The following is a 100,003-nucleotide window of genomic DNA, read 5'->3' as shown; positions in this document are numbered from 1 at the left end:
GGCTGCCGAAGCCGCTACCGTGGCCCAGACCCGCTCCATCGAACCCGCTGGTTCGCGTGTGGTGACTTACAAGTCCACGGCTGACCGTGCTGCTGTGCGTGCCCAGGCTGCTGAAGCCCTGCGCACGGGCCAGATCTCTTCGGGCGAAATCGGCAACGCGATGTAATTGCGAAGGCCCCATGCGGACCGCATGAGGGCTTTGTGAAAAGTGCCAATGCAAAAGGCCGGGGCCCTGTGAGGGGCTCCGGCCTTTTTTGTTTGGCCACTCCACTGCAGGGGTGGCTCAAATGCTTATGGGATCAGCTTGACGCCGGTCTTGGCCTGCAGGGCCTCAAAAGTCACGCCGGGAGCCAGCTCCACCACCTTCAGGCCCTGGGGCGTCACGTCCATGACGGCCAGGTCGGTGATGATGCGATCCACCACACCCACGCCCGTGAGGGGCAGCGTGCACTGGGGCAGGATCTTCAGGTCTTCGGTGCCATCCTTCTTGCGCGCCACATGCTCCATGAGCACGATCACGCGCTTGACGCCAGCCACCAGGTCCATCGCGCCACCCATGCCCTTGACCATCTTGCCGGGGATCATCCAGTTGGCCAGGTCGCCCTTTTCGCTGACCTGCATGGCGCCCAGGATCGACAGGTTGATCTTGCCGCCACGGATCATGGCAAACGACTGGTCGCTGCCAAAGATGGATGAGCCCTTGATGGTGGTCACGGTCTGCTTGCCGGCGTTGATCAGGTCGGCATCCACTTCGTCTTCGGTGGGAAACGGGCCGATACCCAGCATGCCGTTTTCGGACTGCAGCCACACCTCTTTGTCGGCAGGCACAAAGTTGGCCACCAGCGTGGGGATGCCAATGCCCAGGTTCACATAAAAGCCGTCTTCGAGTTCATGGGCGGCACGGGCCGCCATTTGGTCTTGACTCCACGACATAGATACTTCTCCAGCTTGTTCTGTACGGTTGTGCGGCAGCGGCTCAGACGCCCGCTTTTTCGGTGATGGTGCGCTTTTCAATGCGCTTCTCGGGCGTGGCGTTGTGCACGATGCGGTGCACATAGATGCCAGGCAGATGGATCTGGTCGGGCGCAATGGCGCCGGTTTCCACCACCTCTTCCACCTCCACGATGGTGATCTTGCCGGCTGTGGCCGCAGCGGGGTTGAAGTTGCGCGCCGTGAGGCGGAACTGCAGGTTGCCCGACTTGTCGGCACGCCAGGCCTTGACCAGCGACACATCGGGCACCAGCGAACGCTCCATCACATAGGTTTCGCCATCGAACTCGCGCAGTTCCTTGCCCTCGGCCACGATGGTGCCCACACCGGTCTTGGTGAAAAAGGCCGGGATGCCCGCACCGCCCGCACGCAGCTTTTCGGCCAGCGTACCCTGGGGGGTGAACTCCAGCTCCAGCTCGCCAGCGAGGTACTGGCGCTCGAACTCCTTGTTCTCGCCCACATACGACGAGATCATTTTCTTGATCTGCCGGGTCTCGAGCAGCTTGCCCAGGCCAAAGCCGTCCACGCCCGCATTGTTGGAGATCACGGTCAGGTTCTTCACGCCCGAATCGCGCAGCGCGTCGATCAAGGCTTCAGGAATGCCACACAGTCCAAAGCCGCCAACAGCCATGAGTTGGCCATCTGCAACCACGCCCTTCAGGGCCTCGGCTGCGGAGGGGAATAACTTGTTCACCACGATCTCCTTATGAATGGGATGCGCTACGATACTACGTACTTAAATAAGTAGTTTTCCGTAAAGATTAGCACTATGGACGTTGATTACCGACTGGCTTTCGACATGGCCCCTGTGGGGCTGGTGCTCTCGCGCAACCGCACCATGGTGGACTGCAACCGCCATGTCTGCGAAATGTTCGGCGCCTCGCGCGAAGTGCTGATCGGCCAGTCGTTCCAGATACTCTATCCCAGCGCCGACGAATATGAGCGGCTTGGGGCGCACATGGAGCCCATCCTGAACGCCAAGGGCCACTATGCGGACAACCGCATCATGAAGCGCGCCAATGGCGAAGTGTTCTGGTGCCACGTGTCCGGCCGCGCACTCAACCGCGATGCCCCGCATGAGTCCGGCATCTGGAGCTTCGAAGATCTGAGTTCGCAGCGCGCCGTGAAGGCGGAGCTGACGGGCCGTGAGCGCGAGGTAGCCGCCCGCCTGCTGGAGGGCCTGACCTCCAAGGAGATCGGTCGGGCACTGGAGATCAGCCACCGCACGGTAGAAATTTACCGCGCGCGCCTCATGCGCAAGTACAACGCCTCCACCGCCGCCGACCTGGTGCACAAGCTGCTGGCAGGCGGCTGAACCTGCCCTCGAAGGACAGCACTACCGCCCTTTATTGCCTACTTGGCCGGGCCGTCGATGACTTCGGCGGCGGTGCGAAACGCCTCTACCGCCGTCGGCAGGCCGCAATAGACGCTGGCGTGCAACAGCACTTCCTGCAACTCCTCCGCAGTAGCGCCATTGTTCAGAGCGCCACGCACATGGCCTTTGAGTTCATGCTGCTTGCCCAGCGCAATCAACATGGAAACCGTGATGAGACTGCGGGTCTTGCGGTCCAGCCCGGGCCGCTGCCAGACATCGCCCCACGCATTGCGCGTGATGTATTCCTGAATGGGTTGCGTGAAAGAGGTGGCGTTGCCCAGCGCACGGTCCACAAAATCGTCACCCATGACCTCGCGGCGGGTGGCCAAGCCTTTTTCGTAGTCTTTGGTCGGGGTTGGTGTCACGCGGGCTCTCCTTGAAGGGTTGGAAACATCAAGGCCCGATGGTAGCGAGCGAACGCAGGGCTGCCACCGCGCAAACAACAGAACGCCCGGCACATGCACTGCACACGCCGGGCTTCATGGCTTCGTGAACAGCTCGCCCCATGCCATCCCCTGACGACATGGGAGCAAGGCCTCACTGATCAGGCGCTGGCACCGCCTGCCGCCAGGTCAAACCGGTCCAGGTTCATCACCTTGGTCCAAGCCTTGACGAAGTCCTGCACAAACACTGCCTGCGCATCGCTGCTGGCATAGACCTCGGCCAGCGCACGCAACACCGAGTTGGAGCCAAACACCAGGTCGGCCACCGTGCCGGTCCATTTTCTGGCACCTGTGCTGCGATCCACCCCTTCCATCACACCCGCTGCGCCCGCCGACTTCTGCCATTGGGTGCGCATGTCGAGCAGGTTCACGAAGAAGTCATTGCTCAAGGTACCAACGCGCTGCGTGAAGACACCATGGGTGGCCTGCCCCACGTTGGCACCCAGCACGCGCAGTCCACCCACCAGCACCGTCATCTCGGGCGCCGTCAGCGTGAGCTGGTTGGCGCGGTCCACCAGCAGCTCGGCCACGGCGCCTTCCAGGCCAGGGCGCACGTAGTTGCGAAAGCCATCGGCCACGGGCTCCATCACCTCGAACGACGGCACATCGGTCTGCTCTTGCGAGGCATCCATGCGGCCAGGCGTGAAGGGAACGGTCACGTCCTGCCCTGCCTGTTTTGCGGCAGCCTCCACGGCAGCGCCACCGGCCAGCACGATCAGGTCCGCCAGCGAGATCTTCTTGCCGCCCGTCTGCGCCGCATTGAAGTCGCGCTGGATGGCTTCGAGCTGACCCAGCACCTTGGCCAGTTGCGCAGGCTGATTCACTTCCCAATCCTTCTGAGGAGCCAGACGGATGCGCGCGCCGTTGGCGCCGCCCCGCTTGTCGCCGCCCCGGAACGTGGAGGCCGAGGCCCAGGCCGTGGATACCAGTTCCGAAATCGACAAGCCCGATGCCAACACCTTGGCCTTGAGCGCAGCGATGTCCTGCGCGTTCACCAGCGCATGGTCCACGGCAGGCACAGGGTCTTGCCAGACCAGCACTTCGGCGGGCACCTCCGGCCCCAGATAGCGGGCACGCGGCCCCATGTCACGGTGCGTGAGCTTGAACCAGGCACGCGCAAATGCATCGGCAAACTGCTCGGGGTTCGCCAAAAAGCGGCGCGAGATCTTTTCGTAGGCCGGGTCAAAGCGCAGCGACAGGTCGGTGGTGAGCATGGTGGGCACCAGCTTTTTCGACGGGTCGTGTGCGTGCGGGATCGTCGCTGCAGCCCCCTTGGCCGTCCACTGGTGGGCGCCTGCCGGGCTCTTGGTCAGCTCCCACTCGTAGCCGAACAGGTTTTCGAAGAAGTTGTTGCTCCACTGCGTGGGCGTGGTGGTCCAGGTGACTTCCAGGCCGCTGGTGATGGTGTCACCGCCTTTGCCAGAGCCATGGCCGCTCTTCCAGCCCAGGCCCTGGTCCTCAATGCCTGCGCCTTCGGGCTCCTTGCCCACCAAGGCCGCGTCTCCTGCACCGTGGGTCTTGCCAAAGGTGTGGCCGCCAGCAATCAATGCCACGGTCTCTTCATCGTCCATCGCCATGCGCGCAAAGGTGTCGCGGATGTCGCGCGCGGCGGCGATGGGGTCGGGGTTGCCGTTCGGGCCTTCGGGGTTCACATAGATCAGGCCCATCTGCACAGCAGCCAGCGGGTTGGCCAGGTCGCGCTCCCCGCTGTAGCGCTTGTCGCTGCCCAGCCAGGTGGATTCAGCGCCCCAGTACACGTTTTCATCGGGTTCCCACACGTCAGGGCGTCCGCCGGCAAAGCCAAAGGTCTTGAAGCCCATGGATTCGAGTGCCACGTTGCCGGTCAAGATCATCAGGTCGGCCCACGAGATCTTGCGGCCGTACTTCTGCTTGACGGGCCACAGCAGGCGGCGCGCCTTGTCCAGATTGGCGTTGTCGGGCCAGCTATTGAGCGGCGCAAAACGCTGTTGCCCAGCTCCCGCGCCACCACGGCCGTCTGCCAGGCGGTAGGTGCCCGCGCTGTGCCAGGCCATGCGCACAAACAGCGGTCCATAGTGGCCAAAGTCTGCGGGCCACCAGTCCTGCGAGTCAGTCATCAGTGCGCGCAGGTCAGCCTTCACAGCAGCAAGGTCGAGGCTCTTGAATTCTTCGGCGTAATTGAAGCCGTCTCCCATCGGGTCGGTGAGCGGGGAGTTCTGGTTCAGGGGGCGGAGATTGAGCTGGTTGGGCCACCAGTCGGCATTGCGGGGGCCCGTGAGCACGGCCTTGGTGTGGTCAAAGGGGCATTTGGCTTCGGTCGTCATGGGTCATCTCCTGTGAAATCGCGTCGGCAAAACGTATCGACAGGGCAGATGGTAGGAAGCAAACGATGACAGGTAAATTGAATCGATTGAATCCCATTAATAGCCAATATCAATAGATCATCATCCTTTCATTGATTTCGTTGCGATACCCAGACAAGTTGAGGCTGGGGCAGCGTCAACGCGAACGCGCCAGCGGCAGCCCAGGTGCCCCCATGTCAGCCCGCAGGATGCGGCCATGGGTCGAGTCGGTGACATACACCGTGTTACGCCCTGCCCCGCCAAACGCCAGGTTGGTGGTCGAGCTGCCCGGTGCGCCGCGCAGCACCTGCACGGGCTCGGCCCGGTGGTTCAGCACCCACACGTAGCCCAGGCCCGGGTTGGCCACCAGCAGGTGCCCCTCGGCATCCACCGCCAGGCCGTCGGGGCCGCTGGGGCCATACGAGGTGAAGAACTGGCTGACCTTGGCCACGCTGCCATCGGGCAGCAGCGGCACGCGCCACACACAGTTGCCACGCGTTACGGCCAGATACAGCACGCGGCCGTCGGGCGACAGGGCTACGCCGTTGGGGCTGGGCACGTTGTGCAGCAGCAAGTCGAGCTGACCATTGGGCCGCAGGCGATACAGGCGGCCACTCGGGTCGTGCAGGCCACTTTGGCCCTGGTCGGTGAAGTAGAGGTTGCCTTCGGCGTCAAAGATCAGGTCATTCACGCCCTTGAAGCGCTCGCTGTTGCGGCGCTGCAGGTACGGTGTGACGGCACCCGTGGTCACGTCGAGCTGCATCAGACCGTTCTTGTAATCGGTGATGAGCAGCATGCCGGGCTTCAAGAACTTGAGACCGTTGGGCTCGCCGTCGTACTCGGCCACCAGCGCCCAGTCGCCCTGCGGGTTGATGCGAAAGACCCGGCCCCAGGGGATGTCGCTGACGTAGAGGTTGCCTGCGTCGTCGAACACCGGGCCCTCCAGAAACGAATCGGTGATGGAGCCGCCCCGGTTGGCGTCAGCCCAGTCGCTGCGCTCGCGGCGGCGAAAGGGCTCGGGCATGGAGGTGAACAGGTCGAGATCGCGGACCTCAGGGGCTTGCAACAAAAACATGGTGGGGTCTTTCCAATTCGTTCAGGCGGCGGGAACGGCATCGAAACCATACAGCCGCGCCGGGTTGTCGACCAGGATGCGGTCCATGGCCGCGTCGCTGCCAGCCCAGGCCTGCAGCAGGTCCACCAGATCGGCATCGTTCACAGTGCCGGGCGTCTCGGTGGTGTGCGGCCAGTCGCTGCCCCACACCAGGCGCTCGGGCGCAGCCTGCACCAGGGCCTGGCCCAGCGGCAGGGTGTCGGCGTAGCTGGGGCCGTGCACGGTCGAGCGCATGTAGGCGCCCGAGAGCTTGACCCAGGTGTTGCCACCATCGAGCAGGCCGCGCACCACGCCGTAGGCCTCTGCGGCCGGTCCTTCGGCGGGATCGATGCGGCCCAGGTGGTCGATGACCAGGGGCACGGGCAGCGCATGCAACTGGGGCGCGAGGGCGATGAGCTGCTCCGGCTGCGCAAAGATCTGGATGTGCCAGCCCGCGCACGCCGGGTGCTCGGCCACCTTGCCGGCCAGGGTGGCCAGCATGGCGGGCGTGGTGGTGCCCCACGATTGGGGCGAGACAAAGTTGACCCGCAGCCCGCGCACACGGCGTGCGGCGAGGTGGGCCAGCTCGTCGGCACCCACGCCGTCGCCCACCACGGACACACCGCGTGCAGCGTCGCCCAACTGGTCCAGCGCATCCAGCGTGCAGGCGTTGTCGGTGCCGTAGGTCGATGGCGTGACCACCACCGTGCGCGTGGTGCCCAGGCGCGCCTGCAGTTGCCGGTACACCGCCACGGGCGCCACTGGCGGATTGCGCGGCCAATGGGCTGACGGCGCAAAGCGCGGGTCAAAGATGTGCATGTGGCTGTCGCACGCGCCGGGCGGCAACTGGCGCTGCGGGCGGTTCAGGCCCACGGAGTGGGGCACCGGAGTCATTGCTTCTCAATACCTACTTTGACCGCCACAGACTCCCACAGCTGGGCATCTGCCTTCAGTTTGTCCGCAAAGGCGGTTCCACTGAGCGCGCTGGGCACGGCACCGAGGTCTGTGGCAAAGGTCTGAACATCCGCGCTGGCCATGGCTTTAGTGATTTCCTGGCGCAGCTTGTTCAGTACAGCTTCTGGAGTGCCTTTGGGAGCCCACAGGCCGGTGAAATTGACCACTTTGTAGCCCGGCGCGCCCGCTTGGGCAAACGTGGGCACATCGGGCACTGCCTTGAGCCGCTGCTCGCCGCTCACTGCCAGCAGGCGCACTTTACCGCCACGCACTTGCCCCATCACACCAGGAGTGGATGCGATCTGGAAATCGATGGTCCCGCCCAGCAACGCCAAGGTGGCTTCGCCAGCGCCTTTGAATGGCACGTGGGTGGCCTTGAGGCCGCTGGCATCTTGCAATGCTTCTGTGGCGAAGTGGGGCATGGTGCCCGCTCCACCGGTGCCGTAGTTGAGCTTGCCCGGGTTGGCTTGGGCATATGCCACCAGGTCGCCCAGTGTTTTGAACGGGGAGTTGGCGGCCACCACCACGGTGGTGGGTGCGAAATTGAAACCAGCCACAGGCACCAGGTCGTTTGCGTAGTCCCAAGGCAGCTTCTTGAACACCTGGGGCAGGATGGAGTACGTGGTGTCATTGGCCATGAGCGTGTAGCCATCGCCCGGCGAACGCGCCACCTGGTTGGCGCCGATGGTGCCGGTGCCACCCGCCTTGTTTTCGACAAAAAAGCTCTGGCCGGTTTGCTCTGTGAGCTTTTGGGCAATGCGCCGGGTCACCTGGTCTACCGCGCCGCCTGGAGGATATGGCACCACGATCTTGACAGCTTTGTCCGGGTAACCGGTCTGTGCCATGGCATGGGCCGTGGCGAAGGTCAGCGCTAGGGCTGCGCCCAGTGAGGTGTGAATGCGTTGCATGAGAGTCTCCTTATTGTTCAATCTGCTTTGAGGTCGAGCGCTTTGGCAATCTGGCCATAGGTGGTCACTTCGCGGGCCACGCGGCTGGCAAAGGCGTTGCCGCAGACCGATTCAGTCTCCATGCCCAGGCCGCGCAGCTTTTCAGCGGCCGATTCGCTCTTGGCAAAGTCGGCGGCCGTGCGCTCCAGCGCCTGGGCGATGGGCTCGGGCACGCCTGCCGGGGCCAGCACGCCGTACCACACGTCGGCAGCGTAGTTGCCACCGCCCGCCTCGGCAAACGTGGGCACCTCGGGCACCAGGGCCGAGCGCTGGGGCGCGCCCACGGCCAGCGCGCGCAGCTTGCCGCTCTTGATTTGCGGCAGCACCGAGCCCAGGGTGGCGAAGGAGCTGTCGAGTTGCCCGCCCATCAGGTCCGTCACCACGGGCGCGGCGCCCTTGTAGGGCACGTGGTTGAGCTGCAGGCCCTGGGCGCGGGCAAAGATCTCGGTGGCAAAGTGGCCCGAGCTGCCCACCCCGGCCGTGCCTGCTGTCACGCGGCCGGGCTCGGCGCGGGCCTTGGCTTGGTAATCGACCAGCGTCTTGACCGGCAGGCTGGGGGACACCACCAGCACCGTGGGGCTGCTGGCCACCGTGCACAGGGGGCGGAAGGACTTCACCGCATCGAACTTGACGCGGCCCTGGTACAGCGCCGGAATCATGGTGTGGTTGGTGGCACCGAACAGCAGCGTGTAGCCATCGGCCGGGGCACTGGCCACGGCCTGCGCGGCAATGATGGTGCCCGCGCCGGGCTTGTTGTCGATGATGAACGGCTGGCCCAGCGCCTTGCTGGCGTGGTCGGCAAACGCACGCGCCACCACGTCGGTGGGGCCACCGGCAGCAAAGCCCACCACCAGCTTCACGGGCTTGGTGGGGTAGCCTGCCGCACCTGCTTGTGCGTGGGCGGCGCCAGACGTTATAAAAACCATAGCTGCCAGCGCTTGAGGGGCGAGCGCCAGAGGCGTATTTTTCTTCAACATGGCGAAGACTCCTTCAATCAATGCGGATGCCGCTGGTGCGAATCACCTCGGCCCACTTCGTGGTTTCGGCTTTCAAAAAGCTGCTGAACTCCTGCGCGCTGGAGCCCACGCCCTGCACGCCCAGTTCGGCAAAGCGCTTCTTCATCTCGGGGCTGGCCACGATGGCGCGGGTCTCGGCCTCCAGCCGCTCCAGCACGGGGCGCGGCGTGCCTGCGGGGGCGAACAAGCCATTCCACTCGCTGACCTGAAAGCCCGGCACACCGGACTCGGCCACGGTGGGCACGGCCTCCCAGCCCTCAGCACGGCGGGGCGAGGTGATGGCCAGCGCCCGCAGCTTGCCGCTTTTGACGAACGGCCCGCTGGCTGTGGTGGCGCTGAACATCACGTCCACCTGCCCACCGATCAGGTCGGTGAGCGCAGGTGCCCCACCCCGGTACGGGATGTGGGTGATGGCCACTTTCTGCCCCTGCTTGAAAAGCTCGCCCGCCAGGTGCTGCGCGCCGCCGTTGCCAGCCGATGCGTAGGTCAGGTGGCCCGGCCGCGCCTTGGCAGCCTTGGCCATATCGGCCACCGACTGGAAGGGCGATGCCGTGGGCACCACCATGAGCAGCGGCACCTGCAGCACCAGCGAGATGGGCGCAAAGTCTTTGGCCGCATCAAATGGCAGCTTGGGGAACAGGCTGGGGTTGACGGTGAAGGCCGTGGCATCGAGCAGCAGCGTGTAGCCGTCGGCCGGGGCCTTGGCCACCGCCGCTGCGCCAATGGTGCCGCTACCGCCAGGGCGGTTGTCCACCACCACCTGCTGGCCCAGGCGTTGGCCCAGTTGCGTGGCCAACAGGCGCGCGGTGTTGTCCGCATTGCCACCGGCCGGGTACGGCACGACTAGTTTGAGGGGCTTGTCTGGCCAGGTGCCTTGCCCCTGCGCCTGGGCTTGCGCGGGTGCCGCGCCCAGCATGCTCGTGGTGGTGATTACTATTAAAACAATAGCTGCCAGCGCTTTATACAAAAGCGCTAGCGGCCTATTTTTCTTAAAATGCTGTGGCATGGTGCTTGTCTCCGGGGACCGCTGATGCAGCGCAACGCCGGTGCGCGCGCGGCCCAGGGCCCTTTGTTTTGGTGGATGAAACGGCGCTCAGGCCGCCACGGCGCTGCGGGCCAGCACGGCCAGCAGGTTCTGGGCGGCGCCCACGCCCATGTTCACGTAAGCATCGCTCGTCACGCCGCCAATGTGGGGGCTGAGGATGAAGTGCTTCTCGCCCTGGAAGGGGTGGCCCGCCGTCATCGGCTCCACCGCAAAGCTGTCGAGCCCCGCCGCCATGACCTGGCCCGAGCGTACGGCGGCCAGCAGCGCGGCCTCGTCGATCAGGCCGCCGCGTGCCGTGTTCACCACAATCACGCCGCGCTTGCATTGCGCCAGCGTGGCGGCGTTCAGCAGGTTGCGGTTTTCGTCAGTCAGCGGGCAGTGCAAAGACACGGCATCGGATTCGCGCCAGATCGTCTCCAGGTCCACCGCCTGCACATAGGCGGGCAGGTTCTTGGCAAACGGATCGAAGCCAATCACGCGCATGCCCAGAGCGTCGGCCATCTTGGCAAAGCGCAGGCCAATCGCACCCAGGCCCACCAGGCCCACGGTGCGGCCGCCCAGTTCCAGGCTCTTGTGCGTGGCCTTGTCCCAGTGGCCAGCGTGCATGCGCGCATCGAGTTGCACCACCGACTTGGCGCAAGCCAGCAGCAGGGCCAGGGCCTGCTCCGCCACGGCGGCGGCGTTGGCGCCCACGGCGGCCACCACCTCAATGCCACGGGCCTTGGCGGCCACCTTGTCGATGGTGTCGGTACCGCTGCCGTGCTTGGAAATGACCTTGAGCGCGGGGGCCGCGTCCATCACCGAAGCGCCCACCTTGCCGTAGCGCACGATGATGGCCACGGGGTTGTGCGCACCGCACAGGGCCACCATGTCCTCTTCCGTCGGCGTCTTGCCTGCGTAGACGATCTCGTAGCCTGTGAGCAAATCCAGGGCTTGTTGCGCCAGGTCGGCGCCTGTGACGATGATGGTTTGGCTCACAGCGATTCCCCTTCCTTCAAAACGCCTGCGGCGCGCAGGGCGGCGGGCAGCCATTTCGATGCGGTGTCGCCACGGGCGATGGCTTCGATACGGGCGGCTTCGTCGGCCACCTTCTTGTCGGCCAGGGCCAGCATGGCGGGGGCTTTTTCGCGCTCGATGACGACCACGCCATCGGCGTCGCCCACCACCAGGTCACCCGGGTTCACCACCGCACCACCGGCGCTGATGGGGTGGTTGATGCGGCCGGGCACGTACTTGGTGGGCCCTGCGGGGTTGAAGCCCGCGCTGAACACGGGGAAGTCCAACTCCAGAATTTCCAGCTTGTCGCGGATGGAGGCGTCCACGATCACACCCGCCAGGCCGCGCTTCTTGCAGGCGCTGAGCATCAGCGTGCCCATCAGCGCCGCCGTCTGGTCGCCCTTGCCGTCAATCACCAGCACATCGCCGGGCTGGGCCAGGGCGATGGCGGCGTGGATCATGAGGTTGTCGCCGGGGCGCACTTCCACGGTGAAGGCGGGGCCAGCCACCTTCATGTTCTGGTGCACAGGCGCCACGCGGCCATGCATGGTGCCGCGGCGGCCTGCCACGTCGGCCAGGATGGCGGCTTGGTAGGTAGCGGCCTGGGCAACAACGTCGCCGCTCACGCGGTCAATGGTGCGGATGATTTCAGGGAGTTGGCTCATGGGAGTGGTCCGGTTGAACGATGGAATGAAGAAAGGAAATAAGAGAACTGCGGTGGTCAGTCGGCTTTGATGCCGCCTTCTTTGATGACCTTGGCCCACTTGGCCGAGTCGGCCTTTTGCAGGTCGCCCAGCTGCTGGGGCGTGCCGCCCACCAGCGTCACGCCCAGCTTGTCGGCCAGGGCGATGAGGGCGGGGTCTTTCAGCGCGGCAGCGATCTCGCGGTTCAGGCGCTGCACGATGGCGGCGGGCGTCTTGGCGGGCGCAAACACGGCCTGCCACTGCTCCACCACAAAGTCCTTGAGCCCCGCCTCGCCCATGGTGGGCACGGCAGGCAGGGCCTTGAGGCGTTGGGCAGAGGTGACGGCCAGGGCGCGCAACTTGCCCGACTGCACATGCGGCAGCGCGGCGGCTGCGGGGGCAAACATGAACTGCACCTGCTCGGCCAAGGTGTCTTGCAGCGCGGGGGTGTCGCCCTTGTAGGGCACATGGATGAAGCGCGCGCCGGTTTGCTGCTGCAGCAGCTCGCCCTGCATTTGCAAAATGGTGCCGTTGCCGCCCGAGGCAAACGCCAGCTTGCCCGGCTGGGCCTTGGCGGCGGCCAGCAAGTCGGCCACCGTCTTGAAGGGCTGGTTGGCGCCCACCACCAGGATGTGGGGGATGGTGCCCACGGTGATCACGGGCTCGAACGCCGTGATGTGGTCGTAGGGCAGCTTGGCCATCAGGTGTGGCGCAATGGCCTGCGGGCCGATGGAGGTGCCCAGCAGCGTGAGCCCGTCGGGCGCCGCCTTGGCCACGTAGGCCGCGCCAATGGTGCCCGTGGCGCCGGCCTTGTTGTCCACGATGACGTTGGTGGACAGGGCCGCGCCCAGCTTGAGGGCGATGTTGCGGCCCAGCACATCGGTGCTGCCACCGGCGGGGTAAGGCACCACCCAGGTGATGAGCTTGCCCGCAGGCCAATCGTTTTGCGCCCAGGCGGGCAGCCCCGTCCCCACACCTGCGCCCGCAAAGGCCAGGGTGGTCAACAGGTGGCGGCGCTGCGCGCCGTGCGTGGAAATGGGAGATACCAAAGAGGTCATGGTGCAAGGCCCTCAGACAGGGGTGGGGGATGAAGAAGTCGAGACCGGCGAGAAGCCGTAGAGCGCGGCAGGGTTGGTGACCAGCACGCGGCGCAGGGCATCCGCACCGGCCTGATCGCACCAGCGCGCCAGGGTGTCGATTTGCAATGCGTCGTCCGGCACGGGGTGCAGGCCAGCGCTGGCAGTGGCATGGGGCCAGTCGCTGCCCCACAGCACGCGCTCTGGTGCAGCACGCAGGTAGCTGACGGCCAGTGCGTCAAGCGCCGGGTCGTCCACCGCGTGGGTCGCGCTGACGATGTAGCCGCCCGAGAGTTTGACCCAGGCCCTGCCCTCGCCCATCAGCTGCAGCAACAGTGCGTGGGCTGGGTGCTTCCCGGCTTGCTCGGGGGCGATGCGGCCCAGGTGGTCAAACACCAAGGGCACGGGCACACGGCGCAATACATCGCCCAGCGTGGCCAGCACATCGGACGCCATCAGCAGCTGCAAATGCCAGCCCCAGGGCGCAATGCGCCGCGCCAGGGGCAGGATGGCATCCACCGAGCCGGTGACGCCCAGCGACAGGTTCAGCCGCACGCCGCGCACGCCCGCGTCGTGCAGGGCCTGCAGCTGGGCATAGCTCTCGCTGCCATCGATCACGGCCACGCCCCGGGCCTGCGTACCCAAGGCGGCCAGGCCCTGCAACATGCAGAGGTTGTCCGCCCCGTAGGTGGATGGCGTGACCAGCACCGTGCGCTCGGTGCCCAGGCGCAGCTGCAGCGCACGGTAGTCGCTGGCCAACGCATCGGGCGGCAACAGCCTGGCGCCGGGCGCAGCAGGAAAGCGCTGATCGTACACATGCACGTGGCAGTCGCACGCCGCCGCAGGCAGCGCGGTACGGGGCGCCGTCGTTCCCAGCGAGAACGGTACGGGCGTGACAAGGCGATCGCGGGTCATGGCGACGGGCAGTCAGCGGGGGATGAACGTGGCGGCTCGATCAGTCCAGGCTGGCGCCAGAGTCCTTCACGATCTTGGACCAGCGGGGCACTTCGGTGCGCAGCAGTGCCGCAAACTGCTCGGACGTGCCCCCGAGGATGTCGCCGCCTTCAGAGCGCAGCTTGTCCGCCACGTCCGGTTGCTTGAGGGCCTGGTTGATAGCCTTGTTCAGCTGCGCCACGATGGCTGCAGGCGTGCCCGCAGGGGCCAGCACACCGAACCAGGTCACGGCCTCAAAGCCCTTGAACCCGGACTCTGCCAGCGTGGGCACATCCGGCAGCTGCGCGGAGCGCTGGGCGGAGGTGATGGCTATGACCTTGAGCTTGCCATTGCGCACATGGCCCAGCAGCGTGGGCACGGACGACATGTACAGATCAATCTGCCCGCCCATCAGGTCCGTCATGGCCTGGGCCGCGCCCTTGTAGGGGATGTGGCGCAACTGGATGCCAGCAGCGTTCTCTGCCAATTCCCCAGCCAGATGGGCCACGGTGCCGTTGCCCGAATAGCCCAGCGTCAGGGCATCAGGCTTGCCCTTGGAGGCAGCCACCACATCGGCAAAGGTCTTGAAGCGCGAGTTGACCGGCACGGCCATCACGATGGGCGAGGAAGACACCAGCGCCACGGGCGCCAGGTCCTTGAGCGGGTCGTAGGGCAGCTTCTTGTACAGCGTGGGGTTGATGGCGAGGTTGCTGGTCTGCCCCATCACCAGGGTGTAGCCGTCGGGGTCGGACTTGGCCACAGCGTCCACCCCCAGGTTGCCACCGGCGCCGGGGCGGTTGTCCACGATCACGCTCCACTTGTTCTGGTCGGCCATCTTTTGCGCCACGGCGCGGGCGATCATGTCGGTGCCACCGCCGGGGGGGAACGGAACAATCAGGCGGATGGCCTTGGCGGGGTAGGCCGTCTGCGCCTGCGCAGCGCCGTGGGGCACGGCCACGGTCGCAAGGCCCAGGAAAGCGGCGCACAGGCGCGCGCTCAAAGAACGTGAAAGCGATGAAAAAGCGAGCATGGATTTGTCTCCGTTATGGTGGTTCGTCACACCGGTCTGCTAAGGCCTGTTCGGGCCCGGCGCCGTGGTGTGCGAATGTACGCACGCGTTTCAACCCATACAATGCAGTTGCATACAATGAAACGAATTGCGCCATGAGCAACCCACCCTCTTCGCCAGCGCGCCCTGCCCTGCGCAAGGCAGCCAAACTGAACGCCACCACTGCTGGGGCCGATGAAAGCGCAGACGGGCCGACCGATGCTGCGACCAAGGACACCGGTGGCGTTATCGCCGTGACGCGTGCCCTGCAGGTGCTGGAGGCCTTTGCGCTGGGCGAATCCAGCCTGTCCCTGGCAGAGCTGAGCCGCCGCTGCAGCCTTCACAAAACCACCGTACTGCGCCTGGCCCGCACACTGGCGCAATCCGGCTTCATGGTGCAGCGCGAAGACGGCGACTGGCGCCTGGGCCCAGCCGCCGGCTGGCTGGGTGCGCGCTACCAGGCGGGCTTTGACGTGCAGAACGTGCTGGAGCCCGCGCTGCGTGAGCTGACCCTTGCCACGGGCGAAAGCGCTGCGTTCTACGTGCGTGAAGGCAATGTGCGCACATGCCTCGTGCGCGTGGAAGGCCCGCAGGCGCTGCGCCACCACGCCCGCATGGGCGAAGGCCTGCCGCTGGACAAGGGCTCGCCGGGCCGCGTGATCCTGGCGTTTTCAGGCGAGCCGGGCAAGGCCTATGAAGAGATCCGCAAGAAGGGCTACCACTGGTCGATTGGCGAACGGGAACAGGGCGTGGCCACCGTGTCGGCGCCGGTGTTTGGCATGCACTGGCGGCTCATGGGCTCGGTGTGCATCTCAGGCCCGGCCTCGCGTTTGCCCGCCGAAAAGCTCGAAGCGCTGGCGCACACCGTGGTCGCTGCAGCGACACAGTTGTCCTACGCACTGGCAGGGAGTTCGGCCGCGCCGGCCCATGCCCCCGTGCGGGCGACGCAATGGCATCCCTGATACTTGCACCCGTCATCCACCCCACACAAAAACCGAGGAGACTGCCGTGAGCCGCTACCCCTTCCCTGACCTGAACACCCTGCCCGAAGACATCCGCGCGCGGATTCTTGAAGTGCAGGAGAAGGCGGGATTCATCCCCAACGTGTTCCTCGCGTTTGCCCGCCGACCAGCGGAATGGCGTGCATTCTTTGCGTACCACGACGCGCTGATGCTCAAGGAAGAAGGCAGCCTGACCAAGGGCGAGCGCGAGATGATCGTCACCACCACCAGCGCCGCCAATCAGTGCCTGTATTGCGTGGTGGCGCATGGAGCGATCCTGCGCATCTACGAGAAAAAGCCGCTCATCGCCGACCAGGTGGCCGTGAACTACCGCAAGGCAGACATCAGCCCGCGGGAGCGGGCCATGCTCGACTTCGCCATGAAGGTGTGCCAGAACGCCCACGAGATCGACGACGCCGATTTCGAGGCCCTGCACCCGCACGGGTTCGATGACGAGGACATCTGGGACATCGCGGCCATCACAGCGTTCTTTGGCCTGTCCAACCGCATGGCCAGCTTTGCCGGCATGCAGCCCAACCCCGAGTTCTATCTGATGGGGCGTGTACCCAAGGCCAAGCCTGCGGCCTGATCCAAACCATGCGCTCCGCACGAACGATCTGGCTTTGGGTGCTGGCCGCCCCTGCGGTACAGGCCGCAGGGTTTGGGCCACCGGAGGGCACGCTGCCCCTTCACCCTTTGACTGTGGCCGTGCCTGCTGGCGCGCTGTCGCCGTTGCGGTCCGCCTCGCTCTTCCGCGAAGAGTCCAGCACGGGGGCGGCGCCCACTTACTACCTCGGTGCGGGTGTTGCAGGCTCGCGCCTGCAAATCCCTGACTCGCCGGGCGCTACGGCGTGGCAGGTCGTACCCACCGCCGATTGCGTACGCCTGGAGCCCGTGCCCCCCGCACTGCTGCACACCCCGTCCGTGCAGGCAGTGCTGGTGCAACAGAATCCGCTGCCCATGGAGTGCGCTGCCGCCTTCGAGGGGAGCTGTACCAGCCGTGACGACAAACTGCGCATCACCACGACCTTCGAGGGCCGGCGCCGCGCGGCGCGCGTGGGTGGCGGCTTTTTCGGCACCGAAGGCACCATAGACACCACCTTCTACACGGGTGTGCGCACCCTCAGCATCGAACACCTGCCCAGCCGTCTTATGCTGCGCATGCAAGAACGCCTGAACAACAGCAACGGCTACAGCGCACCGCAGACAGCCATCCGGTATCTGCCAGAGCTGCAGCGCCTTTTGCTGCTGGGCGCCTCAGAGGCGCAGGGCATGCCTCTGGCGCAATGTGTTGCCCTGCCCCCGCGATAAAGGCTGTCCCACTGCGACTCAACGGACCGATACCCGCGCAATGCCCCGCGTGACCTCGGGACCTCGGGACCTCGGGACCTCGGGACCTCGGGACCTCGGGACCTCGGGACCTCAGGACCTCAGGACCTCAGGACCTCAGGACCTCAGGACCTCAGGCCTGCAAGTCTGCATCGGTCTCGCGCACCCAGGGCTGCTGCGCCTGCCACTGGTCCAGCCAGCCCGGTACCTGCTTCGCGGGCATGGGCCGCGCAATGCCATAGCCCTGGCCCAGCACACAGCCCATGGCCAGCAGCGTGCGGCCGTGGTCCACGGTCTCCACACCTTCGGCAATCACCTTTCGGTTGAACGCTTTGGACAGGCCCACCACACCCTGCACAATGGCCAGGTCGTCGCGGTCTTCGAGCATGTCGCGCACAAAGCTCTGGTCGATCTTGAGCAGCTCTGCAGGCAGCTTTTTCAGGTAGGTCAGCGACGAATAACCGGTCCCAAAATCGTCCAGAGCAAACCGCACGCCCAGTTCGGCGCATGCGTGCATCAGGCCAGATACCTGGGCCATGTCCTGCAACGCGCTGGTCTCCACAATCTCCAGCTCCAGCGCCGACGAAGGCACCGAGGGATGCGCTGCCAGTGCCTGGCGCAGCTTGTGCACAAAGTCCTCTTGCTGGAGCTGCTTGGAGAACACGTTGACGCTGACCGGCATGCGCAGCCCCACCGCCAGCCACTGCGCCATTTGCGACAGGGCCATGTCCAGCACCCGCTCGCCAATCGCAATCGCCATATCGTGGTCTTCAATCACCGGCAGGAACTGGCTCGGGGCCAGCAGGCCCCGCTGCGGATGCAACCAGCGGACCAGCGCCTCCATCCCCACCACCTCACCTGTCTGCATGTTGACCTGGGGCTGGTAGTACAGCACCAGCTCCCGCTGCGCGATGGCGGTGGCAATCTGCTCCAGGCTTTCGCGCTTGATCCGGATGGCCGCATCGCTGGCCACATCAAACAGGTGGAACCGATTCTTGCCCGCCTGCTTGGCCAGGTACATGGCCTGGTCGGCATGGCGGATGAGCTGCTCCGAACTGGAACCATCCTGCGGGTAGATGGTGACGCCAATGCTGGCAGACACCTGCAGGGATTGCCCGTTCACCAGCAACGGCTCGGCCGCCACCTGCAACAGCCGCAACAGCAGGGGCTCGCAGTCCTGCTCGGCCGTCAGGTCGATCATGACGGCCACAAACTCGTCCCCACCAATGCGCGCGAGCGTGTCGCCATCGCGCAGTGCAGAACGCAGACGCTTGGCAATCGCCACCAGAAACTCGTCGCCCGCCGCATGGCCATACCGGTCGTTGATGTCCTTGAAGCCATCCAGATCCAGAAACGCCACCGCCAGCGACTTGTTGCGACGCACACAGTGCGCCATGGCCTGCTGAAGCCTGTCGGCCAGCAGAACGCGGTTGGGCAGGTGCGTCAGCATGTCAAAGTGCGCCACCTCGGCCAGCTGCTCGTTGATGCGGCGCATCTGTGCATTGGCAGCCTCCAGCTCGGCCTGGCTGCGCAGGCGCTCCGTGATGTCGCGAACGATCATGCTGCTGTATTGGCGGCCTTCACTGTCGCCATAAATGCTGGAGCTGATCTCGGCGGTGAAGTGGCTGCCATCACCCCGGACCATGGTCAGCAGGCCGGCCGCCTGCCCCCTCTGCTGGCGCTGTACCAGCAGCTCCTGCAACCGGGGGTCGGCAGGGTCGGCCAGCCCCATGCGCCCCCGGGCGATGATTTGTGCCTCGCTCAAGTCAAACAGCCGGCAAGCCGCCTGGTTCACGGCCAGCACGGTGCCATCGGGCGAGGTCAGCAACACGGCGTCCATGCTGTTGTCAAACAGCGCCTGGAACTTGAGTTCGCGGTCCTGGAGTTGCGACGTCAGCTTGCGCCGCATGGTGATGTCGACAAAGGTCACCACGATCTTGTCGAGCTGTCCATCGGTGGTGAACCACGGGTCGGCCCGGCTCAGCACCCAGCAGATGCCTGCATCCTTGCCACGGACGATGCCTCCCACCACCCCGTTGACAGGTTCACGGGTCGCAAGCACCCGGGAGGCGGGGTAGTCGGAAACCGGCATGACGGCCCCCTGCTCGTTCACGAAGGACCAGGCCGGGTCGATCAGTTGCTTGCCGGTCATCTGCTCAAAACTCAGCCCCAGCAGGTTACTGGCCTCGGCGTTGCATCGCACCACAGCGCCCGTCGCATCGTGGATGACCAGACCCGTCATCAGGTTGTCGATGAGGGAGCGCTGCTCGGTCTCGCTCTCACGCAGCACCCTTTCCACCGCCAGCCGCTGCTGCTCGGCTTCGTGCTCGCGGCGAGCGAGGCGCAGCGACACGAGCTTGATAAACACCAGCAACAGCGCCGTGAGCGCCAGGGGAGTGTCGATGCTGCGGGCCCAGACCTGAAAGAACCGACTCTCGGGCTGCCCGACAAAGACGGTCGCAGGGAGCCTGTCGAGCCGGTGGAACAGGTTGATAAAGTTCTGCCCCTTCAACAGCGCATTGGGTCCCTCGACCCGCCCTTGCAGGGGGAACTGGTGCTGCGCGAGATACCGTACCAGCACCCCGTCCCGACGCATGCCATACACCTCGTCCTTGGTGACCGTGGCGGGCACCGGAAGCCGGGTCATCAGGTAGCCGTCATCGCGCAGCACACCCACTGTGAGCTGCTGCACCAGCGGCGCGTCTTTCCAGAGCGACTCCAGAAAATCGACCGGAAACACATCTGTCAGCACCGCCCGGGGCTTGCCTTGCGCATCCCGCAGCACATAACGCAGCGTGAACACCCAGTCCTGGCTCTGCGCGTCGCGCTGGGGTCGTCCCAGGTAGATGTCGTGCTGGTCCTTAGTGTCCCGCGCAAAGTCTTGAAAGCCGGATTGATCCACCAGGCCGGGTTGGCCGTTCCTGTCCGCCGCATGGGACGAGGCCAGCACCTTGCCGTTCATTTCGCTCAGGGATATCTCGCTGACTTCGGGGCGGTGCTTGCGGTAGTCCGTCAGCAGTTGCTGTGCCAGCGCCAGGTTGTCGATACCACCGGGCGAGATGGCGATGGTTTCTGCCAGGCTGAACAGGCCAGCGCGTTTGGAGAGAAAGAAGGTGTCCAGCGTCCGCGTCAGCAGCACCAGGTTGGACTGCATGTGCTCCTCTTCACGGTCCTTGACCTGCCTCCATTCGTCAAAGGCGTACAGGCCAAACATGAAGAGAACCGACGCGATGACCAGATTGGTCACCTTGTTGATGCTGCTGGCAGCCGCGCTTGCTGGGATGGTTGAATTCATTCAGAAAGCACAAAGCAGCACGTCGGTGCGGTGTTGGAAGTCCCCTCCCCGGCTCTATTCGTTTTCTTCTATCGTTGCCGAAGTCATCCTAACAGGTAACAAAAAGAACAGGAGGTTGAATGAGAAGGCGCGGTATGGGGTCGGCGGTATGGGCACAGTGCTCCGCGCCTGGGTGCCTGTGGAGCCGTATTCACTGGCTACCGCAGGGCCACCAGCAGAGGGAAGAAGTGGCACGGGTGCTGGGTGCTCGCAGAGGCTTGCCTTCCACTCTGTCGTCAAACCACCGGTGCAAATCGCCCAAACACTATCTTTTTAATAGCAATCAAGGCATTTATCACGTGCGCTACCGGCCGAATAGTCCAAAAAATGAGCCACCAGCCCCCGCCACGGGGCTCAAGTGACGGGACGGACGGTCAGCTGGCAGTCACCAGCGTCCGCATCCAGTCGGGCAGCGGCGCGGCCTTCTGCTGCGGAAAGTCCACCCAGATCGTCGTAGCTCCGCCCGCTGCGCATATCACGCCCGGCTGGTCCACGCGCTCCATCGTGCCCCAGGTCTCGAACGTGGTGCGGCCCGGGTCGCTCACGTAGAGCTTGAGCAACACGTCGGCCGGGTATTCGAGCTGCTTGTAGAAATTGCAGAACGCATTGACGATGACAGGCCCCTGTCCGCGCGGGTCGGGGTTGCAGCCCACCGACACCATCCACTCGATGCGCGCGGTTTCCAGGTAGCGGAAGTACACGGTGTTGTTGACATGGCCCATCGCATCCATGTCGCCCCAGCGCACCGGGAACCGCATCTCAAAGACCAGCTTCTTGACCTCAGGGATTTCGATCTTCATACCCGCTCGTGCCCCAGGGATCAGACCGCGAAGCCGTCGTCGGCTGCGATCACCGCGCCATTCACAAAATGGCTCTGGTCACTGGCCAGCATCACCAGCAGCGCATCCAGGTCCTGCGGCTGGCCCACGCGCTTGCGCGGCAGCATGTCCATGAGCTTCTTGCCCTGCTCGGTCTGCCAGTGGTGGTGGTTGATTTCCGTGTCGATGTAGCCGGGGCAGATCGCATTCACGTTGATGCCGAACCGGCCCCACTCCAGGGCCATCGCCCGGGTCATCTGCACCACAGCTGCCTTGCTCATGCAATAGGCGCCGATCTGCGGCAGCACCTTCAGGCCCGCCATCGAAGCGATATTGATGATGCGACCGCCGGTGAAGCTGCCCGGCGCTGCACCACGGGAGCGGGCCAGCATGCGCTTGCCCACCTCTTGCGCCACAAAGAAGGCGCCCTTCACATTGGTGTCGAAGATGAAGTCATAGTCCTCGGGCGTCACGTCCTGGATGCGCTGGGTGGTGCTCACGCCCGAGTTGTTGACCAGAATGTCGATGGAGCCCATTTCGGTCTCGGCATGGGCCACGGCGGACTTGATGGAGTCGTGGTCGGTCACATCGAGTTCGATCACATGGGCATCACCGCCCTCGCCTTCGATGCGCGCGCGCAGCTCCTTGAGTTTTTCCACCCGGCGGCTGGCCAGCACGACGCCTGCGCCAGCGCGGGCCAGGGTGCGGGCAAACTGCGCGCCCAGGCCGCTGGACGCGCCCGTGATGAAGGCCACGCGGCCGGACAAGTCGATGCTGTATGCCATTTAGAGTCTCCCTACTGATCAAAATAGAACGGTCGTTCGATTGTCTATATTCCGTGAATACAATCAGTCGCCAGACAGACAGGGCGCGGTCGGCGCTCTGTAGAAAATAATCCATTATCAAACGCCCGACGAGAAGCCCATGACCAACGAAGAAATCCTCGCCCAATACGGCCCCCGCGAATCCATGGAATACGACGTGGTGGTCGTTGGCGGCGGCCCTGGCGGCCTTGCCACTGCGATCCGCCTGAAGCAACTCGCGGCCGAAAAAGGCCAGGACGTCTCGGTGGTGGTGCTGGAAAAAGGCTCCGAGCCCGGTGCGCACATCCTGTCGGGCGCCATCATGGACCCCAAGGCCCTCACCGAGCTGATCCCCGACTGGAAAAAGCGCGGCGCTCCGCTGAACCAGCCCGTCACCGACGACGCTTACATCTTCCTCAGCGAAAAATCGGGCTTTCGCGTGCCCAACATGTTCCTGCCGCCGTTTGCCCACAACCACGGCAACTACATCATCAGCCTGGGCAACCTGACCAAGTGGCTGGGCGAACAGGCCGAAGCCCTGGGCGTGGAGATCTTCCCCGGCTTCACTGCGGCTGAAGTGCTCTACAACGACAACGGCTCCGTCAAGGGCGTGGCCACCGGCAACATGGGCGTTGGCAAGGATGGCGAGCCCACCGAGAACTTCCAACTCGGCATGGAACTGCTGGGCAAGTACACCGTTTTTGCCGAAGGCGCACGCGGCCACCTGGGCAAGCAGCTGATTGCCAAGTTCCACCTCGACAAGGACCGCGACCCGCAGAGCTTCGGCATTGGCGTGAAGGAACTGTGGGAGATCGACCCCAAGAAGCACCAGCCCGGCTTTGTGATGCACACCGCCGGCTGGCCCATGGAGAACGACACCTACGGCGGCGCCTTCCTGTACCACCTGGAGGGCAACAAGGTGGCACTGGGCTTCGTCACGGGGCTGGGTTATGCCAACCCCTACCTGAGCCCGTTCGAGGAGTTCCAGCGCTGGAAGACGCACCCCAACGTCCGCTACTACTTCGAAAATGAGAAGGGCGAGATCACGGCCAAGCGCCTGTCCTACGGTGCACGTGCCATCAACGCCAGCGGCATCAACGCACTGCCCAAGACCGTGTTCCCAGGCGGCGCCCTGGTGGGCTGCAATGCCGGCTACCTGAATGTCGGCCGCATCAAGGGCAGCCACGCCGCCATCAAGACCGGCATGCTGGCCGCCGAAGCCGCCTATGACGCCGTGGTGGCAGGCCGCCAGCACGACGAGCTGACCGCCTACCCCGAAGCCTTCGAAAAGAGCTGGCTGCACACCGAGCTGAACAAGGACCGCAACTTCAAGAACTGGTTCAAGTACGGCCTGACCACGGCCACACTGATGAACGGTTTCGAGCAGTTCGTGCTGCGCGGCCACATCCCCTGGACGTTGCACCGCGACAAGCCCGATCACGCGTACCTGAAGCCCGCCGCCGAGTGCAAGCCCATCGTCTACCCCAAGCCCGATGGCAAGCTCACGTTTGACCGCCTCTCCAGCGTGTTCATCAGCAACACCAACCACGAAGAGAACCAGCCCGCCCACCTCACGCTCAAGGACCCGAGCGTACCGGTCAACATCAACCTGGCCAAATACGCCGGCCCCGAGGCGCGCTATTGCCCGGCGGGCGTGTACGAGTTTGTGCCGGACACGACCAAGGGCGGTGATGCCCAGCGCCTGCAGATCAATGCGCAGAACTGCGTGCACTGCAAGACCTGCGACATCAAGGACCCCACGCAGAACATCGTGTGGGTCACGCCGGAAGGCGGTGGCGGTCCGAACTATGCAGGCATGTGAGCACCATCAGAATTCATAGCATCTAGTGCTTAAAGGGCCTGCGCTGCAGGCCCTTTTTTATTGATGTCTCTGGCACTGGCGCTCACGCGGCTGCGCGTGTGAGCTGAAACTGCCCCATCGCACCCGCCAGCCGGTTGGCCTGGTCCTTGAGGCTCTGGGCCGCTGCGGCGCCCTGCTCCACCAGCGCGGCGTTCTGCTGCGTCATGTGGTCGAGCTGGTCCACCGCCTGACTCACCTGGCCGATCTGCGTGCTCTGCTCGCTGCTGGCCTCGTTGATCTCGGACATCAGCGTGGTCACACGCTCCACGCTCTGTACGATGTCGCCCATCGTGGAACCTGCTGTCACCACCAGCCGGGCGCCGTCGCTCACCTTGTCCACGCTGGTGGAGATCAGCGCCTTGATCTCGCGCGCCGCATTGGCGCTGCGCCCTGCGAGGCCCCGCACCTCGCTGGCCACTACGGCAAAGCCACGCCCCTGCTCGCCCGCACGGGCCGCCTCCACGGCCGCGTTGAGTGCGAGGATGTTGGTCTGGAAAGCAATGCCGTCGATGATGCCCACGATGTCGGCGATCTTCTTGCTGCTGGCATTGATCTCCTCCATGGTCTTGACCACCTGGTTGACCACTTCGCCCCCCTTGCTGGCCACTTCGGTGGCGTTCAGCGCCAGGGCATTGGCCTGGCGCGTGCTGTCGGCATTGGCGGCCACCATCTGCGCCAGCTGGGCAATGCTGGCCGCCGTCTGCTGCAGGTTGCTGGCGGCGTGCTCGGTGCGCATGCTCAGGTCGGTGTTGCCCGCTGCTACTTCGGAGCTGGCCACATGGATGGATTCGCCCGAGTCACGCACCTCGGTCACCACGTAGTGCAGCGACTCGACCATCTTGTCCAGCGCAGTGAGCAACTGGCCGATCTCGTCGGTGCGCTGGGTTTGCATGCGCACCGTGAGGTCGCCCCGCGCCACCACAGCAGCCGCCTCGGACGCCTGGCGCAGCGGCAGCACGATGGAGCGCCGCAGCAGCCAGCCAAACAGCGCCGACAGCGCCACCACCACCAGCACCGCCACGGCACTGATCCATTGCGCACGGGATGCATCGGCAATCATGCTGTCCCCCGCCTTCAGGGATGACTGCTCGGAAGCTGCGAGCAACTGGTCGATGGACCGCAGGTATTGGGTCAACGCGGCTGCGTGCTCCTGCAGCTCTTTCTGGCTGATGATCTTGGCTTCCAGGGCGTTTTGCACCAGTGCGTCCCGCAGCGCGGCATATTTCTGGCGTTCGGCCTGGGCCTGTGCCCACAGCGGCCTCGCGCTCTCGCTGGAAGACGCCTGCGCCAATGCCTCGTCGATGCGCTTGCGCATTGCGTCTTCGGCGGCGATCTGATTGCGCATTTCGGCCACCAGGGGGAACACATCGGACGACAACGTGGCCCGCAATGCAATCTGGCCGATATAGACCGACTGGGTTTTCCAGTCGCGCACGGTGCGTTCGATGGGCAGTTGCTCCGTGGTCAACAATGTGGCCTGACGGCTCGTGTCCTGCCCTGTGAGCCAGGTGGTGGCCCCCAGCAGCGCCACCGCAAAGCCCAGAATGCCAAAGCTGGCCGCCAGCTTTTGTCCCACGCTCAGAGTCCGGCGGTGCCGCGCAGGTGCAGGGCTCTGAGCGGCAGCGTCTGGAACGGCACGGCTGAACTCCGCGTCGGCCGGTGCGGCGGAGAAGGCGGCGCCGCCAGGCGCCCCGGATGTGGCGGGCAAATAGTTCATGAGCGTTCTCCTGTTTCATTTCCCGCACCGTGCGGGGGTCGAAGTCGGTGGTGACCAGCGCCGTGCACCGTGCGCCCCCAAAGGCTCACAGCACACAACACCTGCCCCACCGGGGTCAGCGGGCCATCACGTCAGGACGTGACACATTCGCCAAAGCCACCACCGCCGGGGGTGGCGATCTCGAACACATCGCCGGGCTCCATCAGCGCTGCGCCAATGTGGCCCAGCTCCTCCACCTGACCGTTGGCACGCAGCACGCGGTTGGCACCAGGCCTGCCCGGCTGGCCGCCCGCCATGCCAAAGGCGGGGTTCAGTCGCCCGTTGGACAAGATGCTGGCCGTCATCGCCTCCAGGAAGCGCACGCGCCGCACGCCGCCATCGCCACCCGCCCAGCGGCCTGCGCCGCCCGAGCCGCGCTGGATCTCGTAGCTGTCGAGCACCACCGGGAAGCGGAACTCCAGCACCTCGGGGTCGGTGAGACGCGAGTTGGTCATATGGGTCTGGACCACGCTGGTGCCGTCAAAGCCGCGCACCGCCCGGCCCGACGCGTCCAGCACCGCACCCGCACCGCTACCACCGGCAATGGTTTCGTAGTACTGGTACTGCGCATTTCCGAAGGTGAAGTTGTTCATGGTGGGCTGGCTGCCCGCCATCACGCCCAGGGCGCCAAACAGCGCATTGGTGATGCAGGTGGAGGTCTCCACATTGCCTGCCACCACCGAGGCCGGCGGGTTGGGGTTGAGCATGGAGCCTTGCGGAATGATCACCTGCAGGGGCTTGAGGCAACCGGCGTTGAGCGGAATGTCATCGTCCACCAGCGTGCGGAACACATACAGCACGGCCGCCATGCACACAGCACGCGGGGCGTTGAAGTTGTTCATCTGCTGCGGGCTGGTGCCTGCAAAGTCGATGACCGCGCTGCGCTCGGCCACATTGACCTTGACCGACACGCTGATCTGCGCGCCGTTGTCCAGCGGCAGGGTGAAGCTGCCGTCCTTGAGCTGCGTGATCACACGGCGCACGGACTCTTCGGCGTTGTCCTGCACATGGCGCATGTAGGCCTGCACAACATCCAGGCCAAACTGGTCCACCATCTTCGACAGCTCCTGCACGCCTTTTTCGTTCGCCGCGATCTGTGCGCGCAGGTCGGCCAGGTTCTGCTGCGGGTTGCGGCTGGGGTATGGCGTGGTGCCGCCGCCCGTGGCCAGCAGGGTGCGCACCTCCTCTTCCAGAAAGATGCCCCGGCCCACCAGCTTCACGTTGTTGATCTGCACACCTTCTTCATCAATGCGCGTGGAGAACGGTGGCATGGACCCCGGCGTGGTGCCGCCAATGTCCGCGTGGTGGCCCCGGCTTCCCACATAAAACGTGGGTTCGTTGCCCTCGGCCACGTACACCGGGGTGATCACCGTCACGTCCGGCAGATGGGTGCCACCGTGGTACGGGTCGTTGAGCATGTACACGTCGCCCGGGTGCATTTTGCCCGCGTTCTCGCGGATCACGGTCTTGATGCTCTCGCCCATGGACCCAAGGTGCACGGGCATGTGGGGCGCGTTGGCGATCAGGTTGCCGGCCGCGTCGAACAGCGCGCAGCTGAAGTCCAGGCGCTCCTTGATGTTCACCGAGTAGGCCGTGTTCTGCAGCTGCAGCCCCATCTGCTCGGCAATGTTCATGAACAGGTTGTTGAACACCTCCAGCAGCACTGGGTCCACCGTGGTGCCCGCGGCGTACTGCACCTTGCGGGCCGTCACGCGGTCCAACACCAGGTGGTCCAGGTCGGTCAGGCGCGCAGACCAGCCGGGCTCCACCACGGTGGTGGTGTTCTTCTCGGCAATGATGGCCGGGCCGGGGATCACGTCGCCGGGGTGCAGGTCCTCGCGCACTACCAAGGCAGCGTCGTGCCAGGCGCCGCCCGAGTACATCTTCACCATCTCGCGCTGCGGGTGCTTGCGGTGCGGGTGCACGGGCAGGCGCGGCTCGGCGGGAGCGTCGCCTGCAATCATGGCCTCGACCGACACGGCCTCCACCACCAGGCCCTTGCCCGCCATGAGGAAGGCAAAACGCTGCCGATAGGCGGCCTCAAAGGCAGTCTGGATGCTGGCCATGTCGCCAAAAGGCACCACCAGGGCCGAGTCGGTGCCCTCGTAGCGCACATGCACGTTGTGGCGTACCTGCACCGGGTTCGCACTGACCTGTTGGCGCTCCAGCTCGGCCTGCGCGGCAGCGCCCAGCGTATCCAGGCGCTCGGCGATCAAGGGCAGAGATTCAGCCGCCAGCGGCATCTCCACCGCTTGCTCGCGGATCACGGTCTGGTCAGCCAGGCCCATGCCGTAGGCGCTGAGCACACCCGCCAGCGGGTGCACGAACACGCGCGACATGCCCAGGGCATCGGCCACCAGGCACGCGTGCTGGCCGCCTGCACCACCAAAGCACTGCAGGGTGTAGCGCGTCACGTCATAGCCGCGCGCCACGCTGATCTTTTTGATCGCGTTGGCCATCTGCTGCACGGCAATCTGGATGAAGCCTTCGGCCACTTCTTCGGGCCTACGCTGGGTCTGCGCAGCAATTTCTTCAAAGCGGGCACGCACTGCGTCAGCGTCCAGCGTCTCGTTGACTGCGGGGCCGAACACGCTGGGGAAATAGCGGGGCTGCACCTTGCCCACCATCACATTCGCATCGGTCACGGCCAGGGGGCCGCCCCGGCGGTAGCTCACGGGGCCGGGGTTGGCGCCGGCGCTCTCGGGGCCGACGCGAAAACGGGCACCGTCGTAGGCCAGCACCGAGCCGCCGCCAGCCGCCACCGTGTGGATGCTCATCATGGGGGCGCGCATGCGCACGCCCGCCACGTGGGTCTCGAACTCGCGCTCGAACGCACCGGCGTAGTGACTCACATCAGTGGACGTTCCGCCCATGTCAAAGCCGATGACCTTTTCATGCCCGGCCAGGCCCGCCGTGCGCGCCATGCCTACGATGCCACCTGCGGGCCCCGACAGAATCGCATCCTTACCCTGGAAGGTACCCGCATCGGTGAGGCCCCCCGAAGACTGCATGAAGAACAGCTTGACGCCCGGCATCTCGCTGGCGACCTGCTCCACATAGCGGCGCAGGATGGGTGAGAGGTAAGCATCCACCACGGTGGTATCGCCCCGGCTCACGAACTTCATCATGGGGCTGGTTTCGTGCGAGGTGCTGATCTGCGTGAAGCCCACTTCCTGTGCGATGCGCTTGGCCGCCTGCTCGTGCTGGGTGTAGCGGTAGCCATGCATGAACACAATGGCCACGCTGCGCAGGCCGCGACCGTAGGCGGCCAGCAGGTCACCGCGCAAGGTGGCTTCGTCCAGGTTCTGCAGCACGCCACCATGGGCGCCCATGCGTTCGCGGGCCTCGATGACTTCGGTGTAAAGCAGCTCGGGCAGCTGGATGTGGCGGTCAAACAGGCGTGGGCGGTTCTGGTAGGCAATGCGCAGTGCATCGCGAAAGCCGCGTGTGGTGACAAGCAGCGTGGGCTCGCCCTTGCGCTCCAGCAGCGCGTTGGTGGCCACGGTGGTGCCCATCTTCACGCATTCCACCTGCGCGGGGGTGACGGGCTCGCCAGGCTTCAGGCCCAGCAGGTGACGAATGCCTGCCACGGCCGCGTCCTTGTACTGCTCGGGGTTCTCGGACAACAATTTGTGGGTGGTCAGCGAGCCATCGGGTCGCTTGGCCACGATGTCGGTGAAGGTGCCGCCCCGGTCGATCCAGAACTGCCAGCGTGGGGTGTGCGTTTGGGGTGTGATGGTGGTCATGTGTAGTGGCTCCGAGATAAAAAAGTTGAAAGACGTGGTGGCGGTGTGGCTAGGCCATGGCAACGCTGGCGGGCGCCAGCCTTTGCATGACCTGCCACACGGCAGGAATGGGGGGAGCGGTGGCAAGGGCCAGCTCGACGGGGCACCAGGGGCCAGCCAAGGAGGCGGCCCAGGCCATCACGGGCAAGATGTCTACCGGCGGGAGGGTCTGCATGGTGTCGATCACGATGCGAAGCTCCTGCGCCAGGCGGTTGCCAGGGGCAAATCGCCAGTGGTATTGGCCGCCAGTCACGCACACGGCGCGGTTGTCCTTGGCAGTCATGGCAGACAGCCACAGGCATTGAAAGTCTGTGCAGGCCGGTGCCGGGGGATCGGTCAGGCAAAAGGTGTAGGCGTTTTCATAAGCACGGCCAAAGTTGCGCACCAGCGTCTCGGCAATGGCCTCGCGGCCCAGGGTGCAGGCCAGGGCATGCCCTTCGCCCTGGCGCATCTCCATCTGCAGCAGCGCGCCACCGGCAAAGGCTTGCGCGATGAGGTGCGGGCGATTGAGGTCCTTGGCGCGCAGGTACATCTCTATGGTGTCCGAGGGCGTGTGCATGGTGCTTCTCCTGAAGGGCGTGCAGGGAAGGTCAGCGCTGCGTGTAGTACGGGATGAAGATCTGGTTGGCCTCGCTGCCCACCGAGCGCACCCACTCGCGCGAGAACCGTTCGCCCAGGCGCTTGAGTTCGGCATCAAAATCCGCTGGCGCACGATCCACCTTGATGCCCTTGCGCTGCAGCTCGGCCACCGACTCTTCGGCCACCGCAGCGCTCATGGCCCAGCCGCGCGTTTCTGCCTCGGCGGCGGCCTTGGTCACCGCCTGGCGTGCGGGTGCAGGCAGTGCGTCAAAAGCCTGCTGATTCACAAACACGATGTTCTTGGGAAACCAGGCGTTGATGCCGTAGTACTGCTTGATCTGTCCCCAGACCTGGTTCTCGACCCCGGTGAGGGCCGAGGTGATCATGGAATCGAGCTTGCCGGCCGACAGAGCCTGGTTGACTTCGACCATGGGCACATCCACGGGCGTGGCGCCCAGCAGTTCGGCAATGCGCACAGTGCCGGGGTTGTAGGTGCGCATGCGCGTGCCCTTGAAGTCGGCGGACGAGCGCACGGGGTTGATCGAGAACAGCCCCTGCGGCGGCCAGGGCACGGCGTACAACGCTTTGAGCCCCTTGCTGGCCATGTGCGACTCGATCAACGGCCGCTGTACATCCCACATGTGCCGCGCGTCCGCATAACTGCGCACCACGAACGGCACAGCATCCGCCCCGGCGATGGGGATGTCCCGCACCAGGTTGGTCATGATGGTCTCTCCCGCCTGGGCCTTGCCCTCCTGCACGGCCTGGTGGATATCGTTCAGCTTGAACAAGGCGTTGTTGGCGTGGACCTCGATGCGCAGAGCACCTGCCGAGGCACGCTCCACATCCTGCGCAAACTGCACGAGATTGCGGGTATGAAACGACTCCGCGCGGTAACCCGTGGCCAGCTTCCACTGGGTCTGGGCGTGCAGCACCGGGGCCACGGCGAGCGCGGCCAACAACACCAAAGTTTTCATGGGGAACTCCTGCGCGGACGTTTCAGGCGTGGGTGCTGGGGGTCAGCCCTGCATCTGGCGTGGCAGCCAGAGCACGACATCGGGCACGAAGTACGTCATCACGACGGCCACAATCATCAGAGCGAACAGAGGCAGCGCCGTGCGTGCGATCCAGGTCACTTCGCGCCGCGTCATGCCCTGCAACACGAAGAGGTTGAAGCCCACAGGAGGCGTGATCTGCGCCATCTCGACCACCAGCACGATGAAGATGCCGAACCACACTAGGTCAAAGCCTGCAGCCTCCACCGTGGGCAGCAGCACTGCGATGGTCAGCACCACCATGGAGATGCCGTCCAGGAAGCAGCCCAGCACAATGAAGAACACGATGAGCAGCAGCATCAGCGCAAAGGGCGACAGGTGCAGCGCGCCGATGAACTCTGCCAGGTGCCGTGGCAGGCCAATGAAGCCCATGGCCAGCGTGAGGAACGCGGCACCCGCCAGGATGAGGCCGATCATGCAGTACACGCGGCAGGCCGCGACCAGCCCTTCCTTGAAACGCTCCCAGTTCAGCGAACCCTCGATCTTGGCCAGGATCAACGACCCGGCCACACCCAGCGCGGCAGCTTCGGTGGCGGTGGCAATGCCGCTGTAGATGGCGCCCAGCACCACGACGATGAGCGACACGACGGGAATCAGGTGGCGGGAGGCATACAGCTTTTGCACAAAGCTGAGGCGCGCGTCAGGCGCAGGCACCTTGTCTTTGTTGAACAGGGCCCACACGACGATGTAGCCCATGAACAGCGCAGCCAGCATCAGCCCCGGAATCACCCCTGCCAGGAACAGCTTGGAGATCGAAACGTTGGCCGCCACGCCATAGACGATCATGATGATCGACGGCGGAATCAACAGACCCAGGGTGCCCGCACCAGCCAGCGTGCCCACGGAGATATCTTCGGGATAGCCGCGCTGCTTGAGTTCAGGCAACGTGATCTTGCCGATGGTGGCGCAGGTAGCGGCCGACGAGCCCGAGATCGCGGCAAAGATGGTGCAGCCCACCACATTCACATGCAAAAGGCGGCCTGGTAGGCGCTCCAGCCACGGCGCCAGGCCCTTGAACATGCTGCTTGACAGCTTGCTGCGGAAAAGGATCTCGCCCATCCACAAAAACAGCGGCAGAGCCGTCAGCGTCCAGCTGGAGGTAGACCCCCAGATGGTCAGCATCATGCTGTCGCCCACCGGGCGGTTGGTAAAAAACTCCATGCCGACCAAGGCCACTGCCAGCAGTGACAGGCCGATCCACAGGCCCGATCCGAGCACTGCGAACAGCACCACGATCAGACCCAAAGCAATGATGACGTCCATGATGAGTTCTCCTGGATCGGGTTATTCGGAACGGGCTGCTTCGGACACAGCCATGAACGCCACACCCTGGAAGCGCAGCACCAGCGCATGGGCAAACGCCAGCGCAAAACCAATACAGCCCATGGCCATGCTGATCTGAGGAATCCACAGCGGCGAGGCGTCGGCTGCCGGCGAGATGTCATGGGTGACGTAGGAGATCCATACCGACCGCACGGCATAGCAGGCGATGTACACCGACAGCACCAGCGCGCTGACCAGGCAGAACCACTCGAAGGCACTGCGCCAGCGGGCGGGCAGCCTGTCCAAGATGAGCGTCACGCGGATGTGATCGCCGTTTTGCAGCGTGCTGGGCAGCGCAAAGAACAAGGCGGCGGCAATGGCGTAACCCGCGTAAGCGTCGAGCCCGTCGATGTTGAGGTGGATGACTTCGCGGGCAAAAACGCCCAGCGTGACTGCGCCGAACGCGGCCAGCATCGACAAGCCGGACAGCAGCATCAGCAGCCTGTAGAAATTTCGGACGAGTTTGTCCATGGCGTACTCCTGTAACGCTTGAAAAAGAGGGGGATCGGTAACGAGATTGCGGGGGTAGCGCGCGGTGCGCTACCCGGCCCCGTGGGGGCCTTCAGACACGTTCAGACACGACTACTTCTTGCGGTAGGCGTCGATGATGGCCTGCCCTTCGGCCCCGGCCGATTTCACCCAGTCGGCAGTCATGGATTCGCCGATACTGGCCAGCTCCTTCTTGATGGTGTCGCTGGGCTCGGCCACTGTCATGCCCTTGGCCGACAGCTCCTTGATGAATTCCTTGTCCACACGCTCGCTGGTGGCCCAGCCGCGTTCTTCGGCGGCAGCTGCAGCTTTGAGCACAGCGTCCTGCAGGGGCTTGTCGAGGGCATCAAAGGCCTTCTGATTCACCACCGTGGCATTGCGCGGCAGCCATGCGCTGACGGGGTAGAAGTACTTGACCTGTTCGTACAGCTTGGACTCCACGCCGCTGGCGCTCGATGTCAGAAAGTTCTGCACCGTGTTGGTCGCCAGGGCCTGGCCCAACTCCGACAGCTGGATCGTCACGGGCTGCGCCTTGAGCAGCTGGGCAATGCGCGTGGTGGCAGGGTTGTAGGCGCGCATCTTGGTGCCCGCAAAGTCTGCGGGCGTGCTCACCGGCTTGAGCGAATACAGCGACTGGCCGGGCCATGGCACCGAGAACAGCACCTTCACGCCCTGTGCGGCGAGCAGCTTCTCTTGCGCGGGCTTGGCGGCCAGGTACAGACGCTTGGACTCTGCATAGGTGGTCGCCAGGAAAGGGATAGAGTCCACCCCAAACAACGGGTTCTCGTTGGTGGCGCCCGACAGGATGAACTCTGCCGAAGGCACCTGCCCGGTCTGCACCGCACGCTTGATCTCGTTGGCCTTGTACAGCGAACCACCGGGGTGCAGGGTGATCTTGAGCTTGCCGCCAGTGAGCTTGTCCACTTCATCGGCGAACTGCTGCACGTTTTGCGTCTGGAAGCTGTTGGCACCGTAGCCGGTGGGCAGGTCCCACTTGACCTGGGCCTGGGCCGCACACACGCTGAGGACAGCCGTCATACACAGTGCAAATTTTTTCATGGGGAGACTCCTGGGGGTAAGCCGCTTAGAAGCTGGCGAGTTGGTGGTTAAGAAGATCGGTGACCAGCATGCAACCCGGGGCGTGGGTGATGCAGAAGGCCGGCTGGGCATTGAGGATGGCCGATTGCGGTGTCACGCCGCAGGCCCAGAAAACAGGGATCTCACCGGGCATCAGCGCCACGGCATCCCCGTAGTCGGGATGGGCCAGATCGGCGATGCCGATGAGTGCCGGGTCTCCGATATGCACAGGCGCGCCATGCACATTGGGAAACCGCGAGGTGACCTGCACGGCCCGAATCACATCTGCTGCAGGCATGGGACGCATGGTCACCACCATGGGGCCACCGAAGGGGCCCGCCGGCTCGGTTTGCACATTGGTGCGGAACATGGCTACGTTCTTGCCTTCCTCGACGTGGCGCAGGCGGATGCCTGCCTCGATCAATGCGGACTCGAACGAGAACGAGCAACCGAGAACGAAGGTGACCAAGTCAGAGCGCCAGAGGCTGGCGATGTCCGCCACCTCTTCCGACATTTCACCGTGACGCCAGATGCGATATAGCGGTACATCGCTGCGAATGTCGATGCCCTTGCCCAGTGAAGGCAAGGTGAACTGTCCGGGCTCGCTGACCGCCAGCACAGGGCAAGGCTTGGGGTTGCGTTGACAGAACCGGAGGAAGTCACTGGCAAGCACCTCGGGGAGGATGACCACGTTGCCCTGGACATGGCCATCCGCGAGACCACTGGTATGCGATGTCCACAGGCCCTTGCGGATGGTGTCACGGACATGGATCGGGTTACTGGCACCTTCGGAGCCAAACACCGCGAGCGAATTTTCTTGAACGAAGTCCACCGTTTTTCCTTGCATTGAGAAATGTCAATTGCATGACGTTGGGCAGATTGTGTTGGGGGGCGACAGCCCCTGGCAAATTCAAAAAATTTCTATCAGCTCATCGATTTTTTCCATGCACTTCATTGGGGAGAGTAGAACCAACTTGGTGCCAAGGGGAAACCCTGAGAGAAAATTTACGGGTAAACCCTGACACCAACGAATCCCTGGATTGCAGGAAAAAATGGCATGCGCCGCGCACACCCGACAGGGTGCACCGAAGCTTTTTGACGAAAGGCTCAGCCCTTGCGAGGGCGGCGGGCTGGCGCGGACTGTTGCTGCTCAATGAAGTCCAGCGCCGACCGCACCACGGCCTCCATGGCGGGTGACGAGGGGTCTTCGCGGTAGCTCACATGGATGGGCAGCGGCCGCAATGCGGTGTCGCAAGCCAGTGCACGCAGGTCTGGAAACGCCAGCAGGCGCTGCACTGCCAGGCGCGGCAAAGTTGCCACACCAAAGCCGCCCTGCACCAGCTGCACCATCGCAGAAATCGACGAGATGGTGTGCACGCAACGCGGCTCCACCTGGGCCTGGCGCAGCGTGTCGAGCAGGGACACGTGTGGCTGCGAGCCACGCTGAAACGTCAGGATGTCAGCGCCTGCAAAGTCTTCCAGCGCATAGCGGCGCTTGCGGTGCGTTTTGCTGTTGCCCACAAACACCATCTCCATGGGCGTCACCGCCTGGCTGCGGATGCCATCCGCGGCCGCCGGCAGGGCTGCGAAAACGGCATCCAGCGTGCCGCGGCGGATCTGGTCGAGCAACACGGGGGTGGTCTCGACCGTCAGCTCTAGCTCCAGCAACGGGTTGTCCTTGCGCAGCTGTTCCACCCACGGAATAAGCCACGAGTGCAGTACCGATTCGATGGCGCCCAGACGAATCGATACTTCCAAAGGGCCGCCTGATCCCATCTCGGTCTTGAGCTGGCGCTGTAGCTCCAGCATGCGCTTGGCATACACCAGGAACCGGGCACCGGCCACCGTGAGCTTGAAGTGCTTGTCACGCCGGTCCAGCAACAGCACGCCCAGCTCCTCTTCGAGTGCGGAGATGCGGCTGGACATCGCGGACTGGGTCAGGAAAAGCTTCTCGGCGGCGCGTGTCACGCTCTTGAGAGAGGCCACCCAGTAAAAGGCTTCGACAAAACGCAGGTTCATGGTGTTTTTCGGAAGGGCTGGGTGTGCCTGTGTACCAACGGCTTTGCGCACTGCCCAGACGGGCGCACTGTGATGGTGCGCGGTGTCGGAATCCACATGCCTTTTTCCGGCAAACACCGCGCTGTAAAAGCCATTGTGCCGTCGCATTTCAAGGACACAACGCAGAACTGCTCGCAGTTGGGGCGCTTGCTAAAAGTGCGTTGCCAGTTTTCTGCAAGGAATCTGCGGCGTCTTGCCACGCCACACCACCGGCCTACCCGGTGAACAAGGGCAGGTCTGCCTTCTTCAAGGTCCGCAGCACAAAGCTGGAGCGGCTGTGCCGTATGCCTTTGATCTTGTAGAGCTTCTCGCGCAGCAGGCGCTCGTAATCGCGGGTGTCCTTGACGACGATGCGCAGCAGGTAATCGTAGTCACCGGAGACCAGGTGCGCCTCGATCACTTCGGGAATGCTTGCCAGTGTCTCGCCAAACTTTTCGAGCGTGTTGTCGGAGTGGCTGTCGAGCGTGACCTGCACCAGCACCGTGTCGGCCAGGTCCAGCGACTGGGGGTTGATGCGCACCGTGTAGCCCTGGATGACACCCGCCTCTTCCATCTTTTTGATACGGCCCCAACACGGCGAAGGGCTGAGGCCCACGGCCTGCCCGATCTCTTGCAGGCTGGCGCGAGCGTTGGCCTGCAAGACAGCGAGAATTTTTCTATCCAGTCGATCCATCGGCCGGATTATTCAGCAAATCATGCGAATGCAGAAAATTATTCTGTACATTCAGCGAAATGCACCAAGTTCAGCAAATTCATCTGCAACACCCGGCGCATACTTCTTCCATCAAGGCGCTCTTACCGGAGCGCACAAATTGACAAGGCCCCGGCTGGTTACCGCCAGCACGGGGCCCTTGGCATTCCAGATGCCTCCCCAGATTGAATAGCCGCTTGCATCCGTCGGCGGCATGCGTCCTGTGTACGAACCTCGGCGCCCCACTCCAAAGAGGTGTCGCCAATGCAACTGCAAACGCGGGGTTGACCAGTTGATAAGCACGCTTACCAGCACAAACCCGGATGCCTGCGGCCATGCTGCACCGCCATAATTTGACTGAGGCCAGGGGTGGCTCTGCAAGGAGCCCAAGTGCCCCGTTCCCCTGCCCCAACATCAACAGGAGACACCATGCAATTGACCAAACTCGTCGTTGGACTGAGCCTTGCGCTCGGCTTTGTGGCCACCGCTGCTGCGCAGACCACTATGCGCATCAGCATCTCGACGGCCCAGAACTCCCACCAGGGTGTAGCCATCGACACGTTTGCCAAAGAGGTCGAAAAACGCACAGGGGGCCGTTACAAGGTACAGACCTTCTACAACGGTGCACTGGGTGGCGAGCGAGAGTCGATTGAAGCGGTGCAGCTGGGGACACAAGAGCTGGCGTTCAGTTCTACAGGCCCAGTGCCCAACTTTGTGCCTGAGACCAAGATCCTGGATGTCCCCTTCCTGTTCCGCGACAAGGCCCATGCACGCGCGGTGCTGGATGGACCCATCGGCCAGGACCTGCTGTCCAAGTTTGACGCCAAGGGTTTCAAGGCGCTGGCATGGGCCGAGAACGGCTTCCGCCACATGACCAACAGCAAGCGCGACGTGAAAGAGCCCGGTGACCTGAAGGGCCTGAAGATGCGCACGATGGAAAACCCCGTGCACATCGCCGCTTACAAGGGCTTTGGCATCATCACCACGCCCATGGCCTTCCCTGAAGTGTTCACGGCGCTGCAACAAGGCACGGTGGACGGTCAGGAGAACCCGCTGTCCGTCATCATCTCGGCCAAGTTCGATCAGGTCCAAAAGCACCTCACGCTCACCGGCCACGTGTACTCGCCCTGCATCTTCGTGATGAACAAGGCCGCTTTCGACAAGCTCTCGGCGGCGGACAAGCAGGCCTTCATCGATGCCGCGAAAGAAGGCACCAAGGCCAACCGTGCACGCGTGGACGAAGACGACGCCAAGGGCGTGGCCGACCTCCGCGCCAAGGGCATGACCGTGATCGACAACGTGGACAAGGCCAAGTTCGTGGCGGCGCTGGCCCCCGTCAACGCCGAGTTTGAAAAGCAGTTCGGCAAGGCTGCGATCGACAAGATCCGCGAGGTCAAGTAACCCAGCAACGCTATTGCCTCAATAGCAAACGACGCCCGTAGCCCTGCCGCTATCGGGCGTTTTTATTCTTATTCCTCCCTTTCGGCCCACATCTCCCATGGTTGGCACCGCCCCATGAAAAATACTTTTCTTACCTTCGAGCGATGGACGACCTTCATCGCCATGCTGGGCGCTTGCGCCATGCTGACCCTGGCCTCCGTGCTGGGCATGTTTCAGATCGTGACACGCTTTGTGCTGGAACAGCCCGCTGAATGGACGGAGGTCCTGATCCGGTTCAGCTTGATCTGGATGGTGTTCCTGGCGATCCCTGCCGCTTTTCGCCAGGGAGCGATGGTGAGCGTGGATGTGTTGTACCGATGGAGCCCGCCGCGCATCAAGCGCGTACTCGACTGGGTGGTCGCGCTGGCCGCACTCGCATTGATCGGAATCATCATCTGGTGGGGATGGGACTACGCCCAACGCGGCGGAGTGCAAAGCGTTGCAGGGCTGGAGTCCGTGTCCATGTTCTGGGCTTACCTCGCCATGCCGGTGGGGGGGCTCTTCTGCGTCGTGGGCATTATTGGCAACCTCATCGATCCCCTGCGCATGGAACTGGAGACCGCCCAATGAGCTTGGTCATGATTTCAACGATGGTGCTGTGCTTCGCACTCACCGTCTCGGTAGCCGTATCCATCGGGTTGGCCTCCATCCTGGGCATCCAGGCCTCCAATGCGAACATGCTCATCTCCGTCAAGGAGATGTTCGGAGCCATCAACAAGTTTCCTTTGGCAGCCATCCCCTTCTTCATCCTCGCGGGCAACCTGATGGAAACTGGCGGCATCTCGCGCCGTCTGGTGGAGTTTGCCAAGAGCATCGTCGGCGGCGTGCAGGGTGGCCTGCCCATGACCTGCGTGCTGACGTGCATGATCTTTGCCGCAGTGTCGGGCTCGTCGGTCGCCACTACGTTTGCGATTGGTGCCATCCTGATTCCGGCGCTCATCAAGCACGGCTACCCCACGAGCTATGCGGCAGCGTTGCAAGCCACCAGCGCAGAGCTGGGCGTGATCATCCCGCCTTCCATCCCCATGATCCTGTACGGCGTGAGTGCAGAGGTGTCCATTGGCGAACTCTTCATCGCTGGCTTCGGCCCAGGGCTGCTCATCAGCGCCGCGCTGATGCTGTTTGTCTGGGTGTATTGCAAATACAAGGGCTGGGGCAAAAACGATGGTGATGGGCGCATGCCCTTTGGCAAGGCCACGCTGCAGGCGGGCTGGGCATTGCTGATGCCCGTGATCATCCTCGGCGGCATTTATGGCGGTGTGTTCACCCCCACCGAGGCATCTGCCGTTGCAGTGTTCTATGCCTTGGTTGTGGGTGTCGTGATCTACCGCGAGATCAAGCTCAAGGACCTGTTCGCCATTCTGCGCAAGTCGGCCATCTCATCGGCAGTGATCATGTTCATCATTGCCAACGCGGGGCTGTTTGCGTTCCTCATCACGCGGGCTGGCGTGCCAGACGCGATTGGCAGGTGGCTGGAGGCCGTGCTGCAGTCCCCCGCTCTCTTCCTGCTGGGCGTGAACGCTGCGCTGTTCGTGATTGGCATGTTCATCGAGACCAGCGCGGCGATCATTGTGCTGGCCCCCATCTTGGCGCCTGTGGCCATGCACTTCGGTATTGATCCTGTGCACTTCGGTCTCATCATGGTGGTGAACCTGGCACTTGGAATGATCACGCCGCCTTTTGGAGTGAATCTGTTCGCAGCCTGCACGGTGGCCAGAATCTCTCTGGACCGGATCATCAAGCACCTGCTTCCCTTTGTCGGAGTGATTCTGGTGTGCCTGATGATCATCACCTATGTGCCATCGATCTCGCTGGCACTTCGGGATCTGGTCTACGCAAAGTAGTTAGAATCGTCGGGTCAGGAGAGAGTGCTCCGTCTTGTCCTCAGGACGCGCAGCACCGCCGAAGGCGCAGGCACCCGCCGAACGCTCAGGCAAAAGGACTGACAACCGCCCGCAGCGATGCGGGCGTTCCCTTGCTGGAGAGAGATGGCCCCACAGTAAAAACCTGTGTGCAGGCCATCCACCGAAGGAGCAAACCGCACGGCCAGCCAGGGCGCTGCGGTGAATCTCTCAGGTAAAGCGGACAGCAGGGCAAATCCCGTGACCACGTTGATGGTCGCGGCCCCCATTTGCCCCGGAGTCCGCTATGTCAGCCACCGCCCCCCTGCTCACTACGCCCCTGAACGCCCTGCACATCGAGCTGGGTGCCCGCATGGTGCCTTTTGCAGGCTATTCCATGCCCGTGCAGTACCCCGCAGGCCTGATGGCCGAGCATGTGCACACCCGCACCGCAGCCGGCCTGTTTGACGTGTCTCACATGGGCCAGCTCAAGCTTGTCGGCGCCGACGCTGCTGCGGCGTTTGAAACCCTGGTGCCCGTGGACGTGATCGACCTGCCAGTGGGCAAACAGCGCTACGGCCTGCTGCTCACCGATGAGGGGACCATCATCGACGACCTGATGTTCTTCAACCAGGGCGTGGTGGATGGCGAACCCACCCTGTTTGTCATCGTCAACGGCGCCTGCAAGGTCGGCGACATTGCCCATATCCAAACCCGCATTGGCCAGCGCTGCAAGGTGGTGCCCATGCCGGACCACGCCCTGCTGGCGCTGCAGGGCCCACAGGCCGCCGTCGCCCTCACCCGCCTCGCGCCCGGCGTGGAGAAGCTGGTGTTCATGACCGGTGGAGCATTCAACATTGCTGGCTGCGACTGCTTTGTGACCCGCAGCGGCTACACCGGCGAGGACGGTTTTGAAATCTCCGTGCCCGCCGCGCAGGCCGAGACGCTCGCCCGCGCCCTGCTGGCCCAGCCCGAGGTCAAGCCCATCGGCCTGGGCGCTCGCAACTCGCTGCGCCTGGAGGCTGGCTTGTGCCTGTATGGCAATGACATCGACACCAGCACCACGCCATCCGAGGCCGCACTGAACTGGGCGATCCAGAAGGTCCGCCGCACCGGCGGCGTGCGTGCGGGTGGCTTCCCGGGCGCCGACAAGGTGCTGGCGCAAATCGACAACCCTGCCAGCCTTTCCGCCAAGCGCGTGGGCCTGGTGGCGCTGGAGCGTGTGCCGGTGCGCGAACACACCGAACTGCAAAGCACGGACGGCCAAAAGATTGGCGAGGTCACCAGCGGCCTGCTGGGGCCCACCGTGAACGAACCCGTGGCGATGGGGTACGTCACGCCCGCCTTTGCAGCCATCGGCACCCGCGTCAACGCCATCGTGCGCGGCAAGGTGGTGCCCATGGAAGTGCGCGCCATGCCGTTTGTTCCCGCCAACTACTACCGCGGCTGATTTCGCCAGGCGCATCGACCGGACTGCGCCCGCACCCGCTTACATTGCAGATTCCTTTACTTTTTTCCTTTGCTTGAGGAGCTTCCCATGACGATCAAATTCTCCAAAGACCACGAGTGGATCAACGCCGCTGATGCCAACGCCTCGGTGGTGGGTATCACCGTCCACGCGCAAGACGCGCTGGGCGACGTGGTGTTTGTGGACCTGCCCGAAGTGGGCAAGAGCTTTGCCCAGGGCGAAGTGGCCGGCGTCGTCGAATCCGTGAAAGCCGCCGCCGATGTGTACATGCCCGTCACCGGCGAAGTGGTGGAAGTGAACGAAGCCCTGCGCGCCGACCCGTCGCTGGCCAACAGCGACCCGCTGGGCGCTGGCTGGTTCTTCAAGGTCAAGCTGGCCGACGCGAGCCAGCTCGACGCTTTGCTGGACGAAGCCACATACACCGAGTTCGCCAAGAACGCCTGATCCCTGCCAACTGAGAGGGCATGGCGCCGGGCCATGCCCGGCACGCCGCCCTGCTGGGTGCGAGCCCTCTCCCCGGCAACGCCCCCAACCCGCTGCGACCTACGAGACTGCCCCATGCTGATGCAATCCGCCACCCCCCTTGGCGCGCTTGAAAACGCCACCGAATTCCTGCCACGCCACATCGGCATCGACGCGGCCGACGAAGCGCACATGCTGTCGGTGATCGGCGAGGCCTCACGCCGTGCGCTCATCGAATCCATCGTGCCGCGCTCCATTGCACGCAGCCGGGGCATGGACCTGCCTGCGCCGCTCACCGAAGCGGCCGCATTGGCAGAACTCAAGGCCATCGCGGGCAAGAATCAGCTGCTCAAGAGCTTCATCGGCCAGGGCTACTACGGCACGCATACGCCTGGCGTCATCCTGCGCAACATTCTGGAGAACCCCGCCTGGTACACCGCCTACACGCCCTACCAGGCCGAAATCTCCCAAGGCCGCATGGAGGCCCTGGTCAACTTCCAGACCATGGTGTGCGACCTGACGGGCATGCCGATTGCCAACGCATCCATGCTGGACGAAGCCACCGCCGCCGCCGAAGCCATGACGCTGGCGAAGCGCTCGGTCAAGAGCAAGAGCAACGTGTTTGTGGTTGCAGGCGACGCGCACCCGCAAACCATCGAAGTCATCCAGACCCGCGCCAAGCCCCTGGGCCTAGAAGTGCGCCTGGCCAATTCGGCCGAGGAATGGAACACCCTGCTGGACGGCGACTACTTTGCCGTGCTGGCCCAGTACCCCGCCACCAGCGGCCGCATTGACGACCTGCGCGCTGACGTGGAAAAAACGCATGCCAAGCAGGCCGCCTTCATCGTGGCGGCCGACCTGCTGGCGCTGACGCTCATCACCCCGCCCGGTGAACAAGGTGCCGACATCGTGGTGGGCACCACCCAGCGTTTTGGCATGCCCATGGGCGCCGGTGGCCCCCACGCCGCCTACATGGCCTGCCGCGACGAATACAAGCGCAGCCTTCCCGGCCGCCTGGTGGGTGTGAGCGTGGACGTGCATGGCAAACCTGCCTACCGGCTGGCGTTGCAAACCCGCGAACAGCACATCCGCCGCGAAAAGGCCACATCCAACATCTGTACGGCCCAGGTGCTGCCCGCCGTGATCGCCAGCATGTATGCCGTGTACCACGGCCCCGAAGGACTCAAGCGCATCGCACAGCGTGTGGCCAGCTACACCGCCATCCTCACGCAAGGGCTGCAGCAGCTGGGTGCGCCTGTGCGTGCACAGGCCACGTTCGACACCGTGAGCCTGCACACCCAGGGCGCTACACAATCCATAGCAACCAAGGCAATCAGCCTGGGCGCCAACCTGCGGATTTACTTTGAAGAGTACCTGTGCATCTCGCTGGACGAGACCACCACGCGCGCCGACATCGAGCTGCTTTGGAAGATCTTCGCCAAGGACGGCCAGGCGCTGCCCACCTTCGATGCGTTTGAAAAGGGCGTGGAGCCGCTGATCCCCACCGAGCTGCGCCGCACCAGCAGCTACCTCGCACACCCCGTCTTCAACACCCACCATTCCGAAACCGGCATGCTGCGCTACATCCGCCAGCTGTCCGACAAGGACCTGGCACTGGACCGCAGCATGATCCCGCTGGGCTCGTGCACCATGAAGCTCAACGCCACCAGCGAGATGATCCCCATCACCTGGCCCGAGTTTGCCAACGTGCACCCCTTCGCCCCCGCTGACCAGCAACAGGGCTACAAGCAGCTGGACGAGCAACTGCGCGCCTGGCTGTGCCAGGCCACGGGCTATGCAGGCATCAGCCTGCAACCCAACGCAGGCTCGCAAGGCGAATACGCCGGCCTGCTGGCCATCAAGGGGTACCACGAATCGCGTGGCGAAGGCCACCGCAATATCTGCCTGATCCCCAGCAGTGCCCACGGTACCAACCCCGCCAGTGCCCAGATGGTGGGCATGCAAGTGGTGGTGACCGCCTGCGATGCCAACGGCAACGTGGACCTGGTGGACCTGAAAGCCAAGTGCGAACAGCACAGCGCCAACCTGGCCGCTGTGATGATCACCTACCCCAGCACGCACGGCGTGTTCGAGACCAGCGTCAAAGAGCTGTGCGCCCTGGTGCACAGCCACGGCGGCCGCGTGTACGTGGACGGTGCCAACATGAACGCCCTGGTGGGCGTTGCGGCCCCCGGCGAGTTCGGCGGTGACGTGAGCCACCTGAACCTGCACAAGACCTTCTGCATTCCCCACGGCGGTGGCGGCCCCGGCGTGGGCCCCGTGTGCGTGGTGCAGGACCTGGTGCCCTTCCTGCCGGGCCATGCCACGGCGGGCGTGCCTGGTGGCGTGGGTGCCGTCAGTGCCGCGCCGCTGGGCAACGCAGCCGTGCTGCCCATCAGCTGGATGTACATCCGCATGATGGGCGCCGAAGGCCTGCAGGCCGCTACCGAGACCGCCATCCTGAGCGCCAACTACATCAGCGCGCGCCTCAAGGACCACTACCCCACGCTGTACGCGAGCGAGAACGGCCATGTGGCACACGAGTGCATCCTGGACCTGCGCAGCCTGAAGGACACCAGCGGCGTGATGGCCGAAGACGTGGCCAAGCGCCTGATTGACTACGGCTTCCACGCGCCCACGCTGAGCTTCCCGGTGCCCAACACGCTGATGGTGGAGCCTACCGAGAGCGAGACGCTGTCCGAGCTGGACCGATTCATCGACGCGATGATCGCCATCCGCGAAGAGATCCGCCAGATCGAAGCAGGCAAGCTGCCGCAGGACAACAACCCGCTCAAGAACGCCCCGCACACCGCAGAAAGTCTGCTGAGCGGCGAGTGGAACCGCCCCTACACCCGCGAGGCAGCTGCCTACCCCGTGGCTGCGCTGCGCAGCAACAAATACTGGTCGCCAGTGGGCCGCGTGGACAACGTGTGGGGTGACCGCAACCTGAGCTGCAGCTGCATCCCGGTGAGCGACTACGCCTGACCCTGCAGCGAAGGCCACGGCGGCAAGGTCTGCCGCCACCGCCATTGCTCTTGCAAGCCCTGGAGCCCGCTCGCCCAGGGCTTTTTTCGTTGGGGGCCCGTACAGGCAGGTGCAGGAACACGCATAAGATCGCGGGCTGCGTTGTGATTCACCCTTTTAGGAGCCTCCTTTGCGAAACCTCTTGTGCCTTCTGCTCGCCACCGCCGTGATGGCTCCCGCCGCCATGGCCCAGACCTCCAAACCCGTCACCACGGCCAGCGGCCTGGTCTATGAATCGCTCAAAGACGGCACGGGCGAATCGCCCAAGGCCACCGACACGGTCAAGGTGCATTACAAGGGCACGTTCCTCGACGGCAAGGAGTTCGACAGCTCCTACAAACGCGGCGAACCCACCTCGTTCCCACTCAATGGCGTGATCCCTTGCTGGACCGAAGGCGTGCAGCGCATGAAGCCGGGCGGCAAGGCCAAGCTGACTTGTCCCCCCGGCATTGCCTACGGTGCCCGGGGTGCAGGTGGCGTCATTCCCCCTAACGCCACGCTGAATTTCGAGATCGAGCTGATCTCCGTGGGCCGCTGACCCCATGCTGCTGAAGGTCGGTGACCTCGCGCGGCGCACCGGCCTCACGGTGCGCACGCTGCACCACTATGACGAGGTGGGGCTGCTCAAGCCCTCGGGCCGGTCAGACGCGGGGTACCGCCTGTACAGCCAGGCCGACGTGCAGCGGCTGCATGGCATCCAGACCATGCGTCAGATGGGCCTGGCGCTCAGCGACATTGCCGAGCTGCTGGCGGGCGAAGGGGTGGCACCCCAGCGCATCATCGGCCAGCAGATCCGGGCGCTGGACCAGCAGATCACGCAGGCCACAGAACTGCGCGGGCGCCTGACCATGCTGCGCGACGGCCTCATGGCGGGTGCTGAGCCCGACATGGGCAACTGGCTCGAGGCGCTGGCGCTGATGACCACCTACGGCAAATACTTCAGCACCACCGAACTCAAGCAGATCTTCACCAACTGGAGCCTGATCGAGGCCGACTGGCTCGTTGTCAAAGACCTGGTGCGCAGCGCCATGGACCGCCAGCTACCTCCCGATGCGCCCGAGGTGCAGGCACTGGCCTACCGCTGGATGGCGCTGATGCTGCACTGGATGGGGGGCGACCTGGACCTGCTGGACCGCTGGGGCCACATGTTTCGCACCGAGCCCAGCGCGCAGGGGCGCAACCACGCGCCGCCCGGCGACATGATCGAATACGTGGAAACCGCCATCAAGCTGCGGCTGGCGCTGCTGGAGAAGTACCTGACCCGCGACGATCTGCGCACGCTGGGCCATGTGCCGCACACCGCGTGGGCGGCACTGGAACGTGACGTGCAACAGTTGCTGGACCGCCAAATCCCCACGAACCACACCGACGCAGGGGCCGCGGCCCTGCGCTGGAACACGCTGTTCGACCAGCTGACCCGCGGCGATGCGCAATTGCGCCAGAAGCTGCTCACAGCGTCGGCCAACGAGCCGCTGCTGCAGGCGGGCTCGCCGCTGAGCGCGCCCGTGCGCGCCTACCTGCAGGCGGCGCTCGCGCTGGCCACACCCTCTCCCGCCGTCGCTACGACAGTCGCTGCGCGCCGCTGAGACACTCACACCGTCTGCAAAAAAACCACTGGAAAGTGCTTGACCCTCACGCAACGTGAGGCCCCACAGTCGGTCCCCATGAATGGATCGACACCCTCTTCCAGCCCCTCCGCCCCCACCCGGCGGTTGCACGCCCTGGACAACCTGCGCGCCACCATGATGTGGCTGGGCATCGTGCTGCATGTCTCGGTGCTCTACATGAGCCGGCCGTCGCCCCTGCCCTGGCACGACGACCGGTCCAGCCCCCTGGCAGACCTGCTGGTGGCGGTGATCCATGCCTTTCGCATGCCCTTGTTTTTCATCCTCGCCGGGTTCTTTGTAGCGGCGCTGGTCCAACGCCAGGGGCTGGCTGGCATGGTGCGCAACCGCCTGCGCCGTCTCGGTCTGCCTTTTGCGCTGTTCTGGCCGCCGCTGTTCGTGGCCTGTGCGCTGCTCGGGCTGATGTTTCTGCACCGCATGGCCTATGGCACCTGGGGTGTAGACCGCAGCCTGCTGCCCCGAGGCCCCAACGTGCCCCAGGGCCCAGCCACCATGCACCTTTGGTTCTTGTGGACGCTGCTGTGGCTGGCGCTGCTGACGCCCGTGGCATGGAGGGCGGTGCGCGCATTGCCCGCAAGGCTGCAGCAGGCCCTGCAACGCGGTGCCCTCTGGCTCGGCGGCACACCTGTGGGCCTGCTGATGCTCACGCTGCCCCTGGCGTGGATTGGCGCAGGCTACGACCACGGCATCGTCACGCCCAGCGGGTCCTTCCTGCCACCGCTGGCGGAATGGATACACAACGGGCTGTTCTACGGCTTTGGCCTGTGCCTGCACGTGCACCGCAAGGCACTGATGGCGCACTACGAACGGCACTGGCCTGCGCTGGCCGGCTTGGGGCTGGTGGGCTTTCTGGTCACTGCACTGCTCTCGGAAGTGCTGGCTCAGCCCGAGGCATCGGCCTTTGTGCTGGTGCTGGTCACCGGGGCGTTTACCGATCTGCTGGCCGCACCCGTATCGGCCACGCGCCACCTGCAGTTCTGGATGGCCCTGGCCTACAACAGCGCGTCGTGGCTCTGGAGCTTTGCGCTGATCGGGCTGTTTCTGCGCCATGTCGGCCAGCCCCGCGCCTGGCTGGCCTACCTGGCTGACAGCTCGTACTGGGTGTACTTGGTGCACCTGCCACTCACGATCGGCCTGGGTGCGTTGCTGTACGGCCTGCCCGTTCCAGCCCTGGCCAAGATGCTGATCAATGTGCTGGCCACGACCGCCCTGTGCCTGGCCAGTTACCACCTTTGCGTGCGTTTTACCGCTGTGGGCCGCTTGCTCACGGGGCGCACGCACACCCGTCATTCTTTGGGAGACCTCGTTCATGCGACCTGACACCTCACCCCGTCCTGCCCAGCCACCCGGCGCAGGCCCTGCAATCCCACCCGCAGACCCGCACGCCGCGCTGCTGCAGGACCCCAACTTCCGCTGGATGATGGGCGGCTCTGCCCTGTCCATGCTGGGCGACCAGTTCACGCTGATCGCACTGCCCTGGCTGGTGCTGCAGATGACCGGCGACACGCTGGTGCTGGGCACCGTGCTGGCCCTCATCAGCGTGCCGCGCGCCTTGTTCATCCTGATCGGCGGCGCGCTGGTAGACCGCCATTCGCCCAAGCAGGTGCTGATGATCACCAAATACGTCAACCTGGTGCTGCTGGCCGCGCTGGCGGGGCTGGTGTTTGCGGGCACGCTGTCGTTGTGGATGGTGTACGCGCTGTCGCTGGGCATTGGGCTCGCCACGGCCTTCAGCATTCCGGCGGGCACGGCCATGATGCCGTCGGTGGTGGCACGCCCCCAGCTGCAGGCCGCCAACGGCATCAGCCTGGGCCTGCGGCAGCTGACCATGTTCCTGGGGCCCTTGCTCGCGGGGCTGTTGATTGCACTGTTTGGCGCCGGTGGCGCAGCCCACACCGCCGCGGATGCGCCAGCACACGCCAACGCCACCGGCATCGGCATCGCCTTTGCGCTGGATGCGCTGAGCTTCGCCGTGTCGGCCTGGACGCTGTCCAAGGTGCAGACGCGTGCGGGCCTTGCGGGCCTTTCCGCCCCCACAGCAGCGCCACAGGCGGTGCTCGCTTCGGTGGCGCAGGGCCTCGGTCACTTCTGGCGTGACAGCGAGCTGCGCACCTGCTTTTTGTACTGGAGCGCCATTGCCCTGTTCATCATGGGACCCATCCACATCGCCATTCCGGTGCTGGCCAGCAGCAGCCCGCAGCTCGGTGCCGCCGCCTTCGGCATCATCGTGGGCGCCCATGGTGCTGGCACGCTGCTGGGCATGGTGGTGTCGGGCATGGTGCCCCGGCTGCGGTTCGGCAGCCTGGGCATGACCATTCTGGCGTTCGACGCCATCATTGGCGCGCTGTTCATGCCGCTGGGTCTGATCACCGCCGTGTGGCAAGGCGCGGTGCTGATGCTGGTCATCGGACTGCTCGGCGGCTTCATGCAGGTGAGCGTGTTCACCTGGATCCAGCACCGGGTCCCCCCAGCCCTGCTGGGCCGCGCGATGAGCCTGTTCATGTTCATCTTCATGGGCCTAGCGCCGATCTCTGCCGCCGTGACGGGCTGGGTGATGAAGAGCATCACGCTCACCCAGCTGTTCGCGGCCAGCGGCGGAACGCTGGTGGTGCTGGCGGCACTGGCCTTTGTGCTCACACCCATGCGCCGCGTGACGGATGCAGCGCCCGTCACACGCTGAGGCTCCCCACGCAAAAAAGGCTGGACCACTGTCCAGCCTTTTTGTGCCTGAGGAGGAGATCCTCAGACTTCGGTCACGAACTGCTCGCGGGGGCGGCGCACCTTCTTCAGGTTCACCAGCCAGTCGCCTTCGTCGGCGCGGTAGCCCAGCGGCAAGATGGCGACGCTGCGCAGGCCGCGCGCACGCAGGCCCAGGATTTCATCCAGCGCGTTGGGGTCGAAGCCTTCCATGGGTGTCGAGTCCACTTCTTCAAAGGCCGCAGCGATCAGGGCTGCGCTCATGCCGATGTAGGCCTGGCGGGCTGCGTGCTGGAAGTTCACTTCGGCATCACGCTGGGGGTAGCTGCTGAGCAGCATCTGGCGGTAGTTTTCCCAGCCTTCGTTCTTGAAGCCACGCTGGTCATTGGTCAGGTCGAACATCATGTTGATGCGGTCGGCCGTGTAGTTGTCCCAGGCCGCAAACACCAGCAGGTGCGAGCCGTCGGTGATCTGGGCCTGGTTCCAGGCGATGGGCTGGATCTTGGCGCGCACAGCGGGGTCGGTCACCACGATGATCTCGAACGGCTGCAGGCCGCTGGAGGTGGGCGCCAGACGGGCGGCTTCCAAAATGCGCTCCACCTTCTCTTGCGGCACCTTCTTGGCGGGGTTCATCTTCTTGGCGGCGTAGCGCCATTGCAGCTTGTTCAGCAGGGGTTGGGCGAGAGTGGTGTCTGTGGTCATGGCAGCGTCCTGAAAGAAGTTGTGGATCAAGGGATGTATCGATGGTGGAACTGTAGGCACCCCACGGTGGTTCGGTAAGCCCTGCCAAAGAAACGGATTGTTCGCAATTCATCAACAATCGACCCACAAGCGCTTTGCAACCGCGCTCTGTTGGTGCATCCGCCATCGCGTGATGCCAGATGGGCAGGCGTACACTTGAGAAAGCCTGGGCGAGCGCCCGGGCACGCACCCGGCTGACCGCGCCCCTCCATGAGTGAACCCGACCTGTCTTTTCTGGACCCTGCAGGCCGCCAGCCAGCAGCCGCAGAGCACATGCCTCGCCCGCCTGTCCCCCACTCCCGCACGCCCGGCGCTTCGGCAGAGGGCCTGGTGGCCGAGCTGCGCGCCTACCAGGCCGAACTGGAAAACCAGAACAAGGTGCTGCGCTACAGCCAGGCCGTGGCCGAGAGCGCGTACGAACGCTTCGAAACCCTGTTTGCCAGCGTGCCGCTGGCCCTCATGGTGGTGGACGACCACGACATGGTGGTGCAGGCCAACTCCATGGCGCACCGCTCTTTCCAGCCCACCGAGCGCGACCGGCCCCTGACCGCGCTGATGCCCTTTGTGTGCCCGCAAGACGCCGCGCGCGTGCGCGAAGCCTTTGCCCAGGCGCACGACCTGGGGCACAGCGAGGTCAAGGAGGTGGTGTTCACCATCAGCAATGCCACGCGCATCACCGGCGACCTGCACATTGCCCACATCGATGCACCGCAGACCAGCGGCCCGCCGCTGTCGCAGTTTTTGTGCGCGGTGATCGACCAGGGCCCGCTGCTGGCCGAGCGCCAGGCCTTGCAGCACAGTGCCGAGACCCTGCAGCAGCGCAATGAGCAGATCCGCGCCAGCGAAAAGCGGCTGGAGGCCGTCATCAACTCCGCGCTGGACGCCATCATCTGCGTGGACCAGCACCAGCGCATCACCGTCTTCAACCCCACGGCGGCCGCGCTGTTCCAGTGCAGTGCCAGCGACGCGCTGGGCAGCACGCTCGACCGATTTTTGCCCGACGCTGCACAGGCGCTGGCATTTGCCCAGCTCACCACGCAGGCCCTGCTGGGCGAGATGACGGCCCTCACCGCCAGCGGCAAGGAGCTGGCCGTGGAGGTGAGCGTGTCGTTCGAACGCCATGCTGACGGGGAAACCACCACCGTGTTCGCCCGCGACCTCACCGGTCGCAAGAAGGCCGAGGCGCACCGCAATGAGCTGGAGGCCCAGCTGCGCGAGTCGCACAAGATGCAGGCCGTGGGCACCATGGCCGGGGGCATCGCGCACGACTTCAACAACATCCTGGGCGCCATTCTGGGCAATGTGGAGCTGGCCAAGGCCGACTGCGCTGCAGGCTCGCCCGTGCTGGAGAGCCTGCTGGAGATCGACAAGGCCGGCCGCCGCGCGCGCGACCTGGTGCGCCAGATCCTCACCTTCAGCCGCAACGAGCCCCCGCAGCGCTCGGCCGTGTCGCTGGCCGAGGTGGTGCACGACACCGAGCGCCTGCTGCGCGTGACCTTGCCTCCGGCCATCGAGCTGCACATGCAACTGCAGGCGGGCCTGCCGCCCGTGCTGGCCGATGCCACGCAGGTCGAGCAGGCCCTGCTCAACCTGTGCACCAACGCCGTCCATGCGATTGGTACCGAGCGCGGCAGCATCCATGTGGAGGCCGCCACCGTGCAGCCCGACCAGCGCCTGACCGAGCGCCTGGGCCTCGCGCCCATCGACTACGTGGCCCTGACAGTGCGCGACACCGGCCCCGGCATGGACGCTGCCACGCTGGAGCGCATCTTCGAGCCCTTCTTCACCACCAAGCCCGTGGGCCAGGGCACGGGCCTGGGCCTCGCGGTGGTGCATGGCGTGATGCGCACGCACGAAGGCGGCGTGGATGTGCAAAGCGCGCCGGGCCAGGGCAGCCGGTTCACGCTGTACTTTCCGGTCGCCACCGGTGCGACTGCTGGTGCGCAGCCCAGCCCCGCCGTGCAGGCCGTGCCACTGGCCGCCGCAACGTCTGCACCGGAGCCTGCCGAACCACCCGGCGGTGCGCCTGGCAAGAAGCACCATGTGATGTACGTGGACGACGACCAGGCCCTGGTCTTCCTGGTGCAGCGCCTGCTGCGCCGCCGGGGCTACGAGGTGAGCGGCTATACCGACCCGCACGAGGCCACGGCTGCGTTGCGGGCAGCACCGCAGGCCTATGACTTGCTGGTCACCGACTACAACATGCCCGGCTTCTGTGGCGTGGACCTGGTGCGCGAGGCCCGCCTCATCCGCCCCGACCTGCCCGTGGCCCTGGCCTCGGGTTACGTCACGGCCGAGATCGAACAGGCCGCGCTGGCCGAAGGCGCGCAAGCCCTGATCCACAAACCCAATGATGTGGAAGAACTTTGCGCCACCGTGCAGCGGCTGATCGTGGGCCATGACCCTGCCTGAACACGTGGCAGATGGCGTACAGGCGCTGTACGAAGACGACGACCTGCTGGTGCTGTGCAAACCCTCCGGGCTGCTGTGTGTGCCCGGCCGGGGCCCCGACAAGCAAGACTGCCTGAGCGCCCGCGCACAGCAGCGCTGGCCCGGCGCGCTCATCGTGCACCGGCTGGACCAGGCGACCTCGGGCCTGGTGCTCATGGCGCGCCACATCGATGCACAGCGGCGCCTGGGCCACGCGTTTGCCGAGCGGCAGGTGCACAAGCGCTACCAGGCGGTGGTGCAAGGGCTGCTGGGCACAGCGGGCTGCGACTGGAGCGAGATCGACCTGCCCATTGCTGCCGACTGGGAGCGCCGCCCGCTGCGCGTCATCGACCACGCCGTGGGCAAACCCAGCCTGACCCACTGGCGTGCACTGGCGCAAGACGCTACGGCGCAGACCACGCGCATCGAGCTGGAGCCGATCACCGGCCGCACCCACCAGTTGCGCGTGCACCTGGCCGCCATCGGCCACGCCATCCTGGGCGACGGACTGTATGCCGATGCCGCCACGCAGGCACAAGCCCCGCGCCTGCTGCTGCATGCCAGTCACCTGGCCTTTGCGCACCCCACCACCGGGGAGCCGGTAGCGCTGGAGTGGGCGGCCGATTTCTAGCCAAATGGCCTGCTAGCGCTAGTGGAACATGCGCCAATCGCTATCTATTCAATAGCAAACAGTAGTTGCTGATCAGCGCCCGCCCGGCGGCACGGCGCGCGACATGGCCCATTGCACGGCCAGGATGCTCGCCAGCACCACCAGCATGCCCACCAGCGATACCCCTGTCATGGCCTGCCCCAGCAGCGCCCAGCCCAGCAGCACCGCCGTCACTGGGCTCAGCAGCCCCAGCGACGACACCGCCACCGACGGCAGGCGCGCAATGCCACGGAACCACAGCGCATAGGCCACCAGCGCGCCTGCCAGGCTGAGGTACAGATAACCCGCGATGTGGGTGGGGGTGAGTGCGGGCAAAGGCGGGTCCACCGCCCAGGCCACCGGCGCCAGCATCACGCCGCCCGCCAACAACTGCCAGCCGGTAAACGCCAGCACCGGCAAGTCAGACCGCCAGCGCCGCGACCAGAACGTGCCCGCTGCCATGCACAGCGTGCCCACCAGCGCGGCAGCCACGCCCACCATGTCCCAGCGCGCACCGGGTGACAGCAGCAGCGCCGCCATGCCCAGCACACCCAGCGCCCCGGCCACCAGCGCCAGTGCGGGCGGGCGCCGGTGGTCCAGCGCCCAGGTCAGGCCCATCACCACCAGCGGGCCCACGGCACCCACCACCGCAGCCACGCCGCCGGGCAACCGGTAGGCCGCCACAAACAGCAGCGCCTGGAACACGCCAATATTCAGCGCCGCCAGCACCATCAGGCGCCGCCACCCCACCCAGTCGCCCCAGGCCGGCCAGCGGCGGCACCACAGCACCAGCAGCAAGCCCGCGGGCAAGGTGCGCAGCAGTGCGGCGGTGAAGGGCCGGTCGGGCGGCAGCAGCTCGGTGGTGACGATGTAGGTCGAGCCCCAGATGACCGGTCCGAGCGCTGTGGTGAGCGCATCCAGCCAGGTTGAGGAACTTGCAGAAGCACGTGAAGCAGCCATATATTTATCTTCAAATCAAGACAAAAACTCTACCATACAATCTCGAATTCAAGACAAATCACCCACCACAAGCCCATGGCCACCCCACGCCAACCCGACGCCGTCGACGCCATCCTGGCCCAGTGGAAGCGCGAGCGCCCCGACCTGGACGCGAGCCCCATGGGCCCCATCGGGCGCATCAAGCGCTGCGCCGCGCTGCTGGAGCGGCGGCTGGATGAAACCTTTGCCGAATTCGGCCTGAGCCGCTGGGAGTTCGACATGCTGGCCACACTGCGCCGCAGTGGAGCGCCCTACTGCCTGGCGCCGACCACGCTGTTCTCCACGCTCATGGTCACATCGGGCACCATGACGCACCGCATGGCCAAACTCGAAGCCCAGGGCTGGATCGAGCGCCTGCCCAACCCGGCCGATGCCCGCAGCTCGCTCGTGCAGCTCACGCCCCAAGGGCTGGAGCTGATCGACCGCGCCGTGGAAGCCCATGTAGCCAACGAACACCGCATCCTTTCGGCCCTCAAGGCGGCCGATCTGGCCGCGCTGGATGCGCGGCTGGCCCTGCTGCTGTCCGCTTTGGAGTCACGCAGAGGCCAGTGAAGACACCCGGCGCTGTGTACTGCGCAGTAACATGGCGGGATGCCTCAAAACCACCTCTACATCCTCACCGGCGCATCGCGCGGCATGGGCCTGGCCATGGCCCAGCAGCTCTTGCGCAGCGGCAATACCCTGATCTGCATCGCCCGCAGCGCCAACGATGACCTGACCGCCGAGGCCCGGGCCGCAGGCGTCGCCATTGAACAGTGGCAGCAAGACCTGTCGCAGGGCGAGCAGGCGGCCCACAAGCTGCAAGCCTGGCTGCAGGCCCAGGGCCCGCAGGCGTTTGCCAGCGCCACCCTCATCAACAACGCGGGCATGATCCCGCGCATCGCCCCGCTGTCGGCCAGCGACGCGGAAGACCTGGCCACCGCCCTGCGCGTGGGGCTGGAGGCGCCCATGCAGCTCACCGCTGCCTTCCTGGGCGCGACGGACACCTGGACCGTGCCACGCAAGGTGCTCAACATCTCCTCAGGCCTCGGCCGCCGGGCCATGGCCTCGCAGGCCGCGTACTGCGCCGCCAAAGCGGGCATGGACCATTTCACCCGGTGCGTGGCGCTGGACGAGGCCATCAAGCCCCATGGGGCCAAGGTATGCTCACTGGCGCCCGGTGTGATCGACACCGACATGCAGGTCCAGTTGCGCGGCGCCGACCCGGCTGCCTTCCCGGACCGCCATAATTTCGCCAACCTCAAGACGGGTGGCCAGCTCACATCGCCTGCCGACGCCGCCACCCGCGTGCTCGCCTGGCTGGAGCGCGCAGACTTCGGCACCAACCCGGTGGCCGATGTGCGCGAGGCGTGAGCCCATTTACTCCTACTTTGATAGCTGCAACCGCATGATTCACTAGCGCTTGCAGCCGTTTTGACCTGAATTTCTCTGAAAGGACCTCCCCATGACCCGTGAAGTCGTCGTCGTCAGCGCAGTGCGCACCGCCATTGGCACCTTTGGTGGCAGCCTCAAGGACGTGCCCCCCACCGAACTGGGTGCACTCGTCGTGCGCGAATCGCTTGCCCGCGCCAACGTGGAAGGCAAGGACGTGGGCCACGTGGTGTTCGGCCATGTGGTCAACACCGAACCCAAGGACATGTACCTGTCACGCGTGGCAGCCATCCACGGCGGCTGCGGCGAAGGCACGCCCGCCTACAACGTCAACCGCCTGTGCGGCTCGGGCCTGCAGGCCATCGTCAATGCCAGCCAGTCCATCCTGCTGGGCGACACCGATGTGGCCATTGGCGCCGGTGCCGAGAACATGAGCCGTGTGCCCTTTGCCAGCCTGAACATGCGCTGGGGCGCCCGCATGGGCGACACCAAGATGGTGGACATGATGATCGGCGCACTGCACGACCCCTTCCACAACATCCACATGGGTGTGACGGCCGAGAACATCGCCGCCAAGTGGGGCATCAGCCGCGAAGACCAGGACAAGCTGGCGGTCGAGAGCCACAACCGCGCCGAGCGCGCCACGCAGGCCGGTGTGTTCAAGGACCAGATCGTGCCCGTCACCCTGAAGAGCAAGAAGGGCGACGTGTTGTACGCCACCGACGAGCACTTCCGCCCCGGCGCCACGATGGACGACCTGGCCAAGCTCAAGCCCGTTTTCATCAAGGAAAACGGCACGGTGACGGCTGGCAACGCCTCGGGCATCAACGACGCCGCCGCCGCCGTGGTGCTGATGGAAGCTGGTGCTGCCAAGGCCCGTGGCGCCAAGCCCCTGGCCCGCCTGGTGGCCTACGCCCACGCGGGCGTGGACCCCAAGTACATGGGCATCGGCCCCGTGCCCGCCACGCAGCTGGCGCTGAAGAAAGCGGGCCTCACCGTCAACGACCTGGACGTGATCGAAGCCAACGAGGCTTTTGCCGCCCAGGCCTGCGCCGTGACCAAGGACCTGGGCCTGGACCCGGCCAAGGTCAACCCCAACGGCTCGGGCATCTCGCTGGGTCACCCCATCGGCGCCACCGGTGCGCTCATCACCGTCAAGGCCATCCATGAGCTGCAACGCATCCAGGGCCGCTATGCGCTGGTGACGATGTGCATTGGCGGCGGCCAGGGCATTGCGGCGATTTTTGAGCGCCTCTGACCTGCACGCGGGTGCGCACACTGCCATCGCCACCTGCGATGCTGCCACCTGCTATTGGCAATGCGAGCGCCACAGTCGATCAGCGATCATTGGCGCCCGCTGCCCCAGATCAGCCGGGCCACCGCAGCCGCACCCAGCGGCCTGGCGGCGACCCGCACACCACTGAACCGACGGAGACACCTCTCACCATGATGCGCACCCTGCTTTCCTTCACCGCCCTCGCCTTCGCGCTGGGCTCCACGGCCCACGCCCAGGCGCCTGCGCCCGCTGCGGCATACCCCGCCAAGCCCATCCGCCTGATCGTGCCCTTCCCGCCCGGCGGCGGCACCGACATCCTGTCGCGCCTGGTGGCCACCAAGCTCACCGAAAGCGCCAAGTGGACCGTGGTGGCCGACAACCGCGCCGGCGCAGGCGGCACCATCGGCATTGGCGAGGCCGTCAAGGCCGCGCCCACGGGCTATGACCTGGTCATGGGCCAGAAAGACAACCTGGTGATCGGCCCCTGGCTGTACAAAAACCTGCCCTGGGACCCCACCAAGGACCTGACCGCCGTGGCCCATGTGGCCTACACGCCCGTGGTCATTGCCACCAGTGCCAACTCCAAGTTCAAGACGCTGGCCGACGTGGTGGCTGCTGCCAAGGCAGCGCCCGGCACCATCACCTATGGGTCGCCCGGCAACGGCACCTCGATCCATCTGGCAGGCGACCTGTTCGAGAAGGCTGCGGGCATCAAGCTCAGCCACATCCCTTACAAGGGCTCCAACCCTGCGCTGATGGATGCGCTGTCGGGCAACGTGGACCTGCTCATGTCCTCGGTGCCATCGGCCATGGCCCAGATCAAGTCGGGCAAGCTGCGCCCGCTGGCCGTGACCTCGGCCAAGCGCAGCTCGTCCATGCCCGAAGTACCCACCGTGTCCGAGTCGGGCTTCAAGGACTTTGATGTGAGCACCTGGTACGGCGTGTTTGCGCCCGCAGGTACACCGGCCACCGTGGTGAACGTCGTCAATGCAGAAATCAACAAGCTGCTGGCCACCCCTGAAATGAAGGCCGCCATCCACGCCCAGGGTGCCGAGCCGGAGGCCATGTCGTCCGCTCAGTTCAACACCCTGCTCAAGACCGACTACGCCAAGTGGAAGGGCATTGTGGAAGCCTCGGGCGCGAAGATTGAGTGACCCCCTGAGGCGCTTTGCGCCTTCCCCCTGAGGGGGACGCACCCGGTGGACTGGCAGAGCCAGCTCCACGGGTGCACTGGCCTGGAGAGCGCCTGGTCCGCGAACAACGGACAGCAGGTGATGCGCGACATCATCGAGAACTGAAATAAAAAACGGCTCCTTTCGGAGCCGTTCTTCATGGGGGAGCGTGTTCAGTCCCGCACAACCAGCACGGGGATGTGCACCACACCCAGCACACGCTGCGTGACGCTGCCCAGCACCAGCTTTTCCAGGCCGCGGCGGCCATGGGAGCCCATCACGATGAGGTCGGCGCCAGTGCTCTCCAGCGCGCGCAGGATGCCGTCGTGCACCGCATGCCCCTCGCCCACCACGGTGGTGACCTGCACACCCGCATCGGCCATGGCCTTCTTGGTGGCATCCAGCGCGGCATTGGCCTCGGCTGTGGCGGCGCTGATGTATTGCGCCTGGCCGTACGCAAAGTCGGCGCCCACGCCGGTGAAGGGATACGGGTCGATCACGTACACCGCCGTGACGACGCTGCCAAAGGTTTTGGCCAGGCCTGCAGCCTTGGAGACGGCCAGCATGGAGGTCTTGGAACCGTCGACAGGAACCAGAATGTGTTTGAACATGGTGCTACTCCTTGAATGAGGGGTGGGACCAGGCTTGTGGCCTGACCATGGGCGACAGTGTGAACCGCCACCATACCCCGCATCTTGATTCGCATCAAATCGGATGCACTTCTGCCGCAGTGTTCAGGCCCCGGACGGCGCCAGCCCCACCACGTCCGCGCCCTGGAAGTTCCCCCGCCGGCAGGTCACCACCAGGGTGTCGCGGTAGCCTCCGTCCTTGAGTGGCTGGATGGGCGTGGACTCGTGGATCATGCGCGCGTCGTCCAGCAACAGCAGCGACCAGGGCTGCGTCAGCGTAAAGCGCTGCCCCGCAGGGCCGTTGGCCTCAAACACCCGCGTCTCGCCACCCTTGACGCCCTCGCGCCCCACCAGAAACACCGCCACCAGATCCACCCCGTCGCGGTGGGCACCTTCGGGTGTGGGGCGACCAATGCCGTCGGTGGTGTCGATGCGGAACTGGTGCGCCTCTACAAACCAGGGCACCGGTGCCTGCGGCCCGGCAAACACGGCGTCCGACACGCCCGCCAGCGCGGCCAGCAATTGCTGCCACACGGGCTGCGCCACGGTGGCGGGCTCCATGGGGGCAAACCAGCGCTCCATGCCGCCGTGCAGCGCGTTGTACTCCACGGGCTGCCAGTGGGCACGGTGCGGCACCTGCTCCATCCGGCCCTCCTGCAGCACAAAGCAGGCGTGGCGACGGCGGCGGTAGCGGCCACCGTCCTTCAGGAATTCATCGGGCGGCAAGGCTGCCCAGTCGCTGTTGAGGGCCAGCAGCGCCGACAGGTCACAGCCAACCCACTCGGCAACGGCCTCAGGGCTGAGCACGGCAAAGCCGCTGCTTTGCAGCTGGCTGGCGACGTCAGCCGGTGTAGTGAAAGGGGGAAAAAAGGAGACTTGAGCCATAGAGGCCCGAGCTTAACCGCAGCCGCCACCACAGGTTCTGCGATGACGCAAACAGGGTGGGTGCAGTGTGGGGGCCGCATCCGGATCCACGCAACCGGCCAGCCCCCGTGGTCGCAAGCCGCTCAGTCCCGGTTGCCATGGCCCTTGCCACGGCCTTCACCCTTGCCATGCCCGCGGTCATGGTCACGGTCGTGTTTGCCACCGCGTCCACGGTCGTCATCCCAGCGATGGTCATCACGCCCGCGCGGACCCTGGTACGGGTTGCCACGGCGTGGGGGCGGCTCCTGCACAAAGTAGACCGGCTGGCTGCAGGCGTTGTAGCGAGCGCAGTGTTTACCCCAGTTCTTGGCATGGCCGGGCGGCACATACAGGTAAATGGGCGCACGCGGCACCACCACAGCAGGGCGCTGGATGATGACGGGCTCTGCGTAAATCAGCGGCGGTGGCGGTGCATTGCCAATGTTGATGCGGCCATACACGCCGGGTGCCAGTTCGCCCCCCACGGTGGCATTGACGTAGGCCTGCGCATGCGCGCCGCCCGCCAGGCCGAGGAGCGCGGCCGCAGCCGCACCCGAAACAAGAAGACGGATCGTGGGAAACATGGTGTTTTTCATGGAAAGCTCCTGCTGACTGCCACACCGTGCACGCAAACAGTGTGTGCACAGGGAGGGCGGCCCTGTGTGAGTCACAAGGCTTCTTGTACCTTACACCTTTCAGACGCTACAAAATGTCAGCCAATGGCGACAGTTGTTGGCGCGAGATGAGGTACCGCGAGGCCTTGGCTGCCAGCGCCCAAGCCCGATATACGTCCACCGGCATCACGACACCGTTGCACTGGCAGCCGCCTGCTGCAGTGCCTCCGCCGGCCCGGGGCGCCCGAACAGGTAGCCCTGCCAGGTGTGGCAGCCGAGCCCGGCCAGCATGTCGCGTTGCTCCTGGGTTTCGACCCCCTCGGCAATCACCCCCAGGTCCAGGCTCTGGGCCAGGGTCACGATGGTGCGGGCAATGCTGGCGTCATTGGCGTCGGTGAGCAGGTCGCGCACAAAGCTTTGGTCGATCTTGAGCTGGTCCAGCGGCAAGCGCTTGAGGTAGCTCAGGCTCGAATAACCCGTGCCAAAGTCGTCCAGCGAGAAGCCCAGGCCCGACGCACGCAAGGTGTCCATGCGCTGGATGATGTCCTCCACATCGTCCAGAAGCAAGGTCTCGGTCAACTCCAGCTTCAGCCGGTGCGGGTTGGCGCCGGTTTCTTCCAGCACGCCCAGCACTTCGTCCACAAAGTGGCTGTGGCGGAACTGCCGTGCGCTCACGTTCACGGCCAAGGTCCAGTGGGCAGTCTGCGGGTCGCGTGCCCACTCCACCAGTTGCAGGCAGGCCGTGCGCAGAATCCACACGCCCAGCGGCACGATGAGGCCCGAGGCTTCGGCCACCGGAATGAACTCGGCGGGCGACACCAGCCCGCGCTGCGGATGCTGCCAGCGCACCAACGCCTCGGCGCCCACAATGCCTCGCTGCTGATGAATCTGTGCCTGATAGTGCAGCAAGAATTGCCCCTCGCGCAGCCCGTCGCGCAAGCCCGCCTCCAGCAGCGTGCGCGCGGTCACGTTGGCCTGGGTGCGCGGGTCAAAGAACCGCAAGGTGTTGCGGCCTGCGCCCTTGGCCTGGTACATGGCCATGTCGCCGTGCTTGAGCAATTCGTCCACCGAGCCGCGTGCATCGGCATACAGCGCAATGCCTATGCTGCAAGAACTGTGGTGTGAATGGCCGTCGAGCTGGTAGCTCTGGCTGAGAGCCTGCAGCACCGTGCGCCCCACTGTTTCGGCCTGGGCGGCCGCTTCGTGCGCCTGCGGGCTGAGCCCCTCCAGCAGCACCACAAATTCGTCTCCACCCAAGCGCGCGACGGTGTCGCCCATGCGCACGCAGCCCCCCAGGCGTGCGGCGACCTGGCGCAGCAGCTGGTCGCCCAGCTCGTGGCCCTGGGTGTCGTTCAGGTCCTTGAAGTTGTCCAGATCCACAAACAGCAACGCACCGCCCGCGCCTGAGCGTGCGCTGGCGGCCAGGCTGTGTTGCAGGCGGTCATTCATCAACCGACGGTTGGGCAGGCCCGTGAGCGGGTCGTAGAAGGCCAGCAGGCGGATTTCTTCTTCAGCAGCCTTGCGGCTGGAGATGTCCGTCTGCGTGCCCACGTAATGGGTGATCTCACCGCGTGGCGAACGCACGGTGGTGATGGTGATCCAGGCCGGATATTCGGTGCCGTCCTTGCGCCGGTTCCATACCTCGCCCTGCCACATGCCGCTGGAGTGCAAGGTGTTCTTCATGGCCGCATAAAAAGACGCGTCCTGGCGGCCCGAGTGCAGCAGGCGCGGCGTCTGGCCCACCAGCTCGTCCACCGTGTAGCCGGTCAGCCGCGCGTAGGCCTGGTTGGCTTTGAGGATCCTCTGGTCGGGCCCTGTCACGATCATGCCCTCGAACGACTCAAACACCGTGGCAGCAATCTGCAGCGATTCTTCGGCCTTGCTGCGCTCGGTGATGTCGGTCGAGATGCCACACAGCGCATAAATGCTGCCATCCGCGTGGCGCAGCGGAATCTTGATCGACAAAAACGCGCGGGTCTCGCCCGTGGCGGCGGGCGTGTTCACCTCCTCCGCCTCCAGCGTCTCGCCGTCCTCCAGCACCCGGCGGTCATTGGCTCGCAGCCGTTGCGCCGTGGCTGCGTCGAAAAACGCCGCATCGTCATGGCCTAATACCTCGTGCGCCGGCCTGCCAAAGTAATGCAGCGTGTGGTGGTTGGCGTACTGGTAACGGTAGTCCTTGCCCTTGATGTAGATGAACGCGCCAACACTGTCCAAAATGGTGGTGAGCTTTTGCTCGCTGTCCCGCAAGTGGCGCGTACGTTCTTGGACCTGGCGACGCAAGATCGCAACCATCAACGCAGCCAGCAAGCTGAACGCCACCAAGCCCGCAAGCCCCCGCCACACCCAGGGGGAAATCTGCACGCCAGGGTCTTGCCCGCCCCAGTGGCGCATCACTTGGGCATAGGCCGGGTCGGCGCCACTGCGCCAGTTCTCGACGGATCGGTCAATGGCCGCCAACACATCTGCATTGCGACCGGGGCCGGTCGCAAAGAACAGCGTAGCGGGCTGGAACACAATGCCCGTGTCCACCACGCCATAGCGGGCCGAATGGAAATTGCCGAACAGATGGTTGGAGATGACCGCATCGGCCTCGCCCCGCTGCACCATGGCAAACGCATCTATCAGGCTGGGCGCATCCACCAAAGTCACCTGGATGCCAAAGCTGTCCACCATGTTCAGGAATGTGGACCGCTGCACGGAGCCCTTGAGCACCGCGACCCGCTTGCCCTGCAGGTCAAACAACGAGTAGATGGGCGCGCCTGATGTCCGGTAGATCTGCGACCAGCTGTGCAGCACTGGCAGGCGGTGAAAGTCATACAGGATCTCGCGCTCGGGCGAGCGAGCCACGTCGGGCATCAGGTCGAGTCGGCCCTCGCGCAGCGCATCCAGGCAGTCCTGCCAGCTGCAGGGCACATATTTGATGGTCCACTGCTCGCGCGCAGCCACCAATTGCAGCAGATCCACAAAGATGCCTGCGGCCTTGCCGTCGGCATCCACAAACACCTTGGGTTCGTTCGAGTACACGCCCACACGCAGCTCGCGGGGCGCCGCAGCAATGCTGGCGCTGGCCGTCAATACGGCCGCCCACACAATGCCTTTGAGCCACGCGGCACAGCGCCGCACCAGCCAGTTCACGCCAGGTTTCACACCGGACCCCCCAGGTGATGGAGAAACCATGTTAACGAATGCTTGCAAAAACCTCCAAAAATTAACTACCGTGTGCCGGTTGGGGTAGCATGTGCCACACCCCCGCCCCGCCCAGGAGACAGCGATGCCCCATGAACGCCGCCACTTCGTCCGCGTTGGTTTTGATGCACCGGCCCTGCTGACCACGGCCACCGACGCATTCAGCGTGCATGTGCTGGATTTGTCGCTCAAGGGCGCGTTGATCATGGTGCCCGCGCAGGCCACGCTGGGGCAAGGCACGTTGTGCCAACTGACCATCCCCCTGGCCGACACCGGCAACCACATCGCCATGTCCACCGAGGTGGCCCACGTGCAAGGCCTGCACACCGGTCTGCTGTGCAAGGGCATTGACCTGGACAGCGTCACCCACCTGCGCCGTCTGATCGAGCTGCAACTGGGCGACCCCGCCCTGCTGGAGCGGGACCTGGGCGAACTGACCATGGCGGGCGCGGCGCACTGACGGCCGCCGCAGGGCTCGTCACCGCCGCCGCAGCGGCACCTCTTTTCTTCTTGGCGCGTTTGTCAAACCGGCGGGTGCCGACCCATCACTGCGCTTCCTGCTCCTGCAGCGCGCGCCACATCACTTTGCCGCTGCCGCTCTTGGGCAACGCCGGCACAAACTGCACGATGCGCGGCACTTTGTAGACGGCCATGTTCTCGCGGCACCAGTCGATGATCTGCTGCTCGGTCGTGTCCTTGTGGGTGGCGCGCAGCACCACCACCGCCTTGACTGTCTCGCCCCGGTAGCTGTCCTTGGCCGCGATGATGCAGGCCTCCTGGATCGCAGGGTGGCGGAACATCAACGCCTCGACCTCGGCGGGCCACACCTTGAAGCCGCTGGCATTGATCATGCGTTTGAGCCGGTCGGTCAAAAAGAAGTAACCGTCCTCGTCCATGCGCCCCAAGTCGCCCGAACGGAAGAACCGCTTGCCCTCGAACTCAATGAAGGCCGACGCCGTGGCATCGGGCCGCTTCCAGTAACCCTCGAACACCTCGGGGCCATGGATGATGATCTCGCCCTGCTCGCCCACCGGCAGCTCCTGCAGCGTGTCGGGGTCGATCACCCGCGCGTCGGTGCTCATGAACGGAATGCCCAGGCACTGCTGCTTGGGGTGGTCGGGCGGGTTGGCGTGCGACGGAGCGGCTGTCTCGGTCAGGCCATAGCCCTCGGAATACCGCAGGCCATACTGCTCCAGCAGGCGCTGCGCCACTGCCTGCGGCATGGCGGCCCCACCACCACCGATATAGGCCAGGCTGGACAGGTCATAGCTGGCAAAGTTCGGGCTGCCCAGCAGGTCGATGACCATGGTGGGAATGTTGGTCCAGGTGGTGACCTGGTAGCGCGATATGAGGCGCCCGGCCAGGTCGCGGTCCCACCGGGGCATGATGACCAGCGTGGCGCCGCAGTAGATCGACGTGTGCATCACGCTCACCATGCCGGTGATGTGGAACATGGGCACCACCGCCAGCGTCACATTGTCGGCTGACCCATTGCCCCACAGGCTGGCGGCCACCGTGTTGTGCATGATGCTTTTGTGCAGGTGCATACAGCCCTTGGGCAGGCCTGTGGTGCCACTGGTGTAGGGCAGCAGCGCCAGGTCGGCCGGGCCTACCGACAGGGCGGGTGGCGCGTCCGCACAGGCCAGGGCGTCCGTCCAGGCGTGGACCTGCCCGCCCTCCAGCGCAGGCAAGGGGTGGCGCGTGCCCAGCCAGTCTATCCAAGCCTCGGGCGGCGCATCCATGCCGGTCACGGCCACGTCGAACGCATCCGAGAACTGCGTGACCACCAGATGCGCCAGCCGCTCGCCAGGGGCCAACGCATTGCAGGCCTTGGCCATCTCCGGAGCCAGATCACCGGTGGTGATCGCAACCTTGGTGTCAGGATCGGTGATGTAGTGCTTGAGCTCTTCGGCCCGGTTCATCGGATTGACCGGCACCACCACCGCATTGGCCCGCAGGATGGCAAAGTGGGCCATTACCAGCTGCGGGCAGTTCTGCATGCACAGCACCACGCGGTCGCCCCGCTGCACCCCCAGTTGCGCCAGCCGCGCAGCCAGGCGCTCCGCGCCTTCCATCAGTTGCCGGTAGCTGACCGCGGTGCCGAAAAACACCAACGCCGCCTTGTCGGGGTAGCGACGTGCATTGGTCGCCAGGTTGTCCCACAGCGGGGTGGCAGGCAGTGTGATGGCGTGGGGAAGGCGGCGGGGCCAGAACTTGTAGTGAGGGCGCATGGGGCAGACAGTCTCCTTTTGATCGCAAGCCTAGTTCGCAGCCCTCAGCACGACAATGGGGTGCCCCTCGGCAAGCGTCGCCAACGCGACCGCCCCCCCCTGGGCCATCGATTCTGCCTCGCCTCCGCCTTATCACACCTTTGGCAATCTAAGCGCGAGTGAGCTCTCGCATTTTGTGATGCGCGTAAGTCACATTAATTCCGCAGATTCGTTTTGGATACGAAGTGTCACATTAAATCCGCAGATTCGTTTTGAACATGAAGTTCATCGTTGCGTTCGATCCTTAGAATGGCCTTGCATACAGGTAATAACCCTCTCTCCTTAAAGTAGAAAATTGCATAAGACAAGCCATATCTCCCTTGCCTCCATTCACGCTAGGCCAGCCTACGTTGAAGCTGTACTGAATCAGCTGACACATCGGAAGATTCCGCTGTTTTTTCGAGATGAGAGGCAAGTGGATAGTCGAGTTGTGCTCGAGGGCCTCACCCAAGGAACGCTGGGTTCTAATGTTTTCTACGAAGTGTTGCTAAAGGAAGCAATAACCCGGGTAGTCGGAATCGTGGCGGTCCAAAAACCCGCGACGAAGGAATCGCCAGCCTATATTTCCTTCTTGCTCATTGATGCAGACTTTCGCGGTCGCGGTCTGGGGCACGACGTTATTCTTCTTCTCGACAAGGAACTAGCCCAGTTTTCTGACACGATCTTGCTCCATGTTTCACCTCCCAGCCCCAGCCTGATTGCATTTTGGAAACGCAACGGTTTCGTCACGGTGGACGGTCTTCAGGAGATTGTGGGTGTAGATCAAACGAAACATACCGGCGCACTGATGCAAAAACGGCTTCACACGACCGCTTCGCTCGAGCTACTGCACTAAATGGCGGTCCTTGTCGGTGAGACCAACCGTCTCACCGCCGGAGATAACTTCAGTCAACTATTGACCTGCGCCCACAACTTGTCCAGCCGCTTCACGCTGACCGGCTGCGGCGTGCGCAGCTCTTGCGCGAAGAAGCTCACGCGCAGTTCCTCCAGCAGCCAGCGCAGCTCCTGCATGCGCGCGTCCACGGCGCCCTTGCGCTCGGCCACCAGGCGCCAGTAGCGTTGCTCTTGCGGGCGCAACTCGGCCAGCTTGGCGGCGTCGCGGGCAGGGTCGGCGCGGTATTTATCCAGGCGCAGCGTGATGGCCTTGAGGTAGCGGGCGTAGTGCGCCAGTTGCGTCCACGGCGCGGCGGCGATGAAGTTCTTGGGCACCAGGCGTTGCAGCTGCTGCTGCGCATCCTGCGTGGCCTCGGGGGCGTTTTTGGTGTCCTTGATCTTGCGGGCGGCGGCTGCGTATTCGGTGAGGATGGTGGCGGCCAGGCGCGCGACCTCGTTGGCGATCAGCGTGAGGCGACCCCGGCCTTCTTCCACGCGGCGCTTGAAGGCGTATTCGTCGGTGGGCAGCGGGTCGAGCAAGAAGGCGCGGTCCAGCGCCACGTCGATGATCTGGGTGCGCAGCTCTTCCTGCGTGCCCAGCGGCATGTAGGCCACCGCCATCTTCTGCAGATCGGGGATGTTCTTTTCGAGGTACTTGAGGGCGTCCTTGATCTGCAGCGCAAACAGGCGGCGCAGGCCCGCGCGGTGCTTGGCGGCGGCCACCTCGGGTTCGTCGAAGACTTCGATGGTCACGGCGTCGCCGCCGTCGATCAGGGCCGGAAAGCCGATCAGCGTCTGGCCGGCCTTCCTGATCTCCATGAGTTCGGGCAGCTCGCCGAATGTCCAGGTGGTGTAGCGCTGGCCTGCAGGGGTCGATGGTGCAGCGGGTGCGGAAAGCGTCGTGCTGCCTGGCTTGGCCGCTGGGCCTGGCCCGTTAACTCCTGATTTGATAGCACCCCGGGCATGATTCTCTGGCGCTTGCGGCGCTTTTTGCTTCAAATCCGCTGTATCGGCGGCTGTACTGCCCAATTTGAGTACCGCCAGCGCCTGGAACGCGCCCCGCGCCTTGGCGCCCCACTCGGCCTTGAGTGCGCCCAGGTTGCGGCCATGCCCCAGCTGGCGGCCGTGCTCGTCCACCACGCGGAAGTTCATGAACAAATGGGGGCTGAGCATGTCGAGCTTGAAGTCGGCGCGCTTCACGTCGAGCGAGGTTTCGTCGCGCACCTGCTTGAGCAGTACCTCGGTCAGGCTGCCCGTGCCAAAGCGCTCGGGTGCGCCCAGCAGCTCGGCCAGGCGCGTGGCGCTGTCGGGCAGCGGCACAAAGCGGCTGCGCGGGCGCTGGGGCAGGCTTTTGAGCAGGGCCTGGATCTTGTCTTTGAGCATGCCGGGCACCAGCCACTCGCAGCGCTCGTCGCTCACCTGGTTGAGCACAAAGAGCGGGATGGTCACGGTGATGCCGTCACGCGCATCGCCGGGCTCGTGCAGATAGCTGGCAGCGCAGTCCACACCGCCCAGGCGCACCGTCTTGGGAAAGGCGTTGGTGGTGATGCCGGCGGCCTCGTGACGCATCAGCTCCTCGCGGGTGAGCTTGAGCAGGTCGGGTTGCTTTTTGCTTTCTTCGCGGTACCAGGCCTCAAAACTATGGCCGCTGCACACCTCGGGCGGCAGTTGTTGGTCGTAGAAGGCGTAGATGAGTTCGTCGTCCACCAGCACGTCCTGCCGGCGGGATTTGTGCTCCAGCTCTTCCACCTTGGCGATCATCTTCTGGTTGGCGGCCAGGAAGGGCAGGCGCGTCTCCCAGTTGCCACCCACCAGGGCTTCGCGGATGAACACCTCGCGCGCAGCGTGCGGGTCTACCTTGCCAAAGTTCACGCGGCGGTTGTTGTAGACCACGATGCCGTAGAGCGTGGCGCGCTCCAGCGCCACCACCTCGGCGGACTTCTTCTCCCAGTGCGGGTCCAGCAACTGCTTTTTGAGCAAATGGCCGCCAATCTGCTCCAGCCACTGCGGCTCGATGGCGGCGATGCCCCTGCCAAACAGGCGCGTGGTCTCGACCAGTTCCGACGCGATGATCCAGCGGCCGGGCTTTTTGTTCAGGTGCGCGCCGGGGTGCTTGTAGAACTTGATGCCACGCGCGCCCAGGTACCAGTCTTCCTCGTCACTCTTGCAGCCTACGTTGCCCAGCAGCCCGGCCAGCATGGACAGGTGCAGCTGCTCGTAGCTCGCGGGTTGCGTGTTGATCTGCCACTTGTGCTCGGTCACCACCGTGAGCAGCTGGGTGTGGATGTCGCGCCACTCGCGCAGGCGGCGGATGCTGATGAAGTTCTGGCGCAGCAGCTGCTCGTACTGGCGGTTGCTGAGCTTGTGGGTGGCGGCCGGGGCCACAGCGGCGCTTGTGGGTGCAGGAGGCGCTGCCGCTGGGCTGCCCCCGCCGCTGCGCTGCGCCACCGGCAGATACGCCTGCGAAGGCGCCTTCTGCGCGGCCATGGCCTTTTGGGCACGGGCCGATGGCAGGCTGGGCGCCCCGCCCCGGGCCTCGTTGATCCACTTCCACAGCTTCAGATACCCGCTGAACTCGCTCTTGTCGTCGTCGAACTTGGCGTGCGCCTGGTCAGCCTGCTGTTGTGCCTCCATGGGGCGGTCGCGCACGTCCTGCACGCTCAGTGCGCTGGCGATGATGAGCACCTCGTCCAGCGCCTTGCGGTCGCGCGCCTCGATGATCATGCGGCCCACGCGCGGGTCCAGCGGCAGACGCGACAGCTCCACGCCCATGGGCGTGAGTTCGTTGGCGTCGTCCACCGCGCCCAGTTCGGACAGCAGCTGGTAACCGTCGGCAATCGCGCGGCCCGAAGGCGCCTCGATGAACGGAAACTGCGTGACATCGCCCAGGTGCAGCGACTTCATGCGCAGGATGACGCCCGCCAGCGAGCTGCGCAGGATTTCGGGGTCGGTAAAGCGCGGGCGGCTGTTGAAGTCCGCCTCGTCGTACAGGCGGATGCAGATGCCGTTGGCCACGCGCCCGCAGCGGCCCGCGCGCTGGTTGGCTGCGGCCTGGCTGATGGGCTCCACCAGCAGCTGCTCCACCTTGCTGCGGAATGAATAGCGCTTGACGCGCGCTGTACCTGCGTCAATCACGTAGCGGATACCCGGCACTGTGAGCGAGGTCTCGGCCACGTTGGTCGCCAGCACGATGCGGCGGCCCGTGTGGCCGTCAAAGATGCGGTCCTGCTCGGCCTGACTGAGGCGCGCAAACAGCGGCAGCACCTCGGCGTTGCGCATCACGGGCTGGTGCGACACGTGCTTGCGCAGGTGGTCGGCAGCCTCGCGGATCTCGCGTTCACCGGGCAAAAAGACCAGGATGTCGCCCGCCGCATTCCCCTGCCACAGCTCGTCCACGCCATCGGCAATGGCCTCGTTCAGACCATAGTCGCGGCTCTCTTCAAACGGGCGGTAGCGCTGCTCCACCGGAAAGGTGCGGCCCGACACCATGATGACCGGGGCCTGACCCTTGGCGCTTTCAAAGTGTTTGGCAAACCGGTCCGCATCAATCGTGGCCGACGTGACGATGACCTTCAGGTCCGGCCGGCGCGGCAGGATCTGGCGGATGTAGCCCAGCAGAAAGTCGATGTTGAGGCTGCGTTCGTGCGCCTCGTCGATGATGATGGTGTCGTAGGCCTTGAGCAGCGGGTCGGTCTGCGTCTCGGCCAGCAAGATGCCGTCGGTCATGAGCTTGACGGACGCATCGCGCGAGAGGCGGTCCTGGAACCGCACCTTGAAGCCCACCACGTCGCCCAGCGGCGTGTTCAGCTCTTCGGCAATGCGCTTGGCCACGCTGCTGGCCGCAATGCGGCGTGGCTGGGTGTGGCCAATCAGCTGCCCTTTCTGTCCCGGCTTGGCATTGCACTTGCCACGGCCCAGCGCCAGCGCAATCTTGGGCAGCTGCGTGGTCTTGCCCGACCCCGTTTCACCGCACACGATGATCACCTGGTGCTTGTTGATGGCCTCCATGATCTCGTCGCGCTTGCCCGACACCGGCAACGACTCGGGGAACGTGATGCGCAGCGGCGCTGGCGGCGCGGCGGGTGCAGATACGGGTGCTGGAGCAGGAACGCGGGACGACGCAGGCAAACGCGGATCAGAAGAAGACATAGGCCCGCATTATCGATAGCAGCACCCTGCCCCCTGCGCTGCATCTGTGCTTTTGGTACGACATTTCGCCGCGTTTTCAGCGCTTTTCGTTGCCAAAGCCCGCCAGCGCCGCCAAAATCGCGCCCAGTCTTCGCAAGCCCCTGTTCAGCGCCACCCTCGGCGCACGGCCCGAACGACCCCTGGAGGTCCCCGACATGTCTGCCCTTTACGCCGCACCCGTCTGACCACAGTCCACCGCCCGGGCTGGACTGTGCACACACAGTTCAGCCATGGCAAATGCACCCGCGCACTCTTTCACGCGCTCCGCAAGCCCTGGCTCCATCGCCGGGGTTTTTTGTTTGTGGAGTACGTGCACACCATGAGTGCCAAAAAACTGTCTCGGGCCTTCGCCCAGGGTGAAATCAAGAAGCTGCGTCGCATGAAGCAGCCCCTGGTGCTGAAGCTCGAAGCCTCGGGCCCGCCCCGAAACCCTGTGGCCGCAGCGCTGGCCCAACGCAGCCTGTCCAGCGCGGCAGGCAAGCACATCCGAACCCGTGGGGCCCAGCGCCGTGCGGACAACGTCGCCCTGCGCAAGGCGATCCAGAACCCCTTTTTGAACGATTGACATGAATCCCTTCAACAACCCACTGCCGCCACACCAGCGGCATCCCACTCCGCATCCGGCGCTGGCCGGTGCGCCAACGCTGGCAGCGCATCCATCCCCGGTGCACTCAGCGCACCCTGTGCGTGCCCAGACAGCCGCGCCCATCACGCCAGTTGCCAGCAGCGCAGAGCTGGCCCAGCGCCAGCAGGCTTTGGCCCACGCGGCGTTGCAACTGAAAGCCGAGCTGTTCGGCATCGACGATGTGATCGACCGCGTGATCAATGCCATCCGCGCCTGGTACGTGCTGCCGCAGCTCATCACCCGGCCGGTCATCGTCTGCCTGTGGGGCCTGACCGGCACGGGCAAGACGCAGCTCACGCGGCGGCTGGCCCAGCTGCTGGGCTTTTACGACCGGTTTGTGGAAGTGCAGATGGACGGCTTCAGCCACGGCGCGAGCTACCGCAGCTCGTCCATCTCGGGCATGCTGGGCGACTCGGGCATCCACGAGGGCATGCCGGGCATCCTGGTGCTGGACGAGTTCCAGCGCTTTCGCACGGTGGACACCAAGGGCGCCGACGTGAAGGTGGAGCGCTACCAGGACGTGTGGACGCTGCTGTCCGACGGGCGCCTGCCACCCGCGTTGAGCGCGCTGTCCAACATCGAGCGCAAGCTGGCCGATGCACACTACGAGGCTGAGCGCGCCGAAGATGGCGATGACGACCGCGCAGGCAAGAAACCCTACCGCTTTCAGCTGGACGCCTGGGATGCGCAAGAACTCAAGCGCATGCTGAAGCTGCAGGAGCCGCTGTCCGCCATCATGCAGTGGCCGCCCGCCAAGGTGCAGGCGCTGTTTGCCAGCTTTCAGCAGTCCAGCCATGCGTGGGAGACCGACTACAGCAAGCTGCTGGTGTTTGTATGCGGCAACCTCGACGAGATGTACCACGAGACCGCACAACGCGTGGAAGACTGCGACACCGATGCCGACATCTTTCACCGCCTGACGCGCAAGCTCTCGCTCATCGATGTGAAGAAGGCGCTGGGCGAGCGCTTCAAGCCTGAGCAGATCGCACGGCTGGGCAATGAACATGTGGTCTACCCGTCGTTCAGCAAGGCGACGTATGAGCGCCTCATCCATAACCTGTGCACACGCTATGTGGACGATATTGCCGCGCAGTGTGGCGTGCGGTTTGCCATCGGGCAGGATGTGCTGAGCGAGCTGTATGCCAACGCGGTGTTTCCTGCGCAGGGCACGCGGCCACTGTTCTCGTCGGTGCATGCGATCCTGAGCGCCAACCTGGTCAACGCGGCGTTGTGGGTGGTGCAGGAGCAGCTCTCAACGGACCAGGAGTTCGCCATTCACCTGGCGCCCGACAAGCGCCACCTGCTGGTGTCGGGCCAGGGGCCGGAGGGCGCAGTGCAGGCCGCGTTTGCGGTGACGCTGGAGCTGAACCGGCTCAAGCAACGTGCCAATGCAGACTTTCGGGCCCTGCTGGCAGTGCATGAGGCGGGCCACGGGCTGGCGTACTGCGTGTTGTTCGGCCATGCTCCGCAAGAGGTGAAGATCAACATCGCCTCGTTCGAGGGCGGCTACAACAGCTTCTCCAGCCTCAAGGCCACCACGCGCCAGAACGCGCTCGACATGATGTGCGTAGGCCTGGCAGGCCGCGTGGCAGAGGAGCTGGTGTTTGGCGAAATGGCCTGCACCACCGGGGCCGAGCAGGACTTCAAGCAGGTGACGGCCGAGGCAGCGCGCTACATCCGCCACCATGGCTTTGGCGCTCGGCTGGCCCGCACCGATGTCACCGTGGAGATGGACAACCATGTCAACACCGACATCGGCCCGAGCAACGAGGCCATCGAGGCGTTGATGCTGCAGCAATACCAGCACGCCCAGGCACTGCTGACCACGCACCACGAGGCACTGGGGCGCACGGTGGACGCCCTGCTGGAACACGGCACCATCGCCCCTGCGGAGATGGTGGCGCTGCTGCAAGGCTGCGGCATTGCACTGGAGGCCCCCTCGGACGCTGCAGGCACCCTGCCCGAGGAAGGCCTGGTGCTGGAGCCCTTTGGTGCCAAACTCAGCGCGTTTCGCGCGCGCGGGGCGGCGTCCGCTGCACCCCAGCTGGCGTAACACCCAGCACGAAGGACCAAGGATCGACATGGCCAGCGGGTTTTCCGAGTCCGGTGACGGGCTGCACTACGCCGAGCACATCTCGGTGCCGATGCGCCTCTTTGTGGGCGCCATTGCGCTGGGCATGTTCCTGATTCCTGTTCCCTTTGTGATGCACGCCACGGCCCGGACCCCGTGGCTGCACCTGCTGTTGGCCGCCGCGTGTGTGGTGGCGGCCTGCGCCATGGGTGCGCTGTTTTTGGCGATTGCTCTGGGGCGGGTGCTGACGCTACATTTCGACTCAGCCAGGCGCCAAGTGCGGCGCACCTCGCGCTGGCCGCTGGTGGGCCGCACTGTGCACATTGCGTTTGATCGCTTTGCACCACCAGAGGTGGTGGAACGCACCTCAGAAGACGGCCCCTACCATGTGCTGCGCCTGACAGTGCATGGCGAGCGCTCCATGCACCTGGGCGGGTTTGACCGGCGGGAAGATGCCGAACGCTGGCGAAGCCGCATCGCGGCGCTGGTCGAGGGTCACCCTGGCTGAGCGTGCAAATCCCAGCACCCGGTCCCTAAGGACACTTATCATTCGCTCCTCGCGCATTACCACCACTGCCCCAAACACCTTTCTCCATGTCCGCCGTCTTCAATTTCACCTTCGTCCCCTGGTTCCGCTCGGTGGCGCCCTACATCCACAAGTTCCGCAACCAGACGTTTGTGATCGGGCTGACGGGTGAGGCGATTGCGGCCGGCAAGCTGCACAGCATTGCGCAAGACCTGGCACTGATCCAGGCCATGGGCGTGAAGATCGTGCTGGTGCACGGCTTTCGCCCGCAAGTGAATGAGCAGCTGGCAGCCAAGGGGCATGCGGCCAAGTACTCCCATGGCATCCGCATCACTGACTCCGTGGCACTCGACTGCGCGCAGGAGGCCGCCGGGCAGCTGCGCTACGAGATCGAGGCCGCGTTCAGTCAAGGCCTGCCCAACACGCCGATGGCGGGCGCCACGGTGCGCGTGATCTCGGGCAACTTTCTCACGGCGCGGCCCGTGGGCATTGTGGATGGGGTGGATTTTCAGCACTCGGGCCTGGTGCGCAAGGTGGACGTGGCCGGCATCCAGCGCACGCTGGACATGGGCGCGCTGGTGCTGCTGTCGCCGTTTGGCTTCTCGCCCACGGGCGAGGCCTTCAACCTGAGCATGGAAGAAGTGGCCACGAGCGTGGCCATTGAGCTGCGGGCCGACAAGCTCATCTTTTTGACCGAGGTGCAGGGCATCCGCATGTCGCCCACCGAGCCCGAGAGCGACGACAACCCCATAGACACCGAGCTGCCGCTGGCCGCCGCGCAGGCGCTGCTGGCCCAGTTGCCCCCGGCGCAGCAGCCCACCGACACGGGCTTTTACCTTCAGCACTGTGTGAAGGCCTGCAAGGCCGGCGTGGAGCGCAGCCACATCCTGCCGTTTGCGGTGGACGGCTCGCTGCTGCTGGAGGTCTATGTGCACGACGGCATCGGCAGCATGGTCATCGACGAAAAGCTCGAAGAGCTGCGCGAGGCCACGATTGACGACGTGGGCGGCATCCTGCAGCTGATCGAGCCCTTCGAGAAGGACGGCACGCTGGTCAAGCGCGACCGCACCGAGATCGAGCGCGACATCGCCACCTACACCATCATCGAACACGACGGCGTGATTTTTGGCTGCGCGGCGCTCTACCCCTACCCCGAAGCCAAAACGGCCGAGATGGCCGCGGTGACGGTATCGCCGCAAAGCCAGGGAACGGGCGACGGCGAAAAGCTGCTCAAGCGCATCGAGCAGCGCGCGCGCCTGCTGGGGCTGGACAGCATCTTTGTGCTGACCACCCGCACCATGCACTGGTTCATCAAGCGCGGCTTCTCCCCCGTGGACCCGGACTGGCTGCCCGACGCCCGCAAGCGCAAGTACAACTGGGACCGCAAGAGCCAGGTGCTGGTCAAGAAGCTCTAAGAGCGGGTGAAAGTCTCGCGCGCGGCCGCCACGGCGCGCGCCACCTGCGCAATCGCCGCGTCCCGCTGCTCCGGCGACGCCTTAGAGCGCGTGAGGTAGCAGGTCACCAGCACCGGCGCGCCGCCGTCCTGCGGCCACAACACGCCAATGTCGTTGGCCGTGCCGCTGTCGCCCGCCGTGCCCGTCTTGTCGCCTACCTTCCAGCCCGGCACACCGGCGCGCAGGCGCTTATCGCCCGTGCTGGTCTCCACCAGCCAGCGCTGCAGCCAGGCCCGGGACATGGGGCTGAGCGCGTTACCCAGCACCAGTTTTTGCATGGTCTGCAGCATGGCCAGCGGCGTGGTGGTGTCACGCGGGTCGCCCACGGCAGCCTCATTCAGCGTGGGCTCGGTGCGGTCCAGCCGCGTGACCTCGTCACCCAGCGAACGCACGAATGCGGTGAACCCGGCCGGCCCGCCATGGCGGGCCAGCAACACATTGGCGGCGGTGTTGTCGCTCAGGCTCACGGTGGCAAAGCACAACTCGCCCACCGTCAGGCCGCCACCATCGCCCGCGCGCGGGCCGCTGACGGGCGAGTACGCCACCACGTCGGCCGCTGCGTAGTGCACACGCGCATCCAGCCGCTCTTTGCCCTGGTCCACCAGGGCCAGCATCCAGCCGGCGAGCACCAGCTTGAAGGTGCTGGCCATGGCAAAACGCTCGTCCTGCCGCCAGCCCAGCGCCAGGCCCGACCCGGTGTCCAGCATGGCCACCCCCAGGCGGCCCTGGGCGGCGCGTTCGATGCTGGCGAGGGCATCGTTCCATGCGCTGGCGGTCTGCTCGCGGCGGTCTGAGTTGCTGGCAGCTGCACAACCCCATAACGGCATGGCCGTGGCGGCCATCAAACCCAAGGAAAACTGTCTTCTTTGCATATCGATTGAAAGCGTAGTGGGGAACAAGGCCCGAACGATACGAGGGTTCAGCCCCCCGCACCATCGACAATAATTGCCAAAAGCCCCAAGAAAAACTTTGACCTTTTGGCGCCATGCACCTGCCACTCAATGCCCTGCGGGCCTTCGAGGCCTCGGCCCGCCACCTGAACATCACGCGCGCCGCCCAGGAGCTGCACGTGACCCAGACCGCCGTGAGCCAGCACATCCGCAAGCTGGAGGACCGGCTGGGCAAGCCGCTGTTCCGCCGCCTGCCACGCGGACTGGCGCTGACGGACGAAGGCCAGGCCCTGCTGCCGGTGGTGGTGGAATCGTTTGGCAACTTGCAGCGCGCCCTGGAGAAGCTGGGCGACACCCGGCCGCGCGAGGTGCTGACCGTGGGCGCCGTGGGCACGTTTGCAGTGGGCTGGCTACTGCCTCGGCTGCGCGACTTTCAGCAGACCTGCCCCTTTGTGGACCTGCGCCTGCTCACGCACAACAACCGGGTGGACATGGCGGGCGAAGGGCTGGACTACGCCATCCGCTTTGGCGACGGTGCCTGGCACGGCACGCAGGCCGACCGCATCATGGATGCGCCCATGTCCGTGATGTGCTCGCCCGCCTTGGCCCGTGGCCTGCGCACGATGGCCGACCTGGCGCGCCAGCCCTTGCTGCGCAGCTACCGCACCGACGAATGGACGGCCTGGTTCGAGGCTGCGGGTGCGCCCTGCCCCGTGGTGCGTGGCGCGGTGTTCGACTCGTCACTGACGCTGGCCGAGGCGGCGGCGCAGGGCGCGGGCATGGCACTGTTGCCAGTGAAGATGTTCGCGCGCGAACTGCAGCAGGGCCGCCTGGCGCAGCCCTTTGCACAAGAGCTGCACCGGGGCGCCTACTGGCTGACCCGCTTGCAATCGCGCACCACCACGGGGGCCATGGCAGCGTTCCGGGACTGGCTGATGTCACAGGCCAGCATCACAGTGGGTGCCGGGACTGAAGAATTGGGATGATTTTGGCCGGCAGCGCTAGTGGATCATGTGCCAGAAGCTATCAATTACATAGCAAACGTACGCCGTGATGCACGGGGTGCAGCGGTGTCAAAACCCCATCGCCGCCGCATCCACCCCGTCCACCTGCCCCGCATCCAGAAACTGCTGGCCATAGCGCAGGTACACCCCTTCGCGCACAAACACCTCGAACAGGTCGGGGTCGATGTGCCCGTTGTCTCGCATCCTGCACATGATGGCCAGCGCCTGCGACAGGGTCATGCCACTCTTGTAGGGCCTGTCTGCGGCCGTCAGCGCCTCAAAGATGTCGGCAATGCCCATCATGCGTGCCTGCAGCGACATCTGCTGGCGCGTGAGGCCACGCGGATAGCCCTTGCCGTCCATGCGTTCGTGGTGGCCCCCAGCGTACTCGGGCACGTTCTGGAGGTGGCGCGGCCAGGGCAGCGTCTCCAGCATCTTGATAGTGGCGACGATGTGGTAGTTGATGGTGTCGCGCTCGGCCTGGTTCAGCGTGCCGGAGCGGATGGTGAGGTTCTCCACCTCCTCCCCCGTCAAAAAGCTCGTTTGCACACCCTGCGGGTTGCGCCAGTGGCGCATGGCGGCAATATCGCGCACACGCTGCTGGTCTTCGGGGCGCATGGCCTCGGTGCCGGTGTTGCTGCGGCGCAGAAACTCGCGGTCTTCCTCCAGCGCATGGATCTCGTGCTGCAGGGCCTGCAGCTCCTGGCCTTCAGCCCGTGCATCCACCACCGGACGCAGCGCCAGCTGGCGGCGCAGCGCGGCCAGTTCGGCATCGCGCTTGAGCACTTCAAACCGCGTGTCCACCAGGCCGATGCGGTCGTAGATGGTCTGCAGCTTGGTGGCCTTGTCCACCACGTGCACAGGCGTGGTGATCTTGCCGCAGTCGTGCAGCAGGCCCGCCATCTTGAGCTCGTAGCGGTCGCGGTCGCTCATCTTGAACGCGGCCAGCGGCCCCTCGCGGGTGGCATCCACAGCCTCGGCCAGCATCATCGTGAGGGCGGGCACGCGCTGGCAGTGGCCGCCGGTGTAGGGGGACTTTTCGTCGATGGCCAGGTTGATCAGGTTCACAAACGACTCGAACAGGCGTTCAAGCTGGGTGATGAGCAGCCGGTTGGTGAGCGCAATGGCCGCCTGCGAGGCCAGCGACTCGGCGAGGCTCTGGTCGGCCTGCGAGAAGGTGATGACCTCGCCCGTGTCCGGGTCGCGCGCATTGATGAGCTGCAGCACACCGATGAGTTCGAGGTCGTGGTTCTTCATCGGCACCGTGAGGAACGACTGCGACCGGTAGCCCGTGCGCTGGTCAAACGCGCGCGTGCCAGAAAAATCAAACCCTGCCGCGCTGTAGGCGTCGGCAATGTTCACCGTGCGGTCGTGGATGGCCGCGTGGGCCGCCACCAGCGAATCATTGGGCCCGCCGTCGGCCGTGCGCAGGGGCAGCAGCGGCAGGTCGATGGGTTTGCCCGTGGTGCCCCCCAGGTTGATGCCCAGCGAGTCGGTGCGCAATATCTCGAACTTGAGCGCCGACTGGTCTTCCGTCACGCTGTAGAGCGTGCCGCCGTCGGCTCCGGTGATGGTCTTGGCGGCCTCCAGGATGTTCTCCAGCAGCCGGTCGATGTCCCGCTCGCGCGAGAGCGCAGCGCCGATGCCATTGAGCTGCTCCAGCCGACGGAACAGATTGAGAGTGGATTCCTTGCTCATGCGACCACCTTGCAAGCAGCGTTGGTAACCCCGCATCGTAACGAAAGGTGACAGCTATCATCCCCCTTCCTGTTTCAAAAACGCCTTTTTCGTGGACTCGGTCACACCCCGCTATCTCACTGCCGCGCTTTATCGGTTTGTGGACCTGCCAGACTTTGCCGCCCTGCGCGAGCCCCTGCAGACCCTGTGCGACGCGAACGGCGTGCGCGGCATGCTGTTGCTGGCGCCCGAGGGCGTCAACGGCACCATTGCAGGCGAACCACAGGGCGTGCATGCGGTGTTGGCCTGGCTGCGCAGCGATGCGCGCTTTGCCGCCCTGCAGCACAAGGAGGCGCTGGCCGAGCGCATGCCCTTCTACCGCATGCGCGTGCGCCTCAAGCGCGAGATCGTCACCCTGGGCGTGCCAGGCCTGAACCCCGCACGCAACGCAGGCACCTATGTGAAGCCCGAAGACTGGAACGCCCTCATCGACGACCCGGGCGTGGTGGTGGTGGACACGCGCAATGACTACGAGGTGGGCATTGGCACGTTTGAGCGCGCCATCAACCCGCACACGCAGACCTTTGCAGAGTTTCCGGCCTGGGTGGCGCAGCAATCGCAGCCTGGCGGCGTATTGGCTGGCAAGCCCCGCGTGGCCATGTTCTGCACGGGCGGCATCCGCTGCGAAAAGTCCACCGCGTTCCTCAAGTCACAAGGCTTTGACGAGGTGTACCACCTGGAAGGCGGCATCCTCAAGTACCTGGAAACCGTGCCCGAAGAATCCAGCCGCTGGCACGGTGACTGCTTTGTGTTCGACGAACGTGTGTCCGTAGGCCATGGCCTCGCACCGGGCCACCACCAGTTGTGCCGATCCTGCCGCATGCCGCTGGGCGAGGCCGAACTGCAGTCGTCACAATACGTGCCCGGTGTGAGCTGTCCGTATTGCCACGGCACCCGCACACCCGAGCAGGAACGCGCCCTGGCCGAGCGCGAGCGGCAGATGCAGCTGGCCCGGCAGCGTGGGCAAGAGCACATCGGCGCGCAGCAACCCGGCCGCCCCACACGCGCTGTGGCCAAGAACGCGGAGGACGATGGCATGGATGGCACAACATGACCGCCCTGCCCGTCCTGTACTCGTTCCGCCGCTGCCCCTATGCCATGCGCGCCCGCCTGGCCCTGGCCGTGAGCGGCCAGGTTTGCGAACTGCGCGAGGTGGTGCTGAGGAACAAGCCCCAGGGTCTGCTACAAGCATCCCCCAAGGGCACGGTGCCCGTGCTGGTGTTGCCCAGCAGCCAGGTGCTGGAGCAGAGCCTGGACATCATGCTGTGGGCGCTGCGACACCACGACCCTGAAGGCTGGCTCACCCCCAGCCATGGCAGCCTGGAGGACATGCTCGCGCTGATAGCCGAATGCGATGGCCCGTTCAAGCAGGCGCTGGACCGGTGCAAGTACCCCAGCAGATACCCGGACGCTGACATGGACGCGGAACACGCCCAAGCCGTGGCCTGGTTGGGTGCGCTGGAGGCCCGCCTCTCACCACATCAGCCTTACCTGTTCGGCCCCCACGCGGCCCTGGCCGACATGGCGATTGCTCCATTTGTGCGGCAGTTTGCAGGCATTGATGCCGACTGGTGGACCTCACAGCCGTGGCCCCGCCTGCAGGCCTGGCTGGCGCAATGGCAGGCCAGTCCGCTGTTTGGCCAGGTGATGCCCAAACTGCCCGCATGGGTTGACGGTACACAAGGCGTACCGTTCCCGCATGGCACCGGTATGCCAGGCTGAAGCTGTCGCACTGGCCCGCTTGAGATCGGTGCTTTGGGTACCATCTCTTCTACAAAACACCATGCTCCGTGACGCTAGAGGTTGTCACGGAGCAACCCCTCTTCGCTTCATGCAAAGCACAGCCTCCTCAGGGCTTTACCGCGCAGAGCCATCTCCAAGCCACCCCATCGACCCTGTAGCCCCTGCATGAAAATCATCGACGAAATGTTGAACCTGGACCTCCTCACCCACGAGCAGCACCTGCAAATCAGTGCATGGATCGCACGCTCTGCGTCGCCGGAAGAGATATTGCAAATGCCTGCGCCACTGTGGCAGGCCGTAGAACGCGCCAGCCAGACCATGGGCATCAACGAAGACCTTTTGCGTCCTCCTTCGCTGGACGCAGGGGACGTGGTGCTTGGATAGCCAACCTGTGCGCTTTCATGCGACCAGGTGGGACTGCGCTCGGAGCAGGAACACCGGCGCTGGCAACCCTTCCCATAACGAAAAAGGCGCTCCCTGGAGCGCCTTTTTCATGCAAGCCCATGCCTCACAGGCATCAAGCCATCGAATAACCAGAGCCTCGCTTGTTGCCACCCTTCAGCGCCCGCAACAGCACAGCCAGCAGGACCAAGCCAAACCCCACGAAGCAGATGAACGACCAGTTGGCAATCGAGCCACCCAGGAAGGTCCAGTCGATCGCAGTGCAATCGCCCGAGCCCCGGAAGATCATGGGGATGGCGCGGCTGATGGGGTAGTTTTCGATCATGCCGTAGAAGTCGCGGCCGCAGGTAGCGATCTCCGGCGGGTACCACTGCAGCCAGCTCTGGCGAGCCGCCACAAAGGCGCCAAACCCGGCAGTGATCACGGCCAGCACCGCCCAGGTCATCCACCAGCCCCGACTGCCTCGCGCACTCGCCAGGGCCGTGAATACAGCAACACCAATGAGCGCGTAGCGCTGCACGATGCACATGGGGCAAGGCTCCAGGCCCACCACATGCTGCAGGTACATGCCAAACGCCAGCATGGCCACACAGGCCACGCTGATCAGCGCCAGCACGCGACGCGGGGCCTGATCAATCCAGTTCAACACCATCATTCTTGTCCCTCGAAACCGCAGGTTACCCAGAGAGGCCTCGAAGGAGAAGCAACTCAGATACCGGCGGCGTGATCCAGAAAAACGCGGGCGCGGCGTGGTGTCACCACCAGCGTCTCACCCTCCTTGAAACCCATGTCCTTGAACTGCTGCGCAGGAATCTGCGCTTCGATCAGGGATTCTGGGGACGCATTGTCCGCTGGTTTGTGGTCATCGGTCGGAATAAGTTCCAGCCGCGCAATCGGCCCCACCACAATGGCGCGGCTCAGCTGGGCCACGATGCCACGGGGACGGCCTTCGGCGTCCAGGCCCGCGCCGGGGGAGTAGCGCTCCACGTCCAGGTCGTGCGGGCGCACATAGGCAAAGGCCTTGGCGTTCTGCGCCGCCTGGTGCTCGGGCGAGTCAAGCTGCATGCCGTCCAGGTGCACCAGGCCTTCATGGGCGCGGCCGTGGAACAGGTTCACGTCGCCCAAAAAGCCGTACACAAACGGGCTGGCAGGCTGGTCCCACACCTGCTGGGGGGAGCCGCTTTGCTCGATCTTGCCCTGGTTGATCACCACCACGCGGTCCGCCACTTCCAGGGCTTCTTCCTGGTCGTGGGTCACGAAGATGCTGGTCACATGCAACTCGTCGTGCAGGCGGCGCAGCCAGCGACGCAGCTCCTTGCGCACCTTGGCGTCCAGCGCGCCAAAGGGTTCGTCGAGCAGCAGCACCTTGGGCTCCACCGCCAGCGCGCGAGCCAGCGCAATGCGCTGGCGCTGGCCGCCCGACAGCTGCGAGGGGTAGCGCTCGGCCAGCCAGTCCAGCTGCACCAGCTTGAGCAGGTCCATGACCTTTTTCTTGATCTGCGCCTCGCTCGGGCGCTCGCTGCGGGGCTTCACGCGCAGGCCAAAGGCCACGTTCTCGAACACCGTCATGTGGCGGAACAATGCGTAGTGCTGGAACACGAAGCCCACGTTGCGCTCGCGCACATGCACGTCGGTGGTGTCTTCGCCGCTGAAGTGGATGGTGCCCACGTCGGCCGTCTCCAGGCCCGCGATGATGCGCAGCAGCGTGGTCTTGCCGCAGCCCGAGGGGCCGAGCAGCGCGATGAGTTCGCCCGAGGCAATGTCCAGGCTCACATCGCGCAGGGCCTGGAAGTCTCCAAACTGCTTGCTGACGTTACGGATTTCGATGCTCATGTTCTGTTTCCTTCACACGCCAGCGGGCGCGGGGCGCTCGGGCGGCAATTCGGCGGCGGCCTTCAGGGCCTGTTCGTTGCGGTGTTCGGCAATGGTCTTGATGACCAGGGTGACCAGCGCCAGCAAAGCCAGCAGCGAGGCCGCAGCAAACGCAGCCACGGACTGGTACTCGTTGTAGAGAATTTCGACGTGCAGCGGGATCGTGTTGGTCTGCCCACGGATGTGGCCCGACACCACCGACACGGCACCAAACTCGCCCATGGCCCGCGCGTTGCACAAGATCACGCCGTACAGCAGGCCCCACTTGATGTTGGGCAAGGTCACGTACCAGAAGGTCTGCCAGCCGCTCGCGCCCAGCACGATGGCGGCCTGCTCCTCGTCGTTGCCCTGCGCCTGCATCAGCGGGATCAGTTCTCGCGCGATGAACGGAAAAGTCACAAACACGGTGGCCAGCACAATGCCGGGTACGGCAAAGATGATCTTGATGTCATGCGCCTGCAGCCACGGACCAAACCAGCCTTGCGCGCCAAACATCAGCACATAGATCAGGCCCGCCACCACGGGCGACACCGAGAACGGCAGGTCCACCAGCGTGGTCAAGAAGGCCTTGCCCTTGAACTCGTATTTGGCAATGCACCACGCGGCTGCCACGCCGAACACGAGGTTCAGCGGTACAGCGATCAGCGCAGTGATCAGCGTGAGCTTGATGGCCGACCAGGCATCGGGCTCGCGCAGGCCTTCCAGGTACGCGCCAAAGCCCTTGCGCAGCGCCTCTGCAAACACGGCGGCCAGTGGCAGCACCAGGAACAGCAGCATGAAAGCGAGGGCGATGGCGATCAGCGTGTAGCGGACCCAGGGCGCTTCGGTCGTGCCCGCCTGGGCGCGGCGAATGGTTTGGGAGTTGTTGCCGCTCATGCTGGTGCCCCCGCGTGGCGGCGCTGCCAGGCTTGCAGCGCGTTGATGATGAGCAGCAGGATGAAGGAGATGACCAGCATCACCACAGCCACGGCAGTGGCGCCTGCGTAGTCATACTGCTCCAGCTTGCCGATGATGATGAGCGGCGTGATCTCCGACACCATGGGCATGTTGCCCGCGATGAAGATCACCGAGCCGTATTCCCCCACCGCCCGCGCAAACGCCATGGCAAAGCCGGTGAGCAGCGCAGGCGTGATGGAGGGCAGGATGACCTTGGTGAAGGTCTGCAAGCGCGTGGCGCCCAGGCAGGTGGCGGCTTCTTCCAGCTCCTTTTCGGCGTCTTCCAGCACGGGCTGCACGGTGCGCACCACAAATGGCAAGCCGATGAAGATCAGCGCAATCACAATGCCCGCAGGCTTGAACGCGAGCTGGATGCCCATGGGCTCCAGAATGCTGCCCACCCAGCCGTTGCCTGCCAGCAGTGCCGTGAGCGAGATACCTGCCACGGCGGTGGGCAGCGCAAACGGCAGGTCCACCAGCGCATCGACGATCTTCTTGCCCGGGAACTTGTAGCGCACCAGCACCCACGCGATCAGCAGGCCAAACACCAGATTGAACAGCGCCGCGAGAAACGATGCGCCAAAGGTCAGCCGGTACGACGCCATCACGCGCGGCGCGCTGATGGCCGCCCAGAACTGGTCCCAGGTGAGCGTGAAGGTCTTGAAGATCAGTGCCGACAGCGGGATCAGCACGATGATGCTCAAGTAGAAAAGGGTGTAGCCCAGTGACAGCCCAAAGCCAGGCAGCACGCGCTTGGGCGCGCGCCGTCCGGCCGGGGCTGCGGCCACAGCGGTCGCAGTGGTCATAGATGCAGTGGTGAGTCGGAAAAAGCGCTGGGCCTATTTACTTGGCGCCGGGCGTGTACAGCTTGTCGAACTGGCCACCGTCATTGAAGTGCACCTTCTGCGCTTCGGTCAGCGAGCCGAAGTACTTGGCCACCGTGAACTGCTTGAGCGGCTTGAAGGTGTCGGCGTACTTCTTGAGCACGGTCTCCGAACGGGGGCGGATGGCGTGCTTGGCTGCGATCTCTTGCGCTTCTTCCGAGTACAGGTAGTCCAGGTAGGCCTTGGCCAGCTGGGCCGTGCCCTTCTTGGCCACGGTGCGTTCCACCACGGCCACGGGGTTTTCAGCCACCACGCTCACCGAGGGGTAGATGGCATCGACCTTGCCCGCACCGAACTCGCGGTCGATGGAGACCACCTCGGATTCGAAAGTGATCAGCACATCGCCCTGGTTGCGCTGCAGGAAGGTGGCCGTGGCATCGCGGCCGCCCTTGGCCAGGATAGGCACGTTCTTGTACAGCTTGCCGACAAACTCGGCGGCCTGCGCCTCGGTGCCACCCTTTTCACGCACGGCGCCCCAGGCGGCCAGGTAGGCATAGCGGCCGTTGCCGCCGGTCTTGGGGTTGACCACGATCACCTGCACGCCGGGCTTGATGAGGTCGTCCCAGTCTTTGATGTTCTTGGGGTTGCCGTTGCGCACCAGGAACAGCATGGTCGAGGTGGTGGGCGATGCGTCGTGTGGGAACTTCTTGGCCCAGTCCTTGGCAACCACGCCGTTGTCCGCCAGAAACTGTACGTCGGTGGTGGTGTTCATGGTGACCACGTCAGCAGCCAAGCCGTCGTTCACGGCACGGGCCTGGGCGCTGGAGCCGGCGTGCGACTGGTCGATCTTCACGTCCTGGCCGGTGGTCTTCTTGTAGTGCGCGGCGAAGGCCACGTTGTAGTCCTTGTAGAACTCGCGGGCCACGTCATACGACACATTGAGCAGCGAATTCTGAGCGGCAGCCAGGCCGCTCGCGGCCAGGGCCAGAGAGGCCAGGAGGGTCTTGAGTTTCAAAGAAGTCATGGTGAAGTCGCCCAAAAAATGCTGGAGATTCCGCATTGTGCGGACCACCCCTTAAAACTCAAAAGAATATATTCTTGTTAATTAATCGAGAATTGGCATATAAGCATCTCGAAGGGCGTGCCGGTGCCATGGCCCCAAACCGCACACTAGCTGCCCGGGCCTGACATTTCGGGTCCTGCAGGCACCGAGCGCTAGTAACACATGCTCAGACAGCTATCAATTAGATAGCAATCAGGCGGCGGCCGGAGAAACCTGCGAGTACCCTGCCGCTGGCTGGATGGTGCTGTGGTCGCCCTCGAGAGACTGCAGCAACGCCCAGCCCAGCGGCCATTCGCCATGGCCCGAGTCGATGTTGATATGCCCCGCGTTCTGCATGCGCACAAACTCGCTGCCCCAGGCCCTGGCATAGGCGCCCGCCAGGCGAATGGGACAAAACGGGTCATTGCTGCTGGCCACCACGATGCTGCGGTAAGGCAACGCCGCGTAGGGCACGGGGGCAAAGTCGCTCAGGATGGCGCGGCGCTCGGGGTCGGCAGGAGCCACCAGCAAGGCGCCGCACACCTTGGCTGCAGCCTCCGGCCCCATGTGGGTGGTGGCAATACAGCCCAGGCTGTGTGCCACGATCACTACAGGGTGCGTTGCGGCCAGCACCGTCTTCTCCAGCTGGCTCACCCAGGCTGAACGCGTGGGCGTGATCCAATCGTCCTGCACCACGCGGCGCGCGTGGGGCAGGCGCTCGGCCCACAGGCTTTGCCAGTGGCCGGGGCCCGAATCGCGCCAGCCGGGGACGATGATGATGGAGGTGGAGGTGGTCACAGTCTGGCATTCTGCGAGCCAGCCTTTAAAACCCAAACGACTTAATTCTTGTTATTTAATCGCCAAATCATCTAAAAAAGCGAACTCTACGTACCTGCCTCACACAATGACTATTGAGTGAATAAATTAAACCAAACAGTTTAATTTAAAACTGATGCGTACAATGTAACGAATTGCAAACAAGTCACCTGGCGCCGTTCCGCACGACGGCCGCTGGTTGGGTTTGCATTGGCGGCTTGTCCCAGGTCGGTTCTTCCTTAGTCATCTTCACTTCAAGAGGCACCTTTCAATGCACACATGGAAAATCAGCCAGCGCCTGATGGCGGGCTTCGGTTTGGTCATCGTGGCCCTGCTCGGCATGTCGGTCTACAGCGTGCTCATTGCACGGGGCATTGATGGCGCCCTGACCGCCAATGCCACCCAAAACGCCGTCATCCAACGCGCTGCCATCAACTTCCGGGGCTCGGCGCACGACCGCTCCATCGCGGTGCGTGACGTGGTGCTGGCCCCCAACGACGACGCACGCAAGAAGGAAATTGAATCCATCGCACGGCTGGCGGACTTCTACGCCCAGTCCGCCACGCAGCTGGACAGCGTGCTGAAAACCGCCAAGGAGATTCCGCCCGAAGTGGCCCCTATGGTGCAGTCGCTCAAAGACATTGAAGCGCGTACGGTAGCCACCACCAGCAAGGTGGTCGCGCTGATGCAGTCCGGCGACCGCGCAGGCGCTGAAGCCATGCTCTGGACCGAGGCCAAGCCCCAGTACGAGCAATGGCTGGCAGCGGCCAACAAGCTCATCGACTACGAAGAGGCGCGCATCATTAAGAACAGCCAGGCAGCCAACCAGGACGCGAGCCAGTTCACCGGCGTGATGCTGTCCATCACGCTGTTGGCGGTGCTGATCAGTGTGGCGGTGACGGTGCTGGTATCACGCAGCATTGGCCGCGAGCTGGGCGCCGAGCCCAGCGAAGTGCGCGCGGTGGTGCAAGCCATCCAGCAGGGCAACCTCACCACCCCAGTGCAAGTGAAGGCGGGCGACACCGGCAGCGTGATGGTGGCAGTGCGCGACATGCAGCAGCGTTTTCATGAACTGGTGTCGGCCGTGCGCGACAACATTGCGCAGCTGCGCACCACCAGCGACGACATCAGCAGCGGCAACCAGAACCTGGGCCACCGCACCGAACAAGCCGCCAGCAGTCTGGAGCAAACCGCCGCCAGCATGGAAGAGCTGACCGCCACCGTGCGTCAAAGTGCCGACTCGGCCCGCCAGGCCAACGCCCTGGCCACCACCGCTGCCAGCACAGCCACCAAGGGCGGCGAAGTGATGCAGCAGGTGGTAAGCACCATGCAGGACATCCACCACAGCAGCCAGAAAATCGCCGACATCATCGGCGTGATCGACGGCATTGCGTTCCAGACCAACATCCTGGCGCTAAATGCCGCTGTGGAGGCAGCCCGAGCGGGCGAACAGGGGCGTGGCTTTGCCGTGGTGGCCACCGAGGTGCGCAGCCTGGCCCAGCGCAGTGCCGAGGCCGCCAAGGAGATCAAGGCGCTGATCCAGTCCAGCGTCGACAAGGTGGACTCGGGCACCCAGCTCGTGGCCAACGCGGGCGAGACCATGAACGAGATCGTGCAAGGCGTGCAGCGCGTGAACGGCATCATCGGCGAGATCAGCACCGCCGCCGCCGAGCAGAGCGACGGCATCTCGCAGGTCAACGTGGCCGTGACCCAGCTGGACCAGATGACCCAGCAAAACGGCGCCTTGGTGAGCGAAAGCACCACCGCAGCCGAAAACCTGCGCCAGCAAGCCCAGCGGCTGGCGGAGCTGGTGGCCGTGTTCCAGGTCGGCGGCAGTGCTTCAGCAGGCATGGGACTCGATGCACCGCGTGCCACGCCAGTACATCGTGGCAATGCCCTGCCCGTCCCCGGCGTGCGACGCCTCGCACACTGAGACAGCATTGCGGACAGCAGGTCCGCCAGGGTGGGTGCAATGAGGTGCTGAAAAAATTCTTGAATTTTTCGGTACCCCTCAACCCCATTGCCCCGCCCCGTTCGTTTCACCCAGCACCACCACTTTTTTGATGGAGCTGCCATGAAACCCCGTTCACTCACCCTGCACGCCCTCGCCGCCCTGACAGCACTGCTGGGCCTGGCCCACCTGCCTGCCCAAGCCATTGGCCGCCTCGCCGACGTGACCATCGTGGACCGCGACACCGGCGCCACGCTGCCGGTGCACTACGCCCGGGGCGAATACTGGGTGGCCGGGCGGCCCGGGGCGCGGTATGCCATCACGGTGCGCAACCGGTTGGGCGAGCGGGTGCTGGCCGTGCCGTCGGTGGACGGCGTGAATGTGCTCAGCGGCGAAACCGCTGCGTGGGACCAGCGCGGCTATGTGTTCTCGCCCTATGAGCGTTACCAGATCACCGGCTGGCGCAAGAGCGACAGCCAGGTGGCGGCCTTCGAGTTTTCGCACATCGCCAACTCGTATGCCGCCCGCACGGGCCGCCCTGCGCATGTGGGCGTGATTGGCGTCGCCCTGTTCCGCGAACAGCCACCGATGCCCCAGCCTGCCCCCGCCATCACCCCCGAGCCCTACAGCCAGCGCCGCGACAACAGCCTGGGCCTCGGGCGTCTGCGGGAGGACCCCGCATCGCCCGCAGCCGCTGGGGCTGCCGGTGCGCCTGCTGCCCCAGCCCCATCGGCCGAGGCAGAGTCCTCTGCCCGCTCGCAATCTGCCGACAGTGTGGCCAAGGCCGTTCCCATGCCATCGGCCAAGCTAGGCACGGCGCACGGCCAGCGCGAGACCTCGGTTGTCACCCACACCAGCTTCACGCGCCTGCAAGAGCAGCCCAATGAAATCATCAGCATCCGCTACGACAGCCGCGAGAACCTGATCGCCAGCGGCGTGATCCGCGAGCCCATCGCCCGCCCCCACGTGCCCCATGTGCCGCGCGCGTTTCCGCAGTCGGACAACCTGTCGTACGTACCCGACCCACGGTAGGCCTGGGCCGGCCCGTGAGTGCATGAGGGTTTCGCATAATGCCCGGGTGCCTGCCGCCCCACCCTCCCACGATGCCCACGATGCCTACGACGCCGACGAAGCGCTGATGCTGCGCTACGCCGGTGGCGACATGGCCGCGTTTGACCGGCTGTACGCCCGGCACGAGCTGGCCGTGTGGCGGTTTGTGTTTCGCAGCGTGAAGGTGCAGGCCGTGGCCGACGACCTGCTGCAGGACGTGTGGTTTGCGGTGGCGCGCAACGCTGCCCGCTACGAGGTCAAGGCCAGGTTCCGCACCTGGCTGTTCACCTTGGCACACCACCGGCTGGTAGACCACCTGCGTACCGCCAAACACCATGCCAGCCTAGATGCCAGCGACGACGATGCGCGCAGCCTGGCAGACACGCTGGTGGCGGACTCGGGCTTCGGGCCCGTGCGCCAATTGCAGTCGCGCGAGCAGGCCGCCGCGCTCATCGCCGCCGTAGAGCAGTTGCCGCCAGAGCAGCGCGAGGCCTTTTTGTTGCAAGCCGAAGGAGACCTGAGCGTGCAGGAGATTGCCAAGGCCACCGGCGTTAACTTTGAAACCGCCAAAAGCCGCCTGCGCTACGCGCGGGCCAGCCTGCGCCAGCACCTCAAGGAGTTTGTATGACCCGGCAGGATGACGAACTGGTCCGGCGCTACCACGAGGCCAGCGAACAGGAAGGCGCCCGCCCCGGCGTGCATGTGCGCGATGCCGTGCGTGCGCATGCACAGATGGTGGCAGCGGCTGCGGCATCGGCCACCCCGGTAGCAGCCCCTGCCGCCAACCAGGCCCGCTGGAAGATTTCGGCCCTGGCCACCTTGGCCGTGGTGGGGCTGACTGGCTTGCTGATGCTGCAGTTTGAGCGCGGCACGCCCGAAGAGCGGGACACCGCTTTCAGCCACCGCCGGACCGAGTCGCCTGCGCAGGCTCCCACGGTCCCTGCTCCTGCGGCCACACCGACGCTCCCGCCACCGGCAGAGCCCCCATCGGTCACTCCGCCTGCACCGGAAAGCGCACAGAAAAGTACGCGGAACAGCGCCGGCCCGTCGGCCGACGCCATGCTCCCCAAGCCTGCCACGGTAGCCCCCCCCGCGCCTGCGCAGACACCAGCACCCGCCCAGCCCGTAGCCAAGCCGGCTCCTGTGTCGCCTTCCACTGAGCAGGAAGCCCTGTCAGCACCTCGCTCAGCCGGGGCCCTCTCCGGTTTCCCAGCGTCGCCCCCCGCGCCCTCGACCGCAGCCTCCCCTGCCGAATCTGGTGGTGAAAGGCGCGAGCGCACAGCAGCCCCCGCGGCACCGGCGCTTCAGGAGACCACCCCGGCTGCCCCCGCTCCGGCCGCCGCACCAGCCGCCCGCAGCGCGCAGGCTGACTCTGCAGCGCGCGACCAACAGACGGCGGCTGCAGCCCCTGCCATGTCAAAAAATATGGGCGCGGCCTCGCCCAACACCATCTGGGAGGCCGCCCGCTCGGGCCTTACCCAGCAGGTCGAAGCCCTCGTGCAACAGGGCACGCCAGTGGATGCCCGCGACCCCGGAGGAAAAACCGCCCTGATGCTGGCCGCCTTGAACGGCCACACCGCCACTGTGCAGCGGCTGCTGGCCTTGCGCGCCAACCCGGCGCTGGTGGACCGCGAAAGTCTGAATGCGGCACAGCTCGCGGCACAGCGGGGCCACACGCGCCTGGCAGAGCTGCTGGAAGCGGCCCGCTGAAAAGCGCACCGGCAGGTCTCGCAGTGCCCGCGTCATGTCCGCAGGGGGCGGGCGTAGCTGCCCCGCTCGGCGGTAGCGGCGAGTCAGTGGCTCGTCGGAATCATTAGAACCGCACTGCCTCAAACGCGGGGTGCAGCGCATCGATCCAGTGGTCCAGCTCGTCCTGAGTCACATGCAGGTGGTCCATGCAGGCCTGGCCGTGTTGGGTCCACTCGCGCGTGGGGGCCAGGCCGTCGTGCTGGTTGACCAGAAACTCGGCCAGCAAGCCCAGCGCCACCAGGTGGCGCACGGTGGGATCAAACTGCTCGTCGTTCAGGCAGGCAAAGTCGTGGTGCAGCCAGATGGCCTGGGCCACATCGCCCGGCAGGTGCCAGGTGCGCGCCACGATGGCGCCCATCACCGCGTGGTCGGTGCGGTGGCTCGCGTTCTCGGTCTGGGTAAAGGTGCGGTCCTTGCGCGCCAGGGCCTCGGTCACGGTGCCCGCGTAGCCCCGCACCGCCTTCACCAGCACCGGCATGCCCACGTGGCAGAACAGCCCGAAGCTGTAACCCAGGCCCGGGTCCAGGCTGTAAAGCTGGTGGCCGATGTGCTCGCACGCAATGGCGCGGCGCTGCGAGCTTTCCCAGAAATGCTCCAGCAGCGGCGAGCGCACCTGCAGCGCATTGCGCGTGATGAAGGCAGACAAAAGCTCCACGGCCGGCTGCAGCCCCAGCACCGTCAGCGCCATGCCCACGGTCTGCACCGGCTGGGCCAGGCCGTACAGCGGACTGTTGGCCAGCCGCATCACGGCGGCGGCCAGGGCTACGTCGGAGGATGCCAGTTGCTCCAGCGCGGTCGAGTCCAGCTCGGGCGCCGCCACGATCTGCTGCAGGCGCAGCAGTGACTCGGGGCACGGCGGGATCACGATGGCGCGCACGGCAGGGTGCACGCGGGCTTGCCGGATGTCTTGGTCGATGGGGTGTGGAGCGGTCACAAAAAGTCCCCGGGCCGCCGCGTGTGCCGACCACACGGACGGGCGCAGCCCGCACAGTTGCAATTCGTTGCATTGTGGCGCCAAAAAGCGCTTTGCCCACCGAACCCGTGCACAAGCGCAGGCTTTGCGCCCAGCGCCTCAGAACCTGTCGTTTGAACAGGTTCTCAGATATTGGCGCCGTCGAGCCCCTGCAGGGCCTGCCGTGTGCTCAGGCTGCTGCGCCCGGGCATGGCCTCGCCCAGGTAGTCCAGAAAACGCCGTACCGCGGGCGACAGCCCCCGGCGGGAGGGGAACACGGCGTGCACGATGGCGGGCGCCGGCGCCCAGTCGGGCAGCACCCGCACCAGCTTGCGCTCGCGCATTTCCTCCTGGCACATGTAGTCGGGCATCCAGCACACCCCCGTGCCGGCCACGGCCGCGTATTTGAGCGTGAGCAGGTCGTCCGCCACATAGCGCGGCGTGTGCTGCACCATCTGGTGCACGCCTCCCGGTCCGATCAGGTTCCAGGTCGATCGGCCATCGGGCGCGGACATGGCGATGCTGTCGAGCTTGGCCAGGTCGTCCAGCGTTTGGGGCGTGCCCTGGCGGATCAGCAGCTCGGGGCTGGCCACCAGGATCTGCGTGGTGTGGTCCAGCCGCTTGACGACCATGCTGCCGCTGTCGTCCACCGAGGGACGCACGCGCAGCGCCACGTCGATGCCCTCTTCCACCAGGTTGACCGCGCGGTTGCTCACCAGCATGTCGATGCGCACCTCCGGGCAACTGGCCAGGAACCGGGGGATCAGCTCGGCCACCACGGTCTGCGCCAGCGTGACGGGGCAGCTCACGCGGATGGTGCCGCGCGGCACGGTCTGCACCTGGGCTACCGTGTCGGCCGCCGCCTGGGCCGATTCGCGCATGGCCTGACAGTGGCGCAAATAGGCTTCGCCCACTTCGGTCAGCGAGAGCTTGCGGGTGGTGCGCTGCAGCAGGCGCACGCCCAGCTGCGTTTCCAGGTCGGACACCCGGCGCGACAGGCGCGATTTGGGGATGCCGAGCGCGCGGCCCGCAGCGGCAAAGCCACCGCGCTCCACCACTTCGGCGAAATACAGCATGTCGTTGAGATCTTGCATGGGCTTCATCGTCCTATGGATAGAACAATCTATCGCAAGTTCACTACCTTATCAACAAATTGATCCATCCCCACAATTCATCCCATGGCCACACGCTGTGGCTCCGATCCACAGAACCCCAGGAGTTCCCTCATGCAACTGCTTCACGTCGACTCTGCCATCACCGGTGATCAATCCGTGTCCCGCCAACTGACTGCCCGCACAGTGACCGCCTGGCAAGCCGCCCACCCTGGCACCACCGTGCAATACCTGGACCTGGCCCAACAGGCGCCTTCGCACCTGTCGGCCCAGTCGCTGGGGTTCCGCACCGGCCAGGCCGCTGCCACCGAGGCAGAGCGCGCTGAAAACGCACTGTCCGAGGCCCTGGTGAGCCAGTTCCTGGCCTCCGACGTGATCGTGATTGGCGCGCCGCTGTACAACTTCTCCATCCCCAGCCAGCTCAAGGCCTGGATCGACCGCCTGGCGCAAGCAGGCCGCACCTTCAAGTACACCGAAAAGGGCCCCGTGGGTCTGGCCGCCGGCAAGACGGTGATCGTGGCCTCCACCCGTGGCGGCGTGTACTCGACCAGCGAAGGCGGCCAGGCGATGGAGCACCAGGAGAGCTACCTGAAGGTGGTGTTTGGCTTCTTCGGCATCACCGACGTGCGCTTTGTGCGTGCCGAAGGCGTGGCAATGGGCCCAGACGCCAAGGCGGCCGCACTGGCCTCGGCCAATGTGGAAATTTCCACGCACACCAGCGTGGCCGCCAACCAAGGCCGCGTGTCGCAGGCCGCCTAAGCGCAGCAGCGACCAGGGAGTGCAGGGCGCAAGCCCTGCAACCCCCCTAGAACCCGGTCGCGTGCCGGGTTTTGGCTTTTATCCAGCCAAAACGGCCGGATGCGCTAGTGGAACATGCCTGAGCAGCTATCATTTTTGATATGCCGCGCACGGGCAATGCGGCGCACAGCCCCAGCCATGCCTGCAGTTACTGCGCTGCGTGTGGCGCCCGCCGCTGCAACCATTGCTCAGCCAGCTGCCGGGGCGGCAGGGCTGGGGCAAACAGCCAGCCCTGAAAACGCTCGCAGCCCATGCGGATCAACAACTGCAGCTGTTCCTCGGTCTCCACGCCTTCGGCCACCACCTCCAGCCCCAGCGTGCGGGCCAGGGCGTTGACGGTGGCGCAGATCTCGCGGTCGTTCACGTCCACCACGATGTCGCGCACAAACACCTTGTCGATCTTCAGCTCGCTCACCGGCAGGCGCTTGAGCTTGATGAGCGACGAGTGGCCGGTGCCAAAGTCGTCGATAGACAGCGCAAAACCCGCGTTCTTCAGATCGAGCGCGATGGCGTACAGGGACTCGTCCAGCAGCTGCGACTCGGTGATCTCCAGCACCAGGCCGGCGGGCGCCACCCCGGCGCGCTGGGTCACGCCCAGCAGGGTCTGGGTAAAACCCGGCTCACGCAACTGGATGGTGGAGACATTGACCGACACCACGGGCACCTGCCAGCCCTCGGCACGCCACTGCGCCATCTGGCGGCAAGCGGTCTCGAACACCCACAGCCCAATGGGCACGATGAGCCCGCTCTCCTCGGCCAGCGGGATGAACTCGTCGGGCGGCACCGCCTTGCCATCCACCGACCAGCGCAGCAGCGCCTCGGCACCCACGGTCTGGCGCTGCTGGTTGAGCTGGGGCTGGTAGACCAGCGCGAACTCGCCCGCCTGCAGCGCGTTGTGCAGGCGCCGGCGTAGCTCCAGCCGCCCGCGCGTGATCTGCGTGAACTCCTCGATGTAGAAGCGGTACGAGCCCCGGCCTGCACTCTTGGTGGCGTGCAGGGCCGAATGCGCGTGGCGCACCAGCTCCACGCTGTTGGCCGAGTCGTCCGGGTACAGGCTGATGCCCAGGCTGGCACCCATGTACTGTGCGCCCACCTCCGACAGCTCCCAGGGCTGCGCCAGGCCCTCCACCAGCGAGGCCGCCAGCTGCGCCAGCTCGGTGCGCGACGCCGGGCGCAGCAGCATCACCGTGAACTGGTCATTGGCCAGCCGCGACACCAGGCCCTGCCCCGCCAGCAGCTGGGTGATGCGTTGCGCCACCTCGCTCAGCAGCGCGTCGCCCACGCGGTGGCCATAGGTTTCGTTCACGCTCTTGAAGTGATCCAGGTCGATCAGCATCAGCGCCACGCGGCGGTTGGTGCTGTGTGTGTCGCGGGCGGCCTCGGCTACGGCGCGCTCCAGGGCGTCTTCAAAGTAGCGTCGATTGGGCAGGCCGGTGAGCGCATCAAAGTGCGCCACGCGGTACAGCTGCTCCTCGTTGCGCAGCACTGCGGCCTCGGCCGTGCGCAGGCGGTTGAGCAGGCTCACCACAATGGTCTGGCGCAGTGCCGCCAGCAGCAGCACCAGCAGGCAGCACACCAGGATCAGCGCCTGCATGCCTGCCCTGCCATCGGGCGCCACAAACAGCAGCACCAGGGTGATGGCCGCCAGCGTCATGGACAGCAGTGGCACGTAGTTCATGACCTGGTCGCACTGGCGGCGGTAGGCCGCATCTGCCGACATCTCAAACCGCAGCCAGCGTGCGCCCCAGCCCAGCACCAGCGCCGACACACTGAAGCTGGCGTTGAACCAGATGCCCGGCTGCACCGTGTTGCTGATGACCATGAGGTTCCACTGCATCCAGCTCAGGCCAAAGCCCAGCAGGCCCAGCAGCACCAGCGCATGGGACCGGTCGATGCGCACCCCCACCGTCGGAACAGCCAGCGCCGTGACGCCCGCCGCAGCGAGAAACCCGGCCGGGTACAGCACCAGCACCGTGCCCACGGCCAGCGAGTCCACCTCGCCCGAGGGCAGGTAGATCACCAGCGTGAACGCCAGCAGCGCCAGCACCGTGCCGCCAAAGTCCAGGGCGGCCGGGTAAGCCCGATCGCGCGACAGGCGCGCAAAAGTGGCGCGGATGACGGTGGCAGCCCACAGCGGCCCCCCCGCCAGAAACAGCAGGTCGGCGGGCGCGGGGAATGGGTTCCAGTCCAGCGCCACCTGCACGTTCCACACCATTTGCCCCAGGGCCACCAGCACCGCAAAGATGAGCAGGCCGGTGTGCAGCGCGCGGTCGGTGGGCGGCGCCAGCCGCCAGCCACGCCAGGCCCAGAAGGCAGACAGCCCAAAGGCCAGCGTCCAGGAGGCGTTGTCCAGAAACAGCCGCACGCCCGGGGCCGGTGCCCACAGCGACGCAACGAACAACAGCGTGGTCGCACTCAACCAGACCGCTGTGAGGATTCGTTCCGCGAAGGGCATGGTGGAGGGATGGTGTTACTGGACGTTACCCTCTCATTGTGTATGCAAGCGCGACACCACAGTTTTCCCAGCGCAACGCAGGGGAATGGTGTTGGCGAGCCGCTATCATTTAGATAGCTATTTGCGCTTTACGTGAAAGCGCAAAACGCCAAAAATACTTGGATGTTTAACTGCTGTTGCAGTCGCTTTTTCCGCACCCTCTCCCCTTGCGGGAGAGAGGGCGAAGCGGCAACCAGTCCGCAGTACGAAAGCGCCCTTCATCGCAGGGCGCTTTTGCGATCAGCTTCAGAAGCCTGGCAGCACCGAGCCCTTGAATTCGGTCTGGATGAACTTCTTGACTTCTTCCGAGTGGTAAGCCTTCACCAGCTTGGCCACCCAGGGCTTGTCCTTGTCGGCTTCACGCACGGCGATCAGGTTGACGTAGGGGCTCTTGGCGTTTTCTTGTGCAATGGCGTCCTTGCCAGGGTTCAGGCCGGCCGACAGCGCAAAGTTGGTGTTGATGGCCGAGGCGTCCAGATCGTCCAGCGAACGGGGCAGCTGGGCGGCGTCGAGTTCAACAAACTTGAGCTTCTTGGGGTTGCTCACCACGTCCAGCGGCGTGGCCTTGAGGCCCGCGCCGTCACGCAGCTTGATCAGGCCCTTGTCCTGCAGCACCAGCAACACGCGGCCGCCGTTGGTGGGGTCGTTGGGAATGCCGAACTTGGCGCCTTCCTTCAGGTCTTCCAGTTTCTTGACCTTCTTGGAATACAGGCCGATGGGGAAGTTGACGGTGTAGCCCACCGACACCAGCTTGTAGCCACGGTCGGCCACTTGCGCGTCGAGGTAAGGCTTGTGCTGGTAGCTGTTGGCGTCCAGGTCGCCCGCAGCCAGCGCGGCGTTGGGCTGCACATAGTCGCTGAACTCGACGATCTGGATCTTGAGGCCGTCCTTCTCGGCAACCTTCTTCACCTGCTCGAAGATCTGGGCGTGGGGGCCGCCGGTCACGCCCACCTTGATGGGCTTGTCCTGGGCCATGGCGCCGGACGAGAAAGCGGCAGCAGCGGCCAGGGCCAGGGCGGATTGCAGAAGAAGGCGCTTGTTGTTGTTCACAGGGAAAACCTTTCGTTGAGAGATGGCTCGCATCCTAGGGTTTCCCCGATAAAACTGGAACAACTAAGTTTTCATTTCATTACAACCCATTCGAATAAGAAGACAAGGCCCGTGCCCCCACCCCCACCTCATGAAACTGGCGCGCGCCCGGCGAGGGCAGCCGAGCAAGGGCCGCCCCACAGCGAGGGCTGCGTCCCCTTTCCCGAATCGCGCAGCGATTCGAGAGAAGGGGGAAGTGGCGCAGCCACTCTGGGGGATGTTCCAAGTCACCCACGCAGTGCCACGTTGTTCAGCTTGTCCAGCCGCTCGGGCCAGGTGCCTTCCACCGTCGCGCCCTGCAGCAGGATGCGCGTCCAGGCCACCCAGGCGTCCCACTGCACGCGCTTGTCCCAGGCATTGCCCCAGGCGCTGAACAGGTGCAGTGCGCTCTCGGCGGCGGCCTTGGCGTCGTCCTTGCGGCCAGCGGACAGATACAGCTGGGCCAACACCATCTGTGGCTCGCCCACCCAGGGATTGTGGCGCACGGCGCTTTCCAGCACGCCGGTGGCCACGTCCAGGTCCACCAGCGGCTGGTCTTGCTGGATGACGGACCAGTACAGCGACGTGGCCGCCGCCTCGTTGGCGGCAGACAGGTGCTGCGAGCAGTGTGCAAACACGGGTGGCATGGGCAGCACGTCCTTCAGCCCCGGGTGCTGCAGCGCCTTGGCCAGACCATTGATCTGGTGCACCATGCGCCCCGACGGCCGCATGGGTCCTGGCCAGAGCGATGCAGCCCAGTGCGCCTTCTGGTGACGGTGTTGCACATCGGGAAAGCGCGAGAAGATGTCGTCCTGCCAGCTGAACCACTGCTCGATGGTGTCGGCCATGCTCACGATGATGAAGGCCGCCACCTCGTAGGGCGTGAGCACATGGTCCTGCCCATCCTTTTGCAGCACCAGGCTGCCGTCCGCCTCCAGCGCATGGGCCAGCACCTTTTGCACAAACTGCGTGCGCGACTGGGTGCAGAACAGGTAGACCAGGTGCTCGGCCGACTCGCCCGCAATCTCGCGCACCCGGGCACGCTCCTTGGCAGGGTCGAACTTCACCAGGTCCACAAACGCATTGCCATACACACTGTGCAGCAGGCCCAACAGGCGCACATCACGCGGCTGCTGCCACACCGTCAGCGTGCGCGTCACGCCCACCAGGTGGTGGCGAAACGTGCCCGCCTTGTGCCAGTCCTGCCCCACATTGCGCGCGAGCACCGTGGGCAACACGGGCGCCAATTCGGGGTCACGGGTCAGCCACTCGTCGTCCAGCAGCGGCAACGCGCGGGCAAACAGGACAGGGTCAAGGGGGTGAAGCGGCAGGGTCATGGGGGTTGTGTCTCCGGCGTTGAGTGTGCGGGTGATGCAAAGTACACACAGTATCTGCCCACACGGCGGTTGTGCAAGCACCGCGGCGACCCTGCCTTTACACCCAGCACGCGCCTGCACGGCGGCTCGGTCAGCCCCATTGCGGGCTGCGGGCTTTCAGGCTCAGAGGCTGAGAGTTTTTTAGCCGGGCCCGAAAGGCGCGCCGATACGCCTCGGATCTAGGCACAAAGCACAGCCATAGCTCAGGCTATGGCGAGCATTGGTAACGACGCGCCGGGGCGTATCAGCGTGCAACGCGGGTATGGATAAAGGACTCTCAGCCTCTCAGACCAGCCGCACCTCAAAGTACGCGCCCTCGCCTTCTCCCAGATCCCGGAACCCGGCCTGCCGGGCTGCCACGCTGGCCTTGCCCCAGGCCTTGAGCAGGGTGAGATCGCCAGGAGACACCACCTCAGGGGGCGACTCCTCCAGGCTCTGCATGGTGTCCAGGGCAGCCGCCACCTGTTCGGGGCCGCCAAGCTGCTTTTCCAGGGCCCTGGCGTACCGGGTTTCTGCGGCAATGCGCTCCTTGGCCGGGAGTTCCTCGGGGTAGTCGCGCAGGGTGACGGCGTAGGTGGATTCGATGACTTGCATGGCGCTGCTTCTCCTGTGGTTTGATACTGTATGAATATACAGTTTTTTCCAACAAAATTCGAGCGCCGAAAGATCCCACACGGAGCGCGGGAGGATGGAAAGATTGTTCTCAATACTGGAACAGTTAGTTTGCGACTGGGTGGTTTTTCCCTGAACACCATCGGCGTACAGTTCATCCCA

Annotated in this window: 85 protein-coding genes, 1 pseudogene and 2 riboswitches; of the genes and pseudogenes, 37 read left to right on the top strand and 49 right to left on the bottom strand. The window is 64.9% G+C overall.

Going from position 1 to position 100,003, the window contains the following annotated elements:
- A pseudogene (locus ACTJKQ_RS15120) lies at nt 1-166 on the top strand (DUF4148 domain-containing protein); the annotation flags it as partial.
- 125 nt (nt 167-291) lie between these two features.
- Here the strand turns inward: ACTJKQ_RS15120 and ACTJKQ_RS15115 are convergent.
- Nucleotides 292-933 (bottom strand): CoA transferase subunit B, encoded by a 642-nt coding sequence (locus ACTJKQ_RS15115; protein WP_056746107.1) that lies wholly within the window; start codon nt 931-933, stop codon nt 292-294.
- 43 nt (nt 934-976) lie between these two features.
- The gene (locus ACTJKQ_RS15110) at nt 977-1,684 is read right to left on the bottom strand and encodes a CoA transferase subunit A (RefSeq protein ID WP_056067750.1); all 708 of its coding nucleotides are present in this window, start codon (nt 1,682-1,684) and stop codon (nt 977-979) included.
- Nucleotides 1,685-1,759: 75 nt separating this feature from the next.
- Here ACTJKQ_RS15110 and ACTJKQ_RS15105 point away from each other — a divergent pair, with 75 nt between their 5' ends.
- Nucleotides 1,760-2,305 (top strand): PAS and helix-turn-helix domain-containing protein, encoded by a 546-nt coding sequence (locus tag ACTJKQ_RS15105; RefSeq protein WP_056067748.1) that lies wholly within the window; start codon nt 1,760-1,762, stop codon nt 2,303-2,305.
- Between the two features lie 38 nt (nt 2,306-2,343).
- Here ACTJKQ_RS15105 and pcaC read toward each other — a convergent pair whose 3' ends face one another.
- The 12 genes from pcaC to ACTJKQ_RS15045 form a co-directional block, all read right to left on the bottom strand.
- Nucleotides 2,344-2,730 (bottom strand): 4-carboxymuconolactone decarboxylase, encoded by a 387-nt coding sequence (gene pcaC, locus ACTJKQ_RS15100; protein ID WP_082522567.1) that lies wholly within the window; start codon nt 2,728-2,730, stop codon nt 2,344-2,346.
- 179 nt (nt 2,731-2,909) lie between these two features.
- Nucleotides 2,910-5,111, bottom strand: coding sequence for a catalase/peroxidase HPI (gene katG, locus ACTJKQ_RS15095; RefSeq protein ID WP_440597331.1), 2,202 nt, complete (start codon nt 5,109-5,111; stop codon nt 2,910-2,912).
- A 175-nt stretch (nt 5,112-5,286) separates the two neighbouring features.
- Complete coding sequence (locus ACTJKQ_RS15090) at nt 5,287-6,204, bottom strand: SMP-30/gluconolactonase/LRE family protein (RefSeq protein WP_440597330.1); 918 nt, start codon at nt 6,202-6,204, stop codon at nt 5,287-5,289.
- Nucleotides 6,205-6,225: 21 nt separating this feature from the next.
- On the bottom strand, nt 6,226-7,116 hold the full coding sequence (locus ACTJKQ_RS15085; RefSeq protein WP_440597329.1) for an amidohydrolase family protein: 891 nt from the start codon (nt 7,114-7,116) through the stop codon (nt 6,226-6,228).
- A complete protein-coding gene (locus ACTJKQ_RS15080) occupies nt 7,113-8,084 on the bottom strand; it encodes a Bug family tripartite tricarboxylate transporter substrate binding protein (protein WP_440597328.1) in 972 nt (323 codons plus the stop codon). The genes ACTJKQ_RS15085 and ACTJKQ_RS15080 overlap by 4 nt, the downstream gene beginning before the upstream one ends.
- Nucleotides 8,085-8,101: 17 nt before the next feature.
- Nucleotides 8,102-9,100, bottom strand: coding sequence for a tripartite tricarboxylate transporter substrate binding protein (locus ACTJKQ_RS15075; RefSeq protein WP_440597327.1), 999 nt, complete (start codon nt 9,098-9,100; stop codon nt 8,102-8,104).
- Nucleotides 9,101-9,113: 13 nt separating this feature from the next.
- A complete protein-coding gene (locus ACTJKQ_RS15070; RefSeq protein ID WP_440597326.1) occupies nt 9,114-10,055 on the bottom strand; it encodes a tripartite tricarboxylate transporter substrate binding protein in 942 nt (313 codons plus the stop codon).
- 177 nt (nt 10,056-10,232) lie between these two features.
- Entirely contained in the window at nt 10,233-11,162 is a 930-nt protein-coding gene (locus tag ACTJKQ_RS15065; RefSeq protein ID WP_440597325.1) for an NAD(P)-dependent oxidoreductase, read from the bottom strand.
- Complete coding sequence (locus ACTJKQ_RS15060; protein ID WP_056746123.1) at nt 11,159-11,845, bottom strand: diguanylate cyclase; 687 nt, start codon at nt 11,843-11,845, stop codon at nt 11,159-11,161. The genes ACTJKQ_RS15065 and ACTJKQ_RS15060 overlap by 4 nt, the downstream gene beginning before the upstream one ends.
- A 56-nt stretch (nt 11,846-11,901) precedes the next feature.
- On the bottom strand, nt 11,902-12,921 hold the full coding sequence (locus ACTJKQ_RS15055) for a Bug family tripartite tricarboxylate transporter substrate binding protein (RefSeq protein WP_440597324.1): 1,020 nt from the start codon (nt 12,919-12,921) through the stop codon (nt 11,902-11,904).
- 12 nt (nt 12,922-12,933) lie between these two features.
- Nucleotides 12,934-13,854, bottom strand: a complete 921-nt coding sequence (locus tag ACTJKQ_RS15050) for an amidohydrolase family protein (protein WP_440597323.1) — start codon at nt 13,852-13,854, stop codon at nt 12,934-12,936.
- Nucleotides 13,855-13,894: 40 nt separating this feature from the next.
- Nucleotides 13,895-14,902, bottom strand: coding sequence for a Bug family tripartite tricarboxylate transporter substrate binding protein (locus ACTJKQ_RS15045; protein WP_440597322.1), 1,008 nt, complete (start codon nt 14,900-14,902; stop codon nt 13,895-13,897).
- 134 nt (nt 14,903-15,036) lie between these two features.
- On the opposite strand from ACTJKQ_RS15045, the gene ACTJKQ_RS15040 reads away from it, so the two are divergent.
- The 3 genes from ACTJKQ_RS15040 to ACTJKQ_RS15030 are packed head-to-tail and all read left to right on the top strand — an operon-like array spanning nt 15,037 to nt 17,232.
- Nucleotides 15,037-15,882 (top strand): IclR family transcriptional regulator, encoded by an 846-nt coding sequence (locus ACTJKQ_RS15040; RefSeq protein WP_440597321.1) that lies wholly within the window; start codon nt 15,037-15,039, stop codon nt 15,880-15,882.
- A 46-nt stretch (nt 15,883-15,928) separates the two neighbouring features.
- Nucleotides 15,929-16,510: a peroxidase-related enzyme gene (locus tag ACTJKQ_RS15035; RefSeq protein WP_056746132.1), complete on the top strand. Its 582-nt coding sequence runs from the start codon at nt 15,929-15,931 to the stop codon at nt 16,508-16,510.
- Between the two features lie 8 nt (nt 16,511-16,518).
- Complete coding sequence (locus tag ACTJKQ_RS15030; protein ID WP_440597320.1) at nt 16,519-17,232, top strand: hypothetical protein; 714 nt, start codon at nt 16,519-16,521, stop codon at nt 17,230-17,232.
- Nucleotides 17,233-17,383: 151 nt separating this feature from the next.
- Here the strand turns inward: ACTJKQ_RS15030 and ACTJKQ_RS15025 are convergent, their stop codons facing one another.
- The 3 genes from ACTJKQ_RS15025 to ACTJKQ_RS15015 all read right to left on the bottom strand — a co-directional run bounded on the left by ACTJKQ_RS15025 (nt 17,384) and on the right by ACTJKQ_RS15015 (nt 22,187).
- A complete protein-coding gene (locus tag ACTJKQ_RS15025) occupies nt 17,384-20,545 on the bottom strand; it encodes a bifunctional diguanylate cyclase/phosphodiesterase (RefSeq protein WP_440597319.1) in 3,162 nt (1,053 codons plus the stop codon).
- Between the two features lie 413 nt (nt 20,546-20,958).
- Nucleotides 20,959-21,384, bottom strand: a complete 426-nt coding sequence (locus ACTJKQ_RS15020; protein WP_056067722.1) for an acyl-CoA thioesterase — start codon at nt 21,382-21,384, stop codon at nt 20,959-20,961.
- A 20-nt stretch (nt 21,385-21,404) separates the two neighbouring features.
- Nucleotides 21,405-22,187 (bottom strand): SDR family oxidoreductase, encoded by a 783-nt coding sequence (locus ACTJKQ_RS15015; protein WP_015014335.1) that lies wholly within the window; start codon nt 22,185-22,187, stop codon nt 21,405-21,407.
- A gap of 139 nt (nt 22,188-22,326) precedes the next feature.
- On the opposite strand from ACTJKQ_RS15015, the gene ACTJKQ_RS15010 reads away from it, so the two are divergent.
- Nucleotides 22,327-24,027 (top strand): electron transfer flavoprotein-ubiquinone oxidoreductase, encoded by a 1,701-nt coding sequence (locus tag ACTJKQ_RS15010; protein WP_099730083.1) that lies wholly within the window; start codon nt 22,327-22,329, stop codon nt 24,025-24,027.
- An 82-nt stretch (nt 24,028-24,109) separates the two neighbouring features.
- On the opposite strand, the gene ACTJKQ_RS15005 is transcribed toward ACTJKQ_RS15010, so the two are convergent.
- The 10 genes from ACTJKQ_RS15005 to ACTJKQ_RS14960 form a co-directional block, all read right to left on the bottom strand.
- The gene (locus ACTJKQ_RS15005; RefSeq protein WP_056067717.1) at nt 24,110-25,783 is read right to left on the bottom strand and encodes a methyl-accepting chemotaxis protein; all 1,674 of its coding nucleotides are present in this window, start codon (nt 25,781-25,783) and stop codon (nt 24,110-24,112) included.
- Between the two features lie 131 nt (nt 25,784-25,914).
- Nucleotides 25,915-29,568 carry a hydantoinase B/oxoprolinase family protein gene (locus ACTJKQ_RS15000; RefSeq protein ID WP_440597318.1) on the bottom strand — a complete coding sequence of 1,218 codons (3,654 nt, stop codon included), beginning with the start codon at nt 29,566-29,568 and terminating at the stop codon, nt 25,915-25,917.
- A 49-nt stretch (nt 29,569-29,617) separates the two neighbouring features.
- A complete protein-coding gene (locus tag ACTJKQ_RS14995) occupies nt 29,618-30,166 on the bottom strand; it encodes a hypothetical protein (protein ID WP_108498208.1) in 549 nt (182 codons plus the stop codon).
- A 31-nt stretch (nt 30,167-30,197) separates the two neighbouring features.
- On the bottom strand, nt 30,198-31,163 hold the full coding sequence (locus ACTJKQ_RS14990; protein ID WP_440597317.1) for a TRAP transporter substrate-binding protein: 966 nt from the start codon (nt 31,161-31,163) through the stop codon (nt 30,198-30,200).
- 42 nt (nt 31,164-31,205) lie between these two features.
- Nucleotides 31,206-32,504, bottom strand: a complete 1,299-nt coding sequence (locus ACTJKQ_RS14985) for a TRAP transporter large permease (RefSeq protein ID WP_200947593.1) — start codon at nt 32,502-32,504, stop codon at nt 31,206-31,208.
- A gap of 21 nt (nt 32,505-32,525) precedes the next feature.
- Nucleotides 32,526-33,035 carry a TRAP transporter small permease gene (locus tag ACTJKQ_RS14980; protein ID WP_121943069.1) on the bottom strand — a complete coding sequence of 170 codons (510 nt, stop codon included), beginning with the start codon at nt 33,033-33,035 and terminating at the stop codon, nt 32,526-32,528.
- A gap of 111 nt (nt 33,036-33,146) precedes the next feature.
- A complete protein-coding gene (locus tag ACTJKQ_RS14975) occupies nt 33,147-34,112 on the bottom strand; it encodes a TRAP transporter substrate-binding protein (RefSeq protein WP_056067704.1) in 966 nt (321 codons plus the stop codon).
- Between the two features lie 25 nt (nt 34,113-34,137).
- Complete coding sequence (locus tag ACTJKQ_RS14970) at nt 34,138-34,932, bottom strand: putative hydro-lyase (protein WP_192421525.1); 795 nt, start codon at nt 34,930-34,932, stop codon at nt 34,138-34,140.
- A gap of 305 nt (nt 34,933-35,237) precedes the next feature.
- Nucleotides 35,238-36,149 carry a LysR family transcriptional regulator gene (locus tag ACTJKQ_RS14965; protein ID WP_440597316.1) on the bottom strand — a complete coding sequence of 304 codons (912 nt, stop codon included), beginning with the start codon at nt 36,147-36,149 and terminating at the stop codon, nt 35,238-35,240.
- 253 nt (nt 36,150-36,402) lie between these two features.
- The gene (locus ACTJKQ_RS14960; RefSeq protein ID WP_056067700.1) at nt 36,403-36,861 is read right to left on the bottom strand and encodes an Lrp/AsnC family transcriptional regulator; all 459 of its coding nucleotides are present in this window, start codon (nt 36,859-36,861) and stop codon (nt 36,403-36,405) included.
- Nucleotides 36,862-37,308: 447 nt separating this feature from the next.
- Here ACTJKQ_RS14960 and ACTJKQ_RS14955 point away from each other — a divergent pair, with 447 nt between their 5' ends.
- From ACTJKQ_RS14955 to ACTJKQ_RS14910, 10 genes are all read left to right on the top strand, one after another.
- Nucleotides 37,309-38,280 carry a TRAP transporter substrate-binding protein gene (locus ACTJKQ_RS14955; protein WP_440597315.1) on the top strand — a complete coding sequence of 324 codons (972 nt, stop codon included), beginning with the start codon at nt 37,309-37,311 and terminating at the stop codon, nt 38,278-38,280.
- A gap of 114 nt (nt 38,281-38,394) precedes the next feature.
- Complete coding sequence (locus ACTJKQ_RS14950; protein WP_440597314.1) at nt 38,395-38,889, top strand: TRAP transporter small permease; 495 nt, start codon at nt 38,395-38,397, stop codon at nt 38,887-38,889.
- Nucleotides 38,886-40,163 carry a TRAP transporter large permease gene (locus ACTJKQ_RS14945; protein WP_440597313.1) on the top strand — a complete coding sequence of 426 codons (1,278 nt, stop codon included), beginning with the start codon at nt 38,886-38,888 and terminating at the stop codon, nt 40,161-40,163. Before ACTJKQ_RS14950 ends, ACTJKQ_RS14945 begins: the two co-directional genes overlap by 4 nt.
- 5 nt (nt 40,164-40,168) lie before the next feature.
- Nucleotides 40,169-40,274: riboswitch (glycine riboswitch) on the top strand.
- 13 nt (nt 40,275-40,287) lie between these two features.
- A riboswitch (glycine riboswitch) is annotated at nt 40,288-40,418 on the top strand.
- A gap of 49 nt (nt 40,419-40,467) precedes the next feature.
- A complete protein-coding gene (gene gcvT / locus ACTJKQ_RS14940; RefSeq protein WP_056067691.1) occupies nt 40,468-41,610 on the top strand; it encodes a glycine cleavage system aminomethyltransferase GcvT in 1,143 nt (380 codons plus the stop codon).
- A gap of 87 nt (nt 41,611-41,697) precedes the next feature.
- On the top strand, nt 41,698-42,072 hold the full coding sequence (gene gcvH / locus ACTJKQ_RS14935) for a glycine cleavage system protein GcvH (RefSeq protein ID WP_056067689.1): 375 nt from the start codon (nt 41,698-41,700) through the stop codon (nt 42,070-42,072).
- A gap of 114 nt (nt 42,073-42,186) precedes the next feature.
- The gene (gcvP, locus tag ACTJKQ_RS14930) at nt 42,187-45,075 is read left to right on the top strand and encodes an aminomethyl-transferring glycine dehydrogenase (protein WP_192421489.1); all 2,889 of its coding nucleotides are present in this window, start codon (nt 42,187-42,189) and stop codon (nt 45,073-45,075) included.
- Nucleotides 45,076-45,244: 169 nt separating this feature from the next.
- Complete coding sequence (locus tag ACTJKQ_RS14925) at nt 45,245-45,652, top strand: FKBP-type peptidyl-prolyl cis-trans isomerase (protein ID WP_056067685.1); 408 nt, start codon at nt 45,245-45,247, stop codon at nt 45,650-45,652.
- A gap of 4 nt (nt 45,653-45,656) precedes the next feature.
- Complete coding sequence (locus ACTJKQ_RS14920) at nt 45,657-46,700, top strand: MerR family transcriptional regulator (RefSeq protein WP_440597312.1); 1,044 nt, start codon at nt 45,657-45,659, stop codon at nt 46,698-46,700.
- Nucleotides 46,701-46,778: 78 nt separating this feature from the next.
- The gene (locus ACTJKQ_RS14915; RefSeq protein WP_440597311.1) at nt 46,779-48,059 is read left to right on the top strand and encodes an acyltransferase family protein; all 1,281 of its coding nucleotides are present in this window, start codon (nt 46,779-46,781) and stop codon (nt 48,057-48,059) included.
- Nucleotides 48,049-49,419 carry an MFS transporter gene (locus ACTJKQ_RS14910; RefSeq protein ID WP_440597310.1) on the top strand — a complete coding sequence of 457 codons (1,371 nt, stop codon included), beginning with the start codon at nt 48,049-48,051 and terminating at the stop codon, nt 49,417-49,419. The genes ACTJKQ_RS14915 and ACTJKQ_RS14910 overlap by 11 nt, the downstream gene beginning before the upstream one ends.
- A 62-nt stretch (nt 49,420-49,481) precedes the next feature.
- On the opposite strand, the gene ACTJKQ_RS14905 is transcribed toward ACTJKQ_RS14910, so the two are convergent.
- On the bottom strand, nt 49,482-50,138 hold the full coding sequence (locus ACTJKQ_RS14905; RefSeq protein ID WP_056067837.1) for an NAD(P)H-dependent oxidoreductase: 657 nt from the start codon (nt 50,136-50,138) through the stop codon (nt 49,482-49,484).
- Nucleotides 50,139-50,387: 249 nt separating this feature from the next.
- Between ACTJKQ_RS14905 and ACTJKQ_RS14900 the strand changes: the two genes are divergently transcribed.
- Together ACTJKQ_RS14900 and ACTJKQ_RS14895 are read left to right on the top strand one after the other, a co-directional pair.
- The gene (locus tag ACTJKQ_RS14900; RefSeq protein ID WP_440597309.1) at nt 50,388-52,589 is read left to right on the top strand and encodes a PAS domain-containing hybrid sensor histidine kinase/response regulator; all 2,202 of its coding nucleotides are present in this window, start codon (nt 50,388-50,390) and stop codon (nt 52,587-52,589) included.
- On the top strand, nt 52,576-53,238 hold the full coding sequence (locus ACTJKQ_RS14895; RefSeq protein ID WP_440597308.1) for an RluA family pseudouridine synthase: 663 nt from the start codon (nt 52,576-52,578) through the stop codon (nt 53,236-53,238). The genes ACTJKQ_RS14900 and ACTJKQ_RS14895 overlap by 14 nt, the downstream gene beginning before the upstream one ends.
- A gap of 72 nt (nt 53,239-53,310) precedes the next feature.
- Here ACTJKQ_RS14895 and ACTJKQ_RS14890 read toward each other — a convergent pair whose 3' ends face one another.
- Nucleotides 53,311-54,216 (bottom strand): EamA family transporter, encoded by a 906-nt coding sequence (locus ACTJKQ_RS14890; protein WP_440597307.1) that lies wholly within the window; start codon nt 54,214-54,216, stop codon nt 53,311-53,313.
- Nucleotides 54,217-54,291: 75 nt separating this feature from the next.
- Here ACTJKQ_RS14890 and ACTJKQ_RS14885 point away from each other — a divergent pair, with 75 nt between their 5' ends.
- From ACTJKQ_RS14885 to ACTJKQ_RS14870, 4 genes are all read left to right on the top strand, one after another.
- Nucleotides 54,292-54,807, top strand: coding sequence for a MarR family winged helix-turn-helix transcriptional regulator (locus ACTJKQ_RS14885; protein ID WP_440597306.1), 516 nt, complete (start codon nt 54,292-54,294; stop codon nt 54,805-54,807).
- A gap of 39 nt (nt 54,808-54,846) precedes the next feature.
- The gene (locus ACTJKQ_RS14880) at nt 54,847-55,608 is read left to right on the top strand and encodes an SDR family NAD(P)-dependent oxidoreductase (RefSeq protein WP_440597305.1); all 762 of its coding nucleotides are present in this window, start codon (nt 54,847-54,849) and stop codon (nt 55,606-55,608) included.
- Between the two features lie 91 nt (nt 55,609-55,699).
- On the top strand, nt 55,700-56,884 hold the full coding sequence (gene bktB, locus ACTJKQ_RS14875) for a beta-ketothiolase BktB (protein WP_121943080.1): 1,185 nt from the start codon (nt 55,700-55,702) through the stop codon (nt 56,882-56,884).
- A 188-nt stretch (nt 56,885-57,072) separates the two neighbouring features.
- Entirely contained in the window at nt 57,073-58,056 is a 984-nt protein-coding gene (locus ACTJKQ_RS14870) for a tripartite tricarboxylate transporter substrate binding protein (protein WP_056067663.1), read from the top strand.
- Between the two features lie 191 nt (nt 58,057-58,247).
- Here the strand turns inward: ACTJKQ_RS14870 and ACTJKQ_RS14865 are convergent, their stop codons facing one another.
- The 4 genes from ACTJKQ_RS14865 to ACTJKQ_RS14850 form a co-directional block, all read right to left on the bottom strand.
- A complete protein-coding gene (locus ACTJKQ_RS14865) occupies nt 58,248-58,685 on the bottom strand; it encodes a universal stress protein (RefSeq protein WP_440597304.1) in 438 nt (145 codons plus the stop codon).
- A 123-nt stretch (nt 58,686-58,808) separates the two neighbouring features.
- Nucleotides 58,809-59,588 (bottom strand): 2OG-Fe dioxygenase family protein, encoded by a 780-nt coding sequence (locus tag ACTJKQ_RS14860; RefSeq protein WP_440597303.1) that lies wholly within the window; start codon nt 59,586-59,588, stop codon nt 58,809-58,811.
- A gap of 122 nt (nt 59,589-59,710) precedes the next feature.
- Nucleotides 59,711-60,202, bottom strand: a complete 492-nt coding sequence (locus ACTJKQ_RS14855; RefSeq protein ID WP_056067657.1) for a hypothetical protein — start codon at nt 60,200-60,202, stop codon at nt 59,711-59,713.
- Between the two features lie 204 nt (nt 60,203-60,406).
- Nucleotides 60,407-63,397 carry an EAL domain-containing protein gene (locus tag ACTJKQ_RS14850; RefSeq protein ID WP_440597302.1) on the bottom strand — a complete coding sequence of 997 codons (2,991 nt, stop codon included), beginning with the start codon at nt 63,395-63,397 and terminating at the stop codon, nt 60,407-60,409.
- 94 nt (nt 63,398-63,491) lie between these two features.
- On the opposite strand from ACTJKQ_RS14850, the gene ACTJKQ_RS14845 reads away from it, so the two are divergent.
- On the top strand, nt 63,492-63,866 hold the full coding sequence (locus ACTJKQ_RS14845; protein ID WP_056067655.1) for a PilZ domain-containing protein: 375 nt from the start codon (nt 63,492-63,494) through the stop codon (nt 63,864-63,866).
- A gap of 85 nt (nt 63,867-63,951) precedes the next feature.
- Here the strand turns inward: ACTJKQ_RS14845 and ACTJKQ_RS14840 are convergent, their stop codons facing one another.
- On the bottom strand, nt 63,952-65,637 hold the full coding sequence (locus tag ACTJKQ_RS14840) for a long-chain fatty acid--CoA ligase (protein ID WP_440597301.1): 1,686 nt from the start codon (nt 65,635-65,637) through the stop codon (nt 63,952-63,954).
- Nucleotides 65,638-66,106: 469 nt separating this feature from the next.
- Between ACTJKQ_RS14840 and ACTJKQ_RS14835 the strand changes: the two genes are divergently transcribed.
- On the top strand, nt 66,107-66,511 hold the full coding sequence (locus ACTJKQ_RS14835; protein ID WP_440597300.1) for an N-acetyltransferase family protein: 405 nt from the start codon (nt 66,107-66,109) through the stop codon (nt 66,509-66,511).
- A gap of 53 nt (nt 66,512-66,564) precedes the next feature.
- On the opposite strand, the gene hrpA is transcribed toward ACTJKQ_RS14835, so the two are convergent.
- Nucleotides 66,565-70,698 carry an ATP-dependent RNA helicase HrpA gene (gene hrpA, locus ACTJKQ_RS14830; RefSeq protein ID WP_440597299.1) on the bottom strand — a complete coding sequence of 1,378 codons (4,134 nt, stop codon included), beginning with the start codon at nt 70,696-70,698 and terminating at the stop codon, nt 66,565-66,567.
- A 358-nt stretch (nt 70,699-71,056) separates the two neighbouring features.
- Between hrpA and ACTJKQ_RS14825 the strand changes: the two genes are divergently transcribed.
- The 4 genes from ACTJKQ_RS14825 (at nt 71,057) to argA (ending at nt 75,374) form a co-directional block, all read left to right on the top strand.
- Nucleotides 71,057-71,302: a hypothetical protein gene (locus tag ACTJKQ_RS14825; protein ID WP_015014345.1), complete on the top strand. Its 246-nt coding sequence runs from the start codon at nt 71,057-71,059 to the stop codon at nt 71,300-71,302.
- Nucleotide 71,303: 1 nt separating this feature from the next.
- Nucleotides 71,304-73,415, top strand: a complete 2,112-nt coding sequence (locus tag ACTJKQ_RS14820) for an AAA family ATPase (RefSeq protein ID WP_288851352.1) — start codon at nt 71,304-71,306, stop codon at nt 73,413-73,415.
- Between the two features lie 28 nt (nt 73,416-73,443).
- Nucleotides 73,444-73,941, top strand: a complete 498-nt coding sequence (locus ACTJKQ_RS14815) for a hypothetical protein (protein ID WP_440597298.1) — start codon at nt 73,444-73,446, stop codon at nt 73,939-73,941.
- An 86-nt stretch (nt 73,942-74,027) separates the two neighbouring features.
- Nucleotides 74,028-75,374, top strand: a complete 1,347-nt coding sequence (argA, locus tag ACTJKQ_RS14810) for an amino-acid N-acetyltransferase (RefSeq protein WP_440597297.1) — start codon at nt 74,028-74,030, stop codon at nt 75,372-75,374.
- Here the strand turns inward: argA and blaACA are convergent.
- Nucleotides 75,371-76,285, bottom strand: a complete 915-nt coding sequence (blaACA, locus tag ACTJKQ_RS14805) for an ACA family class A beta-lactamase (protein ID WP_440597296.1) — start codon at nt 76,283-76,285, stop codon at nt 75,371-75,373. The two genes, argA and blaACA, sit on opposite strands and share 4 nt — an antisense overlap.
- 113 nt (nt 76,286-76,398) lie before the next feature.
- Between blaACA and ACTJKQ_RS14800 the strand changes: the two genes are divergently transcribed.
- Nucleotides 76,399-77,289 (top strand): LysR substrate-binding domain-containing protein, encoded by an 891-nt coding sequence (locus ACTJKQ_RS14800; protein ID WP_440597295.1) that lies wholly within the window; start codon nt 76,399-76,401, stop codon nt 77,287-77,289.
- Between the two features lie 87 nt (nt 77,290-77,376).
- Here ACTJKQ_RS14800 and ACTJKQ_RS14795 read toward each other — a convergent pair whose 3' ends face one another.
- Complete coding sequence (locus ACTJKQ_RS14795; RefSeq protein WP_440597294.1) at nt 77,377-79,005, bottom strand: GAF and HD-GYP domain-containing protein; 1,629 nt, start codon at nt 79,003-79,005, stop codon at nt 77,377-77,379.
- A gap of 91 nt (nt 79,006-79,096) precedes the next feature.
- Between ACTJKQ_RS14795 and trhO the strand changes: the two genes are divergently transcribed.
- From trhO to ACTJKQ_RS14780, 3 genes are all read left to right on the top strand, one after another.
- Complete coding sequence (trhO, locus tag ACTJKQ_RS14790; RefSeq protein WP_440597293.1) at nt 79,097-80,098, top strand: oxygen-dependent tRNA uridine(34) hydroxylase TrhO; 1,002 nt, start codon at nt 79,097-79,099, stop codon at nt 80,096-80,098.
- Nucleotides 80,095-80,766: a glutathione S-transferase gene (locus ACTJKQ_RS14785; RefSeq protein ID WP_440597292.1), complete on the top strand. Its 672-nt coding sequence runs from the start codon at nt 80,095-80,097 to the stop codon at nt 80,764-80,766. The genes trhO and ACTJKQ_RS14785 overlap by 4 nt, the downstream gene beginning before the upstream one ends.
- Before the next feature lie 186 nt (nt 80,767-80,952).
- Entirely contained in the window at nt 80,953-81,171 is a 219-nt protein-coding gene (locus ACTJKQ_RS14780; RefSeq protein WP_108497288.1) for a hypothetical protein, read from the top strand.
- Nucleotides 81,172-81,304: 133 nt separating this feature from the next.
- Here the strand turns inward: ACTJKQ_RS14780 and ACTJKQ_RS14775 are convergent, their stop codons facing one another.
- From ACTJKQ_RS14775 to ACTJKQ_RS14750, 6 genes are all read right to left on the bottom strand, one after another.
- Nucleotides 81,305-81,841 (bottom strand): disulfide bond formation protein B, encoded by a 537-nt coding sequence (locus ACTJKQ_RS14775; protein WP_440597291.1) that lies wholly within the window; start codon nt 81,839-81,841, stop codon nt 81,305-81,307.
- Between the two features lie 56 nt (nt 81,842-81,897).
- Nucleotides 81,898-83,022: a sulfate/molybdate ABC transporter ATP-binding protein gene (locus ACTJKQ_RS14770; protein WP_056067633.1), complete on the bottom strand. Its 1,125-nt coding sequence runs from the start codon at nt 83,020-83,022 to the stop codon at nt 81,898-81,900.
- A 12-nt stretch (nt 83,023-83,034) separates the two neighbouring features.
- Nucleotides 83,035-83,937 (bottom strand): sulfate ABC transporter permease subunit CysW, encoded by a 903-nt coding sequence (gene cysW, locus ACTJKQ_RS14765; RefSeq protein ID WP_440597290.1) that lies wholly within the window; start codon nt 83,935-83,937, stop codon nt 83,035-83,037.
- Nucleotides 83,934-84,803, bottom strand: coding sequence for a sulfate ABC transporter permease subunit CysT (gene cysT, locus ACTJKQ_RS14760; protein ID WP_440597289.1), 870 nt, complete (start codon nt 84,801-84,803; stop codon nt 83,934-83,936). Before cysT ends, cysW begins: the two co-directional genes overlap by 4 nt.
- A 37-nt stretch (nt 84,804-84,840) precedes the next feature.
- Nucleotides 84,841-85,845, bottom strand: coding sequence for a sulfate ABC transporter substrate-binding protein (locus tag ACTJKQ_RS14755; protein WP_099732089.1), 1,005 nt, complete (start codon nt 85,843-85,845; stop codon nt 84,841-84,843).
- Between the two features lie 231 nt (nt 85,846-86,076).
- Complete coding sequence (locus tag ACTJKQ_RS14750) at nt 86,077-86,661, bottom strand: RBBP9/YdeN family alpha/beta hydrolase (protein ID WP_440597288.1); 585 nt, start codon at nt 86,659-86,661, stop codon at nt 86,077-86,079.
- 289 nt (nt 86,662-86,950) lie between these two features.
- Between ACTJKQ_RS14750 and ACTJKQ_RS14745 the strand changes: the two genes are divergently transcribed.
- From ACTJKQ_RS14745 to ACTJKQ_RS14730, 4 genes are all read left to right on the top strand, one after another.
- Nucleotides 86,951-88,612, top strand: a complete 1,662-nt coding sequence (locus ACTJKQ_RS14745) for a methyl-accepting chemotaxis protein (RefSeq protein WP_440597287.1) — start codon at nt 86,951-86,953, stop codon at nt 88,610-88,612.
- 141 nt (nt 88,613-88,753) lie between these two features.
- Nucleotides 88,754-89,662 carry a hypothetical protein gene (locus tag ACTJKQ_RS14740; protein WP_440597286.1) on the top strand — a complete coding sequence of 303 codons (909 nt, stop codon included), beginning with the start codon at nt 88,754-88,756 and terminating at the stop codon, nt 89,660-89,662.
- A 106-nt stretch (nt 89,663-89,768) separates the two neighbouring features.
- Entirely contained in the window at nt 89,769-90,308 is a 540-nt protein-coding gene (locus ACTJKQ_RS14735; RefSeq protein WP_082522572.1) for a sigma-70 family RNA polymerase sigma factor, read from the top strand.
- On the top strand, nt 90,305-91,390 hold the full coding sequence (locus ACTJKQ_RS14730; RefSeq protein WP_440597285.1) for an ankyrin repeat domain-containing protein: 1,086 nt from the start codon (nt 90,305-90,307) through the stop codon (nt 91,388-91,390). The genes ACTJKQ_RS14735 and ACTJKQ_RS14730 overlap by 4 nt, the downstream gene beginning before the upstream one ends.
- Nucleotides 91,391-91,493: 103 nt before the next feature.
- Here ACTJKQ_RS14730 and ACTJKQ_RS14725 read toward each other — a convergent pair whose 3' ends face one another.
- Complete coding sequence (locus tag ACTJKQ_RS14725) at nt 91,494-92,363, bottom strand: HDOD domain-containing protein (protein ID WP_056746683.1); 870 nt, start codon at nt 92,361-92,363, stop codon at nt 91,494-91,496.
- Between the two features lie 164 nt (nt 92,364-92,527).
- Nucleotides 92,528-93,475: a LysR family transcriptional regulator gene (locus tag ACTJKQ_RS14720; protein WP_056067825.1), complete on the bottom strand. Its 948-nt coding sequence runs from the start codon at nt 93,473-93,475 to the stop codon at nt 92,528-92,530.
- A gap of 132 nt (nt 93,476-93,607) precedes the next feature.
- Between ACTJKQ_RS14720 and ACTJKQ_RS14715 the strand changes: the two genes are divergently transcribed.
- Nucleotides 93,608-94,252, top strand: coding sequence for an FMN-dependent NADH-azoreductase (locus ACTJKQ_RS14715; protein ID WP_440597284.1), 645 nt, complete (start codon nt 93,608-93,610; stop codon nt 94,250-94,252).
- Between the two features lie 187 nt (nt 94,253-94,439).
- On the opposite strand, the gene ACTJKQ_RS14710 is transcribed toward ACTJKQ_RS14715, so the two are convergent.
- The 4 genes from ACTJKQ_RS14710 to ACTJKQ_RS14695 form a co-directional block, all read right to left on the bottom strand.
- Nucleotides 94,440-96,746, bottom strand: a complete 2,307-nt coding sequence (locus tag ACTJKQ_RS14710; RefSeq protein ID WP_440597283.1) for a putative bifunctional diguanylate cyclase/phosphodiesterase — start codon at nt 96,744-96,746, stop codon at nt 94,440-94,442.
- 285 nt (nt 96,747-97,031) lie between these two features.
- Entirely contained in the window at nt 97,032-97,868 is an 837-nt protein-coding gene (locus ACTJKQ_RS14705; protein ID WP_121419899.1) for a MetQ/NlpA family ABC transporter substrate-binding protein, read from the bottom strand.
- Nucleotides 97,869-98,101: 233 nt separating this feature from the next.
- Complete coding sequence (locus ACTJKQ_RS14700) at nt 98,102-99,190, bottom strand: DUF6817 domain-containing protein (RefSeq protein ID WP_440597282.1); 1,089 nt, start codon at nt 99,188-99,190, stop codon at nt 98,102-98,104.
- Between the two features lie 324 nt (nt 99,191-99,514).
- Nucleotides 99,515-99,823: a hypothetical protein gene (locus ACTJKQ_RS14695; protein WP_056067613.1), complete on the bottom strand. Its 309-nt coding sequence runs from the start codon at nt 99,821-99,823 to the stop codon at nt 99,515-99,517.
- Between the last annotated feature and the right edge of the window lie 180 nt (nt 99,824-100,003).

Source organism: Acidovorax sp. 22279 (assembly GCF_052045435.1).
Classification (GTDB): domain Bacteria; phylum Pseudomonadota; class Gammaproteobacteria; order Burkholderiales; family Burkholderiaceae_C; genus Acidovorax; species Acidovorax delafieldii.
This window is presented reverse-complemented; position numbering and strand designations above follow the sequence as displayed.

What these genes read in the sequence shown, in the direction of transcription:
- gcvH (WP_056067689.1), top strand. Translation starts at nt 41,698, where the DNA reads ATGACGATCAAATTCTCCAAAGACCACGAGTGGATCAACGCCGCTGAT.
- cysW (WP_440597290.1), bottom strand. Translation starts at nt 83,937, where the DNA reads ATGAGCGGCAACAACTCCCAAACCATTCGCCGCGCCCAGGCGGGCACG.
- ACTJKQ_RS14795 (WP_440597294.1), bottom strand. Translation starts at nt 79,005, where the DNA reads ATGAGCAAGGAATCCACTCTCAATCTGTTCCGTCGGCTGGAGCAGCTC.
- ACTJKQ_RS14770 (WP_056067633.1), bottom strand. Translation starts at nt 83,022, where the DNA reads ATGAGCATCGAAATCCGTAACGTCAGCAAGCAGTTTGGAGACTTCCAG.
- ACTJKQ_RS14755 (WP_099732089.1), bottom strand. Translation starts at nt 85,845, where the DNA reads ATGACTTCTTTGAAACTCAAGACCCTCCTGGCCTCTCTGGCCCTGGCC.
- ACTJKQ_RS14840 (WP_440597301.1), bottom strand. Translation starts at nt 65,637, where the DNA reads ATGCGCCCTCACTACAAGTTCTGGCCCCGCCGCCTTCCCCACGCCATC.
- ACTJKQ_RS14845 (WP_056067655.1), top strand. Translation starts at nt 63,492, where the DNA reads ATGCCCCATGAACGCCGCCACTTCGTCCGCGTTGGTTTTGATGCACCG.
- ACTJKQ_RS14965 (WP_440597316.1), bottom strand. Translation starts at nt 36,149, where the DNA reads ATGAACCTGCGTTTTGTCGAAGCCTTTTACTGGGTGGCCTCTCTCAAG.
- gcvP (WP_192421489.1), top strand. Translation starts at nt 42,187, where the DNA reads ATGCTGATGCAATCCGCCACCCCCCTTGGCGCGCTTGAAAACGCCACC.
- ACTJKQ_RS15105 (WP_056067748.1), top strand. Translation starts at nt 1,760, where the DNA reads ATGGACGTTGATTACCGACTGGCTTTCGACATGGCCCCTGTGGGGCTG.
- ACTJKQ_RS14700 (WP_440597282.1), bottom strand. Translation starts at nt 99,190, where the DNA reads ATGACCCTGCCGCTTCACCCCCTTGACCCTGTCCTGTTTGCCCGCGCG.
- ACTJKQ_RS14865 (WP_440597304.1), bottom strand. Translation starts at nt 58,685, where the DNA reads ATGTTCAAACACATTCTGGTTCCTGTCGACGGTTCCAAGACCTCCATG.
- ACTJKQ_RS15000 (WP_440597318.1), bottom strand. Translation starts at nt 29,568, where the DNA reads ATGACCACCATCACACCCCAAACGCACACCCCACGCTGGCAGTTCTGG.
- ACTJKQ_RS14980 (WP_121943069.1), bottom strand. Translation starts at nt 33,035, where the DNA reads ATGGACAAACTCGTCCGAAATTTCTACAGGCTGCTGATGCTGCTGTCC.
- ACTJKQ_RS14900 (WP_440597309.1), top strand. Translation starts at nt 50,388, where the DNA reads ATGAGTGAACCCGACCTGTCTTTTCTGGACCCTGCAGGCCGCCAGCCA.
- ACTJKQ_RS14995 (WP_108498208.1), bottom strand. Translation starts at nt 30,166, where the DNA reads ATGCACACGCCCTCGGACACCATAGAGATGTACCTGCGCGCCAAGGAC.
- ACTJKQ_RS14715 (WP_440597284.1), top strand. Translation starts at nt 93,608, where the DNA reads ATGCAACTGCTTCACGTCGACTCTGCCATCACCGGTGATCAATCCGTG.
- ACTJKQ_RS15040 (WP_440597321.1), top strand. Translation starts at nt 15,037, where the DNA reads ATGAGCAACCCACCCTCTTCGCCAGCGCGCCCTGCCCTGCGCAAGGCA.
- ACTJKQ_RS14705 (WP_121419899.1), bottom strand. Translation starts at nt 97,868, where the DNA reads ATGCGAGCCATCTCTCAACGAAAGGTTTTCCCTGTGAACAACAACAAG.
- ACTJKQ_RS14945 (WP_440597313.1), top strand. Translation starts at nt 38,886, where the DNA reads ATGAGCTTGGTCATGATTTCAACGATGGTGCTGTGCTTCGCACTCACC.
- hrpA (WP_440597299.1), bottom strand. Translation starts at nt 70,698, where the DNA reads ATGTCTTCTTCTGATCCGCGTTTGCCTGCGTCGTCCCGCGTTCCTGCT.
- bktB (WP_121943080.1), top strand. Translation starts at nt 55,700, where the DNA reads ATGACCCGTGAAGTCGTCGTCGTCAGCGCAGTGCGCACCGCCATTGGC.
- ACTJKQ_RS15045 (WP_440597322.1), bottom strand. Translation starts at nt 14,902, where the DNA reads ATGCTCGCTTTTTCATCGCTTTCACGTTCTTTGAGCGCGCGCCTGTGC.
- katG (WP_440597331.1), bottom strand. Translation starts at nt 5,111, where the DNA reads ATGACGACCGAAGCCAAATGCCCCTTTGACCACACCAAGGCCGTGCTC.
- ACTJKQ_RS14920 (WP_440597312.1), top strand. Translation starts at nt 45,657, where the DNA reads ATGCTGCTGAAGGTCGGTGACCTCGCGCGGCGCACCGGCCTCACGGTG.
- argA (WP_440597297.1), top strand. Translation starts at nt 74,028, where the DNA reads ATGTCCGCCGTCTTCAATTTCACCTTCGTCCCCTGGTTCCGCTCGGTG.
- ACTJKQ_RS14955 (WP_440597315.1), top strand. Translation starts at nt 37,309, where the DNA reads ATGCAATTGACCAAACTCGTCGTTGGACTGAGCCTTGCGCTCGGCTTT.
- ACTJKQ_RS14880 (WP_440597305.1), top strand. Translation starts at nt 54,847, where the DNA reads ATGCCTCAAAACCACCTCTACATCCTCACCGGCGCATCGCGCGGCATG.
- ACTJKQ_RS14825 (WP_015014345.1), top strand. Translation starts at nt 71,057, where the DNA reads ATGAGTGCCAAAAAACTGTCTCGGGCCTTCGCCCAGGGTGAAATCAAG.
- ACTJKQ_RS14735 (WP_082522572.1), top strand. Translation starts at nt 89,769, where the DNA reads ATGCTGCGCTACGCCGGTGGCGACATGGCCGCGTTTGACCGGCTGTAC.
- ACTJKQ_RS15055 (WP_440597324.1), bottom strand. Translation starts at nt 12,921, where the DNA reads ATGACCTCTTTGGTATCTCCCATTTCCACGCACGGCGCGCAGCGCCGC.
- ACTJKQ_RS14815 (WP_440597298.1), top strand. Translation starts at nt 73,444, where the DNA reads ATGGCCAGCGGGTTTTCCGAGTCCGGTGACGGGCTGCACTACGCCGAG.
- ACTJKQ_RS15030 (WP_440597320.1), top strand. Translation starts at nt 16,519, where the DNA reads ATGCGCTCCGCACGAACGATCTGGCTTTGGGTGCTGGCCGCCCCTGCG.
- blaACA (WP_440597296.1), bottom strand. Translation starts at nt 76,285, where the DNA reads ATGCAAAGAAGACAGTTTTCCTTGGGTTTGATGGCCGCCACGGCCATG.
- ACTJKQ_RS14730 (WP_440597285.1), top strand. Translation starts at nt 90,305, where the DNA reads ATGACCCGGCAGGATGACGAACTGGTCCGGCGCTACCACGAGGCCAGC.
- ACTJKQ_RS14885 (WP_440597306.1), top strand. Translation starts at nt 54,292, where the DNA reads ATGGCCACCCCACGCCAACCCGACGCCGTCGACGCCATCCTGGCCCAG.
- ACTJKQ_RS14800 (WP_440597295.1), top strand. Translation starts at nt 76,399, where the DNA reads ATGCACCTGCCACTCAATGCCCTGCGGGCCTTCGAGGCCTCGGCCCGC.
- ACTJKQ_RS14740 (WP_440597286.1), top strand. Translation starts at nt 88,754, where the DNA reads ATGAAACCCCGTTCACTCACCCTGCACGCCCTCGCCGCCCTGACAGCA.
- ACTJKQ_RS14990 (WP_440597317.1), bottom strand. Translation starts at nt 31,163, where the DNA reads ATGAAAACTTTGGTGTTGTTGGCCGCGCTCGCCGTGGCCCCGGTGCTG.
- ACTJKQ_RS14745 (WP_440597287.1), top strand. Translation starts at nt 86,951, where the DNA reads ATGCACACATGGAAAATCAGCCAGCGCCTGATGGCGGGCTTCGGTTTG.
- ACTJKQ_RS15070 (WP_440597326.1), bottom strand. Translation starts at nt 10,055, where the DNA reads ATGCTGGGCGCGGCACCCGCGCAAGCCCAGGCGCAGGGGCAAGGCACC.
- ACTJKQ_RS14950 (WP_440597314.1), top strand. Translation starts at nt 38,395, where the DNA reads ATGAAAAATACTTTTCTTACCTTCGAGCGATGGACGACCTTCATCGCC.
- ACTJKQ_RS15085 (WP_440597329.1), bottom strand. Translation starts at nt 7,116, where the DNA reads ATGACTCCGGTGCCCCACTCCGTGGGCCTGAACCGCCCGCAGCGCCAG.
- ACTJKQ_RS14850 (WP_440597302.1), bottom strand. Translation starts at nt 63,397, where the DNA reads ATGGTTTCTCCATCACCTGGGGGGTCCGGTGTGAAACCTGGCGTGAAC.
- ACTJKQ_RS14985 (WP_200947593.1), bottom strand. Translation starts at nt 32,504, where the DNA reads ATGGACGTCATCATTGCTTTGGGTCTGATCGTGGTGCTGTTCGCAGTG.
- ACTJKQ_RS15060 (WP_056746123.1), bottom strand. Translation starts at nt 11,845, where the DNA reads ATGAGCCAACTCCCTGAAATCATCCGCACCATTGACCGCGTGAGCGGC.
- ACTJKQ_RS14820 (WP_288851352.1), top strand. Translation starts at nt 71,304, where the DNA reads ATGAATCCCTTCAACAACCCACTGCCGCCACACCAGCGGCATCCCACT.
- ACTJKQ_RS14710 (WP_440597283.1), bottom strand. Translation starts at nt 96,746, where the DNA reads ATGCCCTTCGCGGAACGAATCCTCACAGCGGTCTGGTTGAGTGCGACC.
- ACTJKQ_RS15050 (WP_440597323.1), bottom strand. Translation starts at nt 13,854, where the DNA reads ATGACCCGCGATCGCCTTGTCACGCCCGTACCGTTCTCGCTGGGAACG.
- ACTJKQ_RS14860 (WP_440597303.1), bottom strand. Translation starts at nt 59,588, where the DNA reads ATGGCTCAAGTCTCCTTTTTTCCCCCTTTCACTACACCGGCTGACGTC.
- ACTJKQ_RS14870 (WP_056067663.1), top strand. Translation starts at nt 57,073, where the DNA reads ATGATGCGCACCCTGCTTTCCTTCACCGCCCTCGCCTTCGCGCTGGGC.
- ACTJKQ_RS15090 (WP_440597330.1), bottom strand. Translation starts at nt 6,204, where the DNA reads ATGTTTTTGTTGCAAGCCCCTGAGGTCCGCGATCTCGACCTGTTCACC.
- ACTJKQ_RS14775 (WP_440597291.1), bottom strand. Translation starts at nt 81,841, where the DNA reads ATGGTGTTGAACTGGATTGATCAGGCCCCGCGTCGCGTGCTGGCGCTG.
- ACTJKQ_RS14905 (WP_056067837.1), bottom strand. Translation starts at nt 50,138, where the DNA reads ATGACCACAGACACCACTCTCGCCCAACCCCTGCTGAACAAGCTGCAA.
- ACTJKQ_RS15015 (WP_015014335.1), bottom strand. Translation starts at nt 22,187, where the DNA reads ATGGCATACAGCATCGACTTGTCCGGCCGCGTGGCCTTCATCACGGGC.
- ACTJKQ_RS15080 (WP_440597328.1), bottom strand. Translation starts at nt 8,084, where the DNA reads ATGCAACGCATTCACACCTCACTGGGCGCAGCCCTAGCGCTGACCTTC.
- ACTJKQ_RS14695 (WP_056067613.1), bottom strand. Translation starts at nt 99,823, where the DNA reads ATGCAAGTCATCGAATCCACCTACGCCGTCACCCTGCGCGACTACCCC.
- ACTJKQ_RS14915 (WP_440597311.1), top strand. Translation starts at nt 46,779, where the DNA reads ATGAATGGATCGACACCCTCTTCCAGCCCCTCCGCCCCCACCCGGCGG.
- ACTJKQ_RS14780 (WP_108497288.1), top strand. Translation starts at nt 80,953, where the DNA reads ATGAAAATCATCGACGAAATGTTGAACCTGGACCTCCTCACCCACGAG.
- ACTJKQ_RS15115 (WP_056746107.1), bottom strand. Translation starts at nt 933, where the DNA reads ATGTCGTGGAGTCAAGACCAAATGGCGGCCCGTGCCGCCCATGAACTC.
- ACTJKQ_RS15010 (WP_099730083.1), top strand. Translation starts at nt 22,327, where the DNA reads ATGACCAACGAAGAAATCCTCGCCCAATACGGCCCCCGCGAATCCATG.
- ACTJKQ_RS14910 (WP_440597310.1), top strand. Translation starts at nt 48,049, where the DNA reads ATGCGACCTGACACCTCACCCCGTCCTGCCCAGCCACCCGGCGCAGGC.
- gcvT (WP_056067691.1), top strand. Translation starts at nt 40,468, where the DNA reads ATGTCAGCCACCGCCCCCCTGCTCACTACGCCCCTGAACGCCCTGCAC.
- ACTJKQ_RS15020 (WP_056067722.1), bottom strand. Translation starts at nt 21,384, where the DNA reads ATGAAGATCGAAATCCCTGAGGTCAAGAAGCTGGTCTTTGAGATGCGG.
- ACTJKQ_RS14785 (WP_440597292.1), top strand. Translation starts at nt 80,095, where the DNA reads ATGACCGCCCTGCCCGTCCTGTACTCGTTCCGCCGCTGCCCCTATGCC.
- ACTJKQ_RS15005 (WP_056067717.1), bottom strand. Translation starts at nt 25,783, where the DNA reads ATGAACTATTTGCCCGCCACATCCGGGGCGCCTGGCGGCGCCGCCTTC.
- ACTJKQ_RS14975 (WP_056067704.1), bottom strand. Translation starts at nt 34,112, where the DNA reads ATGAAAAAATTTGCACTGTGTATGACGGCTGTCCTCAGCGTGTGTGCG.
- ACTJKQ_RS14895 (WP_440597308.1), top strand. Translation starts at nt 52,576, where the DNA reads ATGACCCTGCCTGAACACGTGGCAGATGGCGTACAGGCGCTGTACGAA.
- ACTJKQ_RS14890 (WP_440597307.1), bottom strand. Translation starts at nt 54,216, where the DNA reads ATGGCTGCTTCACGTGCTTCTGCAAGTTCCTCAACCTGGCTGGATGCG.
- ACTJKQ_RS15025 (WP_440597319.1), bottom strand. Translation starts at nt 20,545, where the DNA reads ATGAATTCAACCATCCCAGCAAGCGCGGCTGCCAGCAGCATCAACAAG.
- ACTJKQ_RS14960 (WP_056067700.1), bottom strand. Translation starts at nt 36,861, where the DNA reads ATGGATCGACTGGATAGAAAAATTCTCGCTGTCTTGCAGGCCAACGCT.
- ACTJKQ_RS15075 (WP_440597327.1), bottom strand. Translation starts at nt 9,100, where the DNA reads ATGTTGAAGAAAAATACGCCTCTGGCGCTCGCCCCTCAAGCGCTGGCA.
- ACTJKQ_RS14855 (WP_056067657.1), bottom strand. Translation starts at nt 60,202, where the DNA reads ATGAAAAACACCATGTTTCCCACGATCCGTCTTCTTGTTTCGGGTGCG.
- cysT (WP_440597289.1), bottom strand. Translation starts at nt 84,803, where the DNA reads ATGACCACTGCGACCGCTGTGGCCGCAGCCCCGGCCGGACGGCGCGCG.
- ACTJKQ_RS14720 (WP_056067825.1), bottom strand. Translation starts at nt 93,475, where the DNA reads ATGCAAGATCTCAACGACATGCTGTATTTCGCCGAAGTGGTGGAGCGC.